Source organism: Herbaspirillum sp. Her3, from assembly GCF_057961275.1.
In genome coordinates this window covers 1083903-1199245 of record NZ_CM176328.1, presented here as the reverse complement: position 1 = coordinate 1199245, position 115343 = coordinate 1083903, and the positions used below count along the sequence as shown (strand labels likewise).

Sequence of the window (115343 nt, the reverse complement as noted above, 5' to 3'; positions counted from 1 at the left end):
CATACCGTGCAAGCACTTTTTGAAGAATTATCGAAAATAATTTAGCCAGGACGCTTCGACCCTTTCCCCAATCCAGCTCAAAGCCTTTACTGGCGAGGCTTTGTGGTCGATATGAAGAAATCGTAAATCATTCAGAAAAAAGGGCCACCCTGGCGGGCGGCCCTTTCATACGTCCGCGAAAAGGTAATCAAGCGTTCTTGAATACAGCCGGCCGCTTTTCCAGGAAGGCCTTCATGCCCTCCTTCTGGTCTTCAGTAGCAAAGCAGCTATAGAAGAGCGCGCGTTCATACTTCATCCCCTCGGACAGCGTGGTCTCATAGGCCCGGTTGACCGAATCCTTCACCATCATCGCCACCTGCCGCGGCATCTCGGTAATGGTCACGGCGGCCGCCATGGCTTCTTCCATCAGCTTGTCCGCCGGCACGATACGCGACACCAGCCCTGCCCGCTCGGCCTCCTGCGCATCCATCATGCGTGCCGTCAGCGCCAGGTCCATGGCCTTGGACTTGGAAACCGCGCGGGGCAGGCGCTGGGTACCACCGGCGCCGGGGATGATGCCCAGCTTGATCTCCGGCTGACCGAACCTCGCATTGTCGGCGGCGATGATGAAGTCGCACATCATCGCCAACTCGCAGCCACCACCCAGCGCATAGCCCGCCACCGCCGCAATCACCGGCTTGCGGATGCGACGCAGCGTCTCCCAGTTGCGGGTGATGAATTCGCCATTGAAGACATCCATATAGTCAAACCCGGCCATCACGCTGATGTCCGCCCCCGCGGCAAAGGCCTTCTCACTGCCGGTGACCACGATGCAGCCGATCCCGTCATCGGCGTCGAAAGCCAGCAAGGCCGTGCCCAGCTCGCTCATCAGGTCGTCGCTCAGGGCGTTGAGCGCCTTGGGACGGTTCAGGCGGATCAGGCCAACCTTGTCGTGGGTCTCGACCAGGATGTTTTGGTAGCTCATAGCAGGTCTCCTTCTTATGAATGAATCGGTAATCCGCCCGGACGTGGCAGCAAGCCGGCACGGCGAACCGCAAGAATAAGCCAAAAATAAAGCGCCAGTCCGACCTGGCGCAATGACTGCCCAGAATTTCATGCGGGCAAGGCACCACGGGTCTATATTGGAGTCATCCCTCAAGCGCCCAGCGGCGCCTTTCCTATCCCGATAAAAGGAGGCAATCATGTTCAAGACCATACTCGTGCCCACCGACGGTTCCGACCGTTCGAACAAGGCCATCGCCACTGCCGTGGACTATGCCAAGAACTGCGGCGCAAGCATCATCGGCATCTCGGTAGCCGAGCCTTATCCCTTCTCGCCACTGGCTGAAAGCTCGATGGCCATCGATCCCGCCCTCTACGAAGAAAACGTCAAGGCCGTCGCCAACCAGCACATCAAACGTATCGCCGACGCTGCTGCCGCCGCTGGCGTACCCTGCAAGACCGAAATCGTGATGTCCTTCAACCCCGATGAAGAAATCATCAAGGCGGCGCAACTGCACGGCTGCGACGCCATCTTCATGGCTTCCCATGGACGCAGCGGCCTCTCGCGCATCTTCCTGGGCAGCAAGACCCAGAAGGTGCTGACCCATTCCACCATCCCGGTGCTGGTACTGCGCTGAACCAGGCCGCCATCGGCAAAAAAGCCTGATCCCTCAGCAGGATCAGGCTTTTTCAATTGCATCAAGGCAACATCAACGGATCAGTTGCCACCCGACGGCATCATCCCCTTAGGCAGCAGCACCCACATCATGCCGCGCTGCTTCATGGCCCCGGCGCGATCCTCGGCCTCATCGCCAAAGCCCCAGAAATAGTCAGCCCGGACCACGCCACGAATGGCACCGCCCGTATCCTGCGCCACCACCAGCCGCTGCAGCGGACGGTCGCTGTTGGGCAAGGTAGTCGAGAGGAATACCGGCGCGCCCAGCGGCACATGCTGCGGGTCGATGGCAATGGAGCGCTGGGGCGTCAGCGGAATACCTTGGGCGCCCTTCGGTCCCTTGGAAGGATCGGGCAGCTTTTCTTCCTTGAAGAAGACATAGCTGGGATTGGCATTGAGCAACTCTTCCTTGCGCGCCGGATTGGCCTGGACCCAGGCCTTGATGTTCTGGGCCGAAGCCTGGGACAGCTCCATCTCGCCCTTGTCCACCAGGTAGCGCCCGATGGATTTGTAGGGGCGCCCGTTCTGGTCCGCATAAGCCAGGCGGATGGTCTCGCGCGACTCCGGCAGATACACGCGGCCGGAACCCTGCACCTGCAGGAAGAACGCCTCCACCGGATCATCCACCCAGACGATCTCCTTGCCGGCCAGGCTGTTACCCTGCATCAACTCGGCGCGGGTCGGATACGGCACCACCTTGCGTCCGACCACCTTGCCGCGCAGGCGCAGGTTCTTCAGCTCAGGATAGACACTGGCCAGGTCGATGGTCAGCAGATCGTCGGGCGCCTGGTACAGCGGTGTCTGGTAAGGCCCGGCACGGCGGCGCGAGCCGCGCAGCAGCGGCTCATAGTAACCCGTCACCAGCCCGGTATCAGTGCCATCAGGATTGAACAGCTGCCAGGGCGTGAAATAGGTCTCGAAGTACTGGCGCAGGAAGCCCAGGTCATTGGCATTGACCTGCTGGGCGGCGCTACAGGCCGCGCGCCACTCGGGCTTCCTGATCATGACCGAGCAGGAGGACTGCACGGCCGGCCAGGCTTCGCGCAGGTCGTCATTGTTCCAGCCGGGCAACTGGGCAAAGGTGGTAGCGCGCATGGCCGGCCCCGGCTGGACGACCGGCCTGGGCGCCGGCTGGCCGGGAGCGGGCGTGGTCAGCGGCGTGGTTTGGCAGGCCGCCAGCAGGACGGCGACCGAGACCGCCATTGCAGGTACACTGAGACGCCGCAGCGCCGAAAGCTTGGCAAAACGATTCAATGACATCGGAGACAAATTCATGTTGTGGTTGATCCTGGAAGCTTGCGCCGCCTTCTTCGTGCTGGTCTTCATCGTCTGGTGGACCATGTTCTCGGGCCGCAAGGAACACAATGGCCGGCCCGTCAGCGGGAAGCAGAAAGAGCAGCAGCAAGCGCGAGAGACGACAGACAGCGACCCGCGCTGAAAAATCCGCCGCCCGGTTTCAGGAAGAAAAATTCAGTGCAGGGTGCGCGGTAGTGAAAGAACGAACTCGGGAATGCGCACGTCAAACTGCTCGCCATCCTCGGCCACGCAGAAATATTCACCATGCATGCTGCCCTGCGGGGTATTGAGCGAGGTGCCGCTGGTGTATTCGAACTGCTCGCCCGGCTGCAGGAAGGGCTGGTGCCCCACCACGCCCAGGCCGCGTACTTCCTGCACGTGGTTGTTGGCGTCGGTGATGACCCAATGGCGCGAGATCAGCTGGGCCGGCACCGTGCCGCTGTTGACGATGCTGATCGCATAGGCGAACACGTAGTGCGAACGCGATGGATCGGATTGTTCCTCCAGGTACTGGGTCTTGACCGTCACCGTGAACTCATACGCTGCCATGGGGTTTCCTGTGTTGTGAAGAGGGGCCGTCGCGTGGCCATCCCGGATTGCACACGAATTCCGCCAGCAGCGCAAGCCGATGCGTTTCGTCTGCCCGCCCAGGCGCTCCAGCCAGCTCATCGGCCGGGCCGGTGCACCGCGCAGCAAGGTAGAATAGCGGTTTTGCCGCCTCCGCGCCTGAGCCCGGAGGGCAACCGTCGATTCAGCCATTCTTTTCTTTACAGCCATGCCGACCTACCGTATCGCCCCCAGCATCCTGTCCGCCGATTTTGCCCGCCTGGGTGAAGAAGTGCGCAATGTCGTCGCCGCCGGCGCCGATTTCATCCACTTCGACGTGATGGACAACCACTACGTCCCCAACCTGACCATCGGCCCGCTGGTCTGCGAAGCCATCCGTCCGCACGTGCAGGTGCCCATCGATGTGCACCTGATGGTCAAGCCCGTGGACCGCATCATCCCCGACTTCGCCAAGGCCGGCGCCAACCTGATCACCTTCCACCCGGAAGCCTCCGAGCACATCGACCGCTCCCTGCAACTGATCCGCGACAACGGCTGCAAGGCCGGCCTGGTGTTCAACCCGGGCACGCCGCTGCACTACCTGGACCACGTGATGGACAAGCTGGACATGGTCCTGATCATGTCGGTCAACCCCGGTTTCGGCGGCCAGTCCTTCATCCCTGAAGCCCTGAAGAAGATCGCCGAAGTGCGCCGCCGCATCGATGCCTCCGGCCGCGACATCCTGCTGGAAGTCGATGGCGGCATCAAGATCGAAAACATCGCCGCCGCCGCCCGCGCCGGTGCAGACACCTTTGTCGCCGGATCGGCCATCTTCGGCAAGCCGGACTACAAGGCCGTCATCGACGCCATGCGCGCCGAACTGGCCCAAGTCTGATCCCCCTCCCCTTCGCCAGACGTACAAACTACGAGGTTTCCAGGGCATATGAAGAATCTGACCAATATCAAGGCCGCCATCATCGACCTCGACGGCACCATGCTGGATACAGCGGCCGATTTCCATGTAGCGGTCAACCGCATGCGTGAAGAATTGGGACTGACGCCACTGTCCCAGGAAACCATCGTCAACTTCGTCGGCAAGGGGACCGAGAACCTGATCCGCCGCGTGCTGGCCGTGGACTATGCCGAGGATGAAGCGGCGCAGTACTTCCAGCAGGCCCTGGACAGCTATACCGAGCATTACCTGGCCATCAACGGCGACTATTCCTCGCTCTACCCGGGCGTGGTCGAGGGCCTGCAGGCCCTGCGCGGCAAGGGCCTGCGCCTGGCCTGCGTGACCAACAAGCCGCTGGCCTTTGCCGTGCCGCTGCTGCAGAAGAAGGGCCTGCGCGACTTCTTCGAGATCGTCTATGGCGGCGATTCCTTCGCCAAAAAGAAGCCCGATCCCATGCCGCTGCTGCAGGTGTGCCAGGATTTCGCCCTGGAACCGGCCCAGGTGGTGGCCATCGGCGACTCCAGCAACGACGCCCAGGCCGCCCGCGCGGCGGGATGCCGTGTCCTGAATGTTCCGTATGGATACAACCACGGTGAATCTATACACGACGTCGATTCGGATGGTATAGTTTCGACGCTTGTAGAAGCAGCGCAGCAAATCTCGGTGGACTGACACCCTGTCAGGCCACCGGTCGATAGACCGAAGATCCAACCGCGACCCCACATCAATGTTTCGCAACAACAAACGTACCGCTCAACCGACAGCCGCCCCTGAGGCCTGGCTGTGGCGACGCTGGCAATTCCAGGCTCTGTAAATGACGCCTGGACCTGGCCGCACCTGCGTGCCGGGTCGTTTGTTGTAGTACCCGCATCCCCCGTATTTCCCTTAACGACACCGCTGACGAGAGTCCGCAGCTGTCCACGGTCATCGTGTGCATCGCGCATTGCGCCTGCGCACCGCCAGTGGGCAGGCCCGCATACCCTACAATGGCGGTCTGGAGTGAAACATGACTGAACTCGAATTCAAATCGCTGGCCGCCGAAGGCTACAACCGCATCCCCCTGATCGCCGAAGCCTTCGCCGACCTGGAAACGCCGCTCACGCTCTATCTCAAGCTGGCCCAGAGCCACAACACCGGCAAGAACACCTTCCTGCTGGAATCAGTCGTGGGAGGCGAGCGCTTCGGCCGCTATTCCTTCATCGGCCTGCCTGCTTCGACCAAGATCCGCTGCAGCGGCAAGCAGATCGAAGTGCTGAAGAATGACGTGGTGATCGAAACTGCCGAAGGCAATGCGCTGGAATTCATCGCCCAGTACCAGTCCCGCTTCAAGGTCGCCATCCGCCCCGGCATGCCGCGCTTCTGCGGCGGCCTGGCCGGCTACTTCGGCTATGACGCCGTGCGTTACATCGAAAAGCGCCTGGAAGACAGCGCGCCCAAGGACACGCTGGGCCTACCCGACATCCAGCTGCTGCTGACCGAAGAACTGGCCGTCATCGACAACCTCTCCGGCAAGCTCTACCTGATCGTCTACGCCGACCCCAGCCAGCCGGAAGCCTTCTCCCGTGGCCGACAGCGACTGCGCGACCTGCGCGCCATGCTGCGACGACCGGCCGATGCCCCCGTCACCACCGGTTCGGTGCGTACCGAGACCATCCGCGAATTCCCCAAGGACGAATATCTGAAAGCCGTGGCCCGCGCCAAGGAATACGTGATGGCCGGCGACCTGATGCAGGTGCAGATCGGCCAGCGCCTCAAGAAATCCTATGTCGACTCGCCGCTGATGCTGTACCGCGCGCTGCGCTCGCTGAACCCCTCGCCCTACATGTACTTCTACAACTTCGGCGATATGCAGATCGTCGGCGCCTCGCCCGAAATCCTGGTGCGTAATGAATCCATCGGCGAAGACCAGAAGAAGATCACCATCCGCCCGCTGGCCGGCACCCGCCCGCGCGGCTCCACCATCGAGCGCGATGAACAGCTGGCCCGCGAACTGCTGGCCGATCCCAAGGAAATCGCCGAACACGTGATGTTGATCGACCTGGCCCGCAACGACATCGGCCGCATCGCCACCACCGGCAGCGTCAAGGTCACCGACCAGATGGTGATCGAAAAATATTCCCACGTGCAGCACATCGTCTCCAACGTCGAGGGCATCTTGAAACCCGGCATGTCCAACCTGGACGTGCTCAAGGCCACCTTCCCCGCCGGTACGCTCTCGGGTGCCCCCAAGGTGCGCGCCATGGAAATCATCGACGAACTGGAACCGACCAAGCGCGGCATCTATGGCGGCGCCTGCGGCTATCTCTCCTTCGGAGGCGAGATGGACGTGGCCATTGCGATTCGTACCGGCGTCATCAAGGATGGCACCCTGTACGTGCAGGCGGCCGCCGGCATCGTGGCCGACTCGGTGCCGGAAATGGAATGGGAAGAAACCGAAAACAAGGCGCGCGCCGTACTGCGCGCTGCTGAACAAGTGCAAGATGGCCTGGACGGAGAAATCTAAATGCTGCTGATGATCGACAACTACGACTCCTTCACCTACAACCTGGTGCAATACTTCGGCGAGCTGGGCGAAGAGGTGCTGACCATCCGCAATGACGAGATCACGCTGGATGACATCAAGAAACTGAACCCGGCACGCATCTGCCTTTCCCCCGGCCCCTGCAGCCCCAAGGAAGCCGGTATCTGCGTGGACCTGTTGAAGCAATTCTCGGGCAAGCTGCCCATCCTCGGCGTCTGCCTGGGCCACCAGGCCATCGGCGAAGCCTTCGGCGGCAACATCATCCGCGCCAAGCAGGTCATGCATGGCAAGACTTCCAAGATCGCGCACACGGGTGTGGGCGTCTTCAAGGAGCTGCCCACGCCTTACACGGTGATCCGCTACCACTCGCTGGCCATCGAACGCGCCACCCTGCCGGATTGCCTGGAAGTGACCGCCTGGACCGACGATGGCGAGATCATGGGCGTGCGCCACAAGGAATTTAATCTGCAAGGCGTGCAGTTCCACCCCGAGTCCATCCTCTCCGAGCACGGCCACGCCCTGCTCAAGAACTTCCTGACCGGCAGCGCCCACGGCTGAGGCCATCACACAAGACGAGACACGACATGTCCATCACTCCGCAAGAAGCGCTGCTGCGCTGTATCGAACATCGCGAAATCTTCCACGATGAAATGCTCACGCTGTTCCGCCAGATCATGGGTGGCGAGATGTCGCCGGTCATGATCGCGGCCCTCACCATGGGCCTGCGCGTGAAGAAGGAAAGCATCGGCGAGATCGCCGCCGCCGCGCAGGTCATGCGCGAATTCGCGACCAAGGTGCCGATGGCCGACACTACCGGCCTGCTCGACATCGTGGGCACCGGCGGAGATGGCGCGCATACTTTCAATATCTCCACGGCTTCCATGTTCGTGGCAGCTGCGGCCGGTGCGCGCGTAGCCAAGCATGGCGGGCGCAGCGTATCGTCCTCGTCCGGCAGCGCCGACGTGCTCGAAGCACTGGGCGCAGACATCAACCTGCAACCCGAGCAAGTGGCGCAATCGATCGCCCAGACCGGCATCGGCTTCATGTTCGCCCCCAACCACCACGCCGCCATGAAGCATGCCGCGCCGGTGCGCAAGGAACTGGGCGTGCGCACCATCTTCAACATCCTGGGGCCGCTGACCAATCCGGCGGGGGCGCCCAATATCCTCATGGGTGTGTTCCATCCCGACCTCGTGGGCATCCAGGTGCGCGTGCTGCAACGCCTGGGCGCACAGCATGCCATCGTGGTCTGGGGCCGCGACAACCTGGATGAAGTCACGCTGGGCGGCGCCACCATGGTGGGCGAGCTCATCAACGGCGAGATCCGCGAGTATGAGATCCATCCGGAAGACTTCGGCCTGTCCATGTTTGCCAGCCGCAACCTGCAGGTCGCCAATGCCGCCGGATCGAAGGAAAAAATCTTCGAGGCCCTGCGCGGGGAACCCGGTCCGGTACACGATATCGTAGTCATCAATGCCGCCACCGCCCTGTATGCGGCAGGTGTGGCGCCTTCCATTGCCGAGGGGATGGCCACTGCGCGCGCCACCATCGCCTCCGGCGCTGCCCGTGCCAAGCTGGACCAGTTCGTGCAGATCACGCGCCAGCTCGGCGGCAAACACTGAAACCGACAAGGAGCCCCATGTCCGACATCCTCAACAAGATCCTCGACGTCAAGGCCGAGGAAGTGCGCCTGGCCAAGAAGCAGCGCGACCTCGCCAGCCTGCGCCGCGATGTGGAAACCGACAGCGAATTGCGCTCGGAACTGCGCAACTTCGAAGAGAGCCTGCGCGGCAAGATCGCCAACGGTCAGGCCGGCGTGATCGCCGAAGTCAAGAAGGCCTCGCCCTCCAAGGGCGTGATCCGTCCCGACTTCAAGCCGGCCGAGATCGCCGTGAGCTATGCCGAACATGGCGCGGCTTGCCTGTCCGTGCTGACGGATGAACAATTCTTCCAGGGCTCGCCGGACTACCTCAAAGCGGCGCGCGCCGCGTGCGCCCTGCCGGTGCTGCGCAAGGATTTCATGATGGATCATTACCAGGTCTACCAGGCGCGCTCCTGGGGGGCGGACGCCATCCTGCTGATCGTGGCCGCACTGGACCATGGCCTGATGGCCGATCTGGAAGCCTGCGCCCATGAACTGGGCATGAGCGTGCTGGTAGAAGTGCACGACAGCGCCGAGCTGGATGCCGCCCTGAAGCTGAAGACGCGCCTCCTGGGCATCAACAACCGCAACCTGCGCACCTTCGAGACCACGCTCGACACCACCCTGAACCTGCTGCCACGCATTCCGCCGGAAAAACTGGTGGTCACCGAATCGGCCATTGCGACGCCAGATGACGTCAAGCGCATGCGCGACGCCGACGTGCACGCCTTCCTGGTCGGCGAAGCCTTCATGCGCGCCCCTGAACCGGGCGTGGAGCTGGCACGGCTGTTCGCCTGATCCACGCGCAGGCAACAGAAAACCTCGCCCGGTGGCAACCGGTGCGAGGTTTTTTTCATCCCGGCAACGCAGGGAATCAGGCAGAGAAGCCACCATCGATCATCAGGTTGGCCCCGGTAATGTAGCCCGATTCCGGACCGGCCAGATAAGCCACGAAGCTGGCGATTTCCTCGGCCTTGCCATAGCGCGGCAGCGCCATCAGGCCGGTCAGGGAGGCGGCGAAATCGCTGTCGGCCGGGTTCATGTCGGTGTCCACCGGGCCGGGCTGCACGTTGTTGACGGTGATGCCGCGCGGACCCAGGTCCCGCGCCAGGCCCTTGGTCAGGCCGACCAGCGCCGACTTGCTCATGGCATACACGGCGCCACCGGCAAAGGGAATGCGGTCGGCATTGGTACTGCCGATGCTGATGACACGGCCCCCTTCGCCCATGTAGCGCACGGCGGCCTGGGTGGCCACGACGACGCTGCGCACGTTCACGGCCAGGGTGCGGTCCAGGTCTTCCAGCTTGAAGTCATCGATGGGGCCCAGGGCCAGCACGCCCGCATTGTTGACCAGGATATCGAGGCGCCCAAAGGTCTCGGCGGCCAGGCGGATGGCTTGCTGCAGGGCGGCGGCATCCGAGCTGTCGGCCTGGATCGCCAGGGCGCGGCCCCCCTTGGCTTCTACGCCGGACACCAGGGCTTGCGCCTTGTCGGGCGAGCTGACGTAGGTGAAGGCGACCGTAGCGCCTTCGGCGGCCAGGCGCTGCACGATGGCGGCACCAATGCCGCGCGAACCGCCTTGCACGAAGGCAACCTTGGACAACAGGGGAGAAACGTTGGTGGCTTGTTGGACTTGCTGGTTCATGATCTTGCTCCTTGAAGGTAATGGGTTGGCCCCGTCGGCGTGCTGCTGTGTGCGTCCGGGTTGAAGCAAGTATCGGCCTTGGATTATGTTGCGACTAGCCAGCAATCCCTATCTTCTTTTTAAACCTTTAGTTTAAAATCCGGCGATGGAAACCATGACCAGCATCGAATGCTTCGTCGCTGCGGCCCACGCCGGCAGCTTCTCGGCGGCGGCACGCCAGCTCGGCCTGACCTCGGCCGCCGTCGGCAAAAATGTGGCGCGGCTGGAGACGTCGCTGGGCGTGCGGCTGTTCCACCGCAGCACCCGCAAGCTCTCGCTGACCGAAGCCGGCGAGCGCTTCCTGCAGGAAGTGGGCGGCGGCCTGCAAGCCATCCGCAACGCCGTGGCCAACCTGGCCAGCGCAGGCGGACAGCCGGCCGGCACCCTCAAGGTCAGCATGGGAACGGGCTTCGGGCGGCAATACATCGTGCCCTTGTTGGGAGAATTCCTGGGCCGCTATCCGGGCATCCAGCCGGACTGGCATTTTGAAAACCGCTCGGTGGATCTCATCACCGAAGGTTTCGATGCCGCCATTGCCGGCGGCACCGAGTTGTCGCCTGGCGTGGTGGCGCGGGAACTGGCACCGGCGCATCGGGTCTTGCTGGCCGCGCCGGCCTATCTGGCCGCGCACCCGGCGCTGCGCTCACCGGCCGATCTGGCCGACCATGCCGGCATCCTGATCCGCTCGCCGCAGACCGGCCGCGTGCGCCCCTTCTCGCTGCGCGACCGCAGCGGCCAGCAGGCGCCGGTCACGCTGCAGCAACGCATGACCATGAGCGATGCCAACGCCGCCTGCGAAGTGGCCGAGGCCGGTCTGGGCATCACCCTGGTCTCGATGCCGCATGCCCTGCTCTATCTGGAACGCGGCACGCTGGTGCGAGTATTGCCGGACTGGTATGTCGATACCGGCATGCTCTCGCTCTACTTCACGGCGGCGCGACTGCTGCCGGCCAAGACGCGGGTGTTCGTCGATTTCGTGGTGGAGCACTTCCGCCGCGAGCGCCTGGCCAAGCGATTTTCCGCACAGGGCTAGGACCTCTTCAGCGCTTGCCCTGCGCAGCGCGCATGCCACCACCGATATTGCTGCCGGCATCGCGCGCCAGGCCGCGATAACCGATCACCGAGATCAGCGTCACCACCCCGGCCATGGCGAAGGCCCACTGGAAATCGCCCAGCGTGAAATGCGCAGAGCTGGTATCGATCTGCTCGCCACGCAGGGCAGACGCGATACGCAGGGCCAGCGCGCCGAAGGCGATGCCCATGCCGATGGTCATTTGCTGCGCCACGCTCCAGAGCGTGCTGGCCGAGGATTTGCGGGCATCGCTGATATCCGCATAGGCCAGCGTGGCCAGGGTAGAAAATTGCATCGAACGCGACAGCCCGTAGCAGAAGATCACGCCAAGTATCACCGGCAGCGGCGTCCCGGGCGTCAGCAAACCGCAGATGATAATGAGGCAGCCCGCGATGGCCGCATTGTTGACCGCCACGCTGCGAAAACCGAATCGCTGCAGGATGCGCGTGGTGAACGCCTTCATGCCCAGATTGCCAAGCGCGGTGGCCAGCAGCAGCAAACCCGACTGGAAGGCCGTCAATCCAAACCCGATCTGGAACATCAGCGGCATCAGGTAAGGCACGGCATCCACGCCGATGCGCGTGAGCGAACCGGTGAGCACCGTCACCGAATAAGTCGGGATGCGCAGGTTGGAAAAATCCAGCAGCGGATGTTCGATGCGCTGCATGTGGCGCCACGCACAGTAGCCCAGCACCACGCCCAGCGCCACGAAACCGAACGCCACCTTGATGTTGGACTCCATATGGCTGGCGATTTCGGTGCCATACAACAGCGAGGTCAGCGCCGCGCCCGAGAGGATGAAACCGATCATGTCCAGCGGCCGCTTGTCGTGGCCATGTTCATTGCGCACCACCATCATCACCGCGCTGAAGGCCGCAAGACCGAACGGTACGTTCATCAGGAAGATCCAGTGCCACGAGGCATACGTCGTGATGAAACCACCGATGGAAGGCCCCACCACCGGCGCCACGATGGCCGGCCAGGTAATGGTGGCGATGGCTTTCATCAGACGCTCCTTGCCGGTGCTGCGTACCACGATCATGCGCCCGACCGGCACCATCATCGCGCCACCCAGTCCCTGCAGCACACGGGCGGCGGTGAATTCCCACACATTCTGTGAAACCCCGCACAGCACCGAGGCCAGCGTGAAGATCGCAATGGCCATGCCGAACACCGTGCGCGAACCGAAGCGGTCCGCCACCCAGCCGCTGACGGGAATGAACACGGCCAGCGTCAGCATGTAGGCCGTCATGCCCAGGCTCAGCTCATTGGGTCCGATCCCGAAGGACTGCGCCATCTGCGGCAAGGCCGTGGCGATGATGGTGGTGTCCAGGTATTCCATGAAGAAGGTCGCCGCCACGATGTAGGGCAACATGCGCACGCGCGCGTCGGACAAGCTGTTGTCTGTGGTTCCCACGTTGTATTCCGCCTCTGTTCGTTGAGGTGATCCATGCGAAACGCCGGCATCTGCCGGCGCTTGGATTGAAAAAACAATGATTTATATTGTTTAAATCATTTTAACCATTTGACCCATTGCATCAGTAAAACTTCAGCACGTGCATCAGCACCTGGATCACGATGATGCCGCCGATCAGCCCGCCGCCGAAATAGACGATTACCCCCAAGAGCATATTGGTACGGCGCTGCTCGGCCAGGAGCTTGCGGATCAGTTCGGTGTTCTGCGGCTGGTTCTCGCCTTCGGTGTAGCGCGTCAGCGCCTGGTGCGCCAGGCGCGGCAGTTCCGGCAGCAGGCGGCTGTAGCGCGGCACTTCCACCTTCAGCTGCTCGACGAAACCGCGCCAGCCGATCTGCTCGCTCATCCAGCGTTCCAGATAAGGTTTGGCGGTCTTCCACAGATCGAGATCGGGATCGAGCTGGCGGCCCAGGCCTTCGACGTTGAGCAGCGTCTTCTGCAGCAGCACCAGTTGCGGCTGCACCTCGACATTGAAGCGGCGCGAAGTCTGGAACAGGCGCAGCAGCACCTGGCCAAAGGAAATGTCCTTCAGCGGACGGTCGAAGATCGGTTCGCAGCAGGCGCGCACGGCGGCTTCCAGCTCATCGACGCGGGTATCCTTGGGCGCCCAGCCGGATTCAATGTGGGCCTCGGCCACGCGCTTGTAGTCGCGGCGGAAGAAGGCCAGGAAATTCTGCGACAGGTAATCCTTGTCGAAATCATTGAGCGTGCCGACGATGCCGAAGTCCAGCGCGATGTAGCGGCCAAAGCTCTCCGGCGCCACCGACACCAGGATGTTGCCGGGGTGCATGTCCGCATGGAAGAAGCCATCGCGAAACACCTGGGTGAAGAAAATCTCCACGCCATCGCGCGACAGCTTGGCCAGGTCCACTCCTTCGGCGCGCAGGCGCTCGGTCTGCGAGATGGGGATGCCAACCATCCGTTCCATCACGATGACCGATGGTGAACAATAATCCCAATGCATCTCCGGCACCATCAACAGCGTGGACTCGGCGAAGTTGCGGCGCAGCTGGCTGGCATTGGCGGCTTCGCGCATGAGGTCCAGCTCGTCGTGCAGGTACTTGTCGAACTCGCCCACGACTTCCTTGGCCTTCAGGCGCCGGCCGTCTGCCCACAGGCGTTCCAGCCAGTCGGCGGCCACGTGCATGAGGCCGATGTCGTGATCGATGATGTCGCGCATGCCGGGACGCAGCACCTTCACCGCCACATCCTTGCCATCCTTCAGGGTCGCAAAGTGGACCTGGGCAATCGAGGCCGAAGCCACCGGGGTGCGCTCGAAGCTGGCGAAGAGCTGGTCCGGATGCGCGCCCAGCGATTTCTCGATCTGCTTCACCGCCAGTTCCGAACTGAAGGGAGGCACGCGGTCCTGCAGCAGGGTCAGCTCGTTGGCGATGTCGGGTGGCATCAGGTCGCGCCGGGTCGAAAGCACCTGGCCGAACTTGATGAAGATGGGACCGAGATCCTCCAATGCGCGGCGCAGGCGCTCACCGCGCGGCGCGGAGAGGTCGCGCCAGAAGAAGACGCGATTGATGATGCGGGCGATGCGCGGCGGCGCGAATTCGGAGGCGATGATTTCATCCAGGCCATACAGGATGGCCACGCGGATGATCTTGAGCAGACGCATGGAACGCAGCAGCATTTAGCGACGCTCCAGTTTCTCGATACGCTTGGACAGGCGTTCCAGATCATCGCGCAGGCGCACGACGTCGGCAGAAAAATCCTGCAACTGGCGGGGGCGGATCAGCATCGGTTGTTCTTCCAGGAAATACTCGGCAAGGTTTTCGGTCAGCTTGCGCTGGGTAGTGCGGGCGGCCTCGAACAGGCCACGCGCACCGGAGACGATGCGGGTGGCGGCGATGTCGCCGACCACGCGGGAGAGATCGTCCTCGGCATCCCAGCGCAGCTTCTGGCTCAATTGCGAGATGGCATTGGCGAAATCGGCATCGCCCTCCAGCTTGACGTAGGAGACCGCACGCTCGCGGTTGGCGGCAATGAGCGGCAGGTCGGAAAGCTTCAGGCGGATCGTGACGTTGGCCGGTGCATCGGCCGGCACGTCTTGCAGGTAGCCATCACCGGTCACCTTCAGGCGCAATTGCATGACACCGGTATCGATGCAGGCCACCTTGCCGGCATGGGCGATGAGCGTATCGCGCGCCCAGGGCTCCTGCGCCAGCAGATGGTTGATCACCGCGGCGGCAGGTTTCATGGGGTCGAGGGCAAGGGTGGACGGATCGGGCAGCACGGACATGGATTCCAGAATCGGGTTGGATCGGATTGAACCGGGGACTACGGGTTGACTACGGACGAGACGAACAATTCACGTCCACAAAAACAAAACCGCCCGCAAAAGCCGGGCGGTTTCAAGTGTACCAGCTTGGCGCGCCGGCAAGGTTCGGGTACTGCGTGTTGCTTGATCCAGCGCGCCTTCCCGGTGCATCTGAGTGATCAGACCTGCTGGATACCGGCCAGCACCCAGCCACCGCTGCCGTTGAGCGGCTTGGACAGATTCCAGATCTCGGCAAAGGGTTCGGCCGAGACATCCGGCGCTTCCTTGATGAGGCCCTGGAAGCGCACCGTGGCCAGGTAATCGAAGGCCATGGTCTCGATGCCCAGCAGTTGCGCGTCCAGCTGCACCACATCGGTGGCATTGGGCGCGGCGCCGCGCTCGGTCAGCTGCATGCGCAATTCGGCGAACATCTCGGGCGTGGTGAATTCGCGGATGTCGTTGATGTCGGCACGGTCCCAGGCAGCCTGCAGGCGGATGAAATACGTCTTGGCATTGCGCACGAAGCCTGCCGTATCAAAGCCTTCCGGAATGCCCCATTGCTGGATCTGCGCCGGCTGGGCCGTGCCACCGTAACCACTGCCCTGCAGCGCGGCTGGCGGATTGTGCGGGAAGGCCGGCGGCGGATTGATGTCGCGCAGGCCCGAACCGATCTCGGGCGTGGCACCGACGGCGCTGCCAATGGGACTCACGCCCGGCGTCGGCGTGGCGTAGGCCGGATTGTTGTTCTGTGCCTCGCGGCCACGGGCAAACAGGCGGATCAGGAAGATCACCGCCGCGCACAGCAACGCGATGGTCAGCAGCGAACCCAGCATGCCACCCAAGGCACCACCGATACCGAAGTGCGACATCAGCGCGCCCAGGCCGAAGCCCAGCAGCGCACCGCCCAGCACATTGCGCCAGGGGCTGGCGGGCTTGGGCATGGGCGCAGTTTGCGGAGTGGCGGCCGGTGTCGAGGGACGATAAGGCGTCGCCGACGGTTGGCTATAGGACGGCGAAGACGGCGCGGAAGGCGCTGCCTGGCGCGAGTAATTGGAGGATTGCTTGCCGAAGGAACCACCGCCACCCAGGCGCTTGGCCTCGGCGGGCGACATGATGAGGGAAAGCGAGGTGATCGTCAGCAGCAGTGCGAGGAGGATTTTTTTCATGGGCTTGCCTCTTGTGGATGATGCCGAAGCTGCGGGCGGGCCAAGGGAAAAGCAAGTCCGCAGAATCGGAGCCATCATTGTCGCCGGGCATAATTAAGCCAGCCTTAATGCTGGCGCGCCCAGCATTCATTACATCTTAATGCCCGTATGCAGCGCAGCCACACCGGCGGTCAGGTTGAAGTACTGCACGCGATCCAGGCCGGCCTGTTCCATCATCTGCTTCAGGGTTTCCTGGTCGGGGTGCATGCGGATCGATTCTGCCAGGTAGCGATAGCTGTCGGCATCGTTGGCGACCTTCTTGCCCAGCCACGGCAGGACCGAGAAGGAATAGACGTCGTAGGGTTTCCTGAGCGGCTCCCAGACCTTGGAGAATTCCAGCACCAGCAGCTTGCCACCGGGTTTCAACACGCGGCGCATCTCGGCCAGGGCGGCATCCTTGTGGGTCATGTTGCGCAGGCCGAAGGCCACCGATACGCGGTCGAAATAATTGTCAGGGAAGGGCAGCTTCTCGGCATCGCACAGCATGGTCGGGGTGACGATGCCCTTGTTGAGCAGGCGGTCGCGGCCCACGCGCAGCATGGATTCGTTGATGTCGGTGAGCCAGACTTCGCCGCCGGGACCGGCCTGCTTGGCAAAGACCTTGGAAAGGTCACCGGTGCCGCCGGCAATGTCGAGCACCTTGAAGCCGGGACGCACGCCGGCCTGGGCGATGGTGAAGGCTTTCCAGATGCGATGCAGGCCCGCCGACATGAAGTCGTTCATGACGTCGTACTTGGCGGCGACGGAGTGGAACACTTCCGCGACCTTGCGGACCTTCTCTTCTTCTTTGACGGTTTCGTAACCGAAATGGGTGGTGTTGGTCATGGCTAGGCCTGTAACAATGAAGACGACATTATAAGAGACGGGCCCGCGCAGAGCTTGCCCTGAATCAGCAGGAAGCGATCAGCGCGGTTCAGTGTGCATGGCCGCAGGCATGGCCACCGCTGGCCTCGGGCTGATGATCGCGCCCGCTTTCACGCGTGAACCCGGCCGCTTCCAGTTTCTGCAGATAGGCTTCCCACATCGCGGCCTGGTCACGGCCGAGCTGATAGAGGTAATCCCAGGTAAAGATGCCGCTGGCGTGACCATCGGAAAACAGTGGCTTCACGCCATAGTTGCCGACCGGTTCGATGCCGTGGATGTCCACCTCGCGCTTGCCGGTCTGCAGCACTTCCTGGCCGGGACCATGGCCGCGCACTTCGGCCGAGGGCGAATAGACGCGCATCAGCTCAAAGGGCAGAGAAAACATCACGCCATCATCGAACTCGACCTCGACCACGCGCGAGAGCTTGCGTACCTTGAAGGAAACGGGAACCGGAGAAGACGGGGCGCTCATGGGCTCTCCCTGGAAATTCGTGAGATGAAATGCAAACCCGGCCGGGACCGTCCAGGCCGGGCTTGCGCAGTGCATGGCAGATCAGGCCGTCAGGCCCGCCGCATCGAGCTGCTGGCGCACCGCTTCGCGCAACTGCGGCAGCAGGGCGCGGCGCGCCGTGAGGCTTGCCGCATCGGCCGCGCGGCGCGGCTCGGCCCAGACCGGGCTGGGGAAATGACGATCATCGGTGAAGCGCGGAATCACGTGCCAGTGCACGTGCGGCGTCATGTTGCCCAGCGTGGCCAGGTTGACCTTCTCGGGTCGCATCACCGCGCGCTGCGCAGCCTCGACCGCCCACACCGCATTGGCCATCAGGGTGCGCTGCGCCGGGGCGAGGTCGGTCATTTCCTTGACGTGCGCATTGCAGATCACGCGGCAAAAGCCCGGATAATCCGGCTCATCGACCAGCACCACCCGGAACTCGGGATGGCGCCACAGCACTTCGCCGCCGTCGCCGGCACACAGTTCACAGGATGGAGTCTGGCTCATGGTCGGCTCCTCTTACACCAGGATGCGTTCGATGCCGCCATTGTTGGCGCGCTCGACGTATTCCGGCATCCAGTTTTCACCCAGCAGATGGCGCGCCATTTCGACCACGATGTAATCGGCCGTGGTGCCGGCATCCTCGTTGTAGCGCGACAGGCCCTGGAAGCAGGACGGGCAGGACGTCAGGATCTTGACGTCGCCGCTGAAGCCATCGGCGCGCACCTTGTCAGTGCCCTTCTTCATTTCCTCTTCCTTGCGGAAGCGGACCTGGGTCGAGACATCCGGACGCGAGACACCGAAGGTGCCCGACTCGCCGCAGCAGCGATCGTTCTTCTCGATCTTCTGCGCATCCACCGTGGTGATGAGCGAGTTGACGGTCTTCAGCGGATCCTGCTGCTTCATGGGGCTGTGGCAGGGATCGTGGTACATGTAGCGGGTACCGGTCACGCCTTCGAGCTTGACGCCCTTCTCCAGCAGATATTCGTGGATGTCGATGATACGGCAGCCAGGGAAGATCTTCTCGAATTCATAGCCCTGCAACTGGTCGTAGCAGGTACCGCAGGACACCACTACGGTCTTGATGTCGAGGTAGTTCAGCGTATTGGCCACGCGGTGGAACAGCACGCGGTTGTCGGTGATGATCTTCTCGCCCTTTTCGAAGTCGCCGGTACCACGCTGCGGATAACCGCAGCACAGGTAGCCCGGCGGCAGCACCGTCTGCACGCCCACGTTCCACAGCATCGCTTGCGTGGCCAGACCGACCTGCGAGAACAGGCGCTCCGAACCGCAACCCGGGAAGTAGAACACCGCTTCCGTATCGGCCGTGGTGGTCTTGGGATTGCGGATGATGGGGACGATCTTGTCATCCTCGATATCCAGCAAGGCACGCGCGGTCTTCTTGGGCAGGTTGCCCGGCATCTTCTTGTTGATGAAGTGGATCACCTGCTCCTTCACCGGCGGCTTGCCGACGGTGGCGGGCGGTTTCTGGGTCTGCTTTTTCGCAAACTTCTTCATCAGGTCATTGCCCAGGCGCTGCGCCTTGAAGCCCCACTGCGTCATCACCTTGCGGGTGGCGTTGATGGTGGCCGGGTCGGTCGCGTTCAAGAAGAACATGGCCGCATTGGTGCCGGCATTGAAGGACTTCTTGCCCATCTTGCGCAAGAGGTTGCGCATGTTCATCGAGACATCGCCAAAGTCGATATCGACCGGGCAAGGCGTGACGCACTTGTGGCACACCGTGCAGTGGTCGGCCACATCCTCGAACTCTTCCCAATGCTTGATGGAGACGCCACGGCGGGTCTGCTCTTCGTAGAGGAAGGCTTCCACCAGCAGCGAGGTCGCCAGGATCTTGTTGCGCGGCGAATAGAGCAGATTGGCGCGCGGCACGTGGGTCGAGCAGACCGGCTTGCACTTGCCGCAGCGCAGGCAATCCTTGACGCTGCTGGCAATCGCACCGATGTCGCTCTGTTGCATGATGAGCGATTCGTGGCCCATCAACCCGAACGAAGGCGTGTAGGCATTGGACAGGTCAGCTTCCATGCCCGGCAGGTTCAGGAGCTTGCCCTTGTTGAAGCGGCCTTCGGGGTCCACGCGCTTCTTGTATTCGCGGAATTCGCCGATCTCGTCTTCGGTCAGGAATTCCAGCTTGGTGATGCCGATGCCGTGCTCGCCCGAGATCACGCCATTGAGCGAACGGGCCAGCTTCATGATGCGCGCCACGGCGACGTGGGCATCCTGCAGCATTTCGTAGTGATCGGAATTGACCGGGATGTTGGTGTGCACGTTGCCGTCACCGGCGTGCATGTGCAGCGCCACGAACACGCGGCCGCGCAGCACGCGCTTGTGGATGGCCTGGCATTCTTCGAGGATCAGCTTGAAGGCCGCGCCCGAGAAGATCTGGCGCAGTTGCGCGCGCACTTCCTGCTTCCAGGAGATGCGCACGGTGCGATCCTGCACCACGTGGAAGACGGCGGCTTCGGGCTGGTCGATCAGGCGCTGCTCGAACACCGGCAGCATCTTTTCCAGGCCCAGCGCGGCCAGTTCGCCCTTGGCTTCACCCAGCGGCTTGTCCAGGTTGGCCAGCAAGTAGGACCAGCGTGCATGGGTCTGCTCCAGCAGGCTTTCGGCCTGGTGGACGCGGTCTTCCAGCATTTCGGCGGCGGGGATGTCGTCGCCTTCGGCGTCATCGCTCTTGCCCAACGGCAGGTTGCCCTTGACGAAGAAGCTGTCCAGTTCGGCCAGCAGTTGCAGCTTGTTCTTGATCGACAGTTCGATGTTGATGCGCTCGATGCCGTCGGTGTATTCGCCCATGCGGTTCAGCGGAATCACCACGTCTTCGTTGATCTTGAAGGCGTTGGTGTGCTTGGCGATGGCGGCGGTACGCGAGCGGTCCAGCCAGAATTTCTTGCGCGCTTCCGGGCTCACGGCGATGAAGCCTTCGCCCACGCGATTGTTGGCCATGCGGATCACTTCCGAGGCGGCGGCCGCGACGGCGTTTTCGTCGTCACCCACGATGTCGCCGATCAGCACCATCTTGGGCAGCACGCCGCGCTTGGACTTGGTGGCATAACCGACCGCGCGCAGGTAGCGCTCGTCCAGGTGTTCCAGGCCGGCCAGGATGGCGCCGCCCTTTTTGGTCTCGGCATCGAGGTAATCCTTGATTTCGACGATCGAGGGAATCGCATCGCGCGCCTGGCCAAAGAATTCCAGGCAGACCGTGCGGGTCTGCTTGGGCATCTTGTGCAGGATCCAGCGGGCCGAGGTGATCAAGCCATCGCAGCCTTCCTTCTGCACGCCGGGCAGGCCCGAGAGGAATTTGTCGGTGACGTCCTTGCCCAGGCCTTCCTTGCGGAATTTCTTGCCGGAGATTTCCAGGATCTCGGTCTTGAAGACTTCGGTCTTCTGGCCCTTTTCACCGGGATGCGACCACTCCAGCTTGAAGCGCGCCACTTCCACGTCGTGGATCTTGCCCAGGTTGTGGTCCAGGCGGGTCACTTCCAGCCAGTCGCCCTGTGGATCGACCATGCGCCAGCTGGCCAGGTTGTCCAGGGCGGTACCCCACAGCACGGCCTTCTTGCCGCCGGCGTTCATGGCGACGTTGCCGCCGATGCACGAGGCTTCAGCAGACGTCGGGTCCACGGCGAACACGAAGCCGGCCTTTTCGGCAGCATCCGAGACGCGCTTGGTGACCACGCCCGCGCCCGAATAGATCGTGGCGTAGGGCTTGTCCACGCCGGGCAGCATGGTCATTTCGACCGCGCCCAGCTGTTCCAGCTTTTCGGTGTTGATGACGGCCGACAGGGGCGTGAGCGGAATGGCGCCGCCGGTATAACCGGTGCCGCCGCCGCGCGGGATGATGGTCAGGCCGAGTTCGATACAGGCCTTGACCAGGCCGGCCATTTCATCTTCGGTATCCGGGGTCAGCACCACGAACGGGTACTCGACGCGCCAGTCGGTGGCGTCGGTCACGTGCGAGACGCGCGAGAGGCCGTCGAACTTGATGTTGTCGCGGGCGGTATAGCGGCCCAGCACCTTGGTGGCACGGCGGCGCAGATCGTAGGTCTGGCGGAATTCTTCGGCGAAGTCGCCGATGGCCTTCTTGGCCGCCTTCAGCAAGGCTTCCACGCTGGCGCTGCGGCGCTGGGCCTCGGCGTCGCCGGATTCGGCCAGGTCGGTGGCCAGGCGGCGCTTGTCGACTTCATTGATGCGATGGTTCAGCGCCTCGATCAGGGCGGCGCGGCGCTTGGGGTTGTCCAGCAGGTCATCCTGCAGGTAGGGATTGCGGCGGACCACCCAGATATCGCCCAAGACTTCATACAGCATGCGCGCCGAGCGACCGGTCTGGCGCTTGCCGCGCAGCTCGTCCAGCAGAGACCAGGAGGCTTCGCCCAACAACCGGATCACGATCTCGCGATCGGAGAAGGAAGTGTAGTTGTACGGAATTTCGCGCAAGCGCGGGGGCGTGGCGCCATGCGGCGCGTCTGTAAGCAAAGCCTGGATCTGTGCGGGGGCGTTCATCGATGTATGAGGTAAATCTGCTGCCGGAGGTGCATTTTAGCCTATTGGCAAAACTCGCGATGGCCTGCACCCGTTTTGGGCAGGCTTGCACGCTCTTTGCGCGCCCTTGTGCGGCGGATCGACGACGTTTGCAGGGACTAGCGCGGCGATAGGCCCAGCCAATTACATTCATAAAAACAATCAACTTCAATTAATTGATTATAAAAATCTATAATCCATCCAGACATCAGGGAAGAGCCCTGAACCCATTCCACGAAGGAGGATCCCATGTTGCAGACCCTGATGACCGAATTTCTGGAAAACCTGGCCATCACCCTGGCTGACTATGCCCAATGCAAGGCGTGAAGAGACTTCAAGGAGATCACCATGCACACCGCCATCCTCAACGACGACACCGGCCTCATCATGAAGCTCAAGACCCGCCACCTGGCCGTGCTGGGCGTGACGGCCACCTTCCTGGCCATCCGCCTGGTCGAGAGCCTGGTCCCGAATTTGGCAGGATAATTCCAGCCCGCCCTGAAAAACGACTACGGCGCCCTTGCGGCGCCGTTTTCCTTCATCTATTCCAAAATTTACGCCAGCCAGTCCCCCAGCTTGTGCCAGAAGCCATCCGGCACGTTCAGCAGCAGCCAGGTCATCAGCACATAGCGGACGAACTTGCCGATGGCCATATAGACCACCGAAGGCCAGAACGGCAGGCGCAACCAGCCGGCCAGGGTGCAGATGGGGTCGCCGATGCCGGGCAGCCAGGCCAGCAGCATGGTCTTGGCGCCGAAGCGTTCCAGCCAGTGGAACCAGCGCGTGGAGCGCTCCTTGGCAAAGGCCTGCTTGGCCCCATACCCCATCCAGTAATCGACGATGCCACCCAGCGTGTTACCGACGGTCGCCACCAGGATTACCGGCCAGAACATCTCCGGACTGGCCTTGATGACGGCAAAGACGGCCGGTTCCGAGCCCAGCGGCAGCAAGGTGGCCGAGACAAAGCTGATCAGGAAGACCGAGGTCAGGCCCACGGTAGGAATGGCAAGGATATTGAGCAGCCAGAGAACGGCGGATTCGATCATGCAGATGGCAGGTAGGTGGAGAACTGGCCGCAGCCAGGGAGGAAACTTGCCATCCGTCAAGCCCGGTTGAATGGCGCAGCGTGCATTCTAGCTGGTGCCGCCGTGCTTGATTTCAAGAATGGAGGAAACATTCATATCGCCCCTGGACAGTGCAGGCTTGGCCTTGCCTCGTCCGGCTCCCTTATAATGCTCAGTTCCCCTGCCAGGACCGGTGACCGGCCGGCCTTGCCCAGGAGGAATCCCAAGCGGCTTACCCAGCCTTTATTTCCTTTACCTGATTGCGATATGACCGCGCCTGAACCCGCTGCTGCTCGCCTGACTTCACTTCACTGATGACCAACATGAGTAACGATTATCTGAAAAAAATCCTGACCGCCCGCGTCTACGACGTCGCCCAAGAAACCCCGCTGGAACTGGCGAATACGCTGTCGCAAAGGATTGATAATCGAATTTACTTCAAGCGTGAAGACATGCAGAGCGTGTTCAGCTTCAAGCTGCGCGGCGCCTACAACAAGATGGCCCACCTGACCCCGGCGCAACTGAAGCGCGGCGTCATCTGCGCCTCCGCCGGCAACCACGCCCAGGGCGTGGCGCTGTCGGCTGCGCGCCTGGGCTGCCGGGCCGTCATCGTCATGCCCACCACCACCCCGCAGGTGAAGATCGATGCCGTCAAGGCGCGCGGCGGCGAGGTGGTGCTCTTTGGCGACTCCTTCACGGATGCCTACGAACACGCGCTGACGCTGGAAAAGAAGCAGAAGCTGACCTTCGTCCACCCCTTCGACGATCCCTACGTGATCGCCGGCCAGGGCACGGTGGGCATGGAAATCCTGCGCCAGCATCCGGACCCGATCCACGCCATCTTCGTGGCCATCGGCGGCGGCGGCCTCATTGCCGGGGTGGCGTCCTACGTCAAGGCAGTGCGTCCGGACATCAAGATCATCGGCGTGCAGACCGCCGATTCGGACGCCATGGCGCGCAGCCTCAAGGCCGGCCGCCGCGTGGCGCTGCCGGACGTGGGCCTGTTCTCGGATGGCACGGCCGTCAAGCTGGTCGGTGAAGAAACCTTCCGCATCGCCAGGGAACTGGTGGATGACATCATCATCGTCGACACCGATGCCGTCTGCACCGCCATCAAGGACATCTTCCAGGACACCCGCAGCATCGTCGAGCCTGCCGGTGCGCTGGCCGTGGCCGGTGCCAAGGCTTACGTGGAACGTGCCAAGGCCAGCAAGAAACCGATCAAGGGCGAGTCCTTGATCACCATTGCCTGCGGCGCCAACATGAACTTCGACCGCCTGCGCTTCGTGGCCGAGATGGCCGATGCGGGCGAGGCGCGCGAGGCGGTCTTCGCCGTCACCATTCCGGAAGAACGCGGCAGCTTCCGCCGCTTCTGCGAAACCGTGGGCCCGCGCAACGTCACCGAATTCAACTACCGCATCAGCGATGCCAAGGCGGCGCACGTGTTCGTCGGTATCCAGGTATCGGCGGCGGATGAAGCCGGCAAGATCGCGCGCAACTTCGAGAAGGCCGGCTTCGGCGTGCTCGACCTGACCCATGATGAACTGGCCAAGGTTCACATCCGTCACCTGGTGGGTGGCAAGAGTGAACTGGCAGGAGACGAACTGCTCTACCGCTTTGAATTCCCGGAACGTCCGGGCGCGCTGATGAAGTTCCTTTCCAGCATGAACCCCGGCTGGAATATCAGCCTGTTCCACTACCGCAACCAGGGCGGCGACGTCGGCCGCATCCTGATCGGCCTGCAGGTGCCGAAGAAGGAAATGAAGGAATTGCGCGCCTTCCTGGCCCAGCTGGGCTATCGTCACTGGGACGAAACGAAGAACCCGCTCTACAAGCTCTTCCTCGGCTAAGGCCGAGCGCTGCACACCCACGCGCCGCTCCACCGGCGCGCGGTGGCAGCATCACTGAACGAACAAGCTGAACCCGCAGCACCGCAGGAGTATTCACCATGGACCACACCCACCCGACCGCATCGACCACTGCTCATTCGCCGGAAAGCTCACCCCTGGGCAAGAGTTCGGAATATCCGACCCGTTACGACCCCAGCCTGCTGTTCCCGATCCCGCGCGCACCCAAGCGCGCAGAATTGCAGATCAGCGGCACCCTGCCCTTCTTCGGCGCGGACTTCTGGACGGCCTATGAAATATCCTGGCTGAACCTGCGCGGCAAGCCCCAGATCGCCATCGCCAGCTTCATGGTGCCGGCCGATTCGCCCAACATCATCGAATCGAAATCCTTCAAGCTGTACCTGAATTCCTTCAACCAGGAGCGCCTGGAAAGCGCCCAGCAACTGATCGAGAAACTGCGCACGGATCTCTCCGCCGCCGCAGGCGCCAGCGTGCAGGTGACGCTGACCGAATCCTCGCAGTTCGGGCAACTGCAGTTCGGCGAACTCTCCGGCCTGCTGCTGGACCGGCTGGACGTGGAAATCGAGCCCGCCGCCAGTGGTGCCCATCCCGATGGCAGCCTGCTGCGCGCCAACACCGAGGAAGCCACCGTGGAAGAGACGCTGGTCTCGCACCTGCTCAAATCCAACTGTCCGGTCACCAGCCAGCCCGACTGGGGCAGCGTGCAGATCCAGTATGTCGGCGCACCCATCGACCAGGAGCGGCTGCTGAAGTACATCATTGGCTTTCGCGAGCACAATGAATTCCACGAGCAATGCGTGGAACGCATCTTCACCGACATCCTGCGTCACTGCAAACCGCAGAAACTGGCCGTCTACGCCCGCTACACCCGGCGTGGAGGACTGGACATCAACCCCTGGCGCAGCAATTTCTCCAGCGCCAAACCGCCCTCGCAACTGCGCAACGCCCGCCAGTAAGTCCACGGACTGTGGCTACGCAGCCACCGGACATCAGCAAATTGTTACCAAACCTTGCAACAAGACAGGACGTCGTCTCGTGTAGACAGCCTGCGAAGTGAGATTTTGGTAACATTTTGCGTTTCGGCAAGCTCATCATCACGGGATACTTTTGCCAGGATGCCTGTCCATTGTGCTTGGATGAGCTGGCGTGCCACTCGCCGCTCCCGCATCCGTTTTTTTCTACCCCTCTTGTTCTCTCGTTCTCGCGTTGTCGCGTTTTTTGCATTTCCGTTCACAACAACTATGAAAACCACCTCCCAGCCCTGCCGCCAGGCCACCTCCTTCACTTTTGGCGCAATCTTGCGCAAGGCGGCCCTGGCCGGCGCCGCCACCCTGGCACTGGCCCCCGCCGCCCACGCCGAAGACAACCAGTACAGCCTGTGGCAACAGGTCAAGGACCACGCCAGCCACATCTGGGACCAGGGCGATGACGCCATCTATCTGTCGGGCGTGGCCCACCACGGCCGCAGTACCTACAGCCGCGAAAAGCTCAACGAACTCAATGAACACGCCTGGGGCCTGGGCTATGGCAAGACCCTGCGCAATGAAAAGGGCGATGATGAATCCCTGTACGGCTTCGTCCTCAAGGATTCGCACCGCCATCCGCAATACATGGCCGGCTATGCCTATGAATGGGTGTTCCCGATTGCCCATACCGGCCTGGAGCTGGGCCTGGGCGGCACGGCCATGCTGATGAGCCGCCAGGATTACTTCCATAGCGTGCCCTTCCCGGTGCCGCTGCCGCTGGCTTCCATCGGCACGCAAAAGGCCAAGCTCATGTTCGCCTACGTGCCGCGTTTTTCCTCCAGCAAGAACAACGGCGACGTGCTGCTGATCTTCGGCCGTATCGAGATGTAAGTCCGGCAATGCGCAGGCGGGCCGCCTGCGCATGTGCTTCCTCATTCCTCCCGGCGTGAGTGGTCGGATGACCGATGAGCCTGCCGATGTCCTTGCGCTTGTAAAGGCATCGGCCCACATCATCGCCAAGCATCACTGCTTCCTATCCCTTCTGGCAACATGTTGCCAACGATCATCGGCCCGCATGCCGCAGTGCGCATCAATTCGGCGTTTTCTGCCCGAAATCCCCTCCTGTTCAGCGCTTTCAAAGCATTCCTCCATCGGCAAAGAAGCCTATAATCCTGCTCAAAGCTTCAGCCCGTAGCAATTCCTTGAGCGTCATGACTAATCTCGCAAAAATCCTGTCTCCAGAAAACGTGGTTCTGGATCTGGAAGTCTCCAGCAAAAAAAGAGCTTTCGAACAAGCCGGCCTGACCTTCGAAAACAATAGCGGCATCGCCCGCTCCACCGTTTCCGAAAACCTGTTTGCCCGAGAGCGCCTTGGTTCGACCGGCCTGGGTCATGGCGTGGCCGTCCCGCACGGCCGCATCAAGGGCCTGAAGGCACCGCTGGCATTGTTCATGCGCCTGGCCGCGCCGATTCCCTTCGAGTCGCCCGATGGCCAGCCGGTCAAGCTGCTGGTGTTCCTGCTCATTCCGGACCACGTGACGCAGCAGCATCTGGAAATCCTCTCGGAAATCGCCGAGATGTTTTCCGATGACGCCTTCCGCAACGAACTCACCGTCGAGTCCGATCCTGCCGTGGTGCATGCCCGTATCGTGACCTGGCAGACTTCGATGGAAAAAGCCGGCTAAAAAGCCGGCGCAAACACGCGGCAATCAACTCAGCGGCACGGCCGCACCCTATCCTGTCAGCAGATCCGGATCTCCATGCCCAATTATTCCGCGTTGTCGATTCAGCAGCTGTACGAAGAAAACCGTGAGTCCCTGCAACTGGGCTGGTTCGCCGGCTTTCCCGGCGGCGAGCGACTGATCTCGGGCGACGCCGTCTCGGCCTCCGATCAGGTCGGCCACCTGAACCTGATCCACCCCGGCCGCCTGCAGGTCTTCGGCCATCAGGAAATCGAGTACTACAACCGCCTCTCCAACACCTCGCGCGCCTACCAGACCGCCGAGCTGGTGGCCGGTGAACCGCCCGCCTTCATCATCGCCCAGGGCCTCTCGACACCGCCCGACCTGCTGGCGGTCTGCGATGAAAAGAACATCCCGCTGTTTTCCACCCCGCTGCCTGCGGCACAGGTGATCGACTATCTGCGCGTGTATCTGTCCAAGAAACTGGCGCAGCAGATCACCATGCATGGCGTGTTCATGGACGTGCTGGGCGTGGGTGTGCTCATCACCGGCGAATCGGGGCTGGGCAAGAGCGAACTGGGCCTCGAACTGATTTCGCGCAGCCACGGCCTGGTGGCCGACGATGCGGTGGAGTTCGCCCGCATCGCACCCAACATGATCGAAGGCCGCTGCCCGCCGCTGCTGGCGAACCTGCTGGAAGTGCGCGGCCTGGGTCTCCTGGACATCAAGGCCATCTTTGGCGAAACCGCCGTGCGCCGCAAGATGCGCCTGAAGCTCATCGTGCACCTGGTCCGCCGCAGCACGCTGGAAGAAAACTACGAGCGCCTGCCGCTGGATGCGCAATACGAAGAAGTGCTGGGCCTGCCGATCCGCAAGGTGGTCATTCCCGTTGCGGCCGGCCGCAACATCGCGGTGCTGCTCGAAGCCGCCGTGCGCAATACCATCCTGCAACTGCGCGGCATCGACACCCTGAAGGAATTCATCGAACGCCAGCGCCGCGCCATGAACGGCGAATAGGCCACGGCAGGGGCCTTTCCCGCTTTCCGGGAAAACTTTCGGCAGTATTTCGTCACAGCGGCTTCACCACTTGTTGGCGAACGATGCGTTATGATTGCCGGCATGCGAATCGTTCTGATCACCGGCATTTCCGGTTCCGGCAAATCGGTAGCACTGCATGTGCTGGAGGACGCCGGTTATTTCTGCGTGGACAATCTTCCGCCTTCCCTGCTGTGCGATCTGGTACAGACGCGCATCAAGGAAGGCGCCAGCATGCTTGCGGTCGCCACCGATGCCCGCAGTGCCGATTCGCTGGCCACGCTGCGTCACGACATCGAGCAGTTGCGCGCCGATGGCCACGACGTCAAGGTCTTCTTCCTGACCGCCTCCGACGAGACCCTCATCACCCGCTTTTCCGAAACGCGCCGCAGCCATCCGCTGTCGCATCGCCTGCTGCCGGGCCGCAATCCGAATGACCGCCTGACCCTCACCGAATGCATCGCGCTGGAGAAAGACATGCTGGGCGACCTGCAGGACATCGGCCTGGTGATGGATACTTCGGAGCTCAGTTCCAACAAGCTGCGCCGCTGGATCAAGGAGCTGGTGGACCTGGAGCGCTCGCCCCTCACGCTGCTCATCGAATCCTTCGCCTTCAAGCATGGCCTGCCGCTGGACGCCGACCTGGTGTTCGACGTGCGCATGCTGCCCAATCCGCACTACGATGCCCAGTTGCGTCCGCTGACCGGACGCGATACGCCGGTGATCGAGTTCCTGGCCAGCTACCCCGAGGTGGCCGACATGTTCAACGACATCCGCAGCTTCGTGGAAAAGTGGCTGCCCTCCTTCAAGAACGACAACCGCAGCTATCTCACGGTGGCCATCGGCTGCACAGGTGGCCAGCATCGTTCGGTCTATCTGGCTGAACAACTGGCCAGCCACTTCCGCGCAACTGAACAGGTGGTGTGCCGGCACCGGCAACTAAACTGATACGGTGAGCGCTGCTGAAGTGTCAGCGGTTCGGCAGGTAAGTGTCAGGTAGCGGGAACACAACTGTCAGGTAGCGGAACTACAACTGTCAGGTGAACTGTTCAGGTAGTGGCCAGCAGATCGTCCGAACGCAAAACCCCCAGCAAGAGTTTCTTGACCGGCGCCGGCAAGGGCGCATCGGCCAGCTTGCGCGCCGGATACCACACCAGCGCGCGCTCGGCGATGTGATGGCTGCGGCTCTTCAAGGCCACCTGGAAGGGCGCGACATGCAGCTTGAAGTGCGTGAAGACATGCGAGAACGGCTGCAGCTTGCGGCAGCCGTCCAGTTCGCCATAGGGCGCCACCAGTGTATTGACTGCGTTGTCGAAACCTGCGGCATCACTGACCGCGATTTCCGGCAGTGACAACAGTCCGCCCCAGATGCCGCTGTCCGGGCGCTGTTCCAGCAACACATCCTCTCCCTGGGTGATGACCAGCATCACGGTGTCCTTTTCCGGCACGGCCTTCTTCGGTTTGCTCACCGGCAGCTCGGCCACGCGGTCCTCAGCCAATGCCACGCAGCGTCCGGCCAGGGGACAGCGCGTGCAGGCAGGCTTGCCGCGCACGCACAGGGTGGCGCCCAGGTCCATCAGGCCCTGGGTGTAGGACTCGATATCGTCTTCCGGCAGCAGCGCCACGGCCCGCAGCCAGAGCTGGTCTTCGATGGGCTTGGCACCGGGATAGCCATCGATGCCGAACACCCGCGCAAACACACGCTTGACGTTGCCATCGAGGATGGCCGCGCGGCGTCCGTAGGAAAACGCGGCAATGGCAGCCGCTGTCGAGCGCCCGATGCCGGGCAGGTCGGCCAGCAGCGCCGGATCATCCGGGAAGCATCCGCCGTATTCGGCCACCACGCGCTGCGCACACTTGTGCAGGTTGCGCGCGCGGGTGTAATAGCCCAGCCCGCTCCAGAGCGCCATCACGTCTTCGGCAGGAGCAGCGGCCAGGGCGAAGACGTCCGGGCAGCGGTCGAGGAAGCGCTGGTAATACGGAATCACGGCCGCCACCTGGGTCTGCTGCAGCATGATCTCCGAGAGCCACACGCGATAGGCATCGCGCGTGTTCTGCCAGGGCAGCTTGTGACGGCCGTGCTGCTTTTGCCAGGCGATCACTGCCGCCGAAAAGGAGGGATCTTCATACTGCGCGCCAGCGTCTTCGCCAGAGGCCGCCTTCTTGCGGCGCGATTCGACGATGCCCTTCATTTCTGGCAACTCACGCAATAGAAGGTGGACCGCTGGCCCTGCTTGATCTGGCGGATCGGTGCGGCGCAGATGCGGCAAGGCTCGCCGGTGCGGTTGTAGACGAAGTAATTCTGCTGGAAGTAACCCGACTGTCCGTTCACGGCAATGAAGTCGCGCAAGCTGCTGCCGCCCTGCTCGATGGCGGCGGCCAGCGTCTCGCGGATCGCCTCGGCCAGGCGTTCGTAGCGCGCCAGGCTGATCTTGCCGGCCGGGGTCTTGGGATTGATGCGGGCCTTGAACAGGCTCTCGGACGCATAGATGTTGCCGACCCCGACCACGATGTCGCCGGCCAGCAGTACCTGCTTGATGGGGGCGCTGCGCCCGCGCGTCTGGCGGAAAAGTTCGGCCGCGCTGAACTTGTCTTCCAGCGGTTCCACGCCCAGGCTGCGCAGCAGCAGGTGTTCCTCGATGTCGCCCTCGCTGAGGTCGTGCCAGAGGATGGCGCCGAAGCGGCGCGGGTCGGTCATGCGCATGACCTGGCCGCCCACTTCCAGATCGAAGTGATCATGCTTTTGCGGGGCGATGCCCGGCGGCAGGATGCGCAGATGGCCCGACATGCCCAGGTGCACGATGAGCGTGCCATGGTCGAAATGGATCAGCAGGTATTTGCCGCGCCGGCCGGTACTGCGGATCACGCGGCCGGCCAGGAGGGTGTCCAGTCCGGCAGGAAAAGGCCAGCGCAGGCCGGTATGGCGCAGCACGACGCCGCTGACGGTCTGCCCCTCCAGATGGGGGGCGACCCCGCGGCGGGTGACTTCGACTTCTGGTAATTCAGGCATGGGCTTGCGTTCGGGGAGATCAGGGATAGCCGGGACGAGCGGGAAGCTGCATATGATAATGCACTTGCCGAAATCAAGACCTGAAGCCGGCTGCGCACGCTGCGTGCGGAAGCTTGTCAAAGATGGATTACACTGCGCTGTCAGCAACGCCATGGTTGTTGCGCGTAAAATCGAACCTCTGTCGAATCGTCAGGATGACATCTTGAAAAAAACCATCGCCCTCCTCACCAGTTCCCTGCTGCTGACAGCCTGCTCGGTCTTCCAGCAGCCCGGCGACAAGGAGAACGCCCAGGGGGATCAGAAGACGGCTTCCTCTTCGTCTTCCTCCAAGCAAGCCAATCGCAAGAAGGCCGCCAAGGCCAAGGTGCAGCCGCAGGAAGATGCGCTGCCCGCCGTAGCCCTGACCGAAGATATCCTTTACAAAGTGCTGACGGCCGAGATCGCCTTCCAGCGCGGCCAGTGGCAATCGGCCTACGTGACCATGCTGGCGGCCGCCCAGCAGACGCGCGACCCGCGCCTGGCCAAGCGCGCCGCCGAAATGGCGGTGACGGCGCGCCAGCCCGGCGAAGCCCTGGTGGCGGTGCGCCTGTGGACCGAACTGGCGCCGCATTCGGATGAAGCCCTGCAGAACTACCTGGGCCTGATCATGCTCTCGGACAGCGTGGACGAGATCGAACCGCTCCTGGTCCAGCGCCTGGCCGACGCCGCCCCGCAGGCGCGCGGCCCGATGCTGCTGCAGATCCAGCGCCTGCTGGCGCGCGCCAAGGACAAGGAGGCCAGCTACGCCATCCTGCAAAACATCAGCAAGCCCTACGGCGACCTGATGGAAACCCACCTGGCCCTGGCCCAGGGCGCCTTCAGCATGGGCGATGGTGCCACCGCCCAGCGCGAAGCCGCCGCCGCCCTGAAGATCAAGCCGGATTCGGAACTGGCCGTGCTCACCGCCGCCCAGGTCGCTTCCAACAACAAGGATGCGACCAAGCTGGTGACCGACTTCCTGCGCAAGTATCCGGATGCGCGCGAAGTGCGTGTGGCCTATGCACGCAGCCTGGTCGAGCAGAAGGACTACAAGCAGGCGCGCAGCCAGTTCGAAACCCTGTTGAAGGAAGACAGCGAAGACGCCACCACCCTGTTCGCCCTGGGCGTGCTCTCGGCCCAGACCGACCAGTTGAAGGATGCCGAATACTATCTGCAGCGCTACCTGCAGGTACTCTCGGCCCAGCCCGAGGAAGACCGCGATTCCAGCCAGGCGCTGCTGCTGCTCTCGCGCATCGCCGAGGAGCGCCGTGATCTGGATTCGGCCTTGCGCTATCTGGACCAGGCCGAACCCGGCACCGACGGCTACATCAACCTGCAGGTGCGCCGCGCCCAGTTGCTGTCCCGCAAGAACGACATCGAAGGCGCCCGCAAGGCCCTGGAAGATGCCCAGGCCGAGTCGACCAACGATGCCGAGCAACTGCAGCTGATGCTGGCCGAGTCCACCCTGCTGCGCGACGCCAACCGCAACCAGGAGGCGGCCGACGTGCTCAAGAGCGGGCTGGAGCGCTTCCCCAACAATACCGACCTGCTCTACGACTATTCCATGGTCCTGGACAAGCTGGGCAAGTACGACGAGATGGAAACCTCGCTGCGCCGCGTGATGAAGCTGGCGCCCGGCAATCAGCACGCCTACAACGCCCTGGGCTATTCGCTGGCGGACCGCAACGTGCGCCTGCCCGAAGCGCTGGAACTGATCCAGAAGGCCTCCGACCTGGCACCGGAAGATCCCTTCATCGCCGACAGCCTGGGCTGGGTGCTGTTCCGCATGGGCCGCATGGAGCAGGCCGAGACGCAAATGCGCCGCGCCTATGCCTTGCGGCCGGACGTGGAAATCGGCGTGCACCTGGGCGAAGTGCTGTGGACCAATGGCAAGCAGGACGAAGCGCGCAAGGTATGGCGCGAAGTCAGCCTGAAAGAACCCAATAACGAAGTCCTGAAAAGCACGCTGGCGCGGCTCAATGTGAAGTTATGAGCAAGACATGCGCTTTTCCGAAGGTCGCGGCCCTCTGCCTGGCCGCTCTGCTGGGCGGTTGCGCCACGGTGTCGCAGGATGCCGTGCCGCCCGATGCCACGGCACCGGCTTACCAGGCCAGCATCGAGATCGATGGCCGCATCTCGGTGCAGTACGAGCAGGATGACCGTCCGCAATCGCTGCACGGCAGCTTCTTCTGGAAGCAGACCGCGCAGGAGCTGAACCTGGACATGTTCTCGCCGCTGGGCCAGACGGTGGCCACCATCAACGTCAGGCCCGGCATCGCCACCCTGGTGCAGTCTGGCCGCGCACCGCAAGTCGCCGCCGATGTGGACGCCCTGGCCGCGCAATCGCTGGGCTGGCCGCTGCCGGTCTCGGGCATGCGCCAGTGGCTGCAGGGCAGCGGCACGGACGCCAATGGAAAACCCTTCGTGGCCAAGGCTGGCGAGAATGACGCCAGCTTCACCACCCGCGACGGCTGGCGCGTCACCTACGCCAACTGGGAGAGCGATGCCGCCAGCGGCCAGACGCGCCCCAAGCGCATCGACTTGACCCGCAGCACCACGCAGGCCGGCAAGGTATCGATCCGCATCGCCATCGATGGCTGGAAGAAGCCCTGATGGCTGAACCTGCGTCGCGTGTCATCCTCAACTGAACAATCCGCACCAAGCATGACCACCACCCTCACCGCCTGCCCGGCGCCGGCCAAGCTCAACCTGTTCCTGCACGTGACCGGCCGCCGCCCGGATGGCTATCACCTGCTGCAATCGGCCTTCCAGCTGATCGACCGCTGCGACACGCTGGACTTCCGCCTGCGGGGGGATGGGCAGATCCGCCGCACCAATGAGGTCCCCGGCGTGCCCGAGGAATCGGACCTGGTGATCCGCGCCGCGCACCTGCTGCGCGCGGCCAGCGGCAATCCTCAACTCGGCGCCGACATCACGGTGCACAAGGTGCTGCCCATGGGCGGCGGGGTCGGTGGCGGCTCCTCGGATGCGGCCACCACGCTGATGGTCTTGAATCATCTATGGAAATGCGGCTACAATCGCGCCTCGCTGATGGAGATGGGCCTGCAGTTGGGGGCCGACGTTCCCTTCTTCCTGTTCGGCCGCAATGCATTCGCCGAAGGTGTGGGTGAAGAATTGTCGGTGCTGCGTACGGCAGATTGCTGGTACGTGGTGATCGAACCGGGCGTACCTGTTCCAACTTCAGTAATTTTTTCATCAAAGTTGTTGACAAGGGATACGCAACCCGTCAGAATAACGGACTTTCCTGATGCGACGAAACAAGTTGCTTCCAGCTTCGGGAAAAACGATCTGGAAATGGTGGCAACAGCGCATTTCCCCGAAGTGGCGGCAGCAGTCGAATGGCTGGGCAAGTTCGGGAGCGCAAGAATGACCGGATCTGGCGCCTGTGTGTTTTGTGCATTCGAACACGAACATCAGGCAGACGAAGTGCTCAAGCAATTGCCTTCGCGCTGGATCGGCTGGAAAGCCAAAGCGATGCAGGAACATCCTCTCGCCCATTTAGTGCAGTCGTAGAAGAGAGTTGAAAACTCGAGAATTGGTTTGACGAAGACGCAGCGCCTGATGATGAGCGCGCCGACACGGCAAACAGCAAGTTGCGTAGGGGAATCGCCAAGCTGGTTAAGGCACCGGATTTTGATTCCGGCATTCCAAGGTTCGAATCCTTGTTCCCCTGCCATTTAATTCGGACAGGCCTTTTGTTCAGGCCCGGGTCCAGTCAGAAAAATAAGCCGTCAATGTGAGACTGATCAGGTCAAGCGTTGTCGGCTTTTCGACTTTTTAACGATTGCATTCCAGGGATACCCACATGGCACTTGAGAACCTGATGGTTTTTACGGGCAACGCCAACCCCGAACTGGCGCGCGGCGTCGCTGAGAAACTCGGTATCCCGCTGGGCAAGGCCAACGTTTCCAAGTTCTCCGACGGCGAAGTCATGGTCGAGATCAATGAAAACGTTCGCGGCAAGGACGTCTTCGTGCTGCAGTCCACCTGCGCACCGACCAATGACAACCTGATGGAAATCATGATCATGGTCGATGCCCTGAAGCGCGCATCGGCCGGTCGCATCACCGCCGCCATCCCCTACTACGGTTATGCCCGCCAGGACCGCCGCCCGCGTTCGGCGCGGGTTGCCATCTCGGCCAAGGTCGTGGCCAACATGCTGCAGGAAGCCGGCGTCGAGCGCGTCCTGATCATGGATCTGCACGCAGACCAGATCCAGGGCTTCTTCGATATCCCGGTGGACAACATCTACGCTTCGCCCATCCTCTTGGGCGACCTGGTCAACAAGAACTACGAAGACCTGCTGGTGGTCTCGCCCGACGTGGGCGGCGTGGTGCGCGCCCGTGCGCTGGCCAAGCGCCTGAACTGCGACCTGGCCATCATCGACAAGCGCCGTCCGAAGGCCAACGTCTCCGAAGTGATGAACATCATCGGTGAAGTCGAAGGCCGCAACTGCGTCATCATGGACGACATGGTGGACACCGCCGGCACCCTGACCAAGGCCGCTGAAGTGCTGAAGGAACGCGGCGCCAAGAAGGTCGTGGCTTACTGTACGCACCCGGTGCTGTCGGGTCCGGCCATCGATCGCATCGCCAATTCGCCGCTGGATGAACTGGTGGTCACCGACACCATTCCGCTCTCGCCCGCTGCACGCGGCTGCCCGAAGGTGCGTCAGCTGACCTGCGCGGACCTGCTGGCCGAGACCTTCAAGCGCATCACCAAGGGTGATTCGGTGATGTCGCTGTTTGCTGAATAAGATTTGCATTCGCCTCGCTGCGGTTTTCCGTGGCGAGGTTTTTTCGTATTCCCTGGTCGCGGGGAATATTTACCTAACGGGGCGACCGTCAATGGATTGATTCCACGACGAGCCCCGCCAACATTGGAGTTATCAAATGAAAGTGATCGCCTTTCCGCGTAATGAACAGGGCACCGGAGCGAGCCGCCGCCTGCGTCGCGCGGGTCAAACCCCGGGTATCGTCTACGGTGGCACCGCTGCCCCGACCAACATCGCTGTTGACCACAACGCGCTGTACCACGCCCTGAAGAAGGAAACCTTCCACTCGTCCATCCTGGACCTGGAAATCGAAGGCAAGGTCGAGCAAGTGCTGCTGCGTGACTTCCAAGTCCACGCTTACAAGCAACTGGTCCTGCACGTTGACTTCCAGCGCGTGGACGCTTCCCAGAAGCTGCACACCAAGGTGCCCCTGCACTTCGTGAACGCTGAAGTCTCGCCGGCCGTCAAGCTGCACGGCGGCATCATCAGCCACGTCGCTGCCGAACTGGACGTGACCTGCCTGCCGAAGAACCTGCCCGAGTTCATCGAAGTCGACCTGTCCAAGCTGGACGTCGGCCAGTCGATCCACCTGGGCGACCTGAAGCTGCCCAATGGCGTGACCGCCGTGACCCAGGAAAACCTGACCATCGCCACCGCCACCGTGCCGGCTGGTCAAGTGGCCGCTGAAGGTGAAGCTGCTGCTGGCGGCGCTGAAGAAGCCAAGTAATTCGCTTTTTCCGCTGCAAGAAAAAACCCGCCAATTCACATTGGCGGGTTTTTTTACGTCTGTACTCTATGCTTCTTCAGGCCTTGCGCTGGCCATTCTGCTGCAGCCACGCCAGACGCTGGCGCACCACCGCCACCGGCTTGCCCATGGCCCTGAGGCTGACCTGCGGGGCGCTATCGGCCTTGAGCCTGACACTGAATTCCATCAATTCATCACGGCGGAAAGCGTGGATGCGCACGGTGTCATTGAGACGATAGCGCGCCAGCAAGCCGTCCGGCCCCGAGGCCGGCACGCGCAGGCCATCGATGGCAACCAACTTGTCACCGGCCGACAGCCCCGCCTGCATCGCCGGGCCGCCTTCATACACGGCCGCCAGCTTGGCATCACCGCCCTCCTTGCCGATGCGCGCACCGAGCCAGGGCTTGGCATCCGCAGGCAGGCTGGCATCGTAGACGACACCAAAGGCCGGCAACAAGTCTTCCAGCGGCACATCCTCGGTGCCACGAATATGGCGGTCATGAAAGCGCTTCAGGTCGGCGCCGCTCAACTCTTCCATCACGGCCAGGATCTCGTCTTCGGCGACGCCCTGCTGCTTGCCGCTGTAGAAGTCGCGCCCATAGCGTGTCCACAAGCCGCGCATAACGTCATCCAGCGAACGGCGGCCACGGGTCTGGGTGCGGATGGTCAGGTCCAGTCCCAGTGCCACCAGCGAACCTTTGGTGTAGTAGCTGACGATGGCATTGCTGGCGTTTTCATCCTGGCGGTAATACTTGACCCAGGCATCGAAGCTGGACTCGGCCACGCTCTGCTTCTTGCGGCCGCTGCCGCGCAGCACGCCGGTGACGGTCTTGCCGACCAGCTTGAGGTAGTTGTCGGTATCAATGACACCGGTACGTACCAGGAACAGATCGTCGTAATAGCTGGTGAAGCCCTCGAAGAGCCACAGCAGCGAGGTGTAATTTTCCTGGCGCAGATCGTAGGGTGCGAACACCGCCGGCTTGATGCGCTTGACGTTCCAGGTGTGGAAATACTCATGGCTGCACAGCCCCAGGTAGGTGCGGTAGCCATCGGTCTGCTCCGGCTTGCCCTTGACCGGCAGGTCGGCGCGCGAGCAGATCAGCGCGGTCGAGGCGCGATGCTCCAGGCCGCCATAGCCATCGCCCACGGCCAGCGTCATGAAGACATAGCGGTCCATGGGCGCGCGCTTGCTGCGCGGCTCGAAGAAGGCGATCTGGGCTTCGCAGATTTTCTTGAGGTCATCGCACAGACGTGCCAAGTCCAGGTTGGGCACGCGGCCAGTGATGACCACATCATGCGGCACGCCATGGGCCTGGAAGGTGGCCAGGGCGAAGTCGCCGATCTCCACCGGATGATCGATCAGCTCATCATAGTTCTGCGCCACATAAGTGCCGAAGCCATAGCGTTTGGCCTTGAGTTCGGGCAAGGCCGTGGCCACGCGCCAGCGCTTGAAGTCCTCGCCTGCGGGTCGGACGATCTCCACCACGTGCTCGCCCCCTTCAAAGCCATGCGCCGCCAGGAATACGCTGGTGCCGTTGAAGAAGCCATGGGTGCGATCCAGGTGCGCGGTACGTACCGAGAGATCCCAGGCATACACCTGATAGTGCAAGGTCAGCGCACCCTTGCAGGGAGCGGCCTGCCAGGTGTGCTTGTCGAGCTTCTTGACGGCCACCTTGCGGCCATTGGATTCGCCACGCAGTTGCACGATGTTCTTGCCGAATTCGCGGATCATGTAGCTGCCCGGAATCCAGGCCGGCAGCGAGAAGACCTGACCATCGGCGGCCGGGACATCGACGATGACGCTGACGTCGTAGAGGTGGGAAGCTGGATCGAGGGAAGTGATGCGGTAGCGGATCGGGGTTGCCATTGCGATGTGCGGTAAGGATGGTGCCGGCCAGCGGCGATGGGCCATTTTACACGTGCCGCCGCGCGGCATGGGGCGCAGGCCACGGACGAAAAAAAACCGGACCGGCTTGCGCCGGCCCGGGGTCCAGGGTCACACGAACTACAAAACCAACTTTTTAAATCATATAAATCATTTACAGAAGGCCGGAAGCGAGCCGATCAGCGCGGCAGCAGTGAAGAACCCATCAGGAACTCATCCACCGCCCGTGCGCACTGGCGGCCTTCGCGGATCGCCCACACCACCAGCGACTGGCCACGGCGCATGTCACCGGCCGCAAAGACCTTCTCCACCGAGGTCTTGTAGCAGCCTTCGCCATCGGTGGTGGCCTTGGCGTTGCCGCGCGCATCCTTCTCGACGCCGAAGGCGTCCAGCACCTGCTGCACCGGCGAGACGAAGCCCATGGCCAGCAACACCAGATCGGCCTTGATCTCGAATTCCGAATCAGGCACTTCGACCATCTTGCCGTCCTTGAACTCGACGCGTGCGGCGATCAACTTCTCGACCTTGCCGCCCTTGCCTTCCAGGCGCTTGGTGGTGACGGCGAAGTCACGCTGGCAACCTTCTTCGTGCGAGGACGAAGTGCGCAGCTTAATCGGCCAGTAAGGCCAGACCAGCGGCTTGTTTTCGGACTCGGGCGGCTGCGGCATCAGTTCGAACTGGGTCACCGAAGCGGCACCGTGACGGTTGGAAGTCCCCACGCAGTCCGAACCGGTATCGCCACCGCCGATGACGACCACACTCTTGCCGGTGGCCATGATCTGGTTCTTCAGCTTGTCGCCGGCATTGACCTTGTTCTGCAGCGGCAGGAAGTCCATGGCGAAATGCACGCCCTTCAGTTCGCGGCCCGGCACCGGCAGGTCACGCGGGGACTCGGCGCCACCGGCGATGACGACGGCATCGAATTCCTTCTTCAGTTCTTCAGGAGTGACGGTTTCCTTGGACCAGTTGTTGACGGTCTCGGGGAAATCCTTGCCGACGAACACACCAGTGCGGAAGGTCACGCCTTCGGCCTTCATCTGTTCCACACGCAGGTCGATGTGCGACTTTTCCATCTTGAAGTCGGGGATGCCATAACGCAGCAGGCCGCCGACGCGATCATTCTTTTCGAACACGGTCACGTCGTGACCGGCGCGCGCCAGCTGCTGGGCAGCGGCCAGGCCGGCAGGACCGGAACCGACCACGGCGACCTTCTTGCCGGTCTTGATGGCGGCCGGTTGCGGCACCACCCAGCCGTTTTCCCAGCCCTTGTCGATGATGAAGTGCTCGATCGACTTGATGCCCACGGCGTCGTTGTTGATGCCCAGGGTGCAGGCGGCTTCGCAGGGTGCCGGGCAGATGCGGCCGGTGAACTCGGGGAAGTTGTTGGTCTGGTGCAGGGTGTCCAGGGCTTCCTTGTAGTTGCCGCGATAAACCAGATCATTCCAGTCGGGAATGATGTTGTTGACCGGGCAGCCGTTGTTGCAGAAGGGGATGCCGCAGTCCATGCAACGTGCGCCCTGGATCTTGGCGTCGGCGTCGCTGAGGTGCAGGACGAATTCCTTGTAATGCTTGGTGCGCGCGGCAGGTGCCTCGCTGGCCTCTTTCAGGCGCTGGTATTCCATGAAACCGGTTGCTTTTCCCATTTTCCTCTCACATTCTCGCTAAGGATTGCGGCGGGCTGCGCTCTCACTCTAGGTGGCGCCACGCCCGCCGGCGTGCTTGATTGACTAGTCCGATCACTGCCTGAGGATGGATCAGGCGGCGACCTTTTCCTTCTTTGTTTCGGCAGCGGCGGCCAGTTCGGCCAGCGCACGCTTGTACTCGGTCGGGAACACCTTGACGAACTTGGCGCGCGACGCCGCCCAGTTATCCAGCAGGTAGCGCGCACGCGTGCTGCCGGTGTACTTGAAGTGGCGTTCAATCAAGCCGCGCAGGATGGCTTCGTCGGTCTGGCGTTCGCCACCGCGCTGCAGGCTGTGCCAGATGTCGCGGCCCAGGGTCTGCTCCTGCTCGGTGTCGGACAAGACCTTCTCCAGGCTGACCATGGCGGTATTGCACTTGCCGGCGAAGTCACCTTCCGGGTCATACACGTAGGCGATGCCACCGGACATACCCGCTGCGAAGTTGCGACCGGTATTACCCAGCACCACCACGGTGCCGCCGGTCATGTATTCGCAACCGTGGTCGCCCGTGCCTTCCACCACGGCCGTGGCGCCGGAGTTACGCACGGCGAAACGCTCGCCGGCCACGCCGTTGATGAAGGCTTCACCGCTGATGGCACCGTACAGGACCGTGTTGCCGGAGATCATGTTGTCCACGGCACGGCCACGGAACTCGGTGTTGGGACGCACGATGATGCGGCCACCCGACAAGCCCTTGCCCACATAGTCGTTGCCTTCGCCGACCAGGTCCAGGGTCACGCCCTTGGCAAGGAAGGCGCCGGCCGACTGGCCTGCGGTGCCTTGCAGCTGGATGTGGATGGTGTCGTCCGGCAGGCCTTCGTCGCCGTAACGCTTGGCCACTTCACCCGAGAGCATGGCGCCGACGGTGCGGTTGAGGTTCTTGATCGGGGAGATGAAGGAAACCTTCTCGCCCTTCTCCAGCGCGATCTTCGCTTGTGCGATCAGCTTGTGGTCCAGCGCCTTGTCCAGGCCGTGGTCTTGCACGTCGGTGTGGTACACCGGCAGCTTCGACTCGGGTTGATGGAAGATGCGGCTGAAGTCCAGGCCCTTGGCCTTCCAGTGGGCGATTGCCTTGGAACGGTCCAGCAGGTCGGCACGGCCGATCAGTTCATCGAACTTGCGGATACCCAGTTGCGCCATGATCTGGCGTGCTTCTTCCGCGATGAAGAAGAAGAAGTTGACCACGTGTTCCGGCTTGCCGGAGAACTTGGCGCGCAGCACCGGATCTTGCGTCGCCACGCCCACCGGGCAGGTGTTCAGGTGGCACTTGCGCATCATGATGCAGCCTTCGACCACCAGCGGTGCAGTGGCGAAACCGAATTCGTCCGCGCCCAGCATGGCGCCGATCACGACGTCGCGGCCGGTCTTCATCTGGCCGTCAGCCTGCACGCGGATACGGTTGCGCAGGCCGTTCAGGACCAGGGTCTGCTGGGTTTCAGCCAGGCCCAGTTCCCACGGGGAACCGGCATGCTTGATCGAGGACAGCGGCGAAGCACCGGTACCGCCATCGTGACCGGCGATGACCACGTGATCCGACTTGGCCTTGGCCACGCCGGCAGCGACGGTACCGACACCCACTTCGGAGACCAGCTTGACCGAGATCGAAGCGCGCGGGTTGACGTTCTTCAGGTCGTGGATCAGCTGGGCCAGATCCTCGATGGAGTAGATGTCATGGTGCGGCGGCGGCGAGATCAGGCCCACGCCCGGCACCGACACGCGCAGCTTGGCGATGTATTCCGAGACCTTGTGGCCGGGCAGTTGGCCGCCTTCACCAGGCTTGGCGCCCTGGGCCATCTTGATCTGGATCTGGTCGGCCGAGATCAGGTATTCGGCGGACACGCCGAAACGGCCCGAAGCCACCTGCTTGATGCGCGAACGCAGCGAGTCGCCTTCCAGCAGCGGGATATCGACTTCGATGTGTTCCTTGCCGATTTCCGACGCCAGGGTCGCGCCTTGCTTGATGGGGATGCCCTTCAGCTCGTTGCGATAACGGTTGACGTCTTCACCACCTTCGCCGGTGTTGGACTTGCCACCGATACGGTTCATGGCGATGGCCAGCGTGGCGTGGGCTTCGGTCGAGATCGAGCCCAGCGACATGGCACCGGTGGCGAAGCGCTTGACGATTTCCTTGGCCGGTTCCACTTCATCGATCGAGATCGCCTTGGACGGGTCGATCTTGAACTCGAACAGGCCGCGCAGCGTCATGTGGCGCTTGGACTGGTCGTTGATGATCTGGGCGTATTCCTTGTAGGTGTTGTAGCTGTTCGAACGGGTCGAATGCTGCAGCTTGGCGATCGCGTCCGGGGTCCACATGTGCTCTTCGCCACGGATACGGAAGGCGTACTCGCCACCGGCATCGAGCGCATTGGCCAGCACCGGGTCGGCGCTGAAGGCGGCGGTATGCAGGCGCAGCGCTTCTTCAGCCACTTCGAACACGCCGATGCCTTCGACGTTGGAGGCGGTACCCTTGAAGTACTTGTCCACCAGCGCCTTGGACAGGCCGATGGCTTCGAAGATCTGCGCGCCGCAGTAGGACATGTAGGTCGAGATGCCCATCTTGGACATGACCTTCAGCAAGCCCTTGCCGACTGCCTTCTGGAAGTTGTAGATGGCCTTTTCCGGCGACAGGTCGCCTGGCAGACCCTTGGCCATGTCGGCAAGGGTATCCATCGCCAGGTACGGGTGGATCGCTTCGGCGCCATAACCTGCCAGCAGCGCGAAGTGATGGGTTTCACGGGCCGAGCCGGTTTCCACCACCAGGCCGGTGGAGGTACGCAGGCCCTTGCTGACCAGGTGCTGGTGGATGGCGGAAGTGGCCAGCAGTGCCGGGATCGGCAACTGGTCGGCATCGACCTTGCGGTCCGAGATGATCAGGATGTTGTGACCCGACTTGACCGCATCCACTGCCTTGGCGCACAGCGAGGCCAGGCGGGCTTCGATGCCTTCCTTGCCCCAGGCGACGGGGTAGCAGATGTTCAGTTCGTAGGACTTGAACTTGCCGCCGCTGTGCGCGCTGATGTTGCGCAGCTTGGCGATGTCGTCATAGTCCAGCACCGGCTGCGACACTTCCAGGCGCATCGGCGGGTTGATGTTGTTGGTGTCCAGCAGGTTGGGCTTGGGGCCAATGAAGGACACCAGCGACATGACCAGCGCTTCGCGGATCGGATCGATGGGCGGGTTGGTCACTTGCGCGAACAGCTGGCGGAAGTAGTTGTACAGCGGCTTGTTCTTGTTGGACATGACCGCCAGCGGCGAGTCATTGCCCATGGAGCCGATGGCTTCCTCACCACCGCTGGCCATGGGGGCCATCAGGAACTTGACGTCTTCCTGGGTGTAGCCGAAGACCTGCTGCAGGTCCAGCAGCTTCAACGGCGAAGAAGGCTGACGCGGCTCTTCCTTCAACTCGTCCAGCTTGACGCGCACCGAGTTGATCCACTGCTTGTAGGGCTTGGCGTTGGCGTAGGTGTCCTTCAGTTCCTTGTCGTCGATGATGCGGCCGGCGTCCAGGTCGATCAGGAACATCTTGCCCGGCTGCAGGCGCCACTTCTGGATGATCTTGGATTCGGGAATCGGCAGCACGCCGGATTCGGAAGCCATCACCACCAGGTCGTCATCGGTAACGATGTAGCGTGCCGGACGCAGGCCGTTGCGGTCCAGCGTGCCGCCGATGTGGCGGCCGTCGGTGAAGGCCAGCGCAGCGGGGCCGTCCCACGGCTCCATCATGGCGGCGTGGTATTCGTAGAAGGCGCGGCGGTTGTCGTCCATCGAGGTGTGGTTTTCCCAGGCTTCGGGGACCATCATCATCATCGCCTGCGGCAGCGGATAGCCGGCCATGACCAGCAGTTCCAGCGCGTTGTCGAAGCTGGCGGTATCGGACTGGCCTTCATAGATCAGCGGGAACAGCTTTTTCAGGTCCGAACCCAGCACGGCCGACTGCATCACGCCTTCGCGGGCGCGCATCCAGTTGAAGTTGCCCTTGACGGTGTTGATTTCACCGTTGTGGGCGATCAGGCGGTACGGGTGGGCCAGCGGCCATTCCGGGAAGGTGTTGGTGGAGAAGCGCTGGTGCACCAGGGCCAGGGCCGAGACGCAGCGCTCGTCCTGCAGGTCCTTGTAGTACACGCCGACCTGGTCGGCCAGCAGCAGGCCCTTGTAGACCACGGTGCGTGCCGACATCGAGGGCACGAAGAATTCCTTGCCGTGCAAGAGGTTCAGCGCCTGGATGGCGTGGCCGGAGGACTTGCGGATCACATAGAGCTTGCGTTCCAGCGCATCGGTGACCATCACGTCCGGACCACGGCCGATGAAGATCTGGCGGATCACCGGTTCTTTTTCGCGCACGGTGGGCGACATCGGCATGTCGCGGTCCACCGGCACGTCGCGCCAGCCCAGCACGATCTGGCCTTCGGCCAGCACCGCGCGTTCGATTTCCTGTTCACAGGCAATGCGGGAAGCGTTTTCCTTGGGCAGGAAAATCATGCCCACGCCGTATTCACCGGGCGGCGGCAGGTCCACGCCCTGCTTGGCCATCTCTTCACGGTAATACTGGTCGGGGATCTGGATCAGGATACCGGCACCGTCACCCATCAACGGGTCGGCACCGACGGCGCCCCGGTGATCCAGGTTCTTCAGAATGAGCAAACCCTGGTCAACGATGGAATGGGATTTCTTGCCCTTGATGTGGGCGATGAAACCGACGCCACAGGCGTCATGTTCATTTGCTGGGTCGTAAAGGCCTTGCGCGTGCATAACGGTACTCCACCACATTGACAGTAAGGATTTGAAGAATAGTGCACCGCACCCAATAGTTCAATGAAAATAATTAGGGTCTGAGTCCAATTTAAATCCCCAGGATTTTTCGGATTTTTTAATTGGGGACAGAGCGATGCACTGCGGATTCAAGTCATTGATTGCAAAGACTTATTTTTGAAACCCTACGATTCTTGCCGTGCGGCTACATCTTCCGGCCCGGCCGCCGTGCGAACGGTGGCGGGACGGCCGCGCTTGGCCGGACTGACGCGCCGGTGGGTCTGGCGCTCCAGCCCGAGCTTGAAATCCTCCGAGCCCAGCGCCCAACCCTTGAGCGTGGCATCGGTGATGCGCTCCACTTCGGCGCGCGCCAGTCCCTCTTCGGTGAGCTGGCGATAGGCGATCTCGCGATCAAAGGGAGTGTTGCCAATCGACCAATATTGAGGATGGTCGGTGATCAGGCCATCCTGCTTGGCGCCGATGTGATGCATGTAGCTGGACCATGGGTAATCCCCCGGGCTGGCTGCCAGGCCGTTGCGCACGGGGTTGAGCTCGATGTAGCGGCAGATGGCCAGCAGATAGAGCTCGGCGTCGATGACGGTGGCGCGGTAGCGCCCCTGCCACAGCGTGCCGCTGCGTCCATGCTTCTGGTTGAAATACGGGACGTAGTGGCGCCCTATCCATTGCATCATCCGTGCCAGGCCTTGGTCATCGGCCGGGGTGGCCAGCAGGTGCAGGTGATCGGGCATGAGCACGTAGGCGTGCACGGCCACCTTGAATTGCCTGGCAGCATCCTTGAGCCAGCCCAGGAAGGCCAGGTGGTCATCGGCATCACGGAAGATGGCCAGGCCATCATGACCACGCTGGATGATGTGGTGCGGCTGGTGCGGAACGACGAGTCGGGGAAGGCGGGCCATGGCAGACGCTGCAAACCTGAAGAGTGGAGCGGCTATTCTAATGCACTCCGTCCCCAATAAACACGCGATGCCAAATTGGCATGGAATGACAAGAATCTTCACTGCGCATAAAAAAACCGGCCAGATCACTCCGGCCGGTCAAGCCCCACGGTGAATTCTTCACAACTGCCGTCAGGCGGCGTTTTCCTTGGCCTTGTCCTTGCTCAGCACCAGGCTGGCGATGATGGAGACCAGCAGGATGGCACCCACGATGGACAGCGACATCAGCACCGGCACGTGGAACCAGTAGGACGCCAGCATCTTGCCGCCCACGAACAGCAGCACCAGGGCCAGGCCGTACTTGAGCAGGTGGAAGCGCTCTGCGGAATCGGCCAGCAGGAAGTACAGCGCCCGCAGCCCCATGATGGCGAACATGTTCGAGGTGAAGACGATGAACGGATCCTTGGTGATGGCGAAGATGGCCGGGATGCTGTCCACTGCGAAGATCACGTCGGAGATCTCGATCAACAGCAGCACCAGCATGAGCGGGGTGAAATAGCGCACGCCATTGATGCGGGTGGTGAACTTCTCGCCGTCGTAATCGTTGCTGATCTTCAGATGCCCGCGCAGCCAGCGCAGCAGCGGGTTGTCGCCCAGGTCGGATTCCTTGTCGGCGAAGATCAGCATCTTCACGCCGGTAAACACCAGGAAGGCACCGAACACGTACAGGATCCAGCTGAACTGCGCGATCATCCAGGCGCCCAGCAGGATCATCACGGCGCGCATGACGATGGCACCGATGACGCCATACAGCAGCACGCGGCGCTGCATTTCAGCCGGCACGGCGAAGTAGCTGAAGATCATCAGGAACACGAAGATGTTATCAACCGACAGCGCCTTCTCGATCAGGTAGCCGGAGAGGAACTCCGCGCCCTTCTGGTTGGCGAACTCGCGGCCCACGTTGGCATCCAGATACCACCACATCAGGCCGGCAAAGAGGAAGGCCAGCGACACCCACACCAGCGACCAGGCCAGTGCCTCCCTGGGCGACACGCGGTGCGCGTGGCGGCCGCCCAAGGCGAACATGTCCACCGCCAGCATCCCCAGCACGAATACGATGAAGCCACCCCACATGGGCAGGCTTGCGAAACTCTCTACGCCGTTCACGTCAGACCTCTCTGTTCTCATTCAGGGTTGGCAACGATGCCCGGCACGCTGACAACTCAAGATCACTACCGGACAAGGCGTCACTTTAGGCGAAAGCCCGATGAATGAAAATTCGAATATTTTGAGATAATCCTTCGGAAAAACCGAAGTATTCAAACAAGGATGATTGCCATGGCCAGCCTCAACTACAAGCATCTCCACTATTTCTGGACGGTCGCCAAGACCGGCGGCGTGGCGCGCGCCAGCGAGCGCCTGCACCTGACGGCGCAGACCATCAGCGGCCAGATCAGCCTGTTCGAGGAGTCGCTGGGTTACAAGCTCTTCAAGCGCGTGGGACGGCGGCTGGAACTCAATGACGAAGGCCGCATGGTGTTCGATTACGCCGAACGCATCTTCAGCCTCGGCGAAGAACTGGAAGAAGCACTGCGCCTGCGCCCGGGCGGCCGCACCCTGCAGCTGCGGGTGGGCGTGGCCGATGCGGTGCCCAAGGCGGTGGCCTATCTGCTGCTGGAAAGCGCGCTGGCCATGCAGGATCCGATCCGCATCATCTGCCGCGAAGGCAAGCTCGACGTGCTGCTGGCCGACCTGGCCATCCACAAGCTGGACATCATCATCGCCGACAGCCCCATGCCGCCCAATGTGGACGTGCGCGGCTATCACCACCTGCTGGGCGAATGCGATACCAGCTTCTTCGCCACCCCCGAACTGGCGCGGCGTTACCGCAAGGATTTTCCGCGCAGCCTGGACGCTGCCCCCTTCCTGATGCCGGGCGAAGACGCCGCCGTGCGCCCGCGCCTGCTGCGCTGGTTCGAGAAGCAGGGCATCCGCCCCCAGATCACCGGGGAATTCGACGATGGCGCCCTGCTGCTGGCCTTCGGCGACGCCGGCGCCGGCATCTTCGCCGCGCCCACCGCCATTGCCGCGCAGATCCGCAAGCAGTACGGGCTGGTGGAGATCGGCAAGACCGACGCCATCCGCGAGCAGTTCTATGCCATCTCGGTCGAGCGCCGGCTCAGCCACCCGGCCGTGCTGGCCATCCAGACGGCCGCGCGCGGCAACCTGATCGTTGGCAGTACGCCGTCCAGGGGAATGGCCAGGCACCCCGGCAAGGAAGAGAAATAATCCCGGAAGGCCGTGCCGAAACATTTTCCGGCGACTTGTACGGAAGATATGAAAAATGGCAAAATATATGCAATATTCAACATATGAATTTACCGATTCTCGCAGCCGTCAAGTTCATGTCAGCACCTGTCGTAAATGACGGGAAAGGACAGCTCGGGAATGGGAAAAGAATGAAGAAAAACGGCGGGACAAAGGAAAAACCCCACGTCCCTTGCGAGCCGTGGGGTAAATCCCATTCTCGGGGGGGAGAATGGAGGGGGACCTTCAATATAGGGAAAACAACTGTCCGTGACAGCCGTTTTTACAAATGGTTACACCCTGCTCATATGCTGCACAGCAATACATATTTGCTGACGCTGGACTGCATACCCGAAACGGCCGATATGAATCCACTATATCAAAGAGTTGCCGCAAGTAAAGAACGCAATGCCAGCAAGGAGGCCGAGCTGCGTTCCCGCCGACTGATCAGGCAAGTGGTGACCCGCCCGTCGCGGCCCAGCGAGTGCGTGGCAAAGCCATGCGGTGCCATCTGCATGGCGATCACCGAACGCGGCACCACCGCCACCCCGGCGCCCGCCGCCACGCAGGCGAGGATGGCGTGATAGGAGGCCAGTTCCAGCGTGCGCACCGGCACTCCACCCTTGCCCTGGCGGGCGAACCAGTGCTCGGCATGGCGCCGGTAGGCACAGCCCTGCTCGAAGACGATCAGCGTATCCAGCCGCACATCCTCGGGCGAGCGCACGCGGGGATGACTGCGCGGGGTCACCAGCAGCAGTTCTTCCTTGTACAGCGGCATGTTGACGAAGGCCGGATCATCGACGGGGCCGCTCACCAAGGCCGCATCGAGCTTGCAGGCACGCACCCCGGCGATGAGCACGTCGGTCGGCCCCGTCGACAGTTCCAGCCGCACTTCCGGCCAGCGCTGGTGAAATTCGGCCAGGGGTCCCGGCAAGCGGCTGGCGGCGGCACTTTCCATGGAGCCGATGCGCAGGCGCCCGCGCGGACTTTGCGGCGAGACCACCTGGCGCGCCTCCTGCACCAGATCGAGGATGCGCTCGGCGTAATCGAGCAAGGCCTCGCCCGCGGCCGTCAACACCAGCCGGCGCCGGTCGCGCACGAACAGCGGCACGCCGATGGATTCTTCCAGCTGCTTGATGCGCGTGGTCACATTGGATTGCACCCGGTTGAGCCGCTCGGCGGCGCGGGTCACGCCGCCTTCGGCGACGACGGTGCGGAAGATTTCCAGTTCGGCCAGTTCCATGGAGGGCTCCGGGAGATGTTCTCGAATCAAGATGGATTCATCCCAATTATTCATTTTTTGGAATGACCGAAAGACGATAGCATAGACAGCCGTTCCCCTCACGCCTTAGCGAAGTCCATGACCCAGCCCGCCTCATCCATTCCCGTCGCCTCCGTCCATGCACTGGCCTGGAAGGTCTGTCTCTCCGGCATGGTGGCCCTGTCGGTGGCGATGGGCATCGGCCGCTTCGCCTTCACGCCGCTGCTGCCGATGATGCTGCATGAGGGCAGCCTGTCGCTGCAGATGGGCGGCTGGCTGGCCACGGCCAATTACCTCGGCTACTTCGCTGGCGCCATGCTGTGTGCCTTTCATCGCAGCAAGCGCGGCGTGGCCATGCTGCGCGCGGGACTGGTGGTGACCATCCTGCTCACGCTGGGCATGGGTGTGCTGCATCACGACTGGGCCTGGCTGTGGATGCGCTTCTTGTCGGGCGTGGCCAGCGCCTATGTGTTCGTCTACACGGCCGGCTGGTGCCTGCAGCAACTGACGCAGCTCGGCCGTCCGGAACTGGGCGGGGTGATCTTCTGCGGCCCCGGACTGGGCATCGCCCTGACCGGCCTGCTCTCGGGTCCGATGATCGCGGCGGGCTGGCTGGCCGCGGGCGGCTGGATCGCCTTCGGCGTGATTGCGCTGGGGCTCACTGCGCTGGTGTGGAAGTCCTTCAGCTTCGATGCAGGACGAGGGCTCAGCGTGCACAGCCATGACAGCCAGGCCGCTGTTGCCCCTCCCGCCGAATCGCCTCAGCAGAAGCGCGAAGTCCTGATCCAGGTGATCGCCTATGGCATCGCCGGCTTCGGCTACATCATCACCGCCACCTTCCTGCCGGTGATCGCGCGGCAGGCGCTGCCGGGCTCGGCCTGGCCGGATTACTTCTGGCCGATCTTCGGCCTGTCGGTGGCGCTGGGCGCCTTCAGCGCGACACGCCTGTCGGTGCAGGGCGACCAGCGCCTGCTGCTGACCGCCGCCTACCTGATGCAGGCGGCGGGTGTGCTGGTGTCCATCCTCGTTCCCAGTGCGCCCGGATTCGCGCTGAGCTGCCTGCTGCTGGGCCTGCCCTTCACGGCCATCACCTTGTTCGGCATGCGCGAGGCGCGCCGCCTGCGCCGCGAACAGGCCAGCAGCCTCATGGCCCTGATGACGGCGGCCTATGGCATCGGCCAGATCGCCGGGCCGCCGCTGGCCACCGCACTGGTCCACGGCAGCGGTTCATTTACGCCGTCGCTGTGCGTGGCGGCCGTGGCCCTCTTGATCGGCGCCGGGCTCTACTATCGGTTGACCATGACGCATCGCCTGCCGCGCTGATCCGCCCCCCACGAACAAAAACGCCCGCGACATCTTCTGTCGCGGGCGTTCCCGTTTGCAGCAAGGACGACGACGCCATCAGCGGAACGCCGGCTCCGCAAAGCTGCGCAGCTTGCGGCTGTGCACCTGCTCGATGCCATTGTTGCGCAACAGCTCCAGGGCGCGGATACCGATCTGCAAGTGCTGCGCCACGCGCTGCTCGTAGAAGGTATTGGCCATGCCGGGCAGCTTGATTTCACCGTGCAGCGGTTTGTCCGACACGCACAGCAGCGTGCCGTAAGGCACCCGGAAGCGGAAGCCGTTGGCAGCCACCGTGGCGCTTTCCATGTCCAGTGCGATGGCGCGACTCTGGGAGAAACGCAGCAGCGGCATGCGATGGTCGCGCAGCTCCCAGTTGCGGTCATCGACCGAGGCAACTGTACCGGTACGCATGATGCGCTTCAATTCGTAGCCTTCCAGTTGGGTGATGCTGGCCACCGCATCCTGCAGGGCCAGCTGCACTTCGGCCAGCGCCGGGATCGGCACCCACAGCGGCAGGTCGTCATCGAGCACATGATCGTCACGCACGTAGGCGTGGGCCAGCACGTAGTCACCCATGCGCTGCGAAGCCGACAAGCCCGCGCAGTGGCCCAGCATCAGCCAGCCATGCGGACGCAGCACCGCCACGTGGTCGGTCACCGTCTTGGCATTGGACGGACCCACACCGATGTTGACCAGCGTGATGCCGCTGCCATCGGCGCGCTGCAGGTGATAGGCCGGCATCTGCGGCTGCCGTGCCGGTGCCACACCGGAAACTGGCCTGGTCTCTGTACCGGTCTGGTTGGCGCTCCAGGTGGTGACATTACCGGGCTCGACGAAGGCAGTGTACTGGCGGCGATAAGCCAGCTCATCCGGATCGTCGGTCGGCTCCATCAGGCGCCGGCCCAGGCGCACGAATTCATCGACGTAGAAAGCGTAGTTGGTGAAGAGCACATAGCGCTGGAACTGGTCCGGCGAAGTCGCCGTGTAGTGGCGCAGGCGATGCAGCGAATAGTCGATGCGCGGTCCGGTGAACAGCGCCAGCGGATGCGGCCCTTCGCGCCAGGCACCATTGTCCACTTCATAGGTGCCGTTGGCGATGCGGTCGTCCATGGTCGCCAGGTCGGGCAGGTCGAAGTAGTCGGGCAGCGTGCGCAGGTGCTCCGGGTCCAGACTGCCCTCGACGTGGATGCCCTCGGGGAAGGCGAAGTGGACCGGGATGGGCATGTCGCTCACGCCCACTTCCAGCGGCACGTCATGGTTCTGCAGCACCAGCTTGAATTGCGCCAGCAGGTATTGATGGAACAGCTTGGGACGCGTGAGCGTAGTCTCGTAGCAGCCAGGACCGGCGACGAAACCGAAGGACTGGCGGGTATCGGTGTGGGTGGATTTTTCCGTGGTGATGCGCACGAAGGGATAGCAGGCGCGGACCCGCTGCTGCATCCCCGCATCGCTGGCGAACTGACGGAAGGCATCGCGCAGGATGGCGGTGTTGTGCTCGTAGATTTCCAGCACGCGCGCATAGGCAGCTTCGGGGTTGGTGAATTTTTCTGTGGCAAACATCGTGGTTCTCCATCATTGCCGCGCGCCGCACCGGGGTTCAATCCAATGCGCTGGAGCGGCGCGGCCGGTTGGACCGGTCATTCATCGAAACAACTTGTGCGCAGCACCATCTTACCCGAGAGCGGCGGATTCCATGCAGCCGCAGCATGCGCGGATCAGGCAGGACAATGGCGCACTTGTCCGGCTTTGCCACCCTCCGGTTCGGTGGTATCTTCCAAGTTCTCCGGCCAGATTTACTTAATTTTTCTCCGCGCCAACGCGACCCCGCAGGCATGGCGCCCGAGGCCGCCGGCATCTGCGTCAGCACAGCGCCAGCGGCACATCATTCTGCCCTTTTTGCTCACTTCCAGCCCTACAAAACGCACGAAACGTGCATGGCTGCCTGCCGCAAAGCGCTCTGCCATGCGGCTTTCTCATCGGATAAAAAAAGCTTTGATTGCAGCGCGCACCGATGCTATCGTGTCGGCGCTTTGGCCGGGATGGCATCACGCAGCAAGACGTCGAGCATCCGTGCCGGGCTACCAATAAAAACTAAGAAAATTCATTCAATCATTCGTTCAGAGGCACACATGATGATCAAAAAAATCTTCCAGCACATGCTGGTCCTGCTCTGCCTGGCTGCGGCCGCTGCAGCTCACGCTCAAAACCTGCCCAACGTGGTCATCCTGGCCACCGGCGGCACCATCGCCGGTACCGGCGCCACCAGCACCACCACCGTCGGCTACACCGCTGCCAAGGTCGGCGTGGATGCCTTGATCGCTGCCGTTCCCGAACTGAAGAAGGTCGCCAACGTGCGCGGCGAGCAGGTCATGCAGATCGCCAGCGAGAACATGAACAACGACGCCTGGCTCAAGCTGGCCAAGCGCGTCAACACCCTGCTGGCGCAGAGCGACGTGGATGGCATCGTCATCACCCACGGCACCGACACCATCGAAGAAACCGCCTACTTCCTGGACCTGGTGGTCAAGAGCAGGAAGCCGGTGGTGATCGTGGGCGCCATGCGTCCGTCCACCGCCATCAGCGCGGATGGTCCGATCAACCTGTACAACGCCGTGCTGCTGGCCGGCTCCAAGGAAGCCGTGGGCAAGGGCGTGCTGGTGGCGCTGAACGACCAGATCAATGCTGGCCGTGAAGTGACCAAGACCAACACCTCCACCATGGACACCTTCAAGACGCCGGAACTGGGCTTCCTGGGCTACATCCAGGGCAACAAGCCTTACTTCTATCGCCAGTCCACCCGCAAGAACACGGTCGACACCCCGTTCGACATCATGAACCTGGACAAGCTGCCGCAAGTCGATATCGTCTACGGCTACGCCAACATGAACCCGGTTGCGCTCAACGCCTTCGTGGCCGCTGGTGCGCAAGGCATCATCCACGCCGGCGTGGGTGACGGCAGCCTGAACAACACCGTGGTGCCGGCACTGACCGAAGCCCGCAAGAAGGGTGTCGTGATCGTGCGTTCGAGCCGTGTCGGCCAGGGCATCGTGGCACGTAACGGCGAAGCCGATGACGACAAGCTGGACTTCGTGGTCTCCGATACGCTGAACCCGCAGAAGGCCCGCATCCTGCTGATGCTGGCGCTGACCAAGACCACCGATACCAAGGAAATCCAGAAGATGTTCTGGGAATACTGATCCTGCCGATCCGGCCATCCGGCATCAGCATCAGCATCAGCCTGAAAGCCCGCTGCCTGCGCAGCGGGCTTTTTTGTGGGCGGCGCTATGAGGTAGTACATGCCCAGCTATTCCTGGCGTGAAAATGATAGATATCGCTCTTTAGTAATTCGGCATTCTTGAATTGGTCGAACAAACTCGTGCTCGACGGAGAGTATGCTCATTTGGGCGTGTCCGATTTTTTGTGTAAACGGGATTTCGTTTAATTCATAGAGATACGTTCACCGAACTGGATAGTAAACCGAGTCAGTGCAGCTTTCCAATCTCGGATGGGCAGCGTCCACTTTTTACTGATGTTGCGCAGGGCCAGGAAGAAGAGTTTAATCAGCGCCTCATCGCTGGGGAACGAGCCCCGGTTCTTAGTCAGCTTGCGCAAACTCATGTTGACCGACTCGATGGCATTGGTCGTATAGATGACCTTTCGAATCTCTGGTGGGAAGTCGAAGAACGGAATCAGACGGGGCCAGTTGCGCCGCCAGGATTGGCCGATAGGCAGATACTCTGCATCCCATTTCTCTTCGAATTCACCGAGTCGGAGTTCGGCTTCTTCGGCGGTTGCCGACTGGTAAATCAATCGTAGGTCAGCCGCCACCTCCGGACGTCGTTTCCATGAGACGTAATTCAAGCTGTGCCGGACCATGTGGACGATACACAGCTGCACCGTGGTCTTCGGGAACACAGCTTCGATGGCATCCGGGAAGCCCTTCAAGCCGTCAACGCAAGCGATGAAGATATCTTGCACGCCGCGATTACGCAGCTCAGTGACAACCTGCAGCCAGAACTTGGCGCCTTCCGTTTGCGCTAGCCACAGTCCCAACACCTCCTTCTCACCGTCCATGGTGATGCCGATGGCTAGGTAGACGGCTTTTACTCGCACCGTTCCTTCACGCACTTTGACATGGATACAGTCGAGATAAACGATGGGATAAATTGGATTCAATGGCCTAGCTTGCCAGGCTTTGACTTCATCGACAACGGCGTCAGTGACCGATGAAATCAGGCTGGGTGACACCTCGGTTCCATACATCTCTTCCAGGTGCGCCTGAATCTCTCTTACTGTCATGCCACGGGCATACAGCGAAATAATCTTGTCGTCGAAGCCGGCCCAGCGCGTCTGATGCTTGGTTACCAGCTTCGGTTCGAAGCTGCCATGACGGTCTCGAGGAACTTCAATTGGCAACTCGCCGAATTCGCCCTTTAGCGTCTTGCGACTCTTGCCGTTTCGGGTGTTGCCCGACTCATTGGCTACGCTCCCGTGCTTCTCATGGCCCAGGTGCTCGCTCAGCTCGGCTTCCAGGGCTCGTTCCACCACCAGCTTGGTGAGATGCTTCAACAGGCCTTCTTCACCTATTAAATCTTCGGGATTCTTGTAATTGGCTAGCAATCCAGCCAGTAATTCTTCGGGTACGTCGTGTTTCTTTTTACTCATTGTGGCTCCGGACAAGGCGACAGTTTCCTGCCAATAGTCCGTTTACACAAAATTATGTACAGGCCCATTGGTAACGTGGAGGTCTTAAGATGCTCTCCTAGCGGCCACATGCCAGGAATCCCATGAGCATTCGACGCCCCACTACCGAGCAAGATGACAGGCGCACTAGTAATGCACTCCTGCGCGAGTGCTGTTGCGGTTTTTAACGCATCCAAGTCAATTCCCCGAATTTTGATTGTGTTGTTTGAATTAACCGCTTTTATCTTTGGCCAACAGGCGTTAGGAATCTTTAGTAGCGATCAGCGGGCCCAGAAGAGTCATCTTTCAGGCGCGACTATCTGACTTGCTCACGGCTCCACTTAAGTATCCATCGATCCAGACACGCAAAGTCTTCCAAAAGTCGACGCCGGTTTCGCTGATTTCGCTATTGCCGGTGTGGTGTTTTGCTTGGACTAGGCCGGTCGACACTGATGAAGATAGCCGGCCATCGGCCAAGACGCATCGAATTTTTTGTGCTTCGCCAATCACAGCCCCTTATTTGAATTCTTTGTGATCTCAATCAGCCTCGGTGTTGCCCCAACACCTAAAGTGAAGCTAATTAATCTAAGTCTTGACGTAGATATCCCGTTACATCTTATGTGACTATTTTCCGGAGGAAATTACGTAATTCTTATTGCACGGTAATTCTATGGCAATTAGCTTTTCCTGTCACTTTGTCAGCATTGGGATGATTGTATCAACGCTTGTATGCGCCCCAGAAGATGTCATGTAAGCCAGTCGGTATGGGAACCGATTCGATTGGTCCATCGATAGGGTCACTTAATCGCTGCGGTTGCCGCACGCGACATTGAAATTGAGTGCATGTACTACCTCATAGCGGTGGGCGGAACCAAGCACAGCCGCACTGACTCTGTAGAGTTCGCCTCGCCCCGACAATGCCATGGGGCCGCCTCACAGGAGAACCATCCATGCCCAGCCGCCGCCGTTTCCTCGCCGCCGCCAGCGCCGCCTCAGCGATGGCCGCACTGGGCCTCTCGCCGCGCGCGCTGGCAGCACAGGGCTTGCGCCTGGGTCGCGCGCAGCCGTTTGCCTTCGACACACTCATCGCCCGCGCCCGCGACATGGCCCGCACGCCATACCAGGCCCCGCCCGCCGCGCCCGCCGAGGTGCTGGACCAGATCGATTACGAAGCCCATGGCAAGATCCGCTTCAAGACCACAGATGCCCTCTTCGCCCAAGGTCCCGGCGCGTTTCCGGTGACCTTCTTCCATCTCGGCAAGTTCTTCCGTGTACCGGTACGGATGTTCATCCTTACTGGTCAAGGCGATGCCACTGTACCGGTACACGCGCGGGAAGTGTCCTACCGCGATGACTACTTCGACATGCCGGCGGACAGCCCCGCGCACCGGCTGCCTGCGGGCAGTGGCTTTGCCGGTTTCCGCTTCCAGGAAAGCCGGCTGGCCGATCAACAGGTCAAGGACTGGCGCAGCAATGACTGGGTGGCGTTTCTGGGCGCGTCCTATTTCCGCGCCATCGGTGATCTGTACCAGTACGGTTTGTCGGCCCGCGGCATTGCCATCGACGTGGCGCAGGCCGACCGGCCGGAGGAATTTCCCGACTTCACGCAATTCTTCTTCGAGCCCTCCGCGCAGGACAGCGATACCGTGGTGGTCTACGCCCTGCTCGATGGCCCCAGCATCACCGGCGCCTATCGCTTCGCGATGCAGCGCAAGGAGGGGGGCGGCGTCGGTATGGAGATCGACAAGTCCCTGTTCCTGCGCCGCGACGTGGCGCGCCTGGGACTGGCACCGGCCACCTCGATGTACTGGTTCTCGGAAACAGTGAAGGGCACGGGCGTGGACTGGCGGCCCGAGGTGCATGACTCGGACGGCCTGGCGATCTGGAATGGCGCGGGCGAACATCTGTGGCGCCCGCTCAACAATCCACCGCGCACCATGGCGTCGGCCTTCAGCGATGAGCACCTGCGCGGCTTCGGGCTGCTGCAGCGCGACCGGGATTTCGATCATTATCTGGATGGCGTGCATTACGAGCGCCGCCCCAGCCTGTGGGTGGAACCGCTGGGCGACTGGGGTGATGGCGAGGTGCAGCTCATCGAGCTGCGCACCGACGACGAGATCCACGACAACATCGTCGCCATGTGGGTGCCCAAGTCCCCGGCGCGCGCGGGCAATGCATATCGCCTGCGTTACCGGCTCTACTGGCAGCAGGACGAGCCCTTCCCTACCCCGCTGGCGCGCTGCGTGGCCACGCGCCTGGGACGCGGCGGCCAGCCGGGCCAGGCGCGGCCGCCCCAGGTGCGCAAGTTCATGGTGGAGTTCAAGGGCAAGCCGCTGGAGACCCTGCCCTTCGGCGTGAAACCGGAAGCCGTCATCACCGCTTCGCGCGGCAGCATTTCCTATGTCTATACCGAAGCCCTGCCCGACGGCGTGCCCGGCCACTGGCGCGCGCAGTTCGATCTCACCGCCAGCGGCGAGGAGCCGGTCGAGCTGCGCCTGTTCCTGCGCCACCAGGGCCAGGCGCTCAGCGAGACCTGGTTGTTCCAGTACCACCCGTTTGCCTCGCGGGAGGTGTATTGAAGCGCGGCCATGAAGTTTTTTTGCGGGGTCGCGAAAAAATGTTTGTACTTTTTAGAAAAGCTCCTTATAATCTCGTTCTTTCGCGGCTGTAGCTCAGCTGGATAGAGTACTTGGCTACGAACCAAGGGGTCGTGGGTTCGATTCCTGCCAGCCGCACCATATGTAGTAGAAAAAGGGTCCATCGCAAGATGGGCCCTTTTTTGTTTTTGTTTTTGGTTTTCCACAGCGCATCAGCTCATCCACAAAATCAAAGCCTGGCCGACGGCGGGTTGCGTCATCGTCCGACAGGCGTCCTCAGCTCGGCTGGGGATAATCAAGGCTTCCCCGATTTGCATCCCCGCGATGCCCACAGGAGCCGCAATGAAAAAGACCTCCTTGCTCATGCTGGCCGCCGGTTCACTGGCCATGCTGGCCGCCGCCAGGCCGGTACTGCGCCGCTATGGCGACCTCAACCGCAGCCGCGCCGCTAATGTGCCTGCCGGCACGGCCTCAGGCCATCCCGCCGTCATCGGCGAAGAAGACATGCAGCCCGTCGCCCAGGAAAGCAGCATGGTGGCCGAGGGCGCGCAGCAGCATGAACCGGCCGGCCCGCCGCCAGTACAGGCGGCACCAGCGGATGCCCCGCCGCGCAAGGATGGGGACTTCGCGCCGCCGGTTGGCGCCTGAGCCTATCCACCAGCGCGGCGGCGCCCCGTTCCCATCACCAGCACAAACAGCAGCGGCACGAACAACACCGCCAGCACGGTGGCACTGACCATGCCGCCGAAGACGCCCGTGCCGATGGCACGCTGCGTCTCGGCGCTGGCGCCGGAGGCCAGCATCAGCGGCAGCACGCCCAGCGCAAAAGCCAGCGAGGTCATGAGGATGGGCCGCAATCGCAGCACCGCCGCCTTGATCGCGGCGTCCACCAGCCCGGCGCCCTCGGCGCGCAACTGACGCGCGAATTCCACGATGAGGATGGCATTCTTGGCGGAGAGCCCGATGACGGTAATCATGCCGACCTTGAAGAAGACGTCATCGGGCATGTCGCGCAACATCACCGCCGCCACCGCGCCGATCAGTCCCAGCGGCACCGCCAGCATGACCGCCAGCGGAATACGCCAGCTCTCGTAGAGTGCCGCCAGCACCAGGAACACCACCAGCATCGACAAGGCCATCAGCATCGGCGCCTGCGCTGCCGAGAGGCGTTCCTGCAGCGACTGGCCGGTCCACGCCACGGCAAAGCCGGGCGGCAATTGCTGCGCCAGGCGCTCCATCTCGGCCATGGCCTCCCCGCTGGCCACGCCCGCTGCGGCACTGCCGGAGATGCGCACCGCCGGGAATCCCTGATAGCGCTGCAATTGCGTCGGCAACATCTGCCAGGAAGGGCGCACCAGTTCCGCCAGCGGCACCATGCCGCCGCTCTGGTTGCGGACATACAGCTTCATCACATCGTCGATCTGCATGCGAGATCCGGCCTGGGCCTGCACGATGACCTGCTGCATGCGGCCCGCATTGGGAAAATCATTGACGTAGAGTGAACCGATGGCGGCCGATAAGGTGTCGCTGATGCTGGCAAAGGACACGCCAAGCGCAGCGGCCTTGCGCCGATCCACCGCCAGCTGCACGCCAGGACCGGGCGGCAGTCCATCCGAATAGACGCCCGCCAGCTTGTCGCTCCGGGCGGCCAGCGCCAGCAGCTGCGTTTCAGCTGCCTTGAGCGCGGCATGGCCCTGGTTGGCGCGGTCCTGCAAGCGCATGGCAAAGCCGGAGGAATTGCCCAGCTCATCGATGGCCGGCGGCAGCAGGCTCATCACCATGCCATCCACGCGGTTCTCCATCGCGGCCTGGGCCTGCTGGGCTTCCAGGGCGGCGGTGGAGCCCTTGCGCGCTTTCCAGTCCTTCAGTTCGGTGAAGGCCATCGCGGCATTGGGGCCGGAGCCGGAGAAGCCAAAGCCCAGCACGGACAGATTGGCACCGATGTCCTCACGCGTCTTGAGGTAGCGTTCGAACTGATCCACCGCGCGCGCAGTGCGCTCAGTGGTGGCATCGGCGGGCAACTGGAAGCTGGTCATGAAATAGCCCTGGTCTTCTTCCGGCAGGAAGGCCGAGGGCAGTGCTCGCAAACCCAGCACCAGCAAGAGCGACAGCGCGCCATAGAGCAGCATCATGCGCAAGCCCCGCGCGATCACGCGGCCCAGCAGCGATTCGTAGCGCAGCGTCAGGCACGCGAAGGCGCGGTTGAATGCCCCGAAGAAGCCGCGCTTCTCATGATGGCCAGGCGCTACCGGTTTGAGCAGCGTGGCACAGAGCGCCGGCGTAAGACTGAGCGCCAGCAAGGCTGAGAACAGGATGGACACCGCCATGGCCAGCGCGAACTGGCGATAGATCACGCCGACCGATCCGCTGGCCAGGGCCATGGGAATGAACACCGCCGTCAGGACCAGGGTGATGCCGACGATGGCGCCGGTGATCTCGCGCATGGCCTTGATGGTCGCCTCGCGCGGGGCGAGCCCTTCCCCGGCCATGATGCGCTCGACGTTTTCCACCACGACGATGGCGTCATCGACGATGATGCCAATGGCCAGCACCATGCCGAACATGGTCAGCACATTGACCGAGTAGCCGGCCACCAGCATCACGGCCAGCGTGCCCAGCAGGGCGATGGGCGCGACGATGGCGGGGATGATGGTGTAGCGCACGTTCTGCAGGAACAGAAACATCACCAGGAACACCAGCACCATGGCTTCGATCAGGGTCTGCACCACTTTCTGGATGGAGACCTTGACGAAGGGGGCCGTGTTGTAGGGCAGCGAGAACTGCATGCCCTGCGGCAAGCCAGGGCGCAGTTCTTCCATGCGCGCCTGGATGGCAGCAGCAGTGCGCACGGCATTGGCGCCGGGCGAAAGCTGCACTGCGGCTACGCCTGCGGGCTTGCCGTCTTCACGGTTGGCGAAGGCATAGGACTGCGCCCCCAGCTCGACCTTCGCGACGTCGCCCAACAGTACCCGCGAACCATCCGCCTTTGCCTTGAGCACAATGGAAGTGAACTGGTCCGGTGACTGCAACTGGCCCGGTACAGTCAGGGGAATGGCAATCTGCTGGCCCGGTACAGTTGGCGTATCACCCAGGCGTCCGGGAGCAACCTGTACGTTCTGCTGGCTGATCGCTGTACTGATGTCGCCGACCGACAGTCCGAAGGCATTGAGCTTGAAGGGATCGATCCAGATGCGCATGGCCTGTTCGGCACCGAACAGTTGCACACGGCCCACGCCTTCGATGCGGCGCAGTTCTTCGACGATGTTGCGGGCCAGATAATCGTTGAGACGGATTTCATCATGGTGGCCATCCGCCGAGGTCAGGCTGACCATGAGCAGGAAGCCCGAGGCCGCCGATTCCACGCTCACGCCGTTCTGCCGCACCGTCTGCGGCAGGCGTGCTTCGATGGCCTTGAGCTTGTTCTGCACGTCCACCTGGGCCAGTTCCGGGTCCGTGCCCGGCTGGAAGGTGACGGTGATCTGGGCGCTGCCCGAGGTGTCGGCCGAGGATTCGAAATAGAGCAGGTTCTTCACCCCTGACAGCTCGCGCTCGATCAGGCTGATGACGCCATCGTTCATGGTCTGCGGCGTGGCACCGGGATAGGTGGCGGTGATCGTCACACTGGGCGGGGCCACCGAAGGATAGCGGGCAATGGGCAACTGGCTCATGGCGATCACGCCGAAGAGCACGATGAACAGGGCGACCACCCAGGCAAAGATGGGGCGGTCGATGAAAAAGCGGGGCATGCAAAACTCCATCGAGGGGAACGCGCGAAGAGCGTGGCCCACCAAGCCAGGTGAGCCCCCTGTTGCTTGGCACAGGGCGACAGTACAATCGTGGGCAAAGGCGGAGTCTGGGCCATCGGTGTGAGGATTGCGCGATACAACTATGGAGTTTCGATGGAGAAGGCAACAATGGCCGCACCACAGTTGGGCTTGGACGAGGGTACGGCGGTGCAGGGTGCGCTGATCCTGATCGCCGAGGATGCCACCGAGATCGCCGAGATCCTGGCCGCCTACCTGGCCCGCAGCGGCATGCGCAGCGTGCACGCGGCCGATGGTGCCAAAGCGCTGGAACTGCATCTCTCGCTCAAGCCGGACCTGGTGCTGCTGGACATCCAGATGCCGCTGGTCAATGGCTGGCAGGTGCTGGCGCAGATCCGCCAGCGCGGCCATACACCGGTGATCCTGCTCACCGCACTGGACCAGGACGTGGACAAGCTCACGGGCCTGCGCATCGGTGCCGATGACTACGTGGTCAAGCCCTTCAATCCGGCCGAAGTGGTGGCGCGCGTGGAAGCGGTACTGCGGCGCAGCCTGCCGCGCGATGCGCGCGATGACAGGCGCATCCTGCGGGTGCCTCCTTTCGTGATCGACTTCGAACAGCATGAGGTGGTGGCCGAGATCGAGGGAGTGCGCCACACCCTGGTGCTGACCCTGACCGAATTCAAACTGCTGGCGCAGCTGGCGCGCGCACCGCGCCGCGTGTTCAGCCGCGCCGAACTGCTGGCGACCTGCCTGCCCGAAGGCGATACCCTGGAACGCACCGTGGACAGCCACGTCAGCAAGCTGCGCAAGAAGCTGGAAGACCTCGGCCTGACCGGCATCCCGTTGAGCATCCGCGGGGTCGGCTACCGCTTCGGGGCGGGTAGCTGAATGGCGCGCGGCAAGGCCGGCATGAAACCCGGCAACGATCTCATCACCCTCTGGCGCGGCAAGGGACTGGCGCGCCAGATCATCCGCTCCATCGCCATCCTGGCGTTGAGCATCATGCTGATGGTGATGCTGGGCTCGTACGCGTTCTATTCGACCATGTTCATCCTGCTGCCCACGGCGCTCTCGGCACCGGATAGCTGGCTGCCCTCGCTGGCGGAATGGGGCTGGATCATCGTGAGCACGGCCATTGGCGTGACCATCGCGGTGTGGGTGGCGATGCGCCTGTCGCGCCGCATCCTCACGCCGCTCAATTCGGTGGCCACCAGCCTGCGCCGCGTGGCGCAAGGCGACCTGGCCGCACGCGCGGCGACCGAGCGGCAACCGCTGGACGAGGCTTCGCAACTCATCAGCGACTTCAACGCCATGGCCGAACGCCTGGAGCGTGCGCAGCAGGAGCGCATCTTCTGGAACGCCGCGATTGCCCATGAACTGCGGACGCCCGTGACGATCCTGCGCGGGCGTTTGCAGGGCTTGTCCGATGACGTGTTCCAGCCGGATCCGGCGCTCTTTGCCAGCTTGCTGGTGCAAGTGGAAGGACTGGGCCGACTGATCGAGGATTTACGTACCGTCGGCCTGGCCGAGAGCGGCCACCTGCGCATCCAGTTGCAGCAGACCGATCTGCGGCACGAGGTCATGACGGTGCTCAAGGCTTGCGAGGCGGCACTGCAGGAAAAGGGTTTCACCCTCACCTTCGCGCTTGGTGCGCACGCCGCGGTATGCGACCCGCTGCGCATTCGCCAGGCCTTGCTGGTCCTGCTGGAAAACGCCCTGCAACATGCCACGCCGGGGCCCTTGCGCATCAGTACCAAGCAGATCGATGGCCAGCACTGCCTGCGGGTGGAGGACAGCGGCCCCGGCTTGGGGGCGACGGACGCCCGGCGGATCTTCGACGCCTTCCAGCGTGGCGCGCATGCGGCCGAGGCGGCGCCCAAGGGGAGCGGCCTGGGACTGGCCGTGGTGCGCGCCATCGCCAGCGCGCATCAGGGCCAGGCAGACTGCCGGCCCTCGGACCTGGGCGGGAGCTGTTTCGAACTGCGCTGGCCGGGATGAAACCGCCCAAAAATCGCCGGAATGTTCACGCTGTACGGATCGGCCATGCCGCCTGTCCGGCTTTCCCGGCCCGGGACTGAATTTCTGTTCACATCGCCCGCCAGCCCCCGTCCGTGGGGCGTTTCCGGCGCTAGCGCATTGCCAGCGAGCCCGACGGGTTCCTGATCTTGAAGGCGCCGACCAGCTCGCTGAGTTTGTGGGCCTGTCCCTGCATCGATTCGGCCGCCGCCGAAGCCTGCTCCACCAGGGCGGCATTCTGTTGCGTCACGTTATCCATCTGGCTGATCGCCTGCTGGACCTGCTCCACGCCCGAAGATTGCTCCTGGCTGGCCGTGCTGATCCCGGCGATGATCTCGGTCACCCGCTGCACGCTGCTGACCACTTCGTCCATGGTGCTGCCGGCCTGGTTGACCAGCTGGCTGCCAGCATCGACCTTGCTCACCGAGTTGTCGATGAGCTCCTTGATTTCCTTGGCGGCGGCTGCCGAGCGTTGTGCCAGGCTGCGCACCTCGCTGGCCACCACCGCAAAGCCGCGCCCCTGCTCGCCTGCGCGCGCCGCCTCCACGGCCGCGTTCAAGGCCAGGATATTGGTCTGGAAGGCGATGCCGTCGATCACGCCGATGATGTCGACGATCTTCTTGGACGAGGCGTTGATCGCGCCCATCGTTTCCACCACCTGCGTGACCACCGCCCCGCCGCGCTGTGCCACGGCCGAGGCGGCGCTGGCCAGTTCGCTGGCGAGCCGGGCGTTGCCCGCATTCTGCTTGACGGTGGAAGTGATTTCTTCCATCGACGAGGCGGTTTCTTCCAGCGAGCTGGCTTGCTGCTCGGTGCGGGTGGACAGGTCCAGCGTACCGGCGGCGATCTCGGTGGCCGAATTGTCGATGCGATAGGCACCGTCGCGCACGTCGGTGACGATGGTCTGCAAACCCGCCTGCATGGTGCGCAGGGCCTCCAGCAATTCGCCGGTCTCGCCCTTGATGTTGCCGTTGATCTCGGCCGTCAGGTCGCCTTGCGCCACGCGCCGCGCCACGCTGGCGGCATGGGCCAGGGGATCGCGGATGGCCTTGTAGACCAGCATGAGGGTACAGGCCAGCACCACCAGTGCCACCCCGATGAGCGCGTAGAACAGCGCCGACATTTTTGCCGAGTGAGCGCGAGCTTGCTCGACACGCGCCGAGGTGCGGGCCTCGAGCATGGCAAAGAACTGGTCGACCGGCCGCATGATGTTGGCCTTGTTGACGTGATACGCATGGTCGTGCATGAGTTCGCGCGCCTTGGCCAGGTCGGGATCGCCGCGCCGGGTGAAGTTGCCTTGGGCATCCTGGTAGAGCCCCTTGACCATGTTCATGGCCATCGTTTCGGTTTTCACCAGGGCATCCGAATTGGCCTTGGCTTCGCCCAGCTTGGCCAGCTCGGCCTCGCTGAAGCCGGCCCGGCGCATCAGCTCGATCAGGGCGACGCTGTGGCTGCTGTCCGGACGGGGCGGCTTGCCATCGGCGGCCACGAAGTCCCAATAGATGCGGTCATAGTTTTCCGGACGGGGCTTCTTGCCGTCACGAATGGCCAGGATCGCCTCGTACTGTTTCTCATAGGCAGGATCGGCGGTGACGACGTAGGTCCGCGCCAGCCGGGTCAGGTCGTCCGAACTCTGGCGCAATTCAGTGGCCAGGCGGAACGATTCATAACGGTTTTCATTGGCTGCATTGAGATCGGCTTCGCTTTGCTCCAGCACCATCGCGACCAGCACGATGGCGAGCATGAGCAGGCTGATCACCGTGGTGAGCAGGATGAAGATCTGACGGATGGTGAAGCGGCCAATGAGCGACGTTTTCATGAAGAGTCCCTATGGAAGAGATTCACTCGGGCGCTCTGGACGCAGCGCACCGAAGTGGGCTTGGCAAAAATCACGATTTAACATTAATTTAAATAAATAAACTAAATTAACGATGCAAAATTTATTTTATTAGTTATATTTGATTTTTCAATGGTCTTTACTGATGAGCTCAGTGTTTTTTCCCGGGAAAAAGACAAGGATTTTCCTGATTGACGGTTTTTTGATGAAGAAGTGGGGGAAGCTGGCTTGCCTGCAGCCAAACCGGCCTGAGAAGGCGGCATCAGAAGTCATTGATGAGGCGCATTGTCTTGCGTCTGCGCATGCTGCACGGGGGGCCAGGATGTGTATATTTTGGCTTCGCACCTGAGCACCGATGCAAGACCATCACAAGATCACGGGCCGCTACAGCTTGAACCAGGCCAAGGGGGATGAAATGTGGAGAGTCACCATCACGAGGGCGATCCTGATCGCCGCATTGCTGCCGTGGACGATGGCGCCAGCCAGGTCAGAGGAAGTCCGGCCGGTGAAGCTGGGCTTGAGCGCCTGGCTGACGCAGCCCATCGTGCAAAGTGCCTGGCGCGGCGCGGAGATGGCCGTCGAGGATGGCAACGCCCTGGCTGCGCGGAAGAAGTCTTCGTATCGTTTTCGCCTGCTGGCCCAGGATGACCAGGGAACCGCCAATTTCGGCGTCAACGTGGCGCGTTACTTCATCAAGGAAAAAGTCGCCGGTGTCATTGGTCCCTGGAGCAGCGATGCCGCCATGGCCACGGCAGAACTGTACGAAGCGGCCCGCATCCCGCAGATCGGCTTTACGGCCGGTACCAGCCAGTGGACCAGCCAGGGCAACCGCATGCCGTTCCGGGTGGTGGGCGGGACGGCAGATGTGGGTGCGGTGCTGGCCGAGGTAGCGGCGAACAGCCTCAAGGGCAAACGTGTCTTCGTCATCCACAATGACTCTGCGTACAGCAATGCGCTCACCGATGAGCTCGCCGAGCACCTGATCAAGCGTCCGGGACTGAGTGCCACACGCTATCTGGTCGGCCGCCGCAGTACGGACTTCAGTGCGGCGATCAAGGCCGCGACCCAGTATCAGGCCGATGTGATCGTGTTCCTTGCGCTGTTTCCGCAGGCGGCGGCCTTCGTCGAGGAAGTGCGGCGCACCGGGCTGGATGCCAGGCTGCTGCTGGTGGGAGGCGCCAGCACCCTGTCGTTCGGCGAAGGAGAAGTGCCGCAGGCCCATGTGCTGGAATACGAATTGGCCCGCGGGCAGTGTCCGCGCTGGAAGGCCTTCACCCAGGCCTATGTGCGGCGCTACAACGCCGCGCCCAGTCCTTATTCCTACTATGCGTATGACGCTGCCAGCATGATGATCGCCGCCATTGAGCAAGCCGATTCGACCGACGGCGAAAAGATCGCGGCCACCTTGCACCGGATGCGCCATGCGGGCCTGAGCGGGACGATCAGTTTCACGGCCAGCGGCGCCAACGCGGCGCCGCGCTTCCGGCTATACCAGTATCACAGCAAAGGGCAATGGCGCCAGGTGGGCGTGTTTCCACCGGGGGCGGGGCAGAACGAGAAATGCCAGTGAGCGCAGCCAAATAAACAGGCCCGCTCCTTGAAGAACGGGCCTCATTGTCATATGGTCGGGCACACCACCTGCACGTTCAGCGCGCCGGTTCCTCGAACACCGGCGCAGACAGATTCAACCCCAGCTGCGACAGGAATGGCGCTACCTCCTTCATCCATTGCGGCGCATTCTTGATCACGTCGAAGAAGGCGTGACCGTCCGAGCCGAACCAGGGCAGCTGCACGAAACGCACATTGACGTGTTCCGACAGGTAGGCCTCGGTGAGCCGCTGGGCCAGTGACGGCCCGAAGAAGCGATCATTCCTGGCATACAGCCACAGCATCGGCACATGCGTGGTGCTGGCATAACGCCTGAAGGAGTCCACCAGCTTGTCTTCATTGCAGACGTAGTTGGGGGCCTGCGAACCGCGCCCGCCGGCAAAGTTGATCACGCCCACCACGCCGGGGATGTCCAGGCTGGCCGTGGCCAATACCGCCACGCCACCGGTGGACTTGCCCAGCAGGACGATGTGTTTGCCATCGACGTAGGGCAACTGTTTGGCGTAGTCGATGGTGGCGCTGATATCGACCGCCGAACCCAGGCCGGCTTCGTAGTAGGAGGGATCGCTGCAACTGCCGTAGTTGTCGTTGCCCGGTCCGTCGGACTGGCCGTAGCCGCGCCGGATCGGATTGATGACCACAAAGCCCATGGCCGCAAACAGACGCGCCTGTTGCTGATAGATATCCGTGGTCGAGCGTCTGTCCTTGCCACTGCGCGGCGTGCCGTGATTGATCAGCAGCAGCGGAAACGGCCCCGCTCCCTCGGGGCGATATTCGGTCCCGACCAGATGCAGCATATGCCCGGAGCCGGGCTGTTCCGGCGTCGCAATGGAAATGCTTTGTTCGATGATGCCGGCATGCGCGGCGCCGGAGAGCAACAGAGAACTGCAGACAGCGAGCAGGGCGTGCAATAGCGGATTTTTATTTTTCATGAAAGATCGGTCAGGGGAGCAAGATGGCAGACTACGATTCTATTTTTGCAAAAATCCCCAGCGGCGGCGATCAGTGCACGTGCAAATTGCAATTATTTGCATAGCAAGAGACGCACATGCGAATGGCATGAAAAAACCCCTCGCTCTTTGACGGAGAGAGGGGTTCGGTGACCGGCAACTACGGCGTCTGCCCGATGGACAGAATGGGCCTGACGCGACTTCAGAAGGGAATATCGTCGTCCATGTCCGAGAAGTTCGGTGCCGGACGCTGAGCCGGCTGCTGGCGCGGCGCAGCGCCGCCGGAAGATGCAGCACCGGCGCTCTGGCGCGGGGCGCCGCCACCGTAGCTGCCACCGCCACCGCCGCCGCCGCCGCCACCATAACCGCCTTCGTCCATGCCGCCGCCACCGCCGCCGGCGCCCTGGCGGCCGCCCAGCATCTGCATGGTGTCAGCGATGATTTCGGTGGTGTAGCGTTCCACGCCTTCCTTGTCCTGCCACTTGCGGGTCTGCAGGCGGCCTTCGACGTAGATCTGCGAGCCCTTCTTGAGGTATTGGCCGGCGATTTCAGCGAGCTTGCGGTAGAAGGTGATGCGATGCCATTCGGTGAGCTCCTTCTTTTCGCCGGTGTTCTTGTCCTTCCAGCTTTCGGTCGTGGCGACGGCGATGTTGGTGACGGCTTCGCCGTTGGGCATGTAGCGTGTTTCCGGATCGCGCCCGAGATTGCCGACGATGATGACTTTGTTGACCGATGCCATTGTTTCTCCTGAATACGTTTAGGCTGTTGCACCCGCCGCCTGCGCAGAGCGGCGCGGCAGGTTTTTCATGTTAGCCGCGATTATAAGCCAGGTCAGGGTGAGCACGGCTGACAAGAGAAAGACGGCGGAATTCCCCACATTTTGTTTGAGCCAGCCCCCCAGGGCGCCGCCGCAGGACAGTCCCAGCGCCTGCAAGGTGTTGTACACCCCGAGCGCTGCACCCTTGGCCGCTGGCGGTGCGATGCGGGAGACCAGCGAGGGCTGGGCCGCTTCCAGGATGTTGAAGGCGACGAAGAACAGGAACAGCAGCGCCACCAGCATCCACACCTTGGCCAGCGGGTGCGACAGCACCGCCCAGAAGCCCAGCTGCACTACCAGCATCAGGCTGATGGCGCCAATGAAGACCGGCTTCATGCGGCCATATTTCTCGGCCACGAAGATGGGCGGCAGCATCAGCACGAAGGAAGCCAGCACCACCGGCAGGTAGATCTTCCAGTGTTCGCCCAGCGGGATGCCGGCCAGTTGCACCAGCGCAGCCGGCACCACCATGAACATGGCGACCTGGGTCAGGTGCAGCGTGAAGACGCCGAAGTTGAGCCGCAGCAGTTCCGCATGGCGCAAGACCTCGGACAACGCCACGCGGCGTGCCTGCACCATCGGTGCGGCCGGCACCACCCAGACCACCACCGCAATGGCGATCAGCGAGAGCACGCCGGTCAGGCCGAAGATGCCGCCCATGCCGATGGACTTGTAGAGCAGCGGCGAGGCCACCATCGAGACGGCAAAGGTCACGCCGATGGAGGCGCCCACCATGGCCATGGCCTTGGTGCGATGCTCTTCACGGGTGGAATCGGCAATGAAGGCGGTGATGGCCGCCGAGATCGCGCCCGATCCCTGCAGCGCCCGGCCGATCAGCAGCCACAGCACGCTCTGGGCGCCGGCCGCAACGAAGGAGCCCAGCGCAAAGAGCAGCAAGCCGATGACAATGATGCGCTTGCGGCCGTAGCGGTCGGACGCAATCCCGTAGGGAATCTGCCCGCAGGCCTGTGCCAGGCCGTAGATGCCCAGGGCGATGCCGACCAGGGTGTCGCTGTCACCACCCGGCAGGCTGTGCGCATGCACCGCGAACACCGGCAGCACCAGGAACAGGCCCAGCATGCGCAGGGAAAAAATGGAGGCAAGGGAAACGCTGGCGCGCACCTCGGCGCGCGACATGCCGGATTTTTCTGGCTGTGCGATGGAACGGGTGTGGTGGGACATACGATTCGTGGCTGGCGTTGGCGGCTGCCCGGCCAATGATGAAATGGTGCAAACCCGGCCAGGGCAAAAACCGTATGGTAACAGGATAGTCCGGCCGACCGGCAGCACCGGGCCAGCAATACGGTCCCATCCAGCGGGATTGACGCGCTTCCATGTCCTGCATCAAGCCCCCGCGCCCTGCCCAAGGGCAGCTGGCGTGGCGCGAATGACGCGAATCCTGACAAGTTGCCCCAAATCTTCACAAGATTGCTGACAAATCTGTCATGTTAGACACACATTGTGCCAAAATATGGCATTGCTCATTTTTTCTGCAGTGCTCATAACAGGTGCCGCTTCCCTCACCGGAAGTTTTAGCCCGGCAACAATCTTCGCCAAGAAAAATAAGGCAATCACGCGTAATGGGGGAGAAAACCCGGACGCAGAGGATGGCGAACAGGCTAGGCGGTGCCACGTATTGGACGGCACGCTGGTTGGCGTGCGCAGCCTCGAGATCCCTGGTTTTCCGTTTTCGTTTGTTGCGCGGGCAGCGCAGGCTGCTCGCATCCGTCTATTCAGCATGTTCTTATTCGATTCGCTCACCGAAGACAAGCCGAGCGCTTCCCGATCTGCGCACCTGTCCTCAGCGGCCGGCCAGCGCCGCCTGCCCGCGCGCCTGGCCTGGCTGCTGCTGGTCCTGGCCGGCGCTGCGTGGCTGCTGCCGGGCATCTTCGGCCATGGTCCCTGGAAGCAGGATGAAACCTATACCTTCGGCATGATCCATCACATGCTGGTCTCCGGGGAATACCTGGTGCCCACCAATGCCGGCCAGCCTTTCATGGAAAAGCCGCCGCTCTATTACTGGACGGCCATGCTGCTGGCCAAGCTGGCCTACCCGCTGCTGCCCTATGACGAAGGCGCCCGCCTGGCCAGCGTGTTCTACAACCTGGTCACGCTGGTATTCGTGGCCAAGATCGCCAGGATGATGTGGGGCGAGCGCAACCTGATGAGCCTGCCGGTACTGGCGACCCTGGCGCTGTTCGCCGGTTCGCCGGGTATGGTCAAGCATGCCCATGACATGTTTACCGACGTCGCGCTGGTGACCGGCGGCGCCATGGCCACCTACGGCCTGCTGGCCATCGCCTTGAACGAGGAGCGCCGCACGCCCTCGTGGAGCGCCGCCTTCTGGTTCGGCCTGGGCGTGGGCATCACCGAGATGACCAAGGGCCTGTTCGTGCCGCTGACCTTTGCTGCCACGGCGATGGCCATCGGCATGATGGTGCCGGCCTGCCGCTCGCGCTCGTACTGGAAGATGGTCGGTGCCGCGGTGCTGGTCTCGCTGCCCTTCTTCGTGATCTGGCCGGTGCTGCTGGCCCAGCACTCCATGCCGCTGTTCATGGAATGGTTCTGGGATAACAACGTGGGCCGCTTCTTCGGTTTCTCGGTCAAGAAGCTGGGGTCGGACAACGACCACACCGTGATCCTGCGCGCGCTGACCGGCTTCGCCCTGCCGGGCTCGATCCTGGCCGTGCTGGCGCTGGCCAGCGGCGACTGGCGTGGGCTCCGTGCGCCCAAGGTGGCGCTGCCACTGGCCTTTGGCGCCATCAGCCTGGCCGTGCTGCAGAGCTCGGCCACGGCGCGCCAGCTCTATCTGCTGCCGGTACTGCTGCCGCTGGTGATGCTGGGTGCGCGTGCGTTGCCGCGCCTGCCTGCAGCGGCCAACCTGGCCTGGGACTGGTTCTCGCGCCTGGGCTTCGGCGCATTGGCCATCGGCATCTGGGCGACCTACATCGTCTCGACCTTGCCGGCCGACCAGCACCAGTCCATCGCCTTCATGGGCAAGTGGCTGCCGCTGAGCTTCGTGACGCCCATCGAACCGCTGGCCGTGCTGGCCGCCGGTGCCATGAGCATCCTGTGGATCGCCTCGCTGGGCCTGCTGCGCCAGACGGGCCAGTGGCGTGGCGCCTTCTCCTGGTTTGGCGGCATCACCCTGATGTGGGGCCTGGCCTTCACCCTGCTGCTGCCCTGGGCGGATTACGGCAAGAGTTATGAATACGTCTACGCCGATCTCAAGGCCAAGATCGGCCCGGCGTGGCAAGAAGGCGATTGCATGGCCAGCCAGGCGCTGGGCGAATCGGAAGCACCGATGCTGTACTACTACACCGGCATCCTGCACCAGCCCATCAATGGGATCGACAAGACCGAATGCCGCTGGCTGATCCAGGAAATGCCCGATGCCGGCAAGCGCCCGCACGGCCCTTGGACACTGTTCTGGGAAGGCCGCCGGGATGGCGACGAGGGTCAGTTGTTCAAGATCTACCGGCGCGCCGGCTGACGCCGGCTTGCTGAACATGCAACAACACGGGAGCCGGCCATGCGCCGGCTTTTTTCTTGCCTGGCCGCGCCGACATCTTCATTTGATGAGGCCCCTGCAGGCGATTTCCTGCGGCATGTGCGCTACAGGCCCGGGGCTTTTTTCACTGCCGCGCTTTCAATCTGACCGGTCATGCCCACATGCGTGATCTGCCGCTGCAGCCCCGCCTGCCGGCCATTCGCAGTCCTGTTATAGTTACATGTTGTCCCACCGCTGCTCCGCGCACGGCGTCATTCCACGCGGCGGCAGGAAACCCCTAGCTGAAGGCATCCATGGAAGAAATTCGCATTCGCGGCGCGCGCACGCACAATCTCAAGAATATCAACCTAGACCTCCCCCGCAACAAGCTCATCGTCATCACCGGCCTGTCCGGTTCGGGCAAGTCGTCGCTGGCCTTCGATACGCTGTATGCCGAGGGCCAGCGACGCTACGTGGAGTCGCTGTCGGCCTATGCGCGGCAGTTCCTGCAACTGATGGAAAAGCCTGATGTGGACATGATCGAGGGCCTCTCCCCGGCCATCTCCATCGAGCAGAAGGCGACCTCGCACAACCCGCGCTCTACCGTCGGCACGGTCACCGAGATCCACGACTACCTGCGCCTGCTGTACGCCCGCGTCGGTACGCCCTATTGCCCGGACCACCCCGAACATCCGCTGGAGGCGCAGTCGGTCTCGCAGATGGTCGATGCCGTGCTGGCGCTGCCCGAAGACACCAAGCTGATGATCATGGCCCCCGTGGTGGCCAACCGCAAGGGGGAACACGCCGACCTGTTCGAGGAGATGCAGGCCCAGGGCTTCGTGCGTTTCCGCATCCAGAGCGGCACCGGCACGGCCAAGGTCTATGAGGTCGACGAGCTGCCCAAGCTGAAGAAGACCGAGAAGCACACCATCGACGTCGTGATCGACCGCGTGAAGGTCAAGGCGGAGATCAAGCAGCGCCTGGCCGAAAGCTTCGAAACCGCACTGCGCCTGGCCGATGGCCGGGCGATTGCACTGGAAATGGACAGCGGCAAGGAACACCTGTATTCCAACAAGTTCGCCTGCCCCATCTGCGGCTATTCGCTGCAGGAACTGGAGCCGCGCCTGTTCTCCTTCAACAATCCCATGGGTGCCTGCCCGGAGTGCGATGGCCTGGGCCATATCGAATTCTTCGATCCCAAGCGCATCGTCGCCTTCCCCAACCTGTCGCTGGCCTCCGGCGCCATCAAGGGCTGGGATCGCCGCAACCAGTTCTACTTCCAGATGCTCACCAGCATCGCCGCCTTCTACGATTTCGATCTGGATGTGCCCTTCGAGCAGCTCGACGACAAGGCGCAGCAGGCCGTCCTGTACGGCTCGGGGCGCCAGACCATTCCGTTCGCCTACGTCAACGAGCGTGGCCGCACGGTGATCAAGGAGCACACCTTCGAAGGCGTGGTCAACAATCTGCAGCGCCGCTATCGCGAAACCGATTCGATGGCCGTCAAGGAAGAACTGGCCAAGTTCATCAACGAGAAGCAGTGCCCCTCCTGCCACGGTGCCCGCCTGCGCGTGGAAGCGCGCTATGTGAAGGTCGGCGCCGGCAAGCAGCAGCGCGCCATCTATGAAGTCGCCGCCACGCCGCTGCGCGAGACGCTCTCCTTCTTCGAGACCCTGAAGCTGACCGGCGCCAAGAAGGAAATCGCCGACCGCATCATCAAGGAAATCGTCTCGCGCCTGACCTTCCTCAACAACGTCGGCCTGGACTATCTCTCGCTGGAACGCAGCGCCGATACGCTCTCGGGCGGTGAAGCCCAGCGCATCCGCCTGGCTTCGCAGATCGGCTCGGGCCTGACCGGCGTGATGTACGTACTGGATGAGCCCTCCATCGGCCTGCACCAGCGCGACAACGATCGCCTCATCGATACCTTGAAGCACCTGCGCGACATCGGTAACACCGTGCTGGTGGTGGAGCACGACGAAGACGCCATCCGCACCGCCGACTACGTGGTCGACATGGGCATCGGCGCGGGCGTGCATGGCGGCGACGTGATCGCCCATGGTCCGCTGGCGGACATCCTCAAGAACAAGAAGTCGCTGACGGCCAAATACCTCAATGGCTCGCTGGAAATCGCGGTACCCAAGAAGCGCACGCCGTGCGATGAATCGCGCATGTTGACCATCACCGGCGCCACCGGCAACAACCTGAAGAACGTCGATCTGGAATTGCCGGTCGGTCTCCTGACCTGCGTGACCGGCGTCTCCGGCTCGGGCAAGTCGACCCTGGTCAACGACACGCTGTACCTGTCGGCGGCACGCCACCTGTACGGTTCGCAAACCGAACCGGCAGAACACGAAGCCATCGGCGGACTGGAACACTTCGACAAGGTGATTGCAGTGGACCAGGCACCGATCGGCCGCACTCCGCGTTCCAATCCGGCCACCTATACGGGCCTGTTCACGCCGATCCGCGATCTGTTTGCCACCGTGCCGATGGCCAAGGAGCGCGGCTACAGTGCCGGGCGCTTCTCCTTCAACGTCAAGGGCGGCCGCTGCGAAGCCTGCCAGGGCGATGGCGTCATCAAGGTGGAGATGCACTTCCTGCCGGACGTGTACGTGCCCTGCGACGTCTGCCACGGCAAGCGCTACAACCGCGAAACGCTGGAAGTGCAATACAAGGGCAAGAACATCACCGAGATCCTCGACATGACGGTGGAAGACGCGCACGAGTTCTTCAAACCCGTGCCGCTGATCGCCCGCAAGCTGCAGACGCTCTTGGACGTGGGCCTGGGCTACATCAAGCTGGGCCAGAGCGCCACCACGCTCTCGGGCGGCGAGGCGCAGCGCGTGAAGCTGTCGCTGGAACTGTCCAAGCGCGATACCGGCCGCACGCTCTACATCCTGGATGAACCGACCACCGGCCTGCACTTCCACGACATCGACCTGCTGCTCAAGGTGATCCACCGCCTGCGCGACCAGGGCAATACGGTGACCATCATCGAGCACAACCTGGACGTCATCAAGACCGCCGACTGGATCATCGACCTCGGTCCCGAGGGCGGTGCGGGCGGTGGCCGTATCGTGGCCGCCGGTACGCCCGAAGAGGTGGCCAGGAACCCGGCCAGCGTCACCGGCAAATACCTGGCGCCTTTGCTGAAGAAGAAAACGAAGTAAAAAAAGAAGTCCGGACTTGCGCCCGCGCAAAACGATACAGAAAATCAGACCATCTGTATCTTGCGCGGCGCCGGCCAAGGCATACAGTCATGCTCCTGGCCGCCATCCGGCGCACTATCAAGGCCGTCCCGTCCGCCACGAACGGGACGGCGTGCAACCCCGAAAGTCCATCATGTCGAACCCGCTGTCCCCCGCCCAGGTCGCCTTCTTCCGCGAACAGGGTTATCTCCTGCTCCAGGGCATGGTCCCTGATACCCTGCGCGAGCGCATGCTCGCCGTCACCCGGGACCACCTGCAGCGCGCCGTCGCCCCGCTGGAATACGAAGCCGAGGTCGGCTACGAAGGTGCCCCCGCCTCGCTGGAGGCCGAAGGTGGCCGTACCGCACGGCGCCTGCGCGCGGCCTGGCAGCGCGATCCGGTGTACCGCGAATGGGCGGGCGACCGGCAGCTGGTGGCCATGCTGCACCAGCTGTTCGAGGAACCGGTCTGCCTTACCCTGGCGCATCACAATTGCGTGATGACCAAGCATCCGGCCTTTGGCACCGCCACCGGGTGGCATCGCGACATCCGTTACTGGTCCTTCCCGCGCAACGAGCTCATTTCGGTCTGGCTGGCCCTGGGCACAGAAACGCCGGAGAACGGCGCACTCAAGTTCATCCCCGGCTCGCACAAGCTCAAGCTGCAGCCGGAACAGATGGATGAACTGGATTTCCTGCGCCCCGACGTTGCGGCCAACCAGGCCCTGTTCGCCCAGGGCATTGCGCTGTCACTGGCGCCGGGCGACGTGGTGCTGTTCCATAGTGGCCTGTTCCATGCCGCTGGCCGTAACGATAGTGACCAGGTGAAGTGCTCGGCCGTGTTCGCCTATCACGGCAAAAGCAACCCGCCCTTGCCGGGCACCCGTTCGGCCGCGTCCGAGAATGTGGCCCTGGACAGTTGATCCAACTGTACTGGCGAACTGGGCGTCACTGTACCGGTACGGTTCAAGGCACCGAGCTGGAACACGCTGAGCGCCTGTTCCAGTTTCGCGGTCTGCTGCTGCAAGGCCGCCGCCGAGGCGGTGGCCTGCTCGACCAGCGCGGCATTCTGCTGGGTTGAGCTGTCCATGAGCACGATGGCGCGGTCGATCTCCTGAATCCCGTTGCTCTGCTCCTGGCTGGCGGCACTGATCTCGCTGACCATATCGGTCACCTTGCGCACACTGGCCACGACTTCTTCCATGGTCTGCCCGGCCTGGTTCACCAGGACCGTTCCCTTGCCCACCTTGTCCACCGAATCGTCGATCAGATCCTTGATCTCGCGGGCCGCAGCTGCAGCCCGCTGCGCCAGCGAGCGCACCTCGGCGGCCACCACGGCGAAGCCGCGTCCCTGCTCGCCGGCGCGCGCCGCTTCCACTGCGGCATTGAGGGCAAGAATATTGGTCTGGAAGGCAATGCCATCGATCACACCGATGATGTCGACGATGCGGGTGGAGGAGCGATTGATGGAGTCCATGGTATCGACCACTTCGCGCACCACCTCGCCGCCACGGGCCGCGACCTCCGAGGCTGAGGCCGCCAGTTGATTGGCCTGGCTGGCATTGTCGGCATTCTGCTTGACGGTAGAGGTGAGCTGGGTCATGGCCGATGCCGTTTCTTCCAGCGAAGCGGCCTGCTGCTCGGTGCGTGCCGACAGATCCTGGTTGCCGCTGGCGATTTCGCGCGAGGCCTGGGCAATGGTATCGGTGCTGGCCCGTACGGTACTGACGATGTGATGCAGCCGGGCCGTCATTTCCTTCAAGGCCTGCATCACCTGGCCGGTTTCATCCTCGCTGCGCACCGTCACCTCGCGGCTCAGGTCGCCCGCTGCAACCGCCTGCGCCACCGCCACGGCCTGCCCAAGGGGCTGCGAAATGGCGCGGATGAGCAGCAAGGCCTCCACGATGGCCAACACAATCCCGACGGCCATCGCCGCGCTGACGATGAACATGAGCTGCTTGTAATCCTCCTGTCCCTTCTCGTACAACTCCCGTCCGACACGGATCTGCAATTGCTTCAGCTGGCTCAGGGTCTCCTGGGTCTGGCTCCAGATCTTGCGCATGGCGCCGCCATGGATGTCGTCCGCAGTCTGGAAACTGCGCTTGCGCAAGGCCGCGATGGAAAGCTGGACACCTTCCTCCACGAAGCGCTGGCGCAATTTGAGAAACTGGTCCAGCAGCGCCACTTCGTCGGGCGTCAGGTAGGTGGCCTGGTAGGACTTGATGACCGGCTCGACCGACAGCAGCGACTTTTCGATCTTGTCCAGGCGCCGGTCGATTTCGTCCGGGTTCCAGCCCTCGCTGGAGTCCAGGGTAATGATGCCGTAGATGCCGTTGTTGGCTGATTCGAGCAGGGACTCGATTTGTTCGAGGTAGGCATAGGCCACCAGTCGATCCTCATAGAGCGAACGCATCTGATGATTGGTGGCGCGCATCGATACCAGGCCCACCGTGCCCGAGCTGACCAGCATGATGGCCAGGAAGCCCATGGCCAGCAGCAGGCGCACCCGAATGCTCAGGCGATTCAGATGGCGCAGTCCGGGGAACGGCAAATGCAGGCCGGGATGGCCTGCGGCGTGCGATTGGATTGGCTTGCTCAACATTCTCTCCCTATCGTTGTTTGGGGATAACGATGGGAGTGTTGCGCATCTTTTCAGGAAACGGCTGACATTTGCCGACCAATCCTGACCGGCCTGCCGGCCTTGCCCCGCGCCCTGCTGCACCGGGACAAGGCACCCAGGCATCAATGCAGCAGCAAACCGCCCTTGCCAGGCAAGGAAGGGGCCCGCGGTGCGGCAAGCGAATGCGCGACCACGCCCGGCGCGGCTGCAAGTCCGGCAGGGCCGCCGAGCCGGAACACGCTGACCGCTTCTGACAGACGGGACGCCTGCTCCTGCATCGACTGCGCGGCGGCGGCAGCCTGTTCCACCAGCGCGGCGTTCTGCTGCGTGGTTTCATCCATCTGCGTGATGGCATTGTTGACTTCTTCGATGCCCTGGCTTTGTTCCTGGCCGGCTGCACTGATGTCGGTCACCACTTCGCTCACACGCTGCACGCTCTTGACCACTTCGTCGATGGTCTGCCCGGCCTGCGCCACCAGCGCGCTGCCACTGCCCACGCGCGTGACCGAATCATCGATGAGGACCTTGATTTCCTTGGCCGCCGCCGCCGAGCGCTGGGCCAGTGAACGTACTTCCGAGGCCACCACCGCAAAGCCGCGGCCCTGCTCGCCGGCGCGCGCCGCTTCCACGGCGGCGTTCAGGGCCAGGATGTTGGTCTGGAAGGCAATGCCATCGATCACGCTGATGATGTCGACGATCTTGCTGGAGGACTGGTTGATGGAGCTCATGGTATCGACCACCTGGCGCACCACTTCACCGCCACGCACCGCCACCTGCGAGGCCGATTGCGCCAGTTCCTTGGCTTGCTGCGCATTGTCGGCATTGTGGCGCACGGTGGAGGTCAGTTGTTCCATGGCCGAGGCGGTTTCTTCGAGCGCACCAGCTTGCTGCTCGGTGCGCGAGGAGAGGTCGAGGTTGCCATGCGCGATCTCGCTGGATGCGGTGGCGATGGTGTCCGTGCTCAGGCGCACCTGGCCCACGATATTCTGCAGGTTCTCATTCATCTGCCGCAGCGCCTGCATGAGCTGGCCGGTCTCATCCTGGCTGTGCACCTCGATGTGCTGGGTCAGGTCACCTGCCGCCACCGCTTGCGCCACGGTGACCGCGCGCTGCAGCGGACGCGAGATGGCGCGCACCAGCAGCACGCCCATCAGCAGCGCCACCACCAGGCCGGCCACCATGGCCACGCCCATCACCACCAGCAAGGTCTGATAACGCTGCTGCGCATCTTCATGCAGTTCGCGGCCGACCTTGCGCTGCAAGTCCATTAGCTGTGCCAGTGTGGTGTGCGCGTCGGCATAGAGCTTGAGCATGGCGCCACCAGACAGTTCGATGGCCCCCTGGAAATCGCGGTTGCGCAAGGCATCCGCGGCGGCCTTGATGCCGTCGGTGGCGAACTTTCGACGCTGGGGAATGAGCTTGTCCAGCAATGCGCGCTCATCACTGGTGAGCTGGGTGTCTTGATATTGCTTGACGACGGCGTCGTTGGCCTTGAGGGCTTTCTCGACTTTGTCCATGTTGGCGTCGATGTCGCCGGAATCGCCCGCGATGGAGGTGGAGATACCGTTGCGCGCCGCATCCAGTGCAGCCGACATGCGCTCCAACTGAGAGAAAGCGACCAGTCGGTCTTCATAGAGCGAGCGCATCTGCGCGTTGGTCGAGCGCAGGCCGACCAGGCCCAATATGCCCGAAGCCACCAGCATCAAGGCCAGAAAACCGATGACGAAAATCAGGCGAGCCCTGATGGTTAATTTGCTGAACATGTTCCTCCTGGACTTCACTTTTGTTTTCTATGCAACGGATTCATTGTGTGAACCCGTAGTCCTGATGCGGACAGAGCGCCGATGAGGCCGCTTCGCTGCCGCGAGGAAACACTAGCATTTCTCGTACCAGGGGAACAGGCCCGTGCTGGGCCGTGGAGCTGTAAATTTTTGGCAGGCTGGAATGATGAGATGACGTGCTGATGTCTATCCGACAAGCCGCTGTGGATCAGCCTCGCAGCCGATCGGTGCTATTTGCTGAGCAGCCGCTTTTCCGCTCGCAGGATGCTTTCCGAACTGCCGCGCAAGACCACGATGTCACCGGCCATGAGCACGGTCTCTTCGGGCGCGTCCAGACGCTGCTTGCCACGCCGCAGCATGGCAATCTCGGCCCCGCAGTACGTCGGCAGATCGATCTCGGCCAGGGTATGGCCGAGCGCGCTGGCGCCTTCGATCAGGGTCACCGATTGCAGGCGCACGTTCATGCCCACGCCATCGGCTTCGGCGTCCGACATGCCGTGGAAATAACCGCGCAGCGAGGCGTAGCGCTCATCGCGTGCATCCTGCACCCGGTGCACCACGCGGCGCAGCGGCACGCCCAGCATCACCAGCGCGTGCGAAGCCAGCATGAGGCTGCCTTCCAGCGCTTCGGGCACGACTTCGGTGGCGCCGGCAGCGAGCAGCTTTTCCAGATCGGCATCGTCGTGGCTGCGCACGATGACCGGCAGCTCGGGTTCCAGTTCATGCGCGTGATGCAGGACCTTCAAGGCCGAGGGTGTGCTGGCATAAGTCACCACCAGCGCGGCGGCGCGGTGGATGCCGGCGGCCACCAGGCTCTCGCGCCGGGCGGCATCGCCGTAGGAGACGCTGGCGCCCCCATTGCGGGCGTCCTGCACCAGTTCCGGATCCATCTCAAGCGCGTGGTAGGCGATGCCCTCCTCTTCCAGCAGACGCGCCAGACTCTGGCCGCTGCGGCCGAAGCCGGCGATGATCACGTGCTTCTGCACACCCATGGTGCGGGTGGCCAGCTGGGTCAAGGCCAGCGATTGCAGCATCCATTCATTGGCAGAGAGCTTCATGACGATGGCATCGGACTGGGCCAGGATGAAGGGCGTGGCCAGCATCGACAGCACCATCGCCGCCAGGATCACCTGGATCAGCAGGGGATCGACCAGCTTGAGGCCACCGGCCTGGCTCAGCAGCACGAAGCCGAACTCGCCCGCCTGCGCCAGCCCCAGGCCCACGCGCAGCGCCACGCCGGTGCTGGAGCCAAACAGGCGCGCGAGGGCGGCGATGAGGCCGAACTTGAGCAGTACGGGACCAGTCAGCAAGACCAGCACCAGGAACCAGTGATCGATCAGCGTACGTACATTGAGCAGCATGCCGATGGTGATGAAGAACAGGCCCAGCAGGACGTCGCGGAAAGACTTGATGTCTTCTTCCACCTGATGCTTGAACTCGGTCTCGGAGATCAGCATGCCGGCGATGAAGGCGCCCAGGGCCAGCGACAGGCCGGCCTTCTCGGTGATCCACGCCGCGCCCAGGGTGATGAGCAGCAGGTTGAGCATGAACAATTCCTGCGAGCGGCGCTTGACCACGATGCGGAACCAGCCACGCATGAGCTTGCTGCCGAAGAACAGCAACAGCGCCAGCACCACCAGTGCCTTGCCCACGGCCCAGCCCAGCGTGACCATGATGTTGCCGGAATTGTTGGCCAGCGCCGGCACCACGATCAGCAAGGGCACCAGGGCCAGGTCCTGGAACAGCAGCACGCCGAGGATGCGGCGGCCGTGTTCGGTTTCCAGCTCCAGCCGTTCGGTGAGCAGCTTGGAGACGATGGCCGTGGAAGACATGGTGAGTGCGCCGCCCAGCGCGAAGGCCGCCTGCCAGCTCACGTTGATGAATTGCGGCAGCACCATGGCCGCGCCCCAGGCCAGCAGCATGGTGGCGGCAATGGTCGTGGCCACCTGCGCCACGCCCAGTCCGAAGACGATGTGGCGCATGGCCGAAAGCTTGGAGAGCGAAAACTCCAGCCCGATCGAAAACATCAGGAACACCACGCCGAACTCGGCCAGGGCATGGGTGGTCTCGTTGTCCTCGGCAAAGGCCAGGCCGTGCGGGCCGATGATGATGCCCACCACCAGATAGCCCAGCATGGGCGGCAACTGCATCATGCGGAAGGCGACCACGCCCAGTACCGCCGCAGCCAGAAGGAAAAGGGTCAGTTCCAGTCCGGAAAACATCGCTTGTCGGGTTTCTCGTCAAAGGCCACGGAAACGCGGCTGATTTGGATATGAACGTTTTGATAACGCACCAGCACGGAGCAGTCAAACCAGCCGGCGGGTAAGGGGGGGACCCCATCTTGGCAGGGATTGCCTTAGAATTCACATGTGCGGCACAACAACAGCAGAGTTGTTCACACCCGGCAAAGACCGTTCCAGGTCTGCCGCCATGCCGCCCTGGCACCCGGCCCGAGCCGGAATCCCCCTGTGGACGCGGTGCTGCGGCGCGACGCAAAGCTGCACTTCACATCAATTCCAGCAGCATTCCCTTACATCTGGCAAGTTTTTTGCTTTGCTAATTCGTTTATACTTCGGTTATGAGTGTAACCGATGACAAAACTACGTCTGCATCTTTTTCGGCCGGGGCTGCCCGCCGTGCCATCGCACTGGCACGCCAGACCCTGCAGATCGAAGCCGATGCCATCCTGGCGCTGAAAGAGCGTCTCAGCGACGACAGCGCAGAGCCGCTGGCCCAGGCCGTGCAGGCTTTGCTGCAATGCGATGGGCGCGCGGTGGTCTCGGGGATCGGCAAGTCCGGCCACATCGGCCGCAAGATCGCCGCCACCCTGGCCTCCACCGGCACGCCGGCGCTGTTCATGCATCCGGCCGAAGCCGCGCACGGCGACCTGGGCATGGTGACGGCGCGCGACGTCTTCATCGCCATCTCCAATTCGGGCGAAACGGCCGAGCTGCTGGCCATCGTTCCCATCATCAAGCGCATGGGCACGGTCATCATCGCCATGACCGGCAATGACAACTCTTCACTGGCCAGGCTGGCTGCCGTCCACCTCAACGTCGGCGTGGCCAAGGAAGCCTGTACCCTCAACCTGGCCCCGACGGCCAGCACCACGGCCACGCTGGCCATGGGCGATGCCCTGGCGGTGTCGCTGCTGGATGCACGCGGTTTCGTCGAGGAAGATTTTGCGCGCTCCCATCCCGGTGGCGCCCTGGGCCGCCGCCTGCTGACCCACGTGCGCGACGTCATGCGCAGTGGCGAGGCCATTCCTGCCGTGCGTCCGGATGTGTCGCTATCGGCCGCGCTGATGGAAATCACCCGCAAGGGCATGGCCATGACCGCCGTGGTGGATGAGCAGTTCCGTCCCATCGGCGTATTCACCGATGGCGACCTGCGCCGCCTGCTGGAGCGTGGCCAGGACTTCGCCGGGTTCAGCATTGCCGAGGTCATGCATGCCAATCCGCAGACCGTTGACCAGGACCAGCTGGCGGTTGATGCCGTGCAGTTGATGGAACAGTTCCGCATCAACCAGTTGCTGGTCACCGATGCGGCCGGCGTGCTCACGGGTGCGCTGCACATCCACGACCTCACCCGCGCCAAGGTGATCTGATGAACGCGCCAGCTTTCGCCAGCACCCTTCCCGCTGCCGCGCTCGCCAAGGCAGCTGCGGTGCGCCTGATGATCTTTGACGTGGATGGCGTACTCACCGACGGTGGCCTGTTCTACGGCGACGACGGGGAAGTCTTCAAGCGCTTCAATGCCCTGGACGGCCACGGCATCAAGATGATGCAGCAATACGGCACGGCCGCGGCCATCATCACCGCGCGCCAGTCACCCTATGTGGTGCGCCGCGCCCGCGACCTGGGCATCGCCCATGTGTTCCAGGGCGTGCACGACAAGCGCCAGGCCTTCGAACAATTGCTGCAGCAGGTGCAGCTCACGCCCCAAGCCTGCGGCTATCTGGGTGACGACATCATCGACCTGCCGGTGTTGACCCGCGTGGGCTTCAAAGCCTGTGTGGCCAATGGCCATCGCGAGGTGAAGGCGCGCTGCGATTACGTGACCCAGGCCAGCGGCGGCCATGGTGCCGTGCGTGAAATCTGCGACCTGGTGCTGGCGGCACAAGACAACTACGAGGCGGCGCTGGCGCCGTACCTGGCATGAGCGGGCGCAGCGGCGAGCGCAATGCCGAGCGCATCCGCCTGGCCGTGATCCTGGTGATCCTGATCGGCGCGGCGCTGGGTAGCTTCTGGGTGATGCAAGCCATGCGTGCGGCCGGCGACCAGCAGCCGGCGCAGCGCCCGCGCGGCAAACCCGACTATTATCTGGACAACTTCAGCTACGTGAAGATGGGCCCCACCGGCCTGCCGCGCTATGACGTCTCCGGGATCAAGATGGTGCACTTCCCCAGCGACGACTCCTTCGAGATCACCAAGCCGGTAGTGCACAACCTGGACCAGAACCAGGCGCCCATGGAACTCTATTCGGACACCGCGCGCGTGACCGATGACCAGACCCAGATTCACATGTACGGCAACGCCAATGCCATCCGCTCCCCGTACAAGGGCCGCGAGGAAATGCACCTGGTCTCGGAATACCTGCTGCTGTTGCCCGACGATGAAATCGTCAAGACCGACAAGCCGGTAGCCATGACCATGGGCACCACGCGCCTGAACGGCGTGGGCATGCTGGCCAACAACGCAACCCAGGTGGTGCAGCTGTTCGGCAACGTACGCGGCTATTACGAGCCCACCCCCAAGAAACGCTAAGCCGGTTGAATCCGACACAAGAACGCCAAGAACCGACCAGACAGGAAACCAATGAAACGCTCACTCTTACTGCCGATGCTGATGCTGGCTGCCGTGTGCGGCGTGGCCAACGCCGAGAAGGCGGACTCCACCAAGCCCACCAACATCGAGGCAGACCAGATGGTCTATGACGACGTGCGCCAGGTGAAGACCTTCACCGGCAACGTGGTCATGACCCGCGGCACTCTCATCATCAAGGCCGGCCGGGTGGTATTGACGACCGATCAGTACGGTTATGAAAACGCCGTGTTGTACGCCGCGCCCGGTGCGCTGGCCAACTTCCGCCAGAAGCGCGATGGCGGTCCCAACCTGTGGATCGAAGGACAGGCCGAGCGCATCGAGTATTCGGAGCAGACCGAAGTCTCCAAGCTGTTCCAGCGCGCCCACATCCAGCGCATGGATGGCGACCGCATCACCGATGAAGTCAACGGCGAGTTCATTTCCTATGACAGCCGCGCCGAGTTCTATTCGGTCAACAACACCGCCAGCGGCGAGAGCAAGCCCGGCGCAGGCCGCATCACGGCCGTGATCCAGCCCAAGAATCCGCCGCCGGATGGCAGCGCCGTGCCGGCCCAGCCGGCCGCCAAGACCACGCCGGCGCAGCCTGCACCGCGTCGCCAGACCGGAAAGGACCAGTAACGATGACCGCCAGCTCGCTGGTCGTTCGCGGCCTGAAGAAAAGTTATGGCGCGCGCCAGGTGGTGCGCGACGTCTCGATGGAAGTGCGCAGCGGTGAAGTGGTCGGACTGCTCGGCCCCAATGGTGCCGGCAAGACCACCTCGTTCTACATGATCGTGGGCCTGGTGCCTTCCGATGGCGGCGAGATCGCGCTGGACGACACCGCCATTTCACGCATGCCCATCCACAAGCGTGCCACCATGGGCTTGTCCTATCTGCCGCAGGAAGCCTCGGTGTTCCGCAAGCTGACGGTGGAAGACAATATCCGCGCGGTGCTGGAACTGCGCCGTGAAGAAGGCAAGCCGCTCTCGCGCGATGAAGTCGAGGGCCGCCTCAACAACCTGCTGCATGAACTGCAGATCGAGAAGCTGCGCGAGAGCCAGGCCTTGTCGCTCTCCGGCGGTGAGCGCCGCCGCGTGGAAATCGCCCGCGCACTGGCCACCGATCCGCGCTTCGTGCTGCTCGATGAACCCTTTGCCGGTATCGACCCGATTGCCGTGATCGAGATTCAGCGCATCGTGCGCTTCCTGAAGGAACGCGGCATCGGCGTGCTCATCACCGACCACAACGTGCGCGAGACGCTGGGCATCTGCGACCGCGCCTACATCATCAACCAGGGCACGGTGCTGGCCAGCGGCAGTCCGGAAGAGATCATCGCCAACGAATCGGTGCGCCGCGTGTATCTGGGCGAACACTTCCGCATGTAAGCAGGTCAACCTACTGACGCAACGACAGGCAGTGCAACCAGCGGACCACGCCGCTTCCAGAAAGACAGATGAAACAGTCTCTCCAGTTACGTACCTCGCAGCACCTCGCATTGACGCCGCAACTGCAGCAGTCGATCAGACTGTTGCAGCTGTCGACGCTGGAACTGCACCAGGAACTGGAACAGATCCTCTCGGACAATCCCTTGCTGGAGCGCCTCGACGATGCGCTCGACAATTCGGTGCGCCTGCTGGCCGATGGCGCCGTCTCCAGCTCTCCCTCCAGCGGCGTGGCGGATACCTCGGGCGAAGGCAGCGCCGAACCGGCGCCGGCCGCCGCCGATGGCGATTCCAGTTTTGACTACCAGGACAACAATCCCGACAACGGCGTCACCGGTGACGCCGACTGGAGCTTCGACGACGTGGCCCGCAGCGGCAAGTCGCCCGACGACGACGACGCCCGCCCGCAACTCGAAGCCCATGAACTGACCCTGCGCGAGCACCTGCTGGAACAGATCCGCGTGACCGCACGCACCCAGCGCGACCGCGCCCTGCTGGAGCTGCTCACCGATGCGCTCGACGAGAGCGGCTATCTCGAAGAGCCCCTGGAAGACATCCTCGCGCGCCTGCCCGAAGAACTGGGCATCGACATGGAAGAGCTGTCGATTTCCCTGAAGCTGCTGCAGAGCCTGGACCCGGCCGGCGTCGGTGCGCGCAGTGCCGGTGAATGCCTGGCCCTGCAGATCCGGCGCCTGCCCAAGATCCCCTTCGTCACGCGCAAGCTGGCGCTGCGCATCGTGGAAGATTACCTGCCGCTGTTCGCCCAGCGCGACTTCAACAAGATCAAGAAAGCCCTCGATTGCGATGACGAAGACCTGCGCGAAGCCCAGGCCGTGATCCGCCAGTGCCGTCCGCATCCGGGCGCCGATTTCGCGCGCGATGCCTCGGACTATGTGGTGCCGGACGTGATTGTCAAACAAACAAAGAACGGCTGGCAGGTCATGCTCAACCATGAGGTCATGCCCAAGCTGCGTGTCAATGCGATGTATGCCAGTGCGCTGAAGCAGGCCAAGGGGGAGGGATCGCTGTCGTCGCAGCTGCAGGAAGCCAAGTGGCTCATCAAGAATATGCGGCAGCGTTTCGACACGATTTTGCGAGTCGCACAGGCTATTGTGGAGCGTCAAAGAAACTTCTTTTCACATGGGGCAGTGGCCATGCGACCCCTTGTGCTGCGTGAAATTGCTGATACACTGGGTCTACACGAGAGCACCATCTCTCGCGTGACAACTCAAAAATACATGCTCACGCCGCACGGCATGTTTGAGTTGAAGTACTTCTTCGGTAGCCACGTCGCGACTGAAACCGGAGGCGAAGCCTCCTCCACCGCGATACGGGCGCTGATCAAACAGTTGATAGGAGCCGAGAACCCGCAGACCCCATTATCCGATAGCAAGATTGCGGATATGCTGGCAGAACAAGGCATGGTGGTCGCGCGACGCACAGTCGCCAAATACCGCGAAGTGTTGAAGATTCCGCCGGTCAATCTCCGCAAGTCCCTCTGAGTTTTTCCTCAGTTTTTCTGCAGTACCGTTGCTGTGTTCCGGCAAGCATCTCGCTGATGCCCATGCCATCCGACACGAAGACCGTGCCCGTGGTACAGCTGCAGCAAGGATAGCTTGAACGAACCTCCAGTGACTTCACGATAGGAGTCTTGTATGAATCTGACCATCAGTGGACACCACCTCGAACTGACCCCCGCCATCCGGGAATACGTGCAAAGCAAGCTCTCGCGTATCAAGCGCCATTTCGACAACGTGATCGACGTCAGCGTGATCCTGAGCGTAGATAAACTCACAGAAAAGGAAAAGCGCCAAAAAGCGGAAATCAACGTCCACATCAAGGGGAAGGATCTACATGCAGAAAGCATTGCGCACGACCTCTATGCTGCCATTGACACGCTGATCGACAAGCTCGATCGCCAGGTCATCAAGCACAAGGACAAGTTGCAGGAACATCACTCCATGGCCAAGCGCCTGCCGGATGAAGCGCCGGCCGATGCGGTGGCCGGAGCGGCATAAGCCAAGGACACCATCGGCAAGCTGCCTCGCAGCCCACAGGGCTGCTGAGAACGCCAGCCGAATCTCATGAGGAAGGGGCGCGCAAGCGCCCTTTTTCATTGGTCGCGCTGTCAAGCGGCGACGCCTGTGGAAAAGATATAAAAGATAATCGCAGGCAACTTTTCCACAGCCACTGCCCCCCTGCAGCGAGCACTGATCCGCTGCCCCGCTTGAAGGCTTCTGCTGGCATCCTCATATCAGATCTCAGCGCTTGCATATCATATAAATTATTTCCTTTATGCAATTTTCCGCCGCATTGCGCAGACTGCCGGCGCGCAGTCGTTTTCAACGCGGCTGCCCGCTTTTCCCTATAATGTCGGCAATCCCATTTTTAAAGGCATAGCCATGAGCGACGTCCAATCCTGGATCAAAGAAACCGTGACCCAAAACCCTGTGGTGCTGTTCATGAAGGGCACTGCGCAATTCCCGCAATGCGGCTTTTCCGGCAAGGCCATCCAGTTGCTCAAAGCCAGCGGCGCCGAGAACATCGTCACCGTCAACGTGCTGGAAAGCCCGGACGTGCGCCAGGGCATCAAGGAATACTCGAACTGGCCGACCATTCCCCAGCTGTACGTGAAGGGCGAATTCATTGGCGGCTCCGACATCATGAGCGAGATGTATGCTTCGGGCGAACTGCAGACCCTGATCAAGGGCTGATTCCTTCCTGATCTGCATTCCTTCGTGAGTACTTCCTCCGGCCAGCCCCGCCAGCGCCTGATCGTTGCCATCACCGGCGCGACCGGCGCCATTTATGGCGTGCGGCTGCTGGAACACCTGCGCAAACATGGCCAGGTGGAAACGCACCTGATGGTCTCCGAAGCCGGCGTGCTCAATCTCCACCAGGAGCTGGACATGCGGCGCAAGGATGTCGAAGCCCTGGCCGATGTGGTACACAACGTGCGTGACGTGGGTGCCTGCATCGCCAGCGGTTCCTTTGCCTCCACCGGCATGGTGGTGGCGCCCTGTTCGATGAAGACGCTGGCGGCCGTGGCGCATGGCCTGTCCGACAACCTCATCACCCGCGCCGCCGATGTGGTGTTGAAGGAACGCCGGCGCCTGGTGCTGATGGTGCGCGAGACGCCCTTCAACCTGGCGCACCTGCGCAACATGACTGCCGTCACTGAAATGGGTGGCGTCATCTTCCCACCCCTGCCCGGCTTCTACCAGCGCCCCGCTTCCATGGAAGAGATGGTGGATCACACGCTGGGGCGCGTGCTGGACATGCTCGGCATCTCGATGCAGCTCACGCCCGAGTGGCAAGGCATGAAAGGTGGAGTGGACTGAAGTCCTCCAAGCCTAGCCAATCACTCCTCTGCCGCTACGGATTGCAAATATCTCAAATTGAGATATCATGCTTCCATGCGCGTCATCTCCAATAAAGCCCTGACCGATTTTGCCTTGCGCCATCCGCAAGCGGACACGCCCATGCAAGTGTGGCGGAAGATCATCGAGTCGCGCAGCTTCGATAATTTTGCTGAACTGAAGAAAGCCTTCAACGCCATCGACAAGGCAGGCGACTTCATCATCTTCGATGTGGGCGGCAACAAATTCCGGATCATTACCCTGGTGAACTTCAACAGCCAGAAACTCTACATCCGGGACGTTTTCACACACAGGGAGTACGACAAATGGAAGCCTTGATGGAAAAGCACGTGATGGACGACATCACCTCGCACTTTGCGGCATTGTCGTCTCACATCCCGCTGCGCCCGATCCGTACCGACGATGACTATGACCGCGCGGTGGCCACCCTGAACCAGTTGCTCGATGCCGGTGCCGCAGATGAACGCCATCCCCTGGCGGATCTGGTCGATACCCTCGGCAGCCTAATCGGCGAATACGATGACCAGCATTTTCCGCTGAAGCAGGTCTCTCCTGTGGAAGTCCTGCAGTTCCTGATGGAACAACATCAGCTGACGCAATCCGATTTGCCCGAGATCGGCTCGCAAGGTGTTGTCTCCGAAATCCTGCGCGGCAAGCGCGAGCTGAACCTGCGCCAGGTCAAGGCGCTGGCCGAGCGCTTCGGCGTGGGCCCTGCTGCATTCATCGGCTAGGCGGTTTCGGTTTTCCGTACTCCATGCATATGGCCGCAGCTCATCACTGCGGCCATTTCTTCATCTGTCAGTGGCCACTCGCCATCAACCACGCCCGATATAGGGCATCTTGGTCGCCATCACTGTCATGAACTGCACATTGGCTTCCAGCGGCAAGCTATCCATGTAGAGGATAGCCTTGGCCACGTGTTCCGCATCCATGGTCGGTTCGACCTTGGTGGAACCATCGGCCTGCAGCGTGCCCTTCTTCATCAGCGTGGTCATGTCGGTGGAGGCGTTGCCGATGTCGATCTGGCCGCAAGCGATGTCGTAGGCGCGGCCATCGAGGGACGTAGCCTTGGTCAGCCCGGTGATCGCATGCTTGGTCGCCGTATAGGAAGCCGAGAACGGACGCGGCGCATGCGCCGAGATGGAGCCGTTGTTGATGATGCGGCCCCCGCGCGGCGACTGATCCTTCATGATGCGGAAGGCTTCCTGCGTGCACAGGAAGACACCGGTCAGGTTGATGTCCACCGCCGCCTTCCACTGCTCCACGCTCAGCTCTTCCAGCGACACGGGCGGCGCGAAGATGCCGGCATTGTTGAAGAGCATGTCCAGCCGCCCGAAGCGCTCACGCGTCCTGGCGAAGAGCTGCTTCACCGACGCCGGATCGGTCACATCGGCAGCGACTACCAGCGCATTGGCACCGTGCTCGCCGGCCAGCCGGACGGTCTCTTCCAGCGCGTCCTGGCGGCGTCCGGCCAGGGCCACGCCATAGCCTTCGCGCAGCAGCGCCAGGGTGATCTGCCGGCCGATGCCGGAGCCTGCGCCGGTCACCAGCGCGATACGTCGGGGTGGTTTGGATGCAGCCATCGTGTGGTCTCCTCACTCTCTTTCATGGACGGGGTGCGCATCTCGGGCCGATAAAAAAACCGCCCGTGATGCAAGGGCGGTTTTCACTATAGCAAACACGGCGCACGGCCAGATGAGAGATTTTCAATCCCTCCCGCCACCGTTCATCTGTCGCCTTACACCGTCGTGGACAAGGGCTTGTTCGTATCGATGCCCAAGGCACGTGCGGCCTCATCCAATCGTGCGCGGTCACCGCCCCACACTTCGCACAAAGCCGTATAAGCAATCCAGCGCGCATCGACCTCGAAGAAGTCCCGCAGATTCACCCGCGTATCACTGCGCCCAAACCCGTCCGTACCCAGCGTCACATAAGCCGCAGGCACGAAGGCCCGAATGCTCTCCGGCAAGGTGCGGATGTAGTCGCTCACCGCGATGACCGGCGCATCGCTACCCTGCAACTGCTGCGTCACGTAAGGCTCCACCCCGGCCCCCGACAAGCGCTGCGCCCGCTGTGCAGCCACGCCATCGCGCGCCAGTTCGGTATAGCTGGTCACGCTCCACACCTCGGCCTCGATCTGCCAGTGCTGCTGCAGCAGCGCAGCCGCTGCCACCGCTTCCTTCAACATCGGACCGGAACCCAGCAGACGCGCCCGTGCACCCGGCTTGCGGCCCAGGCAGTACAGGCCGCGCAGGATGCCCTCCTGCACGCCGTCCGGCAAACTGGGCTGGACCTCGTTCTCGTTGGTGACGGTGAGGTAGTAGAACACGTCATCACCGCGCTCCATCATGCGGCGCATGCCCTCATCCAGAATCACCGCCAGTTCATAGGCGTAGGCCGGGTCATACGAGACGCAATTCGGAATCGATGCCGCCGTGACCAGGCTATTGCCATCCTGATGCTGCAGCCCCTCGCCACCCAGGGTCGTGCGCCCCGACGTGGCACCGATCAGGAAACCGCGCGCACGCTGGTCCGCCGCCGCCCAGATCAGGTCGCCGATGCGCTGGAAACCGAACATCGAGTAGTAGATGTAGAACGGCAGCATCGGCGTGCCATGCACCGAATAGGCGGTCGCCGCGGCCGTCCATGAGGAAATCGCACCGGCTTCGGTGATGCCCTCTTCCAGGATCTGCCCATCCCTGGCTTCACGATAGTAGAGGATGGAACCGATATCCTCGGGCTCATACAACTGCCCTTGCGACGAATAGATGCCGACCTGGCGGAACAGGTTGGCCATGCCGAAGGTGCGCGCCTCATCGGCCACGATGGGCACCACGTATTGGCCGAAATCCTTGTCCTTCAACAGATTGCCGAGCTGCCGCACCAGGGCCATGGTGGACGACATTTCCTTCCCATCGGCTTCCAGCGCGAACTTGCTGTGCGCTTCCAGCGCCGGCACGGCACGCTTGGCGGGCCCCACATGACGGCGCGGCAGATAACCGCCGAGGGCGGCGCGGCGCGCGTGCAGGTGCTTCATCTCGGGACTGTCATCGGCCGGCTTGTAGAAGGCCAGCTCACGGCATTGCGCATCGGTCAGCGGCAGCTTGAAGCGGTCGCGGAATTGCAGCAGGCTTTCCTCGTCGAGCTTCTTCTGCTGGTGCGTGGTCATCTTGCCTTCGCCCGCCGCACCCATGCCGTAGCCCTTCTTGGTCTGCGCCAGGATCACGGTCGGCTGGCCGCGATGCCTGGCCGCAGCCTGGTAGGCCGAGTAAATCTTTTTCATGTCGTGGCCGCCACGGCGCAGGCGATTGATTTCCTCATCGGTGAGGGTGGCGCCGATGGCGCGCGTGCCCGGGGTCTGGCCGAAGAAGTGCTGGCGGTTGAAGGCGCCATCGTTGGCGGCGAAGGTCTGCAATTGGCCGTCCACCGTGCGGTTCAGGGCATCGACCAGTTCGCCGTCCCTGTCGCGGGCAAACAGGCCATCCCAGTCCGAACCCCACAGCAGCTTGATGACGTTCCAGCCGGCACCGGCAAAGAGCGTTTCCAGCTCATCGACGATATGGCCATTGCCGCGCACCGGGCCATCCAGGCGCTGCAGGTTGCAGTTGACCACGAAGATGAGATTGTCCAGCTTCTCGCGCGAAGCCAGCGAGAGCGCAGCCAGCGATTCGGGCTCATCCATCTCGCCGTCGCCGAACACGCCCCAGACCTTGCGCCCCTGATCCTGCAACAGGCCGCGATGTTCCATGTAGCGCAGGAAGCGCGCCTGGTAGATCGCATTGATGGGGCCGATGCCCATGGAGCCGGTCGGGAACTGCCAGAACTGCGGCATCAGCCAGGGATGCGGATAGGACGACAGACCCTGGCGCCCGACACGCTTGGCATCGATCTCGCGCCGGTAGTAGGCAAGATCCTCTTCGGCGAGCGCACCTTCGAGGAAAGCCCGTGCATAGATGCCCGGCGCAGAGTGCGGCTGGAAATAGACGACATCGCCGGCGAACTGCGCATCGCGGGCGCGGAAGAAGTGGTTGAAGCCGACCTCGAACAGATCCGCCGCCGAGGCATAGCTGGCGATATGCCCGCCCAGTTCGCCATAGGCGCGGTTGGCGCGCACCACCATGGCCAGCGCATTCCAGCGCATGATGCTGGCGATGCGCTCTTCGATGGCCTGGGCATCCGACCCGCCTGGGAAAGGTGGTTCCTGTTCAGGCCGGATGGTATTGACGTAGGGCGTGTTGCGGGCATCGCGCCAGTTCACGCCCCATTGCTGGGCCGCCGCCGACAGCCGCGAGAGCAGGAAGCGCGCCCGTTCCGGGCCGGCCTCGGTCAGCACGCTCTGCAAGGCTTGCAGCCATTCCTGGGTTTCCTGGGCATCGATGTCGATATCGCGGGGGATATCGCTGTCGCTGGGGCGGGACATGTCCACGTCGTCTTCTCCTGTCTGAATGCGCCGGGCCGGGCGCATCGCTGCTCTATGCAAAGAGACAAAAAGCCGGTAAAACACAGGCCGCGCCATCCGTCTCCCAGCGCCCGACGCCTTTTCGGTCTTGTCGTTGTTGAGGGCTTCTGTGATGGAACCACCGGTCTACGATACGCCGGATGCTCCGGCATGAGTCACTTAAGATGGGAAGTTGCCGTACAATATTCAGCATCCAGTGCTGCAAAACTGAAACTGACAGAATTTAATTTCGATAATGGAACTAGATACCACCGATTTGCGCATCCTGAACATCCTGCAGGAGAACAGTTCGATCAGCAATCTGGAGCTGGCCAGCCGCATCAACCTCTCACCCTCGCCGACTTTGGCCCGTGTGAAGCGTCTGGAATCGGAAGGCATCATCTCGCGCTATGTGGCGCTGGCCGATCCGCATCTGCTGGGCCTGAAGGTGAACGTTTTTGTCAAAGTCATCCTGGAACGCCAGGGCGCCGAAGCGCTGGCCCAGTTCGAGACGGCGGTGAGCGCCTTCGATGAAGTCATGGAAGTCTACCTGATGACCGGCGACGAGGATTATTTGCTGCGCATCGTGGTGCCGGACCTGCTGACGCTGGAGCATTTCATCGTCGATCACCTCACCAAGATTCCCGGCATCAAGAACATCCGCTCCAGCTTTGCGTTGAAGCAAATCAAGTACAAGACCGCCCTGCCCACGCCCAAGATCAAGACCCGCCGGTGAGCGGCACTGCGCCATGAAAAAAAGGGCCGCGAGGCCCTTCGATGTTTCTGCGCAAAACAAGATTCAATGCGGATGTCCCGGCAAACCGGCCAGCCCCTCGCGCATCACTTCCTCAGCCAGCGGCGCAGCGGCTTCGCCGACGTTGCACCAGCGCTCCACCATCTCCACCACGCAACGTGCATAGTGCTCGCCGTCGACCGGCTTGGGCAGGTATTCGGTGGCACCCGCTGCCAGCGCCGCGCGCTCGCCCTCGGTATCGTAGGACGGAAAGACCACCACCGGCGCCTCGGCCAGATGCTTGCTGGCTCGCAACTCGCGCAGGAGCTCCAGTCCATCGCCGCATTCCATGTCGGACTCCAGCAGGATCAGGCTGGGCGCAGTGCCATCGTCCACGCGGCGACCATGCAGCAGGCAGCGGCGCGCCGTCTCCAGGTCCGGACAGGCACGGAAGAGGCAATGCAGACCCGCACGCCACAAGGCGAAGCGCGCCAGCTCGGCCGCTTCTTCGCTCGGGTCGATCATGATGATGCTGGGAAAACTCATGCTGCCTGGAAACATCCTGTAAGAGTGCACAAACCAGTGATGGCTACTGCAAACGTTTTACAGGACAGCCGCCGCGACCGGCATCGGGAAATTCCTGACAGCCGGTAACGCGCCTACACACGCGCCTGTTTCAATGGCAGGTAGATGTCGGTCAGCAACTCGCCAGGCGGGGTCGCCGGCAGCAGGTTGAGGTAGTGGAAGTAGAGCGGGAAATCCCGCAGTTCCTCGCCGCTCTCAGGCAGCCACTGGCGATACAACGGATAGATGCTCTCGCCCAGCCGCTCATGCGCCCCAGCATGGCGTACACGTGCACAGCGTCCGCCGGCAATGAGGTGTTCCACCACGCCTTGCGCGTTGTCTGGCAAGTCCCCTTCCAGCTCGCCGCAGATGCCGAAGCGAAACTGCTCCGGTGGCGTGGTATCGGGATTGTCCCAGGCCAGGCCGAAGGTACGGCAGCGCTCCACCGGCGACAGCCCGGACGCCGTGCGCCAGTCGATGAAGCGGGCCACGGTGGCGTTGAGCTGGTTGACGGGCCCGCGATGCGCCAGGAGGGCGATACGGATGGGTTCTACGTTCACGATGTCGACTTGCACGTCCACTTTCCTTTCAGGGATGCGGAATACGAAACGCTCGTTCCAGGCAGGCCAGTCCGGCGCGCGCCGGAACTGCGAAGGCGACTGGCCGAAGGCGCTCCTGAAGGCGCGCGTGAAGGATTCCGGATTTTCGAAACCGGCTTCGAGGGCGATGTCGATGATGCGTCGCTGCGGCTGGAACGCCAGTTGGAGGCTGGCATGCTTCAAGCGCATCAGCAGGATGTAGCGCGCCACCCCGACGCCGGTGAAATCGGCAAATTGCCGCTGGAAATGGAACCGCGAAAAATGCGCGACAGCCGCCAGCTGCTCCATCTCCAGCGGTGCGTGGAGATGCGCCTCGATGTGGTCGAGCACGCGCTCGAATCGGGCTTGATAGGCTTTTTTGCGGTCGTCGCTCATGGGCTCCTCGGTTCACGGGACGTACTGTGCAAGAAACGGCGGCACAAATCCTGACCGAAATTGCGCATCGTATTGCGAGAGACTGGCCGCCATGATCGCTGCCATGTTAAAACACCGGCTTTGCATCGATCCGAATTTCCTTCCATGTCTTCCCCCATTCTGCTGATGCTGGCCATCTGCGCCGTCTGGCTGCCCACCCTGCCGCTGGCGGGGCGGCTGTCCATTCCCGCCTGGCTGCCGCTGCTGGTGCTGGCCGTCGGTGCCGGTCTCTTCAATGGCCAACTCACTCTCATCGCCGCAGCAGGGCTCGCCTTGCTGGGGATGACAGCATGGGCCAGTACGCATGCGCCCAGCGCATGGCAACGTCATCTCCTGCTGAGTGTGACGCTGCTGCTCGCCCTGCTGCTGGCATTGCATCGCTGGCCGGGCTTCCACAATGTGCTGGTCGTCCCGGCAACGGCCATCACAGCCGATGCGCGGCCCTTCATGCTGTATGCCAATATCGACAAGGGAGCGGCCGGACTGCTGTTGCTGGCCCTGCTCGCGCCGCGCTGCCATGCGTGGAAGGAATGGTGCAGCGCCTTGTGCATGACTGTGCTGCCAGGCGCCCTCACCATCGCTTTGGTGATGGGCCTGGGCTGTCTCGCCGGAATGGTCAAGCCCGATCTGAAGTGGCCGGACTTCACTCCGGAGTTCCTGGCCATCAATCTGCTGTTGACGGTAGTGGCGGAAGAGGCCTTCTTCCGTGGTGTGATCCAGCATCGCCTGCAGGGCGCCTTGCAGAACCTGCACGGCGCAACGTCGCTGGCTGTGATCCTCTCGGCGCTGCTGTTCGCGGCGGCCCACCTGGGCGGCGGACTGGCCTATGCGGTACTGGCCGGCGTGGCCGGTCTCGGCTATGGCTGGGTGTTCCAGCGCACCGGGCGCATCGAAGCCGCGATCACCCTGCACGTCGTGCTTAATGCCGTGCACTTCCTCGGCTTCACCTATCCCGCGCTGGCCTGAAGCAGTCCGTCATCACGGGGCGATCCACTGCCCCTGCCACTGGCCCTGCTCACGCTCGAAGCGCGCGCGGCGATGCTGGCCCGGCGTCAGGTCCAGCATCTCGATGCGCTCCAGCACCACCTCCACCAGCGCAAAATTCTCGAAACCATCGCTGCTGCCCTGCTCCGGCACGCGGCCTTCTTCCGGTTGCGCCAGGCGCGTGCCGGGCGCATGCGGGGTCTTGTACAGGATCAACGTATGTGGCCGCGCACCCGACCACATGCCGCCAATGCGCGCCGCATCCTCCACCACGTTTGCCCTGCCGTTCAGGCGTAATTGCAGATGCCGGTCCAGGTCCAGCCCGAGCATGGCCACCCGATCATCGGCGCGGATCTCTGCCAGCTTGGGCGAGCGCAGATCGGTGTGGAAGCACAGCGCCTGCCGGGATTCATTCGCCTCGCGCAAGACGATGGAACGCAGCTGGGGCGTGCCATCCAGGCCGAGGGTGGCAAGTTGCCAGATGGTAAAAGGCGAGCGCACGGGACTGGCGCCACGGCGCAGCTCATCCCAGATCAGGGTGTGGAGTTGGGGCAAGTTCATGCCGCATTGTAGAGCCTGGTGTGGTCGTGCAGGAAAGCTTGCCGCAACGAATCCCGGTTCAATCGCGCGGCGACATGTTCATGTCAGGTCAACGTCAGTGCATTGTCAGAGCGCTGTGCCACCATGACGAAACAGCATCGTCCATCGAAGTCCAGAACGCAGCACCTTGCCCTCCCGCGCCACGGCGGGAACCCACGGAGGCTGGCATGAAACTCTACTGGTCGCTCAAGCAGATTCCCGAATTTTCCGGCCTTGACCGCAGGCAACGCCTGGCGCGATGGCAGGCTGTGTCTCTGCGCTTGCATCGTCACTGGCAAACCTGGCTTGGTCTCTTGGCCTGCGCCCTGCTATCGGCACTGGGACGCTCCTTGGGCCTGGGCTATCCCGGCACCATCGTGACCGCCCTGGCGGGCGCGCAATGCTATTGCCAGGCGTGCATCTACATCGCCCGCCGCCACTATCGGGATCTGCTGGCACGCGGCGGGAACAATGAAGTTGATGAGGGAACTGAGACCGAAGGTGCACACACCACCACCTCCCAATGACAACGCCCGCTTGCGCGGGCGTATCGGACCTTTGCTACGGCGCAGCTCAGAATGCGCCGACGTAATTTTCCGCCAGTGCGGTAGACAGTGCCCGCGAATTGACCACGTTCTCCAGCTCGGCGCGCTGGATCTGGCGCTGGAACGGCGAGGCATCCTCGAAGGTGTGCAACATGCTGGTCATCCACCAGGAGAAATACTCGGCGCGCCAGATGCGCTTCAAGGCTTGCTCGGTATAGGAAGCCAGTCCTTCCTCGCTGGACTTGCGATAGAACGCCTCAATGCCCTGCGCCAGCCGCTTGACGTCACCCACCGCCAGGTTCAGCCCCTTGGCGCCAGTCGGCGGCACGATGTGCGCAGCGTCGCCGGCCAGGAACAGGCGGCCGTGCTGCATCGGCGTGGAGACGAAACTGCGCATGCCGATGATGCCCTTCTGGAAGATCTTGCCTTCCTTGACGCGCCAGCCGTCACCGTTTTCCAGGCGGGTATGGAATTCATTCCAGATGCGGTCATCGCTCCAGTTGTCCACGCTGTCCTTGGGGTCGCACTGGAAGTACAGGCGCTGCACCGTCGGCGAGCGCGTGCTGACGAGCACGAAGCCACGGTCATGCTGGGCATAGATCAGTTCGTCCGAAGACGGCGGCGCTTCCACCAGCACACCGAACCAGCCGAAGGGATAGATGCGCTGGTAATCCTGGCGGCGGCTTTCCGGGATGGCGGGACGGGAGACGCCATGGAAACCGTCGCAGCCCGCGATGAAATCCGCCTCCAGCGTATGTTGCTCGCCCTCGTGCATGAAGCGCACGCGCGGCTTGTCGGTCTCGACGCCTTCGATGCTGGTGCCGCTGACACCAAACAGCAATTGCCCCTGCGCGGCCAGACGCGCGGCCACCAGATCCTTGATCACTTCATGCTGGGCATAGACGGTGATGGCCTGGCCGGTCAGTTCGGTCAGATCGATGCGATGGCGGCGGCCACCGAAGGCCAGTTCGATGCCGTGATGCAGCGCACCTTCGCGCTTCATGCGCTCGCCCACGCCGGTCTCGGTGAGGATGTCCATGGTGCCCTGCTCGAGCACGCCGGCACGGATGGTGGATTCGATTTCTTCGCGGCTGCGCGTTTCCAGCACGACCGATTCGATGCCCTTGAGGTGCAGCAGGTGGGACAGCAACAAACCGGCCGGGCCGGCGCCGATGATGGCAACTTGGGTACGCATGGTGGAGGTCTCCGTGTAAAGGTCGGACGCCCTTTCCCTTCTTTACGCACTGGTGCAAAAGTCCGGAAAAGGCGCAACGTCATCTGTTCTTGTTCTTCGTATGGCGAGAATCTTAGACGCCACCGGCTGAATTAAAAATGGATGATTCCGCCAAATACTTGTACTATTTTTACAGCGCCCGACAACATCGCCTCACCCCGCCGCACCGCATGGAGACCCGATGCCCTTGCCCCGCAACAAACCCCGCACCAGCGAGGTACCGCAATTCTCCTTGTATGGAGAGGCTTCCCGGCCGGAAGATGCCGAGTCCGTCCACATCGAACTGATCGAGACGCGCAGCCGCGTACACGACTGGCATATTGCACCGCACACACACACCGGTCTTTTTCAGGTACTTTTTTTAATGTCCGGCCACGTCAGCGCCTTGATGGAGGAAGAGGTATGGGAGGTCGACGGCCCGGTGGTCATCACCATCCATCCTTCGCTGGTGCATGGCTTCGATTTTTCGGAGAAGGCCGTCGGGTTCGTGCTGACGGTCGATCCGCACGTGGTGTTTTCGGCAGGCGGCGGCGAGGGACATGGCGAGTTGTTCTCGCCCCTGTTCCTGCGTCCGATGGCCATCGAACTGGGGCGCGTACCGGCATTGCGCGAACGCATGGAAACCCTGCTGCGCCTGCTCATCGCCGAATCGGAAGCGCCCCGCACCGGCCACACGCTGATGCTCGAATGGCTGGCGCGCAGCGTGATGCTGCTGCTGGTGCGGCTGGAAGCGGATCATCGGACAGCCGAACTGTCGGGGCGCGGCGACTTTGAATTGTTCAGCCGCTTTCGCGCGCTGGTGGAGCAGCATTTCAAGGAGCAGTGGCAGGTGACGGTGTATGCCGACCAGCTGCACATCACGCCCAGCCGCCTCAATCGCCTGTGCCTGAAACTGGCCGGCCATTCGGCCTTCGACCTGGCGCAGCAGCGGCTGATCCTGGAGGCGTGCCGCAAGCTGACCTATGTGCCTTCGGGCATCTCGACCATTGCCTACGAGCTGGGATTCCAGGACCCGGCCTATTTCAGCCGGCTCTTCAAGCGACACATGGGATTGACGCCCAAGGAATATCGCCGCACGCACGTGGAAGAATGACGCCCCCTCTGCCTGCACTTCTACCGTTCGGGCTGAGCAGGCCCGCAGGGCCGTATCGAAGCATCTCCTCTGGTGAGGGCGCCTTCGATACGCGGCAATGCCGCTACTCAGGACGAGCGGTGCGAGATGAATCTACGGAAAGGCGAAATGCATCACAGCAACGCCCCCAGCTCCACCTGGATCTTCAACATGGCCGGCAGGCAGCGCTCCACCATGTCTTCCAGTTTCATGCGGGCCGCATGCACGCTGATGTTCATCGCCGCCACCACCTCGCCACGGAAATTGCGCACCGGCACGGCCATGGTGCGCAAGCCCAGTTCCAGTTCCTGGTCCACCAGGGCGTAACCCTGCGCACGGGCGCGCGCGATTTCCAGCCCCAGCCGTTCGACGTCGGTGATGGTATGGGCGGTAATGGCTTCCGGCTGGGCGCGCGCCAGGATGGCATCGAGTTGCACCTGCGGCAGGTTGGCCAGCAGGATGCGGCCATTGGCGGTGCAATAAGCCGGCACCCGCGTGCCCGGCTGCAAGGTGGTCGAGACCAGTTGGCCCGCGCTCACCGCCGCCACACACACCAGCTGGTCATGATCGAGCACCCCGCAGGAGGCCGCCTCGCCCAGCGAGTAGGCCAGCCGGTACAAGAGCGGCTGCACGATGCGCGGCAGCCGCGCCGAATGCAGGTAGGACTGCCCCAGCCGCAATACCATGGGCGTGAGAGAAAAGGTCTTGTTGTCGTGCCGCATGTAGCCCAGGTGCGTGAGCGTGATCAGATAGCGGCGCGCGGCAGCGCGGGTCAGGCCGGTCAGTTGTGCCACCTCGGCGATGGTCAGGCGCGAACGCTCCTGGTCGAAGGCTTCGATGACCTGCAGGCCCTTTTCCAGCCCCGCCACCAGGTCACGTTTCAAGGGACCGTCCTCGCCCTCCCCCGGCTCTTCATCGATTTGCTCTTGCTGCATGCTCTCCCGCCCTGTGGATAAAACAAGCTGACACGCGCCGTTCTCCGTTCAATGCAGAAAATCGGCCATTTGTGCGATTCTCGCACAAAGCGGGCGCATGGCGCATATGCTGCGCTGCGTTGGCCTTGAGAGCCGGGGTCTGCTTGCCTACTATCTGTCCACACCCAAGCACGGCGCGCCAATCGCACATTCCGGCAGGCAAGGAATCCGAGGACGACGCCGCAATCACCACCGTCGACCTGAGGAGACCTCATGCAATTCGATGCCATCGAACCCGGTGTCTATCCGGAACTGATCTATCCCCCCTACAAGTCCACCGTCAAGCGCGGCCCCACGCAAGCGCCGCTGCGCGTGCGCGACGAGATCGCCACCGGCACCAACCTGTTCGCTTCGCCCAAGCTGATCCTGCCGCATGACATGGACCTGACCAAGCAGGGCAAGGGCGAGCCGCTGGGCGAGAAGATCGTCGTCACCGGCCGCGTGCTGGACGAAGACGGCAAGCCGGTGCGCAACTCCCTGCTGGAAGTCTGGCAATGCAATGCTGCGGGCCGCTACTTCCACAAGAAGGACCAGCACGATGCGCCGCTGGACCCCAACTTCACCGGCTTTGGCAAGATGCTCACCGATGACAATGGCCGTTATCGCTTCGTCTCCATCAAGCCCGGCCCGTATCCCTGGGGCAACCACCACAAGGCCTGGCGTCCGGCGCACATCCACTTCTCGCTGTTCGGCAATGTCTATGCACAGCGCCTGGTAACGCAGATGTACTTCCCCAACGACCCGCTGTTCGCCTACGACCCGATCTTCCAGAGCATCCCTGATGAAGCCGCGCGCCAGCGCCTGATCTCGCGCTTCTCGATGGAAGAGACGGTGGACGACAAGATGCTGGGCTATGAATTCGATATCGTCCTGCGCGGCCGCAACGCCACGCCCATGGGCATCTGAGAACGAGGCAGGAGACCACATGAGCAACATCACCACTTCGCAAACCATCGGCCCCTTCCCGCACGAAGCCTGGGCCTGGGCCGTGGAACTGACGTCCCGCGTGGACAGCAGCGCACCGCAGGTCAAGATCAGCGGCGCCATCTTCGACGGTGACGGCGTACCCATCAACGACGCCTGGGCCGAAGCCTGGGTGCCTGGCAGTGTGGCGGCAGAAGCTTCACATGCCATTCCCGGATATCGCCGCGTACCCACCAATGAAGAGGGCGGCTTCACTTTTTCGCTGTCCCTGCCGCAAGCGCCCGCCGGCAAGCCGGTCGCCTACGTAACCGTGTTTGCGCGCGGCCTGATCAAGCACCAGTTCACGGCCATCTTCCTGGAAGACGACCCGGCGCTGGCGCAATCGGCCCTCTTGGAACAGGTCCCGGCCAACCGCCGCGACACCCTGATCGCACGCAAGCAGCCTGACGGCAGCTATCAGTGGAACATCCACATGCAAGGCGCGCGCGAGACGGTATTCTTCGACTACACCTGAACGCCCGTTCCGGCGTGACGACACTGAGGGATCCGCAGGCACCAGGGCCTGTTCACCTTCAATCTGCGAGTGCGAGAGGGCGCCAAGCGTTGACTGCCTAGGCGCGGCGACGCGCCGTGGTGGTGCTACGGCAAGGAGCTGCAACAACGGCAGGCGACGCTTGGCGGCCTCTCCCGGAGGGTTGCCCCCAGAAGGCGCGCTGGCCGCGTTGCACGTCAGGGCTGGTGGAACCACCACCAGCCCTGACGCGCGCCTTGCCAGCACGCCTTCTGGGGGCAACGCATCTCGCAGATTGAAGGTGAACAGGCCCTAGCCTGCCGGATCCCGCTTGCGTTGGATCACGCCGCAAGGGCAAGCACTGGAGACTTCATGAGCGTTTCGATCTTCGACAGCTTCCTCACCACTTCCGAGATGATTGCGGTGTTCGATGACCAGGCGGTGGTGCAAGCCATGCTGCGCTTCGAACAAGTCCTGGCCGAAGCCGAAGCCGCCGAGGGCATCATCCCTGACGCCGCCGCACGCGCCATTGCCAGCGTCTGCCGCGCCCAGCTCTACGACATCCATGCGCTCATCGTCGCCGGCCGCCGCGCCGGCGCCCTGGCCATTCCGCTGGTCAAGGAATTGCAGCGCACCGTCGCGCTCTACAGCGAAGAAGCCGCCACCCACGTGCACTGGGGCAGTACCAGCCAGGACGTGCTGGATACGGCCATGGTGCTGGTCACGCGCGAAGCGCTGCGGCTGGTGGATGGCGAACTGGATCAACTCTCGCGCCGCCTGCTGGAACTGGCGCAATCCCATCTCGACACCCCGGTACTGGCGCGCACCCTGATGCAACCGGCGCAGGTCACCAGCCTGGGCTTGAAGTTTTGCAACTGGGCCGCGCCCCTGCTGCGTTCGCGCGCGCAATTGCAGGCGCTGGCCGAACGTGCCTTGCAGCTGCAACTGGGTGGCGCAGTCGGCACGCTGGCCGTGCTGGGCCAGAAGGGGCCTGCCGTGGCCGCCCGCATGGCCGCTGCGCTGGAACTGAAGACACCGGATGCGGCCTGGCATACCCAGCGTGACGAATGGATTCGTCTGGGCACCGAGATGGCCGTGCTGGCGGGCAGCCTGGGCAAGATCGCCACCGATCTGTCGCTGATGGCGCAAGGTGAAATCGCCGAACTGGCCGAGCCCTCCGGCAGTGGCCGTGGCGGTTCCTCGGCGATGCCGCACAAGCGCAATCCGGTCTCTTCGATGATCGCCCTGGCAGCGGCGGCACGCGCACCGCAGCAGGCAGCGGCCTTGCTGGGGGCGATGTCGCAGCAGCATGAACGCGGCCTGGGCAACTGGCAGGCCGAACTGGCCGAATGGCCGGCGCTGTTCCTGGGGGTACATGGCGCGCTGCGTGCGCTCAACGATGCCTTTGCCGGCCTGGTCATCGATGAGGCGCGCATGTTGCGCAACATCGATGCCTTGCAGGGCCTGGTCTTTGCGGAACCTGCTTCCATCGCCCTGGCTGGCGTGATCGGCCGCCCGCGTGCGCACAGCCTGCTGGAGCAATTGACGCGCAAGGCCGTGGCCGATGGCGCGCAGCTGGTGGACGTGCTGGTCGAGGCGGTGCAGGCCGATGCGCAGTTGCGCAAGGAAATCGACCTTGACATGTTGCGCGGCCTGTTCGATCCGGTGCAGGCCACGCGTCCTGCCCGCCGCATCGCTGAAGGGCAGCTTGAACATTTGCGCGCGATGCTGGCGCGTTAAACCACTTACCCGCTGAGATCTCCACCTCCAACAACCACATCGAGACAGAAGAGAACCCACCATGAGCTACGATCCGCTGGACCATGATTTCGAACGCGGCATGCGCAATCGCCGCAGCGTGCTGGGCGACCAATGGGTTGACCGTTCGGTGGCCAATGCCACCAATTTCAATGCCGACTTCCAGAACCTGATCACCCGTTTTGCCTGGAACGAGATCTGGGGCCGTCCCGGCCTGGACCACAAGACCCGCCGCATCATCGTGCTGGCCATCACCATCGCGCTGGGCCGCTGGGAAGAATTCGAACTGCACGTGCGCGCGGGGCTGACCGGTGATCCGGCCACACGCCTGACGCCGGACGAGATGAAGGAAGTCATGATCCAGGCGTCGGTCTATGCGGGTGTGCCGGCTGGCAATACCGCCTTTACGCATGCGCAGAAGATCTTGCGGGAAGTGGGTGAGCAGATCGGTTATGCGGTGGTGCCGCAGTCGCCCTCGGCGAGCGTGCATCCGGGGGTGGGGCGCGAGGGCCGTACGGCTTCTTCACCGGCGCTGCATTACACGCTGCGCGAGCCGCGCAATGGCAAGGCGCCGCGTCATACGGTGGTGTTGTCGCATGCGTTGGGGACGGACCTGATGATGTGGGATGGGCTGGCCAATCTGCTGGCGGCCGATTGCCGGGTGATTGCTTACGATCATCGCGGGCATGGCAGTTCGGAGAAGCTTGACGGGCTCTACAGCATGGCTGATCTGGCTGATGATGCGGCGCGTTTGTTGCGTGAGCTTGATAGCGGTCCGGTGGTGTGGGTGGGGTTGTCGATGGGGGGGATGGTGGGGCAGGAGCTGGCGTTGCGGCATCCTGGTCTGGTGCGTGCCCTGGTGCTGGCCAATACCACTTCGGCTTATCCTGATGCGGCGCGGGAGGCCTGGCAGCAGCGGATTGTGACCGTTCGTGCCCAGGGGATCGAGGCGATTGCGGATGCGGTGATGGGGCGGTATTTCCATGAGGGATTCCGGTCTTCTCAGGCAGCTACCGTGGCGCGTTATCGGCATCGGCTGGTGACTACCGATGCTGTGGGGTATGTGGGGTGCTGTCATGCTGTCGGGACCGTGGATACTGCTGCTCGCCTTGGTTCTATCCGCGTGCCGACGCTGGTGATTGCCGGGGAGTTGGATCAGGGGACGCCTGTTGCCATGGCTCAGGCTCTTGTTGATGGTATTTCTGGCGCCCGGTTGGAAGTCATTGGCCAGGCGTCCCATATCAGTGCTGTTGAGCAGCCTGCTGTGTTTGCTGAACTGGTTTGTGGGTTTATTGACGGGCTTTGATGGTTTTACGTTCTGGCGTAGTCTGCACGGGCTGCTTTCCTACGCTCTAGCTTAATTCTTATCATTCTCCGGTCGGGAGAACGCGCCGGGAGCAGCCCGGCAGCCGCTCACTTTTCTTGTCTCGCCAAGAAAAGTAAGCAAAAGAAGGCGACCGCAGCTGCGCCGCCGCTTCAGAACCCAACAAAACGGATCAGAAAAATAGTCGGAGCGAAGCGACTCTATTCTTCCCACTTTTCGCTCCGCTGCGGCGGGGACCCTCCGAAGGAGGGCTGGCTCTCTGGGGTCGCCTTCTTTTGCTTACTTTTCTTGGCGAGACAAGAAAAGTGAGCGGCTGCCGGGCCGCTCCCGGCGCGTTCTCCCGACCGGAGAGAGAAAATAATTAAGCTAGAGCGCAGGAAAGCAATCCGTGCAGACTACGCCAGACCTAAAACACAAAGAAGCCGCCCGACAAAACACAAGAACGGCCACTCAAAAAGGATTCAAACCCCAGGATCCCGAACCTTCTCCACCTGATCAAACTCAACATTATAAAATTCAGCCCCCCGCAACTCAGCCTTACGCATATAAACGGTCTGAACAATATCGCGGGTAGCAGCATCGATGGAAACCGGCCCGCGAACGCTCTCCCAGCTCATCCCCTTCATCACACCAAGCAGCTTCTCCCCATCAGCATCCCCGCCAGTCTTCTTGAGAGACTCATACAACAGGTGCATCCCGTCATAAGCCCCCACAGAATGGAAGTTCGCCCGCATCCCTTTGTTAGCCTTGGCCATCGCTTCCACGTATTCCTTATTGGAAGCAGAAGGATGCGCCGCAGAATAATGATGACTGCTCACCACATCCTTGGCCGCAGCCCCAATCCCCGCCATCAGATCATCATCCAGCACATCACCGGTACAGATCAGCCGAATCCCCGCCGCCCCCAGTCCCCGTTCGGTAAACTGCTTCAACACCGCCGCCCCCTCCCCTGACGGCACGAACACGAACAAGGCCTGCGGCCTGGCGTCCTTCACCCGCTGCAGGAAAGGCGCGTAATCGGGATTGCGCAAGGGCACCCGCACGCTCTCCACCACCTTGCCACCAGCCTCCGAAAACGTCTTCACGAACACCTTCTCCGCATCCAGCCCCGGCCCGTAATCGGAAACGAAAGTCACCACACTCTTGATGCCATTCTTCGCCGCCCAAGAAGCCAGCGGCGAAGTCACCTGCGCCAGCGTAAAGCCGGTCCGCACGATATAAGGAGAACGCTGCGGGATGATCGAAGTCGCTGCCGCCGTCACGATCATCGGCACCTTGGCCTGCGTAGCAATGGGAGCAGCTGCCAGCGCCAGCGGCGTCAGCCCGAAACCCATCAAGACCTGCGCCTTGTCACGCGACACCAGCTCCTGCGCCAGCCGCTTGGTCACATCCGGCGAGACCCCGCCGTCGTCCTTCAACAAGATCTCCACCTTGCGCCCGGCCACGCTGTCACCAAACTTCTGCTGATACAGTTTCACCGCCGCCTCGATCTGCCGCCCGGTCGAAGCAAACGGCCCCGACATCGGCACGATCAGGCCGACCTTCAACGGGTCAGCTGCGTGCGCCAGCAAGGGCACTGCACCCGCAGCCAATGCAGACCCCGCCAGCACCAGATGCCGACGGCGGCTATTGATCATCTCGCTCATCATGTCTCCTCATCTTCTGTTTTAGTCAATGATTTACAGCGAAGGCACTACAGATCCAGCACCAGCAAAGGACTCCGGGCACGCGAACAGCAAGGCGTGAACTGGTCATTGGCTGCCCGCTCCTCATCGGTCAGGTATTGATCGCGATGATCGGGCTCCCCCTCCAGCACCCGCGTGAGACAAGTCCCGCAGATACCCTGCTCGCACGACACCGGCACGTCCACTCCATGCTCGCACAAGACCTGGATGACCGTGCGATCCGCAGGAATGGTATAGACCTGCCCGCTGCTGGCCAGCTTCACATCGAAGGCGCCATTGCCTTCGGCCTGCACCGGCGCCGCACCAAAGTATTCGAAATGGACCTGCGACTCCGGCCAGCCGCGCGCACGCGCCGTATCGACCACGTAGCTGATGAAGCCAGCGGGACCGCAAACGTAGAGATGAGTGGAAGGATCAGCCTGCGCCAGCAATGCGTCGAGATCGAGCTTCTGCGCGGCATCGCCATCGTCGTAGTGATGCACGACGCGTCCGGCAAATCCCGATGCTGCAATACGCTCCCGAAACGCCTGCCGTGCCGGCGAGCGTGCGCAGTAATGCATCTCGAAGGAAGCTCCCGACGCTGCCAGAGACTCGGCCATGCAGAGAATGGGCGTCACGCCGATGCCACCGGCCAGCAACAGGCTGTGCTGCGCCGGCACCAGCGCGAACTGGTTGCGGGGCACGCCAATGGTCAGAACGTCTCCCACCTTCAGCGCCTCATGCACCGCCACCGAACCGCCACGCGAATTGGCATCCCGCAGCACGCCAATCTGATAGCGATGCTGCTCATGGGGCGCATTGCACAGCGAATACTGGCGCAGCAAGCCGCCCGGCAGATGCACGTCGATGTGCGCACCGGCCGTGAAGGCCGGCAAGGACGCGCCATCCACCGGGACCAGCTCCAGTCCGACGATGCCGTCGGCTTCCTCGCAGCGCGCCGCGACCTTGACCTGCAATGTCGTCATCGTCGCTCCTCAGGCGGCCGCAGCCTTGCCGGCCTCGGCTTCGCGCGCCAGCCACTTGTCCAGCACCTTGCGCGACTGCACGCCACCGGCATCGATGTTGAGCGCCAGCAGACGGCGCTCGGGATACTTCAGCAGGTTGGCCTGCTGCAACTCCAGCATCTCGCGGTCCTCGCCGAAGATCTTGCCCTGCCCTTCGCGGATGGTGGCCGTCAGCTCCTTGTCCTCGGGACGGAAATGACGCGCCATGCCCCAGAAATACCAGTGCGACGTCTCGGTCTCGGGCGTGATGAAATCCACCACGATGGAGGACGCCTTGTGTTCCGGCCCCGCCTCGTAACCGCCCTGCCCGGCATGCGCCACACCCACTTCGATCATCACGTGGCTGGGCGGCGAGAAGCGGCAGATCTGCCAGCGGTCCACCGGCACGTCATCGGCAAGCCCATTGCCGCGCAAGGCCATGCGCCAGAATGGCGGTGGCATGATGTTCTCCATGAAGCGGCTGGTGATGACCTGCTCACCCTCCACGCGGGTATTGACCGGCGCTTCGTCGATCTCCTTCTGGCCGATGCTGGAGGCATGGACGTAGGTCTCATGCGTGAGATCCATCAGGTTGTCGATCATCAGGCGATAGTCACAATTGATGTGATACAGCCCGCCGCCATAAGCCCACTCGGGATTGTCCGCCCATTCCAGATGATGGATCTGCGCCGGATCGGCCTGCTCCTTGTCGCCCGGCCATACCCAGATGAAACCGTAACGTTCCACCACCGGGAAGCTGCGAATGCACGGGAAGCCGCGCACACGCTGGCCGGGCATGCTGCGGGTATGGCCATCGCAGCCCATCTCCAGGCCGTGGTAGCCACAGACGAGCTGACCTTCGCGCACGAAGCCCAGCGACAGCGGCGCGCCGCGATGCGGACAGAAATCCTCGACGGCCGCGACCTGCCCTTCGGCACCACGATAAAACACGATCTTCTCGCCGCAGATCTGGCGGCCCAGCGGCTTGCTTTCGATTTCGTCGGGCGTACAGGCGACGTACCAGGCGTTCTTGGGGAACATGACGGTCTCCTCTTGGGTGAATTCCTCAATCGACACCGGCCTCGCAGAGACCAGCGCACTCGTGATGGGACTGCTCCAACTTGTTCTTTTCCGCAGTTCTGTTGATCCAGATCCTGTCGGGTCTCGCATTTTTCTGTTTTAATATTCAGCACACTGAATGTTAGGAAAAGTATCCGCCAATCCGCCGCGCAAGTAAACGCGCTGGCGGAGTTTTTTCATTGCGCGTTGCATCAATTGATTGAGGGAAAACGTGGCGGACCTTACACTGCCTCCTCACGGCTCCTGCCTGAAACTCATCCATTGCTGACCGATTCCGCCATGCCCGACACCCCGCACGCTCCCGACGAAAACCAGCTGACCGACCTCTACGAGCACCCCGGCCACCTGTTGCGGCGGGCGCAGCAGATTTCGGTGTCGATCTTTCATGATGAGGTGGGCGGCATCCTTACCCCGGTGCAATACGCGATCCTGCGCATGCTCTCCAATCATCCCGGCATCGACCAGGTGACCCTGGCCGGGCTGGTGGCCATCGATACCTCGACCGGTGCCACGGTCTGCGCCCGGCTGGAAGAAAAGGGCCTGCTGTTGCGCGAAGTCATTCCGCACAACCGGCGCCAGCGCGCACTGCGCATCACGGCGGCCGGCGAAGCCCTGCTGGAACAGCTGACCCCGGGATTGCAACGGCTGCGCAAGCGCCTGCTGGCACCGCTGGACGAGGACGAGCAGCGACAGTTCATGCTGCTGCTGGACAAGCTGGTGCAGCTGAACAACCCTCAGAGCCGCGCACCGCTGGCCAGATTGCAAGAGGAACGCTGCGACGAAGACTGAGGCGGCACCAGTTCCGTGCCGGCGGAAAACACGGCCGCCGTCAGTCCGCGCAACCAGGCATTGCCGCCATCCTTGTGGTACTTGCGATGCCAGTGCTGCTTCAGATCCATCGAGGGCATCTCGAAACCCGGCTCGACCAGCCGGATACCGGAGAACCGCGCCACGAATTCGCCAAACGCGCGCGGCACCGTGGCAATCAGATCAGAGGTCGCCACCAGCACAGGAATGGCCATGAAGTGCGCCGTCGACAGCGTGACCCGTCGCCGGATCTTGCGGCGTAGCAGGAAGCGTTCGCACATCGGTTCGTCTCGTCCTTCAGAATTGACCACGATATGCCCGGCAGCCTGGTAGTGCTCCAGGCTGATCCTCTGCATCTGCAAAGGATGGCCCGCGCGCAGCAGGCACACAAAGTCTTGCGACAACAAACGCTGCTGGAAGAAATTGCGCTGCTTGAGGTAGGGAAAATACCCGACGGCGAGATCGACCGCACCACTCTCCAACGCCCCTACCAGCTCTGCCGGTGCGGGCATCACCGTCGCCACCGAGGCATGCGGCGCTTCATCGCGGATACGCTCGATCAACCGCGGCAGCAGCATCAGCTCGCCGAAATCCGACAGCCCCAGCACGAAGCGTTTGGTCGTCGTGGCTGGCGTGAACTGATCGGTGGTCAGTACGTCGGCGTGGACCCGCTGCATGATCTCCCGGGTCGGCTCAATCAGGGTGATGGCACGCGGGGTAGGCTGCATGCCGCGCCCGGTCTTCACGAACAGCGGGTCGCCCAGCGCAATGCGTAATTTGTTGAGCGCTACGCTCACCGCGGGCTGGCTCATGTCGAGCTTCCTTGCAGCCGCACTCACGCTGCGCTCTTCGAAGATCGCCAAGGCAATCGGCAGCAGATTGAGATCGAAATTGGCCATGGCCTCTCCATTCCCCAAATGAAAGATGCCGAACATACCGCGCTTGAAAACGGATACCAATTCCAATACCGAATAAACGTTATTCGCAGTTAAGGGATTCTCAATAAAACTGATGAAGGTATGATGACGCGACACTGTTTCCGCATGGATACATTCCGGCGTTGCGCGACGATGGCGCGCAGCCAGTTGCCGCCGGCAGCGTGAGCTTCCACAGCGAGATCCGCATGGTCCTCCGCCGCCAGGTGACAGGCGCGCCCCTATCCCCGCCCGCCTTCTTCCGATAGACCGAACGCAACTCTCGCCCGTTGATGAAATGGGTTTCAACACATGCTCAAGAAAATCAAGGTCGGGGACCTGGTCCTCGGGATGTACTTTTGCGGATTCGAGGCCAGCTGGCTGGCGCACCCGTTCTGGAAGACGCGTTTCCTGCTCAGGCGGGAGAGCGATCTGCAGCAGGCGCGCGAGAGCGGCATTGCCTATTGCTGGATTGACGTATCACGCGGAGTGGATGTGGAAGAGGCCATGCCAACCGAGGAGGTAGCCACACCGTCCGTGACGGAGGACAGCGCAATCCCCGCCGATCCGGAGCACGTCAGCGCGGTGGCCCTGCGCGAACATGCGCGCGATATCACGCGTAACATGTTCAACGCTGCGCGCATGGGCAAGGTGGTGGAGCTGCCGCAGTGCCTGGAGCTGGTGGAGGATATCGCCTGCTCGGTGCTGCGCGACCCGAATGGTCTGCTCAGCGTGTTGCGCCTGAAGCTCGATGACGAATATACCTACCTGCACTCGGTGGCCGTCTGCGCACTGATGGTGGCCCTGGGACGTACACTGGGGCTGAGCGAAGCGGCCTGCCGCGAAGCGGGACTGAGCGGTTACCTGCATGACGTGGGCAAGGCATTCATCGACAAGGACATCCTCAACAAACCCGGCAAGCTGAGCGACAAGGAATTTGAACTGATCAAGCAGCATCCGGAGCTGGGCTATCACTACCTGATACAGAACCCGGACATCCCGGCCTATGCCTGCGACGTCTGCCGCCATCATCATGAACGCATCGATGGACGGGGCTATCCCGATGCCCTGCCGGCCGAGTCCATTTCGCTCTATGCGCGCATGACGGCCGTCTGCGATGTCTATGATGCGCTGACCTCCGAGCGCCCCTACAAGCACGGCTGGGATCCGGCCGAAGCGATCTCGCAAATGGCCAGATGGGAAGGTCATTTCGACCGGCGGCTACTGCTGGCGTTCGTCAAGACGCTGGGCATCTATCCGGTGGGCTCGCTGGTGCGGCTGGAATCGGGACTGTCCGGGCTGGTGATCCGCCAAAACCCGGCTGACCTGACCCGTCCCGTGCTCCAGGTGGTGCACGGCCGCGAACGGCAAGAGTTCGCCGGAGGCGGCGTGCTCGACCTGATGGCCTGGCCGCGCTCGGACACCATCATCGGACGCGGCGATGATGAATGGATCCGCCTGCGTCAATTGGCCACCGCGCATTCAGGTCCGCCGCAGGAAGGGGCAACCGGGCAGCAGGCGTCCTGCTGATCCTTCGTGATTGACCGTTTGGTCGCTACGCATGGGCGCCTCAGGCCACCGCCACCAGCCGGTCCAGCTTCTCCCCATCGTCCAGCAGGCTCTGACTATCCGACGCATGCACGATGCGGCCACGATCAAGCACGATGGCGCGCTGGGTCAATGACAGTGCCATGCGCGCATGCTGCTCCACCACGATCACCGACATGCCTTCCTCGCTGACCAGGCGGCGAATCACCTTCAGCAGTTCCTGCACGATGATGGGAGCCAGCCCTTCCATGGGTTCATCCAGCAGGAGGATGCTGGGACTGGTCATCAGCGCACGGGCAATGGCCAGCATCTGCTGCTCGCCGCCGGAGAGCTGGTTGCCCATGTTGTGGCGGCGCTCGTGCAGGCGCGGGAATATCTGGTAAATCTTTTGCAGGTTCCACTGGCCGCCGCGTTCCACCACGGTCAGGTGCTCTTCCACCGACAGCGAAGGAAACATGAAGCGTTCCTGCGGCACCCAACCCAGGCCCGCGTGGGCGCGCTTGTGCGTGGGCACGCGGGCGATGCTGCCGCCGCGCCAGCGGATGCTGCCGCTATGCAACCGGGTCAGGCCCATGAGCGTGATCAACAGGCTGGTCTTGCCCACGCCATTGCGGCCCAGCAGGGCCAGGCTCTCGCCTTCGTTCATGGCGAAGGAGACGTCTTCCAGCACGATCGATTCGCCATAGCCGGCGCTTACCTTTTCCAGTGCCAGCAGTTCAGGCATGTTCGGCCTCCCCCAGATAGACTTCCTTGACGCGCTGGTCGGCGGCGATCTCGGCCGGCGTGCCCTCCACCAGTACCTTGCCGCCCACCAGCACGGTAATGCGTTCGGCAAAACGGAACACCAGTCCCATGTCATGTTCGATGAAGACGATGGTGACCTCGCGCGGCAATTGCGCGATCACCTCGAAGAGCTCGCGGCTTTCCGCCGAGGGAATACCTGCCGCCGGTTCATCCAGCAGCAAGACCTTGGGCCTGGTGGCCAGCGCCAGCGCGATCTCGACCAGTCGCTGCTTGCCATAGGCCAGGCTGCGCGTGATGCTGTTGGCTTCCTGTTCCAGCTTCAGCGAGGCCAGCAAGGCCATGGCTTCTTCCACCACCTCGGTCTGGCTGGCCACCGTCTGGTACCAGCGG

The 115343-nt window shown here is 62.5% G+C and carries 96 protein-coding genes and 2 tRNA genes (1 of these 98 only partly in view); 54 read left to right on the top strand and 44 right to left on the bottom strand.

Translation table 11 applies throughout. The features are described 5' to 3' along the window. Positions 1–187: 187 nt before the first annotated feature. Positions 188–964: an enoyl-CoA hydratase gene (locus tag ACVC5H_RS05445; protein WP_489621361.1), complete on the bottom strand. Its 777-nt coding sequence runs from the start codon at positions 962–964 to the stop codon at positions 188–190. Between the two features lie 217 nt (positions 965–1181). On the opposite strand from ACVC5H_RS05445, the gene ACVC5H_RS05440 reads away from it, so the two are divergent. After that, entirely contained in the window at positions 1182–1619 is a 438-nt protein-coding gene (locus ACVC5H_RS05440) for a universal stress protein (RefSeq protein ID WP_489621360.1), read from the top strand. Between the two features lie 80 nt (positions 1620–1699). Here ACVC5H_RS05440 and mltA read toward each other — a convergent pair whose 3' ends face one another. Continuing rightward, positions 1700–2932 carry a murein transglycosylase A gene (gene mltA / locus ACVC5H_RS05435; RefSeq protein ID WP_489621359.1) on the bottom strand — a complete coding sequence of 411 codons (1233 nt, stop codon included), beginning with the start codon at positions 2930–2932 and terminating at the stop codon, positions 1700–1702. A gap of 195 nt (positions 2933–3127) precedes the next feature. Continuing rightward, positions 3128–3502 (bottom strand): Co2+/Mg2+ efflux protein ApaG, encoded by a 375-nt coding sequence (gene apaG / locus ACVC5H_RS05430; protein WP_338716405.1) that lies wholly within the window; start codon positions 3500–3502, stop codon positions 3128–3130. 226 nt (positions 3503–3728) lie between these two features. Here apaG and rpe point away from each other — a divergent pair, with 226 nt between their 5' ends. The 6 genes from rpe to trpC all read left to right on the top strand — a co-directional run bounded on the left by rpe (position 3729) and on the right by trpC (position 9412). Then, entirely contained in the window at positions 3729–4394 is a 666-nt protein-coding gene (gene rpe / locus ACVC5H_RS05425; RefSeq protein WP_489621358.1) for a ribulose-phosphate 3-epimerase, read from the top strand. Positions 4395–4442: 48 nt separating this feature from the next. Then, complete coding sequence (locus tag ACVC5H_RS05420; RefSeq protein WP_489621357.1) at positions 4443–5123, top strand: phosphoglycolate phosphatase; 681 nt, start codon at positions 4443–4445, stop codon at positions 5121–5123. 334 nt (positions 5124–5457) lie between these two features. Beyond that, positions 5458–6954 (top strand): anthranilate synthase component I, encoded by a 1497-nt coding sequence (gene trpE, locus ACVC5H_RS05415; RefSeq protein WP_489621356.1) that lies wholly within the window; start codon positions 5458–5460, stop codon positions 6952–6954. After that, the gene (locus ACVC5H_RS05410; RefSeq protein ID WP_489621355.1) at positions 6955–7530 is read left to right on the top strand and encodes an aminodeoxychorismate/anthranilate synthase component II; all 576 of its coding nucleotides are present in this window, start codon (positions 6955–6957) and stop codon (positions 7528–7530) included. It begins immediately after the preceding gene. Positions 7531–7556: 26 nt separating this feature from the next. After that, positions 7557–8594, top strand: a complete 1038-nt coding sequence (gene trpD, locus ACVC5H_RS05405; RefSeq protein ID WP_489621354.1) for an anthranilate phosphoribosyltransferase — start codon at positions 7557–7559, stop codon at positions 8592–8594. 17 nt (positions 8595–8611) lie between these two features. Then, entirely contained in the window at positions 8612–9412 is an 801-nt protein-coding gene (gene trpC / locus ACVC5H_RS05400) for an indole-3-glycerol phosphate synthase TrpC (RefSeq protein ID WP_489621353.1), read from the top strand. A 76-nt stretch (positions 9413–9488) separates the two neighbouring features. Here trpC and ACVC5H_RS05395 read toward each other — a convergent pair whose 3' ends face one another. Continuing rightward, on the bottom strand, positions 9489–10259 hold the full coding sequence (locus tag ACVC5H_RS05395; protein WP_489621352.1) for a 3-oxoacyl-ACP reductase family protein: 771 nt from the start codon (positions 10257–10259) through the stop codon (positions 9489–9491). Positions 10260–10404: 145 nt separating this feature from the next. Between ACVC5H_RS05395 and ACVC5H_RS05390 the strand changes: the two genes are divergently transcribed. Then, the gene (locus tag ACVC5H_RS05390; RefSeq protein WP_489621351.1) at positions 10405–11331 is read left to right on the top strand and encodes a LysR family transcriptional regulator; all 927 of its coding nucleotides are present in this window, start codon (positions 10405–10407) and stop codon (positions 11329–11331) included. Between the two features lie 7 nt (positions 11332–11338). Here ACVC5H_RS05390 and ACVC5H_RS05385 read toward each other — a convergent pair whose 3' ends face one another. The 8 genes from ACVC5H_RS05385 to ACVC5H_RS05350 all read right to left on the bottom strand — a co-directional run bounded on the left by ACVC5H_RS05385 (position 11339) and on the right by ACVC5H_RS05350 (position 22193). Next, positions 11339–12745 (bottom strand): MFS transporter, encoded by a 1407-nt coding sequence (locus ACVC5H_RS05385; protein WP_489622651.1) that lies wholly within the window; start codon positions 12743–12745, stop codon positions 11339–11341. Between the two features lie 163 nt (positions 12746–12908). Continuing rightward, on the bottom strand, positions 12909–14483 hold the full coding sequence (gene ubiB / locus ACVC5H_RS05380) for a ubiquinone biosynthesis regulatory protein kinase UbiB (protein WP_489621350.1): 1575 nt from the start codon (positions 14481–14483) through the stop codon (positions 12909–12911). After that, positions 14484–15092: a ubiquinone biosynthesis accessory factor UbiJ gene (locus tag ACVC5H_RS05375; RefSeq protein WP_489621349.1), complete on the bottom strand. Its 609-nt coding sequence runs from the start codon at positions 15090–15092 to the stop codon at positions 14484–14486. It lies immediately after the preceding gene. A gap of 197 nt (positions 15093–15289) precedes the next feature. Next, the gene (locus tag ACVC5H_RS05370; protein WP_489621348.1) at positions 15290–16276 is read right to left on the bottom strand and encodes a Tim44 domain-containing protein; all 987 of its coding nucleotides are present in this window, start codon (positions 16274–16276) and stop codon (positions 15290–15292) included. A gap of 129 nt (positions 16277–16405) precedes the next feature. Continuing rightward, a complete protein-coding gene (gene ubiE, locus ACVC5H_RS05365) occupies positions 16406–17140 on the bottom strand; it encodes a bifunctional demethylmenaquinone methyltransferase/2-methoxy-6-polyprenyl-1,4-benzoquinol methylase UbiE (RefSeq protein ID WP_489621347.1) in 735 nt (244 codons plus the stop codon). 88 nt (positions 17141–17228) lie between these two features. After that, positions 17229–17651, bottom strand: a complete 423-nt coding sequence (locus tag ACVC5H_RS05360) for a gamma-butyrobetaine hydroxylase family protein (protein WP_489621346.1) — start codon at positions 17649–17651, stop codon at positions 17229–17231. A gap of 81 nt (positions 17652–17732) precedes the next feature. After that, positions 17733–18179 (bottom strand): HIT family protein, encoded by a 447-nt coding sequence (locus tag ACVC5H_RS05355; RefSeq protein WP_489621345.1) that lies wholly within the window; start codon positions 18177–18179, stop codon positions 17733–17735. Between the two features lie 12 nt (positions 18180–18191). Beyond that, positions 18192–22193, bottom strand: coding sequence for a DUF3683 domain-containing protein (locus ACVC5H_RS05350; RefSeq protein WP_489621344.1), 4002 nt, complete (start codon positions 22191–22193; stop codon positions 18192–18194). A gap of 366 nt (positions 22194–22559) precedes the next feature. Here ACVC5H_RS05350 and ACVC5H_RS05345 point away from each other — a divergent pair, with 366 nt between their 5' ends. After that, positions 22560–22697, top strand: coding sequence for a hypothetical protein (locus ACVC5H_RS05345; RefSeq protein WP_489621343.1), 138 nt, complete (start codon positions 22560–22562; stop codon positions 22695–22697). 68 nt (positions 22698–22765) lie between these two features. On the opposite strand, the gene ACVC5H_RS05340 is transcribed toward ACVC5H_RS05345, so the two are convergent. Beyond that, positions 22766–23257, bottom strand: coding sequence for a YqaA family protein (locus ACVC5H_RS05340; protein ID WP_489621342.1), 492 nt, complete (start codon positions 23255–23257; stop codon positions 22766–22768). 341 nt (positions 23258–23598) lie between these two features. Between ACVC5H_RS05340 and ilvA the strand changes: the two genes are divergently transcribed. The 6 genes from ilvA to rapZ all read left to right on the top strand — a co-directional run bounded on the left by ilvA (position 23599) and on the right by rapZ (position 29773). Beyond that, on the top strand, positions 23599–25125 hold the full coding sequence (gene ilvA, locus ACVC5H_RS05335; protein ID WP_489621341.1) for a threonine ammonia-lyase, biosynthetic: 1527 nt from the start codon (positions 23599–23601) through the stop codon (positions 25123–25125). A 98-nt stretch (positions 25126–25223) separates the two neighbouring features. After that, positions 25224–26099 carry an NADPH-dependent 7-cyano-7-deazaguanine reductase QueF gene (gene queF, locus ACVC5H_RS05330; protein ID WP_489621340.1) on the top strand — a complete coding sequence of 292 codons (876 nt, stop codon included), beginning with the start codon at positions 25224–25226 and terminating at the stop codon, positions 26097–26099. Between the two features lie 285 nt (positions 26100–26384). Then, entirely contained in the window at positions 26385–26999 is a 615-nt protein-coding gene (locus ACVC5H_RS05325; protein ID WP_489621339.1) for a hypothetical protein, read from the top strand. Between the two features lie 320 nt (positions 27000–27319). Next, entirely contained in the window at positions 27320–27793 is a 474-nt protein-coding gene (locus ACVC5H_RS05320; protein ID WP_338716421.1) for a PTS sugar transporter subunit IIA, read from the top strand. A 75-nt stretch (positions 27794–27868) separates the two neighbouring features. Continuing rightward, positions 27869–28807, top strand: coding sequence for an HPr(Ser) kinase/phosphatase (gene hprK / locus ACVC5H_RS05315; protein WP_338716422.1), 939 nt, complete (start codon positions 27869–27871; stop codon positions 28805–28807). Between the two features lie 102 nt (positions 28808–28909). Next, positions 28910–29773: an RNase adapter RapZ gene (gene rapZ / locus ACVC5H_RS05310; protein WP_489621338.1), complete on the top strand. Its 864-nt coding sequence runs from the start codon at positions 28910–28912 to the stop codon at positions 29771–29773. A gap of 101 nt (positions 29774–29874) precedes the next feature. On the opposite strand, the gene mutY is transcribed toward rapZ, so the two are convergent. Both mutY and mutM read right to left on the bottom strand, forming a co-directional pair. Further along, positions 29875–31017: an A/G-specific adenine glycosylase gene (gene mutY / locus ACVC5H_RS05305; RefSeq protein WP_489621337.1), complete on the bottom strand. Its 1143-nt coding sequence runs from the start codon at positions 31015–31017 to the stop codon at positions 29875–29877. Then, positions 31014–31835, bottom strand: coding sequence for a bifunctional DNA-formamidopyrimidine glycosylase/DNA-(apurinic or apyrimidinic site) lyase (gene mutM, locus ACVC5H_RS05300; RefSeq protein WP_489621336.1), 822 nt, complete (start codon positions 31833–31835; stop codon positions 31014–31016). The genes mutY and mutM overlap by 4 nt, the downstream gene beginning before the upstream one ends. A 202-nt stretch (positions 31836–32037) precedes the next feature. On the opposite strand from mutM, the gene ACVC5H_RS05295 reads away from it, so the two are divergent. The 6 genes from ACVC5H_RS05295 to ACVC5H_RS05270 all read left to right on the top strand — a co-directional run bounded on the left by ACVC5H_RS05295 (position 32038) and on the right by ACVC5H_RS05270 (position 37375). Beyond that, entirely contained in the window at positions 32038–33846 is a 1809-nt protein-coding gene (locus ACVC5H_RS05295; RefSeq protein ID WP_489621335.1) for a tetratricopeptide repeat protein, read from the top strand. Beyond that, entirely contained in the window at positions 33843–34466 is a 624-nt protein-coding gene (gene lolB, locus ACVC5H_RS05290) for a lipoprotein insertase outer membrane protein LolB (RefSeq protein ID WP_489621334.1), read from the top strand. Before ACVC5H_RS05295 ends, lolB begins: the two co-directional genes overlap by 4 nt. 51 nt (positions 34467–34517) lie before the next feature. Beyond that, positions 34518–35387 (top strand): 4-(cytidine 5'-diphospho)-2-C-methyl-D-erythritol kinase, encoded by an 870-nt coding sequence (gene ispE / locus ACVC5H_RS05285; RefSeq protein ID WP_489621333.1) that lies wholly within the window; start codon positions 34518–34520, stop codon positions 35385–35387. A gap of 86 nt (positions 35388–35473) precedes the next feature. After that, a tRNA-Gln gene (locus ACVC5H_RS05280) sits at positions 35474–35550 on the top strand. Between the two features lie 129 nt (positions 35551–35679). Beyond that, the gene (locus tag ACVC5H_RS05275) at positions 35680–36630 is read left to right on the top strand and encodes a ribose-phosphate pyrophosphokinase (RefSeq protein WP_058896719.1); all 951 of its coding nucleotides are present in this window, start codon (positions 35680–35682) and stop codon (positions 36628–36630) included. A 136-nt stretch (positions 36631–36766) separates the two neighbouring features. After that, on the top strand, positions 36767–37375 hold the full coding sequence (locus ACVC5H_RS05270) for a 50S ribosomal protein L25/general stress protein Ctc (RefSeq protein ID WP_489621332.1): 609 nt from the start codon (positions 36767–36769) through the stop codon (positions 37373–37375). Positions 37376–37451: 76 nt separating this feature from the next. Here ACVC5H_RS05270 and ACVC5H_RS05265 read toward each other — a convergent pair whose 3' ends face one another. The 5 genes from ACVC5H_RS05265 to ACVC5H_RS05245 form a co-directional block, all read right to left on the bottom strand. Then, a complete protein-coding gene (locus tag ACVC5H_RS05265) occupies positions 37452–39260 on the bottom strand; it encodes a M61 family metallopeptidase (protein ID WP_489621331.1) in 1809 nt (602 codons plus the stop codon). Between the two features lie 197 nt (positions 39261–39457). Beyond that, complete coding sequence (locus ACVC5H_RS05260) at positions 39458–40921, bottom strand: glutamate synthase subunit beta (RefSeq protein WP_489621330.1); 1464 nt, start codon at positions 40919–40921, stop codon at positions 39458–39460. Between the two features lie 111 nt (positions 40922–41032). Next, entirely contained in the window at positions 41033–45709 is a 4677-nt protein-coding gene (locus ACVC5H_RS05255) for a glutamate synthase-related protein (RefSeq protein WP_489621329.1), read from the bottom strand. Between the two features lie 185 nt (positions 45710–45894). Then, the gene (locus tag ACVC5H_RS05250) at positions 45895–46626 is read right to left on the bottom strand and encodes a transposase (protein ID WP_489621328.1); all 732 of its coding nucleotides are present in this window, start codon (positions 46624–46626) and stop codon (positions 45895–45897) included. A 171-nt stretch (positions 46627–46797) separates the two neighbouring features. Further along, on the bottom strand, positions 46798–47772 hold the full coding sequence (locus ACVC5H_RS05245; RefSeq protein WP_489621327.1) for a TerC family protein: 975 nt from the start codon (positions 47770–47772) through the stop codon (positions 46798–46800). 171 nt (positions 47773–47943) lie between these two features. On the opposite strand from ACVC5H_RS05245, the gene nhaR reads away from it, so the two are divergent. Further along, a complete protein-coding gene (nhaR, locus tag ACVC5H_RS05240) occupies positions 47944–48894 on the top strand; it encodes a transcriptional activator NhaR (protein ID WP_489621326.1) in 951 nt (316 codons plus the stop codon). Between the two features lie 397 nt (positions 48895–49291). Here nhaR and ACVC5H_RS05235 read toward each other — a convergent pair whose 3' ends face one another. After that, the gene (locus ACVC5H_RS05235) at positions 49292–50155 is read right to left on the bottom strand and encodes a LysR substrate-binding domain-containing protein (RefSeq protein ID WP_489621325.1); all 864 of its coding nucleotides are present in this window, start codon (positions 50153–50155) and stop codon (positions 49292–49294) included. A gap of 117 nt (positions 50156–50272) precedes the next feature. On the opposite strand from ACVC5H_RS05235, the gene ACVC5H_RS05230 reads away from it, so the two are divergent. Continuing rightward, positions 50273–51496 carry an MFS transporter gene (locus ACVC5H_RS05230; protein WP_489621324.1) on the top strand — a complete coding sequence of 408 codons (1224 nt, stop codon included), beginning with the start codon at positions 50273–50275 and terminating at the stop codon, positions 51494–51496. Positions 51497–51574: 78 nt separating this feature from the next. On the opposite strand, the gene ACVC5H_RS05225 is transcribed toward ACVC5H_RS05230, so the two are convergent. Continuing rightward, on the bottom strand, positions 51575–53077 hold the full coding sequence (locus tag ACVC5H_RS05225) for an AMP nucleosidase (RefSeq protein ID WP_489621323.1): 1503 nt from the start codon (positions 53075–53077) through the stop codon (positions 51575–51577). A gap of 569 nt (positions 53078–53646) precedes the next feature. Here ACVC5H_RS05225 and ACVC5H_RS05220 point away from each other — a divergent pair. Beyond that, on the top strand, positions 53647–54714 hold the full coding sequence (locus tag ACVC5H_RS05220) for a type II asparaginase (protein WP_489621322.1): 1068 nt from the start codon (positions 53647–53649) through the stop codon (positions 54712–54714). 241 nt (positions 54715–54955) lie between these two features. Here the strand turns inward: ACVC5H_RS05220 and ACVC5H_RS05215 are convergent, their stop codons facing one another. Continuing rightward, positions 54956–56182 carry an IS256 family transposase gene (locus ACVC5H_RS05215; RefSeq protein WP_209585377.1) on the bottom strand — a complete coding sequence of 409 codons (1227 nt, stop codon included), beginning with the start codon at positions 56180–56182 and terminating at the stop codon, positions 54956–54958. A gap of 968 nt (positions 56183–57150) precedes the next feature. Between ACVC5H_RS05215 and ACVC5H_RS05210 the strand changes: the two genes are divergently transcribed. The 3 genes from ACVC5H_RS05210 (at position 57151) to ACVC5H_RS05200 (ending at position 59445) form a co-directional block, all read left to right on the top strand. Next, the gene (locus ACVC5H_RS05210; RefSeq protein WP_489621321.1) at positions 57151–58779 is read left to right on the top strand and encodes an OpgD/OpgG family glucan biosynthesis protein; all 1629 of its coding nucleotides are present in this window, start codon (positions 57151–57153) and stop codon (positions 58777–58779) included. Positions 58780–58861: 82 nt separating this feature from the next. Beyond that, a tRNA-Arg gene (locus ACVC5H_RS05205) sits at positions 58862–58938 on the top strand. Between the two features lie 201 nt (positions 58939–59139). Continuing rightward, a complete protein-coding gene (locus ACVC5H_RS05200) occupies positions 59140–59445 on the top strand; it encodes a hypothetical protein (RefSeq protein ID WP_489621320.1) in 306 nt (101 codons plus the stop codon). 2 nt (positions 59446–59447) lie between these two features. On the opposite strand, the gene ACVC5H_RS05195 is transcribed toward ACVC5H_RS05200, so the two are convergent. Then, a complete protein-coding gene (locus ACVC5H_RS05195; RefSeq protein ID WP_489621319.1) occupies positions 59448–62543 on the bottom strand; it encodes a multidrug efflux RND transporter permease subunit in 3096 nt (1031 codons plus the stop codon). Between the two features lie 168 nt (positions 62544–62711). Between ACVC5H_RS05195 and ACVC5H_RS05190 the strand changes: the two genes are divergently transcribed. Both ACVC5H_RS05190 and ACVC5H_RS05185 read left to right on the top strand, forming a co-directional pair. Further along, entirely contained in the window at positions 62712–63452 is a 741-nt protein-coding gene (locus ACVC5H_RS05190; RefSeq protein ID WP_489622650.1) for a response regulator, read from the top strand. Between the two features lie 21 nt (positions 63453–63473). Next, positions 63474–64562: an ATP-binding protein gene (locus ACVC5H_RS05185; RefSeq protein WP_489621318.1), complete on the top strand. Its 1089-nt coding sequence runs from the start codon at positions 63474–63476 to the stop codon at positions 64560–64562. A 130-nt stretch (positions 64563–64692) separates the two neighbouring features. On the opposite strand, the gene ACVC5H_RS05180 is transcribed toward ACVC5H_RS05185, so the two are convergent. After that, positions 64693–66399 (bottom strand): methyl-accepting chemotaxis protein, encoded by a 1707-nt coding sequence (locus ACVC5H_RS05180; protein ID WP_489621317.1) that lies wholly within the window; start codon positions 66397–66399, stop codon positions 64693–64695. A gap of 373 nt (positions 66400–66772) precedes the next feature. Between ACVC5H_RS05180 and ACVC5H_RS05175 the strand changes: the two genes are divergently transcribed. Next, a complete protein-coding gene (locus tag ACVC5H_RS05175; protein WP_489621316.1) occupies positions 66773–67987 on the top strand; it encodes a branched-chain amino acid ABC transporter substrate-binding protein in 1215 nt (404 codons plus the stop codon). A 76-nt stretch (positions 67988–68063) separates the two neighbouring features. On the opposite strand, the gene ACVC5H_RS05170 is transcribed toward ACVC5H_RS05175, so the two are convergent. The 3 genes from ACVC5H_RS05170 to ACVC5H_RS05160 form a co-directional block, all read right to left on the bottom strand. Next, entirely contained in the window at positions 68064–68957 is an 894-nt protein-coding gene (locus tag ACVC5H_RS05170) for an alpha/beta hydrolase family protein (protein WP_489621315.1), read from the bottom strand. A gap of 220 nt (positions 68958–69177) precedes the next feature. Continuing rightward, positions 69178–69714, bottom strand: coding sequence for a single-stranded DNA-binding protein (ssb, locus tag ACVC5H_RS05165; RefSeq protein ID WP_489621314.1), 537 nt, complete (start codon positions 69712–69714; stop codon positions 69178–69180). An 18-nt stretch (positions 69715–69732) separates the two neighbouring features. Further along, positions 69733–70974: an MFS transporter gene (locus ACVC5H_RS05160; protein ID WP_489621313.1), complete on the bottom strand. Its 1242-nt coding sequence runs from the start codon at positions 70972–70974 to the stop codon at positions 69733–69735. Between the two features lie 556 nt (positions 70975–71530). Here ACVC5H_RS05160 and ACVC5H_RS05155 point away from each other — a divergent pair. From ACVC5H_RS05155 to ACVC5H_RS05145, 3 genes are all read left to right on the top strand, one after another. Beyond that, a complete protein-coding gene (locus ACVC5H_RS05155) occupies positions 71531–73285 on the top strand; it encodes an ArnT family glycosyltransferase (RefSeq protein WP_489621312.1) in 1755 nt (584 codons plus the stop codon). 311 nt (positions 73286–73596) lie between these two features. Further along, on the top strand, positions 73597–76455 hold the full coding sequence (uvrA, locus tag ACVC5H_RS05150; RefSeq protein ID WP_489621311.1) for an excinuclease ABC subunit UvrA: 2859 nt from the start codon (positions 73597–73599) through the stop codon (positions 76453–76455). A gap of 172 nt (positions 76456–76627) precedes the next feature. After that, positions 76628–77395, top strand: a complete 768-nt coding sequence (locus tag ACVC5H_RS05145) for a phytanoyl-CoA dioxygenase family protein (protein ID WP_489621310.1) — start codon at positions 76628–76630, stop codon at positions 77393–77395. On the opposite strand, the gene ACVC5H_RS05140 is transcribed toward ACVC5H_RS05145, so the two are convergent. The 3 genes from ACVC5H_RS05140 to ACVC5H_RS05130 all read right to left on the bottom strand — a co-directional run bounded on the left by ACVC5H_RS05140 (position 77323) and on the right by ACVC5H_RS05130 (position 83095). After that, positions 77323–78960: a methyl-accepting chemotaxis protein gene (locus tag ACVC5H_RS05140; protein WP_489622649.1), complete on the bottom strand. Its 1638-nt coding sequence runs from the start codon at positions 78958–78960 to the stop codon at positions 77323–77325. The two genes, ACVC5H_RS05145 and ACVC5H_RS05140, sit on opposite strands and share 73 nt — an antisense overlap. Before the next feature lie 254 nt (positions 78961–79214). After that, the gene (locus ACVC5H_RS05135) at positions 79215–80855 is read right to left on the bottom strand and encodes a methyl-accepting chemotaxis protein (RefSeq protein ID WP_489621309.1); all 1641 of its coding nucleotides are present in this window, start codon (positions 80853–80855) and stop codon (positions 79215–79217) included. A 248-nt stretch (positions 80856–81103) separates the two neighbouring features. Further along, positions 81104–83095: a monovalent cation:proton antiporter family protein gene (locus ACVC5H_RS05130; protein WP_489621308.1), complete on the bottom strand. Its 1992-nt coding sequence runs from the start codon at positions 83093–83095 to the stop codon at positions 81104–81106. Positions 83096–83451: 356 nt separating this feature from the next. Here ACVC5H_RS05130 and ACVC5H_RS05125 point away from each other — a divergent pair, with 356 nt between their 5' ends. The 11 genes from ACVC5H_RS05125 (at position 83452) to ACVC5H_RS05075 (ending at position 91231) form a co-directional block, all read left to right on the top strand. Beyond that, a complete protein-coding gene (locus tag ACVC5H_RS05125) occupies positions 83452–84480 on the top strand; it encodes a KpsF/GutQ family sugar-phosphate isomerase (protein WP_489621307.1) in 1029 nt (342 codons plus the stop codon). Continuing rightward, the gene (locus tag ACVC5H_RS05120; protein WP_489621306.1) at positions 84480–85034 is read left to right on the top strand and encodes a KdsC family phosphatase; all 555 of its coding nucleotides are present in this window, start codon (positions 84480–84482) and stop codon (positions 85032–85034) included. Before ACVC5H_RS05125 ends, ACVC5H_RS05120 begins: the two co-directional genes overlap by 1 nt. Then, entirely contained in the window at positions 85031–85639 is a 609-nt protein-coding gene (gene lptC, locus ACVC5H_RS05115) for an LPS export ABC transporter periplasmic protein LptC (protein ID WP_489621305.1), read from the top strand. Before ACVC5H_RS05120 ends, lptC begins: the two co-directional genes overlap by 4 nt. 51 nt (positions 85640–85690) lie before the next feature. Continuing rightward, the gene (gene lptA / locus ACVC5H_RS05110) at positions 85691–86317 is read left to right on the top strand and encodes a lipopolysaccharide transport periplasmic protein LptA (RefSeq protein ID WP_489621304.1); all 627 of its coding nucleotides are present in this window, start codon (positions 85691–85693) and stop codon (positions 86315–86317) included. A 2-nt stretch (positions 86318–86319) separates the two neighbouring features. Beyond that, positions 86320–87063 carry an LPS export ABC transporter ATP-binding protein gene (gene lptB, locus ACVC5H_RS05105; RefSeq protein ID WP_489621303.1) on the top strand — a complete coding sequence of 248 codons (744 nt, stop codon included), beginning with the start codon at positions 86320–86322 and terminating at the stop codon, positions 87061–87063. 68 nt (positions 87064–87131) lie between these two features. After that, positions 87132–88622 (top strand): RNA polymerase factor sigma-54, encoded by a 1491-nt coding sequence (locus ACVC5H_RS05100; RefSeq protein ID WP_489621302.1) that lies wholly within the window; start codon positions 87132–87134, stop codon positions 88620–88622. Positions 88623–88775: 153 nt separating this feature from the next. Beyond that, on the top strand, positions 88776–89138 hold the full coding sequence (gene hpf, locus ACVC5H_RS05095) for a ribosome hibernation-promoting factor, HPF/YfiA family (RefSeq protein ID WP_489621301.1): 363 nt from the start codon (positions 88776–88778) through the stop codon (positions 89136–89138). A 384-nt stretch (positions 89139–89522) separates the two neighbouring features. After that, positions 89523–89834 carry a Grx4 family monothiol glutaredoxin gene (grxD, locus tag ACVC5H_RS05090; RefSeq protein ID WP_017452551.1) on the top strand — a complete coding sequence of 104 codons (312 nt, stop codon included), beginning with the start codon at positions 89523–89525 and terminating at the stop codon, positions 89832–89834. A 24-nt stretch (positions 89835–89858) separates the two neighbouring features. Continuing rightward, complete coding sequence (locus ACVC5H_RS05085) at positions 89859–90461, top strand: UbiX family flavin prenyltransferase (protein WP_489621300.1); 603 nt, start codon at positions 89859–89861, stop codon at positions 90459–90461. 75 nt (positions 90462–90536) lie between these two features. Beyond that, positions 90537–90818 carry a type II toxin-antitoxin system HigB family toxin gene (locus ACVC5H_RS05080; RefSeq protein ID WP_489621299.1) on the top strand — a complete coding sequence of 94 codons (282 nt, stop codon included), beginning with the start codon at positions 90537–90539 and terminating at the stop codon, positions 90816–90818. Next, the gene (locus tag ACVC5H_RS05075; protein WP_489621298.1) at positions 90806–91231 is read left to right on the top strand and encodes a helix-turn-helix domain-containing protein; all 426 of its coding nucleotides are present in this window, start codon (positions 90806–90808) and stop codon (positions 91229–91231) included. The genes ACVC5H_RS05080 and ACVC5H_RS05075 overlap by 13 nt, the downstream gene beginning before the upstream one ends. An 84-nt stretch (positions 91232–91315) precedes the next feature. On the opposite strand, the gene ACVC5H_RS05070 is transcribed toward ACVC5H_RS05075, so the two are convergent. Together ACVC5H_RS05070 and mdeB are read right to left on the bottom strand one after the other, a co-directional pair. After that, positions 91316–92083 (bottom strand): SDR family oxidoreductase, encoded by a 768-nt coding sequence (locus ACVC5H_RS05070; RefSeq protein ID WP_489621297.1) that lies wholly within the window; start codon positions 92081–92083, stop codon positions 91316–91318. A gap of 155 nt (positions 92084–92238) precedes the next feature. Continuing rightward, a complete protein-coding gene (mdeB, locus tag ACVC5H_RS05065) occupies positions 92239–94920 on the bottom strand; it encodes an alpha-ketoglutarate dehydrogenase (RefSeq protein ID WP_489621296.1) in 2682 nt (893 codons plus the stop codon). A 274-nt stretch (positions 94921–95194) separates the two neighbouring features. On the opposite strand from mdeB, the gene ACVC5H_RS05060 reads away from it, so the two are divergent. Further along, the gene (locus tag ACVC5H_RS05060) at positions 95195–95674 is read left to right on the top strand and encodes an Lrp/AsnC family transcriptional regulator (RefSeq protein WP_013235910.1); all 480 of its coding nucleotides are present in this window, start codon (positions 95195–95197) and stop codon (positions 95672–95674) included. Positions 95675–95737: 63 nt separating this feature from the next. On the opposite strand, the gene ACVC5H_RS05055 is transcribed toward ACVC5H_RS05060, so the two are convergent. Together ACVC5H_RS05055 and ACVC5H_RS05050 are read right to left on the bottom strand one after the other, a co-directional pair. Continuing rightward, the gene (locus tag ACVC5H_RS05055; protein ID WP_489621295.1) at positions 95738–96217 is read right to left on the bottom strand and encodes a response regulator; all 480 of its coding nucleotides are present in this window, start codon (positions 96215–96217) and stop codon (positions 95738–95740) included. Positions 96218–96330: 113 nt separating this feature from the next. Continuing rightward, complete coding sequence (locus ACVC5H_RS05050) at positions 96331–97209, bottom strand: AraC family transcriptional regulator (RefSeq protein ID WP_489621294.1); 879 nt, start codon at positions 97207–97209, stop codon at positions 96331–96333. Positions 97210–97353: 144 nt separating this feature from the next. Between ACVC5H_RS05050 and ACVC5H_RS05045 the strand changes: the two genes are divergently transcribed. After that, positions 97354–98214 (top strand): CPBP family intramembrane glutamic endopeptidase, encoded by an 861-nt coding sequence (locus tag ACVC5H_RS05045; protein WP_489621293.1) that lies wholly within the window; start codon positions 97354–97356, stop codon positions 98212–98214. A gap of 12 nt (positions 98215–98226) precedes the next feature. Here the strand turns inward: ACVC5H_RS05045 and ACVC5H_RS05040 are convergent, their stop codons facing one another. Next, positions 98227–98793 (bottom strand): pyridoxamine 5'-phosphate oxidase family protein, encoded by a 567-nt coding sequence (locus ACVC5H_RS05040; RefSeq protein ID WP_489621292.1) that lies wholly within the window; start codon positions 98791–98793, stop codon positions 98227–98229. Positions 98794–98999: 206 nt separating this feature from the next. On the opposite strand from ACVC5H_RS05040, the gene ACVC5H_RS05035 reads away from it, so the two are divergent. Then, complete coding sequence (locus ACVC5H_RS05035; protein WP_489621291.1) at positions 99000–99338, top strand: hypothetical protein; 339 nt, start codon at positions 99000–99002, stop codon at positions 99336–99338. A gap of 46 nt (positions 99339–99384) precedes the next feature. On the opposite strand, the gene ACVC5H_RS05030 is transcribed toward ACVC5H_RS05035, so the two are convergent. Further along, on the bottom strand, positions 99385–100551 hold the full coding sequence (locus tag ACVC5H_RS05030; protein WP_489621290.1) for a 4-hydroxybenzoate 3-monooxygenase: 1167 nt from the start codon (positions 100549–100551) through the stop codon (positions 99385–99387). A 220-nt stretch (positions 100552–100771) separates the two neighbouring features. On the opposite strand from ACVC5H_RS05030, the gene ACVC5H_RS05025 reads away from it, so the two are divergent. Continuing rightward, the gene (locus ACVC5H_RS05025) at positions 100772–101683 is read left to right on the top strand and encodes a helix-turn-helix domain-containing protein (protein ID WP_489621289.1); all 912 of its coding nucleotides are present in this window, start codon (positions 100772–100774) and stop codon (positions 101681–101683) included. Between the two features lie 152 nt (positions 101684–101835). Here ACVC5H_RS05025 and ACVC5H_RS05020 read toward each other — a convergent pair whose 3' ends face one another. Continuing rightward, the gene (locus tag ACVC5H_RS05020) at positions 101836–102636 is read right to left on the bottom strand and encodes an IclR family transcriptional regulator domain-containing protein (protein WP_489621288.1); all 801 of its coding nucleotides are present in this window, start codon (positions 102634–102636) and stop codon (positions 101836–101838) included. Between the two features lie 252 nt (positions 102637–102888). On the opposite strand from ACVC5H_RS05020, the gene pcaH reads away from it, so the two are divergent. The 4 genes from pcaH to pcaCD all read left to right on the top strand — a co-directional run bounded on the left by pcaH (position 102889) and on the right by pcaCD (position 107174). Then, positions 102889–103581, top strand: a complete 693-nt coding sequence (pcaH, locus tag ACVC5H_RS05015; RefSeq protein ID WP_489621287.1) for a protocatechuate 3,4-dioxygenase subunit beta — start codon at positions 102889–102891, stop codon at positions 103579–103581. Positions 103582–103600: 19 nt separating this feature from the next. Beyond that, a complete protein-coding gene (locus tag ACVC5H_RS05010) occupies positions 103601–104113 on the top strand; it encodes a peptidase associated/transthyretin-like domain-containing protein (RefSeq protein ID WP_489621286.1) in 513 nt (170 codons plus the stop codon). A 369-nt stretch (positions 104114–104482) separates the two neighbouring features. Then, positions 104483–105850 (top strand): 3-carboxy-cis,cis-muconate cycloisomerase, encoded by a 1368-nt coding sequence (gene pcaB, locus ACVC5H_RS05005; RefSeq protein WP_489621285.1) that lies wholly within the window; start codon positions 104483–104485, stop codon positions 105848–105850. A 61-nt stretch (positions 105851–105911) separates the two neighbouring features. After that, positions 105912–107174: a bifunctional 4-carboxymuconolactone decarboxylase/3-oxoadipate enol-lactonase PcaCD gene (gene pcaCD / locus ACVC5H_RS05000; RefSeq protein ID WP_489621284.1), complete on the top strand. Its 1263-nt coding sequence runs from the start codon at positions 105912–105914 to the stop codon at positions 107172–107174. Between the two features lie 479 nt (positions 107175–107653). Here the strand turns inward: pcaCD and ACVC5H_RS04995 are convergent, their stop codons facing one another. Genes ACVC5H_RS04995 through ACVC5H_RS04985 form a run of 3 tightly spaced genes read right to left on the bottom strand, consistent with a single transcriptional unit; the run spans position 107654 to position 110901 of the window. After that, positions 107654–108841 carry an ABC transporter substrate-binding protein gene (locus tag ACVC5H_RS04995; RefSeq protein WP_489621283.1) on the bottom strand — a complete coding sequence of 396 codons (1188 nt, stop codon included), beginning with the start codon at positions 108839–108841 and terminating at the stop codon, positions 107654–107656. Between the two features lie 44 nt (positions 108842–108885). Beyond that, the gene (locus tag ACVC5H_RS04990; RefSeq protein ID WP_489621282.1) at positions 108886–109842 is read right to left on the bottom strand and encodes a PDR/VanB family oxidoreductase; all 957 of its coding nucleotides are present in this window, start codon (positions 109840–109842) and stop codon (positions 108886–108888) included. A gap of 9 nt (positions 109843–109851) precedes the next feature. Beyond that, on the bottom strand, positions 109852–110901 hold the full coding sequence (locus tag ACVC5H_RS04985) for a Rieske 2Fe-2S domain-containing protein (RefSeq protein WP_489621281.1): 1050 nt from the start codon (positions 110899–110901) through the stop codon (positions 109852–109854). A gap of 318 nt (positions 110902–111219) precedes the next feature. Between ACVC5H_RS04985 and ACVC5H_RS04980 the strand changes: the two genes are divergently transcribed. Next, entirely contained in the window at positions 111220–111729 is a 510-nt protein-coding gene (locus ACVC5H_RS04980; protein WP_489621280.1) for a MarR family winged helix-turn-helix transcriptional regulator, read from the top strand. On the opposite strand, the gene ACVC5H_RS04975 is transcribed toward ACVC5H_RS04980, so the two are convergent. Then, positions 111675–112781, bottom strand: coding sequence for a LysR family transcriptional regulator (locus ACVC5H_RS04975; RefSeq protein ID WP_489621279.1), 1107 nt, complete (start codon positions 112779–112781; stop codon positions 111675–111677). The genes ACVC5H_RS04980 and ACVC5H_RS04975 overlap by 55 nt on opposite strands. A 192-nt stretch (positions 112782–112973) precedes the next feature. On the opposite strand from ACVC5H_RS04975, the gene ACVC5H_RS04970 reads away from it, so the two are divergent. After that, positions 112974–114191, top strand: coding sequence for an HD-GYP domain-containing protein (locus tag ACVC5H_RS04970; protein ID WP_489621278.1), 1218 nt, complete (start codon positions 112974–112976; stop codon positions 114189–114191). Positions 114192–114231: 40 nt separating this feature from the next. Here ACVC5H_RS04970 and ACVC5H_RS04965 read toward each other — a convergent pair whose 3' ends face one another. Together ACVC5H_RS04965 and ACVC5H_RS04960 are read right to left on the bottom strand one after the other, a co-directional pair. Further along, positions 114232–114933, bottom strand: coding sequence for an ABC transporter ATP-binding protein (locus tag ACVC5H_RS04965; RefSeq protein ID WP_489621277.1), 702 nt, complete (start codon positions 114931–114933; stop codon positions 114232–114234). Next, positions 114926–115343, bottom strand: partial view of an ABC transporter ATP-binding protein gene (locus tag ACVC5H_RS04960; protein ID WP_489621276.1) — the 3' portion only. 356 nt of this gene lie beyond the right edge of the window; 418 of the gene's 774 nt are visible here — the last part of the coding sequence; its start codon lies beyond the right edge, outside the window; it ends in the stop codon at positions 114926–114928. Before ACVC5H_RS04960 ends, ACVC5H_RS04965 begins: the two co-directional genes overlap by 8 nt.

Coding starts and splice junctions, on each gene's coding strand:
- ACVC5H_RS05445 (WP_489621361.1), bottom strand. CDS start 964: ATGAGCTACCAAAACATCCTGGTCGAGACCCACGACAAGGTTGGCCTG.
- ACVC5H_RS05440 (WP_489621360.1), top strand. CDS start 1,182: ATGTTCAAGACCATACTCGTGCCCACCGACGGTTCCGACCGTTCGAAC.
- mltA (WP_489621359.1), bottom strand. CDS start 2,932: ATGAATTTGTCTCCGATGTCATTGAATCGTTTTGCCAAGCTTTCGGCG.
- apaG (WP_338716405.1), bottom strand. CDS start 3,502: ATGGCAGCGTATGAGTTCACGGTGACGGTCAAGACCCAGTACCTGGAG.
- rpe (WP_489621358.1), top strand. CDS start 3,729: ATGCCGACCTACCGTATCGCCCCCAGCATCCTGTCCGCCGATTTTGCC.
- ACVC5H_RS05420 (WP_489621357.1), top strand. CDS start 4,443: ATGAAGAATCTGACCAATATCAAGGCCGCCATCATCGACCTCGACGGC.
- trpE (WP_489621356.1), top strand. CDS start 5,458: ATGACTGAACTCGAATTCAAATCGCTGGCCGCCGAAGGCTACAACCGC.
- ACVC5H_RS05410 (WP_489621355.1), top strand. CDS start 6,955: ATGCTGCTGATGATCGACAACTACGACTCCTTCACCTACAACCTGGTG.
- trpD (WP_489621354.1), top strand. CDS start 7,557: ATGTCCATCACTCCGCAAGAAGCGCTGCTGCGCTGTATCGAACATCGC.
- trpC (WP_489621353.1), top strand. CDS start 8,612: ATGTCCGACATCCTCAACAAGATCCTCGACGTCAAGGCCGAGGAAGTG.
- ACVC5H_RS05395 (WP_489621352.1), bottom strand. CDS start 10,259: ATGAACCAGCAAGTCCAACAAGCCACCAACGTTTCTCCCCTGTTGTCC.
- ACVC5H_RS05390 (WP_489621351.1), top strand. CDS start 10,405: ATGGAAACCATGACCAGCATCGAATGCTTCGTCGCTGCGGCCCACGCC.
- ACVC5H_RS05385 (WP_489622651.1), bottom strand. CDS start 12,745: ATGTTGCCCTACATCGTGGCGGCGACCTTCTTCATGGAATACCTGGAC.
- ubiB (WP_489621350.1), bottom strand. CDS start 14,483: ATGCTGCTGCGTTCCATGCGTCTGCTCAAGATCATCCGCGTGGCCATC.
- ACVC5H_RS05375 (WP_489621349.1), bottom strand. CDS start 15,092: ATGTCCGTGCTGCCCGATCCGTCCACCCTTGCCCTCGACCCCATGAAA.
- ACVC5H_RS05370 (WP_489621348.1), bottom strand. CDS start 16,276: ATGAAAAAAATCCTCCTCGCACTGCTGCTGACGATCACCTCGCTTTCC.
- ubiE (WP_489621347.1), bottom strand. CDS start 17,140: ATGACCAACACCACCCATTTCGGTTACGAAACCGTCAAAGAAGAAGAG.
- ACVC5H_RS05360 (WP_489621346.1), bottom strand. CDS start 17,651: ATGAGCGCCCCGTCTTCTCCGGTTCCCGTTTCCTTCAAGGTACGCAAG.
- ACVC5H_RS05355 (WP_489621345.1), bottom strand. CDS start 18,179: ATGAGCCAGACTCCATCCTGTGAACTGTGTGCCGGCGACGGCGGCGAA.
- ACVC5H_RS05350 (WP_489621344.1), bottom strand. CDS start 22,193: ATGAACGCCCCCGCACAGATCCAGGCTTTGCTTACAGACGCGCCGCAT.
- ACVC5H_RS05345 (WP_489621343.1), top strand. CDS start 22,560: ATGCACACCGCCATCCTCAACGACGACACCGGCCTCATCATGAAGCTC.
- ACVC5H_RS05340 (WP_489621342.1), bottom strand. CDS start 23,257: ATGATCGAATCCGCCGTTCTCTGGCTGCTCAATATCCTTGCCATTCCT.
- ilvA (WP_489621341.1), top strand. CDS start 23,599: ATGAGTAACGATTATCTGAAAAAAATCCTGACCGCCCGCGTCTACGAC.
- queF (WP_489621340.1), top strand. CDS start 25,224: ATGGACCACACCCACCCGACCGCATCGACCACTGCTCATTCGCCGGAA.
- ACVC5H_RS05325 (WP_489621339.1), top strand. CDS start 26,385: ATGAAAACCACCTCCCAGCCCTGCCGCCAGGCCACCTCCTTCACTTTT.
- ACVC5H_RS05320 (WP_338716421.1), top strand. CDS start 27,320: ATGACTAATCTCGCAAAAATCCTGTCTCCAGAAAACGTGGTTCTGGAT.
- hprK (WP_338716422.1), top strand. CDS start 27,869: ATGCCCAATTATTCCGCGTTGTCGATTCAGCAGCTGTACGAAGAAAAC.
- rapZ (WP_489621338.1), top strand. CDS start 28,910: ATGCGAATCGTTCTGATCACCGGCATTTCCGGTTCCGGCAAATCGGTA.
- mutY (WP_489621337.1), bottom strand. CDS start 31,017: ATGAAGGGCATCGTCGAATCGCGCCGCAAGAAGGCGGCCTCTGGCGAA.
- mutM (WP_489621336.1), bottom strand. CDS start 31,835: ATGCCTGAATTACCAGAAGTCGAAGTCACCCGCCGCGGGGTCGCCCCC.
- lolB (WP_489621334.1), top strand. CDS start 33,843: ATGAGCAAGACATGCGCTTTTCCGAAGGTCGCGGCCCTCTGCCTGGCC.
- ispE (WP_489621333.1), top strand. CDS start 34,518: ATGACCACCACCCTCACCGCCTGCCCGGCGCCGGCCAAGCTCAACCTG.
- ACVC5H_RS05275 (WP_058896719.1), top strand. CDS start 35,680: ATGGCACTTGAGAACCTGATGGTTTTTACGGGCAACGCCAACCCCGAA.
- ACVC5H_RS05270 (WP_489621332.1), top strand. CDS start 36,767: ATGAAAGTGATCGCCTTTCCGCGTAATGAACAGGGCACCGGAGCGAGC.
- ACVC5H_RS05265 (WP_489621331.1), bottom strand. CDS start 39,260: ATGGCAACCCCGATCCGCTACCGCATCACTTCCCTCGATCCAGCTTCC.
- ACVC5H_RS05260 (WP_489621330.1), bottom strand. CDS start 40,921: ATGGGAAAAGCAACCGGTTTCATGGAATACCAGCGCCTGAAAGAGGCC.
- ACVC5H_RS05255 (WP_489621329.1), bottom strand. CDS start 45,709: ATGCACGCGCAAGGCCTTTACGACCCAGCAAATGAACATGACGCCTGT.
- ACVC5H_RS05250 (WP_489621328.1), bottom strand. CDS start 46,626: ATGGCCCGCCTTCCCCGACTCGTCGTTCCGCACCAGCCGCACCACATC.
- nhaR (WP_489621326.1), top strand. CDS start 47,944: ATGGCCAGCCTCAACTACAAGCATCTCCACTATTTCTGGACGGTCGCC.
- ACVC5H_RS05235 (WP_489621325.1), bottom strand. CDS start 50,155: ATGGAACTGGCCGAACTGGAAATCTTCCGCACCGTCGTCGCCGAAGGC.
- ACVC5H_RS05230 (WP_489621324.1), top strand. CDS start 50,273: ATGACCCAGCCCGCCTCATCCATTCCCGTCGCCTCCGTCCATGCACTG.
- ACVC5H_RS05225 (WP_489621323.1), bottom strand. CDS start 53,077: ATGTTTGCCACAGAAAAATTCACCAACCCCGAAGCTGCCTATGCGCGC.
- ACVC5H_RS05220 (WP_489621322.1), top strand. CDS start 53,647: ATGATGATCAAAAAAATCTTCCAGCACATGCTGGTCCTGCTCTGCCTG.
- ACVC5H_RS05215 (WP_209585377.1), bottom strand. CDS start 56,182: ATGAGTAAAAAGAAACACGACGTACCCGAAGAATTACTGGCTGGATTG.
- ACVC5H_RS05210 (WP_489621321.1), top strand. CDS start 57,151: ATGCCCAGCCGCCGCCGTTTCCTCGCCGCCGCCAGCGCCGCCTCAGCG.
- ACVC5H_RS05200 (WP_489621320.1), top strand. CDS start 59,140: ATGAAAAAGACCTCCTTGCTCATGCTGGCCGCCGGTTCACTGGCCATG.
- ACVC5H_RS05195 (WP_489621319.1), bottom strand. CDS start 62,543: ATGCCCCGCTTTTTCATCGACCGCCCCATCTTTGCCTGGGTGGTCGCC.
- ACVC5H_RS05190 (WP_489622650.1), top strand. CDS start 62,712: ATGGCCGCACCACAGTTGGGCTTGGACGAGGGTACGGCGGTGCAGGGT.
- ACVC5H_RS05185 (WP_489621318.1), top strand. CDS start 63,474: ATGAAACCCGGCAACGATCTCATCACCCTCTGGCGCGGCAAGGGACTG.
- ACVC5H_RS05180 (WP_489621317.1), bottom strand. CDS start 66,399: ATGAAAACGTCGCTCATTGGCCGCTTCACCATCCGTCAGATCTTCATC.
- ACVC5H_RS05175 (WP_489621316.1), top strand. CDS start 66,773: ATGCAAGACCATCACAAGATCACGGGCCGCTACAGCTTGAACCAGGCC.
- ACVC5H_RS05170 (WP_489621315.1), bottom strand. CDS start 68,957: ATGAAAAATAAAAATCCGCTATTGCACGCCCTGCTCGCTGTCTGCAGT.
- ssb (WP_489621314.1), bottom strand. CDS start 69,714: ATGGCATCGGTCAACAAAGTCATCATCGTCGGCAATCTCGGGCGCGAT.
- ACVC5H_RS05160 (WP_489621313.1), bottom strand. CDS start 70,974: ATGTCCCACCACACCCGTTCCATCGCACAGCCAGAAAAATCCGGCATG.
- ACVC5H_RS05155 (WP_489621312.1), top strand. CDS start 71,531: ATGTTCTTATTCGATTCGCTCACCGAAGACAAGCCGAGCGCTTCCCGA.
- uvrA (WP_489621311.1), top strand. CDS start 73,597: ATGGAAGAAATTCGCATTCGCGGCGCGCGCACGCACAATCTCAAGAAT.
- ACVC5H_RS05145 (WP_489621310.1), top strand. CDS start 76,628: ATGTCGAACCCGCTGTCCCCCGCCCAGGTCGCCTTCTTCCGCGAACAG.
- ACVC5H_RS05140 (WP_489622649.1), bottom strand. CDS start 78,960: ATGGGCTTCCTGGCCATCATGCTGGTCAGCTCGGGCACGGTGGGCCTG.
- ACVC5H_RS05135 (WP_489621309.1), bottom strand. CDS start 80,855: ATGTTCAGCAAATTAACCATCAGGGCTCGCCTGATTTTCGTCATCGGT.
- ACVC5H_RS05130 (WP_489621308.1), bottom strand. CDS start 83,095: ATGTTTTCCGGACTGGAACTGACCCTTTTCCTTCTGGCTGCGGCGGTA.
- ACVC5H_RS05125 (WP_489621307.1), top strand. CDS start 83,452: ATGAGTGTAACCGATGACAAAACTACGTCTGCATCTTTTTCGGCCGGG.
- ACVC5H_RS05120 (WP_489621306.1), top strand. CDS start 84,480: ATGAACGCGCCAGCTTTCGCCAGCACCCTTCCCGCTGCCGCGCTCGCC.
- lptC (WP_489621305.1), top strand. CDS start 85,031: ATGAGCGGGCGCAGCGGCGAGCGCAATGCCGAGCGCATCCGCCTGGCC.
- lptA (WP_489621304.1), top strand. CDS start 85,691: ATGAAACGCTCACTCTTACTGCCGATGCTGATGCTGGCTGCCGTGTGC.
- lptB (WP_489621303.1), top strand. CDS start 86,320: ATGACCGCCAGCTCGCTGGTCGTTCGCGGCCTGAAGAAAAGTTATGGC.
- ACVC5H_RS05100 (WP_489621302.1), top strand. CDS start 87,132: ATGAAACAGTCTCTCCAGTTACGTACCTCGCAGCACCTCGCATTGACG.
- hpf (WP_489621301.1), top strand. CDS start 88,776: ATGAATCTGACCATCAGTGGACACCACCTCGAACTGACCCCCGCCATC.
- grxD (WP_017452551.1), top strand. CDS start 89,523: ATGAGCGACGTCCAATCCTGGATCAAAGAAACCGTGACCCAAAACCCT.
- ACVC5H_RS05080 (WP_489621299.1), top strand. CDS start 90,537: ATGCGCGTCATCTCCAATAAAGCCCTGACCGATTTTGCCTTGCGCCAT.
- ACVC5H_RS05075 (WP_489621298.1), top strand. CDS start 90,806: ATGGAAGCCTTGATGGAAAAGCACGTGATGGACGACATCACCTCGCAC.
- ACVC5H_RS05070 (WP_489621297.1), bottom strand. CDS start 92,083: ATGGCTGCATCCAAACCACCCCGACGTATCGCGCTGGTGACCGGCGCA.
- mdeB (WP_489621296.1), bottom strand. CDS start 94,920: ATGTCCCGCCCCAGCGACAGCGATATCCCCCGCGATATCGACATCGAT.
- ACVC5H_RS05060 (WP_013235910.1), top strand. CDS start 95,195: ATGGAACTAGATACCACCGATTTGCGCATCCTGAACATCCTGCAGGAG.
- ACVC5H_RS05055 (WP_489621295.1), bottom strand. CDS start 96,217: ATGAGTTTTCCCAGCATCATCATGATCGACCCGAGCGAAGAAGCGGCC.
- ACVC5H_RS05050 (WP_489621294.1), bottom strand. CDS start 97,209: ATGAGCGACGACCGCAAAAAAGCCTATCAAGCCCGATTCGAGCGCGTG.
- ACVC5H_RS05045 (WP_489621293.1), top strand. CDS start 97,354: ATGTCTTCCCCCATTCTGCTGATGCTGGCCATCTGCGCCGTCTGGCTG.
- ACVC5H_RS05040 (WP_489621292.1), bottom strand. CDS start 98,793: ATGAACTTGCCCCAACTCCACACCCTGATCTGGGATGAGCTGCGCCGT.
- ACVC5H_RS05035 (WP_489621291.1), top strand. CDS start 99,000: ATGAAACTCTACTGGTCGCTCAAGCAGATTCCCGAATTTTCCGGCCTT.
- ACVC5H_RS05030 (WP_489621290.1), bottom strand. CDS start 100,551: ATGCGTACCCAAGTTGCCATCATCGGCGCCGGCCCGGCCGGTTTGTTG.
- ACVC5H_RS05025 (WP_489621289.1), top strand. CDS start 100,772: ATGCCCTTGCCCCGCAACAAACCCCGCACCAGCGAGGTACCGCAATTC.
- ACVC5H_RS05020 (WP_489621288.1), bottom strand. CDS start 102,636: ATGCAGCAAGAGCAAATCGATGAAGAGCCGGGGGAGGGCGAGGACGGT.
- pcaH (WP_489621287.1), top strand. CDS start 102,889: ATGCAATTCGATGCCATCGAACCCGGTGTCTATCCGGAACTGATCTAT.
- ACVC5H_RS05010 (WP_489621286.1), top strand. CDS start 103,601: ATGAGCAACATCACCACTTCGCAAACCATCGGCCCCTTCCCGCACGAA.
- pcaB (WP_489621285.1), top strand. CDS start 104,483: ATGAGCGTTTCGATCTTCGACAGCTTCCTCACCACTTCCGAGATGATT.
- pcaCD (WP_489621284.1), top strand. CDS start 105,912: ATGAGCTACGATCCGCTGGACCATGATTTCGAACGCGGCATGCGCAAT.
- ACVC5H_RS04995 (WP_489621283.1), bottom strand. CDS start 108,841: ATGATGAGCGAGATGATCAATAGCCGCCGTCGGCATCTGGTGCTGGCG.
- ACVC5H_RS04990 (WP_489621282.1), bottom strand. CDS start 109,842: ATGACGACATTGCAGGTCAAGGTCGCGGCGCGCTGCGAGGAAGCCGAC.
- ACVC5H_RS04985 (WP_489621281.1), bottom strand. CDS start 110,901: ATGTTCCCCAAGAACGCCTGGTACGTCGCCTGTACGCCCGACGAAATC.
- ACVC5H_RS04980 (WP_489621280.1), top strand. CDS start 111,220: ATGCCCGACACCCCGCACGCTCCCGACGAAAACCAGCTGACCGACCTC.
- ACVC5H_RS04970 (WP_489621278.1), top strand. CDS start 112,974: ATGCTCAAGAAAATCAAGGTCGGGGACCTGGTCCTCGGGATGTACTTT.
- ACVC5H_RS04965 (WP_489621277.1), bottom strand. CDS start 114,933: ATGCCTGAACTGCTGGCACTGGAAAAGGTAAGCGCCGGCTATGGCGAA.